The organism is Pseudoalteromonas sp. KS88 (assembly GCF_004766475.1).
Classification (GTDB): domain Bacteria; phylum Pseudomonadota; class Gammaproteobacteria; order Enterobacterales; family Alteromonadaceae; genus Pseudoalteromonas.
In genome coordinates this window covers 1-115,343 of sequence record NZ_PYHV01000021.1, presented here as the reverse complement: position 1 = coordinate 115,343, position 115,343 = coordinate 1, and the positions used below count along the sequence as shown (strand labels likewise).

Annotated in this window: 90 protein-coding genes, 1 other RNA gene and 2 pseudogenes (1 of these 93 running past the window's edge); 30 read left to right on the top strand and 63 right to left on the bottom strand. The window is 39.7% G+C overall.

Going from position 1 to position 115,343, the window contains the following annotated elements; genetic code table 11:
• Positions 1 to 577, top strand: partial view of a DNA mismatch repair endonuclease MutH gene (mutH, locus tag C7Y70_RS14970; RefSeq protein WP_135475540.1) — the 3' portion only. The gene continues 95 nt to the left of window position 1, outside the view; the window shows 577 of its 672 coding nt (coding positions 96-672); its start codon lies off the left edge, out of view; it ends in the stop codon at positions 575 to 577.
• A gap of 23 nt (positions 578 to 600) precedes the next feature.
• Here mutH and C7Y70_RS14965 read toward each other — a convergent pair whose 3' ends face one another.
• From C7Y70_RS14965 to rlmD, 7 genes are all read right to left on the bottom strand, one after another.
• Positions 601 to 1,470 (bottom strand): hypothetical protein, encoded by an 870-nt coding sequence (locus tag C7Y70_RS14965; protein ID WP_135475538.1) that lies wholly within the window; start codon positions 1,468 to 1,470, stop codon positions 601 to 603.
• A 58-nt stretch (positions 1,471 to 1,528) separates the two neighbouring features.
• Positions 1,529 to 2,203, bottom strand: a complete 675-nt coding sequence (locus tag C7Y70_RS14960) for a hypothetical protein (protein ID WP_135475536.1) — start codon at positions 2,201 to 2,203, stop codon at positions 1,529 to 1,531.
• Positions 2,204 to 2,698: 495 nt separating this feature from the next.
• A complete protein-coding gene (gene eno, locus C7Y70_RS14955) occupies positions 2,699 to 3,997 on the bottom strand; it encodes a phosphopyruvate hydratase (protein ID WP_099297274.1) in 1,299 nt (432 codons plus the stop codon).
• Between the two features lie 108 nt (positions 3,998 to 4,105).
• Complete coding sequence (locus C7Y70_RS14950; RefSeq protein ID WP_099297276.1) at positions 4,106 to 5,740, bottom strand: CTP synthase; 1,635 nt, start codon at positions 5,738 to 5,740, stop codon at positions 4,106 to 4,108.
• A gap of 161 nt (positions 5,741 to 5,901) precedes the next feature.
• Positions 5,902 to 6,699: a nucleoside triphosphate pyrophosphohydrolase gene (gene mazG, locus C7Y70_RS14945; RefSeq protein WP_135475534.1), complete on the bottom strand. Its 798-nt coding sequence runs from the start codon at positions 6,697 to 6,699 to the stop codon at positions 5,902 to 5,904.
• Between the two features lie 8 nt (positions 6,700 to 6,707).
• Positions 6,708 to 8,864, bottom strand: a complete 2,157-nt coding sequence (gene relA / locus C7Y70_RS14940) for a GTP diphosphokinase (RefSeq protein ID WP_135475533.1) — start codon at positions 8,862 to 8,864, stop codon at positions 6,708 to 6,710.
• Between the two features lie 8 nt (positions 8,865 to 8,872).
• The gene (rlmD, locus tag C7Y70_RS14935) at positions 8,873 to 10,198 is read right to left on the bottom strand and encodes a 23S rRNA (uracil(1939)-C(5))-methyltransferase RlmD (protein WP_135475531.1); all 1,326 of its coding nucleotides are present in this window, start codon (positions 10,196 to 10,198) and stop codon (positions 8,873 to 8,875) included.
• Between the two features lie 97 nt (positions 10,199 to 10,295).
• On the opposite strand from rlmD, the gene barA reads away from it, so the two are divergent.
• On the top strand, positions 10,296 to 13,061 hold the full coding sequence (gene barA / locus C7Y70_RS14930) for a two-component sensor histidine kinase BarA (protein WP_135475529.1): 2,766 nt from the start codon (positions 10,296 to 10,298) through the stop codon (positions 13,059 to 13,061).
• Positions 13,062 to 13,078: 17 nt separating this feature from the next.
• On the opposite strand, the gene C7Y70_RS14925 is transcribed toward barA, so the two are convergent.
• Entirely contained in the window at positions 13,079 to 14,050 is a 972-nt protein-coding gene (locus C7Y70_RS14925; RefSeq protein WP_245321540.1) for a hypothetical protein, read from the bottom strand.
• Between the two features lie 122 nt (positions 14,051 to 14,172).
• Between C7Y70_RS14925 and C7Y70_RS14920 the strand changes: the two genes are divergently transcribed.
• Positions 14,173 to 14,640: a YcxB family protein gene (locus tag C7Y70_RS14920; RefSeq protein ID WP_135475527.1), complete on the top strand. Its 468-nt coding sequence runs from the start codon at positions 14,173 to 14,175 to the stop codon at positions 14,638 to 14,640.
• A gap of 26 nt (positions 14,641 to 14,666) precedes the next feature.
• Here C7Y70_RS14920 and csrA read toward each other — a convergent pair whose 3' ends face one another.
• The 6 genes from csrA to ribA form a co-directional block, all read right to left on the bottom strand.
• Positions 14,667 to 14,858: a carbon storage regulator CsrA gene (csrA, locus tag C7Y70_RS14915; protein ID WP_099296369.1), complete on the bottom strand. Its 192-nt coding sequence runs from the start codon at positions 14,856 to 14,858 to the stop codon at positions 14,667 to 14,669.
• An 83-nt stretch (positions 14,859 to 14,941) separates the two neighbouring features.
• The gene (locus C7Y70_RS14910) at positions 14,942 to 16,165 is read right to left on the bottom strand and encodes an aspartate kinase (protein ID WP_099296370.1); all 1,224 of its coding nucleotides are present in this window, start codon (positions 16,163 to 16,165) and stop codon (positions 14,942 to 14,944) included.
• Positions 16,166 to 16,171: 6 nt separating this feature from the next.
• Complete coding sequence (gene alaS, locus C7Y70_RS14905) at positions 16,172 to 18,772, bottom strand: alanine--tRNA ligase (RefSeq protein ID WP_135475525.1); 2,601 nt, start codon at positions 18,770 to 18,772, stop codon at positions 16,172 to 16,174.
• A gap of 19 nt (positions 18,773 to 18,791) precedes the next feature.
• Positions 18,792 to 19,244: a regulatory protein RecX gene (locus C7Y70_RS14900; protein ID WP_099296464.1), complete on the bottom strand. Its 453-nt coding sequence runs from the start codon at positions 19,242 to 19,244 to the stop codon at positions 18,792 to 18,794.
• 8 nt (positions 19,245 to 19,252) lie between these two features.
• Positions 19,253 to 20,041: a BPSS1780 family membrane protein gene (locus C7Y70_RS14895; protein ID WP_099296372.1), complete on the bottom strand. Its 789-nt coding sequence runs from the start codon at positions 20,039 to 20,041 to the stop codon at positions 19,253 to 19,255.
• Between the two features lie 78 nt (positions 20,042 to 20,119).
• Positions 20,120 to 20,743, bottom strand: a complete 624-nt coding sequence (ribA, locus tag C7Y70_RS14890) for a GTP cyclohydrolase II (RefSeq protein WP_099296373.1) — start codon at positions 20,741 to 20,743, stop codon at positions 20,120 to 20,122.
• A 259-nt stretch (positions 20,744 to 21,002) separates the two neighbouring features.
• Between ribA and C7Y70_RS14885 the strand changes: the two genes are divergently transcribed.
• Complete coding sequence (locus C7Y70_RS14885) at positions 21,003 to 22,082, top strand: energy transducer TonB (protein ID WP_135475523.1); 1,080 nt, start codon at positions 21,003 to 21,005, stop codon at positions 22,080 to 22,082.
• Positions 22,083 to 22,121: 39 nt separating this feature from the next.
• Here C7Y70_RS14885 and C7Y70_RS14880 read toward each other — a convergent pair whose 3' ends face one another.
• From C7Y70_RS14880 to C7Y70_RS14865, 4 genes are all read right to left on the bottom strand, one after another.
• Complete coding sequence (locus tag C7Y70_RS14880; protein WP_135475521.1) at positions 22,122 to 22,571, bottom strand: low molecular weight protein-tyrosine-phosphatase; 450 nt, start codon at positions 22,569 to 22,571, stop codon at positions 22,122 to 22,124.
• Complete coding sequence (locus tag C7Y70_RS14875) at positions 22,571 to 23,002, bottom strand: tetratricopeptide repeat protein (RefSeq protein WP_135475520.1); 432 nt, start codon at positions 23,000 to 23,002, stop codon at positions 22,571 to 22,573. Before C7Y70_RS14875 ends, C7Y70_RS14880 begins: the two co-directional genes overlap by 1 nt.
• 50 nt (positions 23,003 to 23,052) lie before the next feature.
• Complete coding sequence (locus tag C7Y70_RS14870) at positions 23,053 to 23,268, bottom strand: TIGR02450 family Trp-rich protein (protein WP_099296377.1); 216 nt, start codon at positions 23,266 to 23,268, stop codon at positions 23,053 to 23,055.
• 92 nt (positions 23,269 to 23,360) lie between these two features.
• Positions 23,361 to 23,696 carry a zinc ribbon domain-containing protein YjdM gene (locus tag C7Y70_RS14865; RefSeq protein WP_099296378.1) on the bottom strand — a complete coding sequence of 112 codons (336 nt, stop codon included), beginning with the start codon at positions 23,694 to 23,696 and terminating at the stop codon, positions 23,361 to 23,363.
• A gap of 172 nt (positions 23,697 to 23,868) precedes the next feature.
• On the opposite strand from C7Y70_RS14865, the gene C7Y70_RS14860 reads away from it, so the two are divergent.
• Positions 23,869 to 25,425, top strand: a complete 1,557-nt coding sequence (locus tag C7Y70_RS14860) for a HAMP domain-containing sensor histidine kinase (RefSeq protein WP_135475518.1) — start codon at positions 23,869 to 23,871, stop codon at positions 25,423 to 25,425.
• Positions 25,425 to 26,102, top strand: a complete 678-nt coding sequence (locus C7Y70_RS14855) for a response regulator transcription factor (protein ID WP_135475562.1) — start codon at positions 25,425 to 25,427, stop codon at positions 26,100 to 26,102. Before C7Y70_RS14860 ends, C7Y70_RS14855 begins: the two co-directional genes overlap by 1 nt.
• Positions 26,103 to 26,132: 30 nt before the next feature.
• Here the strand turns inward: C7Y70_RS14855 and C7Y70_RS14850 are convergent, their stop codons facing one another.
• The 3 genes from C7Y70_RS14850 to C7Y70_RS14840 form a co-directional block, all read right to left on the bottom strand.
• Positions 26,133 to 26,996 carry a delta-class carbonic anhydrase gene (locus tag C7Y70_RS14850; RefSeq protein ID WP_135475516.1) on the bottom strand — a complete coding sequence of 288 codons (864 nt, stop codon included), beginning with the start codon at positions 26,994 to 26,996 and terminating at the stop codon, positions 26,133 to 26,135.
• A 220-nt stretch (positions 26,997 to 27,216) separates the two neighbouring features.
• Complete coding sequence (locus C7Y70_RS14845; protein ID WP_099296380.1) at positions 27,217 to 27,465, bottom strand: hypothetical protein; 249 nt, start codon at positions 27,463 to 27,465, stop codon at positions 27,217 to 27,219.
• Between the two features lie 94 nt (positions 27,466 to 27,559).
• Positions 27,560 to 28,165, bottom strand: a complete 606-nt coding sequence (locus C7Y70_RS14840; protein WP_135475514.1) for a M23 family metallopeptidase — start codon at positions 28,163 to 28,165, stop codon at positions 27,560 to 27,562.
• A 167-nt stretch (positions 28,166 to 28,332) separates the two neighbouring features.
• On the opposite strand from C7Y70_RS14840, the gene C7Y70_RS14835 reads away from it, so the two are divergent.
• The 5 genes from C7Y70_RS14835 (at position 28,333) to C7Y70_RS14815 (ending at position 33,898) form a co-directional block, all read left to right on the top strand.
• Complete coding sequence (locus C7Y70_RS14835; protein ID WP_135475512.1) at positions 28,333 to 29,481, top strand: hypothetical protein; 1,149 nt, start codon at positions 28,333 to 28,335, stop codon at positions 29,479 to 29,481.
• A 142-nt stretch (positions 29,482 to 29,623) separates the two neighbouring features.
• Positions 29,624 to 30,097 carry a YqhA family protein gene (locus tag C7Y70_RS14830; protein WP_099296383.1) on the top strand — a complete coding sequence of 158 codons (474 nt, stop codon included), beginning with the start codon at positions 29,624 to 29,626 and terminating at the stop codon, positions 30,095 to 30,097.
• A 246-nt stretch (positions 30,098 to 30,343) separates the two neighbouring features.
• A complete protein-coding gene (locus C7Y70_RS14825) occupies positions 30,344 to 31,243 on the top strand; it encodes a LysR substrate-binding domain-containing protein (RefSeq protein ID WP_135475510.1) in 900 nt (299 codons plus the stop codon).
• A gap of 392 nt (positions 31,244 to 31,635) precedes the next feature.
• Positions 31,636 to 32,175, top strand: coding sequence for a heme NO-binding domain-containing protein (locus C7Y70_RS14820; protein WP_135475508.1), 540 nt, complete (start codon positions 31,636 to 31,638; stop codon positions 32,173 to 32,175).
• Position 32,176: 1 nt separating this feature from the next.
• Positions 32,177 to 33,898, top strand: coding sequence for a response regulator (locus C7Y70_RS14815; RefSeq protein ID WP_135475506.1), 1,722 nt, complete (start codon positions 32,177 to 32,179; stop codon positions 33,896 to 33,898).
• A gap of 61 nt (positions 33,899 to 33,959) precedes the next feature.
• Here C7Y70_RS14815 and C7Y70_RS14810 read toward each other — a convergent pair whose 3' ends face one another.
• Positions 33,960 to 35,273: a hypothetical protein gene (locus C7Y70_RS14810; RefSeq protein ID WP_135475504.1), complete on the bottom strand. Its 1,314-nt coding sequence runs from the start codon at positions 35,271 to 35,273 to the stop codon at positions 33,960 to 33,962.
• Between the two features lie 338 nt (positions 35,274 to 35,611).
• On the opposite strand from C7Y70_RS14810, the gene C7Y70_RS14805 reads away from it, so the two are divergent.
• Positions 35,612 to 37,795: a response regulator gene (locus C7Y70_RS14805; RefSeq protein ID WP_135475502.1), complete on the top strand. Its 2,184-nt coding sequence runs from the start codon at positions 35,612 to 35,614 to the stop codon at positions 37,793 to 37,795.
• A gap of 107 nt (positions 37,796 to 37,902) precedes the next feature.
• On the opposite strand, the gene C7Y70_RS14800 is transcribed toward C7Y70_RS14805, so the two are convergent.
• The 4 genes from C7Y70_RS14800 to C7Y70_RS14785 form a co-directional block, all read right to left on the bottom strand.
• On the bottom strand, positions 37,903 to 38,646 hold the full coding sequence (locus C7Y70_RS14800) for a transporter substrate-binding domain-containing protein (RefSeq protein ID WP_135475501.1): 744 nt from the start codon (positions 38,644 to 38,646) through the stop codon (positions 37,903 to 37,905).
• A gap of 563 nt (positions 38,647 to 39,209) precedes the next feature.
• Positions 39,210 to 39,704, bottom strand: coding sequence for a hypothetical protein (locus C7Y70_RS14795; protein WP_099296390.1), 495 nt, complete (start codon positions 39,702 to 39,704; stop codon positions 39,210 to 39,212).
• 201 nt (positions 39,705 to 39,905) lie between these two features.
• A complete protein-coding gene (locus tag C7Y70_RS14790) occupies positions 39,906 to 40,892 on the bottom strand; it encodes a DNA topoisomerase IB (protein ID WP_135475499.1) in 987 nt (328 codons plus the stop codon).
• Positions 40,893 to 40,981: 89 nt separating this feature from the next.
• Positions 40,982 to 43,048: a catalase gene (locus C7Y70_RS14785; protein WP_135475497.1), complete on the bottom strand. Its 2,067-nt coding sequence runs from the start codon at positions 43,046 to 43,048 to the stop codon at positions 40,982 to 40,984.
• 519 nt (positions 43,049 to 43,567) lie between these two features.
• Here C7Y70_RS14785 and C7Y70_RS14780 point away from each other — a divergent pair.
• On the top strand, positions 43,568 to 46,168 hold the full coding sequence (locus tag C7Y70_RS14780; protein WP_135475495.1) for a cellulose-binding domain-containing protein: 2,601 nt from the start codon (positions 43,568 to 43,570) through the stop codon (positions 46,166 to 46,168).
• Between the two features lie 151 nt (positions 46,169 to 46,319).
• Here C7Y70_RS14780 and C7Y70_RS14775 read toward each other — a convergent pair whose 3' ends face one another.
• Positions 46,320 to 47,756, bottom strand: coding sequence for a serine hydrolase domain-containing protein (locus tag C7Y70_RS14775; protein ID WP_135475493.1), 1,437 nt, complete (start codon positions 47,754 to 47,756; stop codon positions 46,320 to 46,322).
• Between the two features lie 242 nt (positions 47,757 to 47,998).
• Between C7Y70_RS14775 and C7Y70_RS14770 the strand changes: the two genes are divergently transcribed.
• The gene (locus C7Y70_RS14770) at positions 47,999 to 49,966 is read left to right on the top strand and encodes a winged helix-turn-helix domain-containing protein (RefSeq protein ID WP_135475491.1); all 1,968 of its coding nucleotides are present in this window, start codon (positions 47,999 to 48,001) and stop codon (positions 49,964 to 49,966) included.
• A gap of 16 nt (positions 49,967 to 49,982) precedes the next feature.
• Here the strand turns inward: C7Y70_RS14770 and C7Y70_RS14765 are convergent, their stop codons facing one another.
• The 3 genes from C7Y70_RS14765 to C7Y70_RS14755 all read right to left on the bottom strand — a co-directional run bounded on the left by C7Y70_RS14765 (position 49,983) and on the right by C7Y70_RS14755 (position 52,737).
• Positions 49,983 to 50,786: a DUF1206 domain-containing protein gene (locus tag C7Y70_RS14765; RefSeq protein WP_135475490.1), complete on the bottom strand. Its 804-nt coding sequence runs from the start codon at positions 50,784 to 50,786 to the stop codon at positions 49,983 to 49,985.
• Positions 50,787 to 51,115: 329 nt separating this feature from the next.
• Positions 51,116 to 52,003 (bottom strand): hypothetical protein, encoded by an 888-nt coding sequence (locus tag C7Y70_RS14760; RefSeq protein WP_135475488.1) that lies wholly within the window; start codon positions 52,001 to 52,003, stop codon positions 51,116 to 51,118.
• Positions 52,000 to 52,737 carry a hypothetical protein gene (locus C7Y70_RS14755; RefSeq protein WP_135475486.1) on the bottom strand — a complete coding sequence of 246 codons (738 nt, stop codon included), beginning with the start codon at positions 52,735 to 52,737 and terminating at the stop codon, positions 52,000 to 52,002. The genes C7Y70_RS14760 and C7Y70_RS14755 overlap by 4 nt, the downstream gene beginning before the upstream one ends.
• Before the next feature lie 463 nt (positions 52,738 to 53,200).
• On the opposite strand from C7Y70_RS14755, the pseudogene C7Y70_RS20700 reads away from it, so the two are divergent.
• A pseudogene (locus C7Y70_RS20700) lies at positions 53,201 to 53,359 on the top strand (MerR family transcriptional regulator); the annotation flags it as partial.
• Between the two features lie 31 nt (positions 53,360 to 53,390).
• On the opposite strand, the gene C7Y70_RS14745 reads toward C7Y70_RS20700, so the two are convergent.
• Positions 53,391 to 54,047 (bottom strand): response regulator transcription factor, encoded by a 657-nt coding sequence (locus C7Y70_RS14745; protein WP_135475482.1) that lies wholly within the window; start codon positions 54,045 to 54,047, stop codon positions 53,391 to 53,393.
• A complete protein-coding gene (locus C7Y70_RS14740; RefSeq protein ID WP_135475480.1) occupies positions 54,044 to 55,183 on the bottom strand; it encodes a histidine kinase in 1,140 nt (379 codons plus the stop codon). Before C7Y70_RS14740 ends, C7Y70_RS14745 begins: the two co-directional genes overlap by 4 nt.
• A 284-nt stretch (positions 55,184 to 55,467) precedes the next feature.
• Between C7Y70_RS14740 and C7Y70_RS14735 the strand changes: the two genes are divergently transcribed.
• Positions 55,468 to 55,776 (top strand): hypothetical protein, encoded by a 309-nt coding sequence (locus C7Y70_RS14735; RefSeq protein ID WP_099296401.1) that lies wholly within the window; start codon positions 55,468 to 55,470, stop codon positions 55,774 to 55,776.
• A 76-nt stretch (positions 55,777 to 55,852) separates the two neighbouring features.
• Here the strand turns inward: C7Y70_RS14735 and C7Y70_RS14730 are convergent, their stop codons facing one another.
• Both C7Y70_RS14730 and C7Y70_RS14725 read right to left on the bottom strand, forming a co-directional pair.
• Positions 55,853 to 56,440 carry an ACP phosphodiesterase gene (locus C7Y70_RS14730; protein WP_135475478.1) on the bottom strand — a complete coding sequence of 196 codons (588 nt, stop codon included), beginning with the start codon at positions 56,438 to 56,440 and terminating at the stop codon, positions 55,853 to 55,855.
• A 70-nt stretch (positions 56,441 to 56,510) separates the two neighbouring features.
• On the bottom strand, positions 56,511 to 57,650 hold the full coding sequence (locus C7Y70_RS14725) for an AraC family transcriptional regulator (RefSeq protein WP_245321539.1): 1,140 nt from the start codon (positions 57,648 to 57,650) through the stop codon (positions 56,511 to 56,513).
• Between the two features lie 349 nt (positions 57,651 to 57,999).
• Between C7Y70_RS14725 and C7Y70_RS14720 the strand changes: the two genes are divergently transcribed.
• Positions 58,000 to 58,668 carry a DUF2306 domain-containing protein gene (locus C7Y70_RS14720; RefSeq protein ID WP_245321538.1) on the top strand — a complete coding sequence of 223 codons (669 nt, stop codon included), beginning with the start codon at positions 58,000 to 58,002 and terminating at the stop codon, positions 58,666 to 58,668.
• A gap of 63 nt (positions 58,669 to 58,731) precedes the next feature.
• Here C7Y70_RS14720 and C7Y70_RS14715 read toward each other — a convergent pair whose 3' ends face one another.
• The gene (locus C7Y70_RS14715; RefSeq protein ID WP_135475475.1) at positions 58,732 to 59,751 is read right to left on the bottom strand and encodes a metal-dependent hydrolase; all 1,020 of its coding nucleotides are present in this window, start codon (positions 59,749 to 59,751) and stop codon (positions 58,732 to 58,734) included.
• Between the two features lie 132 nt (positions 59,752 to 59,883).
• Positions 59,884 to 60,576, bottom strand: a complete 693-nt coding sequence (locus C7Y70_RS14710; protein ID WP_135475473.1) for a hypothetical protein — start codon at positions 60,574 to 60,576, stop codon at positions 59,884 to 59,886.
• Between the two features lie 422 nt (positions 60,577 to 60,998).
• Here C7Y70_RS14710 and C7Y70_RS14705 point away from each other — a divergent pair, with 422 nt between their 5' ends.
• Complete coding sequence (locus C7Y70_RS14705; RefSeq protein WP_245321536.1) at positions 60,999 to 62,924, top strand: methyl-accepting chemotaxis protein; 1,926 nt, start codon at positions 60,999 to 61,001, stop codon at positions 62,922 to 62,924.
• A 30-nt stretch (positions 62,925 to 62,954) separates the two neighbouring features.
• Here the strand turns inward: C7Y70_RS14705 and C7Y70_RS14700 are convergent, their stop codons facing one another.
• The 4 genes from C7Y70_RS14700 to C7Y70_RS14685 form a co-directional block, all read right to left on the bottom strand.
• The gene (locus C7Y70_RS14700) at positions 62,955 to 64,100 is read right to left on the bottom strand and encodes a helix-turn-helix transcriptional regulator (RefSeq protein WP_135475469.1); all 1,146 of its coding nucleotides are present in this window, start codon (positions 64,098 to 64,100) and stop codon (positions 62,955 to 62,957) included.
• 107 nt (positions 64,101 to 64,207) lie between these two features.
• The gene (locus tag C7Y70_RS14695; protein ID WP_135475467.1) at positions 64,208 to 65,098 is read right to left on the bottom strand and encodes a DUF2306 domain-containing protein; all 891 of its coding nucleotides are present in this window, start codon (positions 65,096 to 65,098) and stop codon (positions 64,208 to 64,210) included.
• 267 nt (positions 65,099 to 65,365) lie between these two features.
• Positions 65,366 to 66,601: a kynureninase gene (gene kynU, locus C7Y70_RS14690; RefSeq protein WP_135475465.1), complete on the bottom strand. Its 1,236-nt coding sequence runs from the start codon at positions 66,599 to 66,601 to the stop codon at positions 65,366 to 65,368.
• A complete protein-coding gene (locus tag C7Y70_RS14685) occupies positions 66,598 to 67,440 on the bottom strand; it encodes an alpha/beta hydrolase (protein ID WP_135475463.1) in 843 nt (280 codons plus the stop codon). The genes kynU and C7Y70_RS14685 overlap by 4 nt, the downstream gene beginning before the upstream one ends.
• A 344-nt stretch (positions 67,441 to 67,784) precedes the next feature.
• On the opposite strand from C7Y70_RS14685, the gene C7Y70_RS14680 reads away from it, so the two are divergent.
• Positions 67,785 to 68,168 carry a hypothetical protein gene (locus tag C7Y70_RS14680; protein WP_135475461.1) on the top strand — a complete coding sequence of 128 codons (384 nt, stop codon included), beginning with the start codon at positions 67,785 to 67,787 and terminating at the stop codon, positions 68,166 to 68,168.
• A gap of 238 nt (positions 68,169 to 68,406) precedes the next feature.
• Here C7Y70_RS14680 and C7Y70_RS14675 read toward each other — a convergent pair whose 3' ends face one another.
• Positions 68,407 to 69,042, bottom strand: coding sequence for an SDR family oxidoreductase (locus C7Y70_RS14675; RefSeq protein WP_135475459.1), 636 nt, complete (start codon positions 69,040 to 69,042; stop codon positions 68,407 to 68,409).
• 537 nt (positions 69,043 to 69,579) lie between these two features.
• Here C7Y70_RS14675 and C7Y70_RS14670 point away from each other — a divergent pair.
• Complete coding sequence (locus C7Y70_RS14670) at positions 69,580 to 71,241, top strand: SUMF1/EgtB/PvdO family nonheme iron enzyme (RefSeq protein ID WP_135475457.1); 1,662 nt, start codon at positions 69,580 to 69,582, stop codon at positions 71,239 to 71,241.
• Between the two features lie 69 nt (positions 71,242 to 71,310).
• Here the strand turns inward: C7Y70_RS14670 and C7Y70_RS14665 are convergent, their stop codons facing one another.
• The 6 genes from C7Y70_RS14665 to C7Y70_RS14640 all read right to left on the bottom strand — a co-directional run bounded on the left by C7Y70_RS14665 (position 71,311) and on the right by C7Y70_RS14640 (position 81,201).
• On the bottom strand, positions 71,311 to 73,134 hold the full coding sequence (locus C7Y70_RS14665; protein ID WP_135475455.1) for a winged helix-turn-helix domain-containing protein: 1,824 nt from the start codon (positions 73,132 to 73,134) through the stop codon (positions 71,311 to 71,313).
• A 470-nt stretch (positions 73,135 to 73,604) separates the two neighbouring features.
• On the bottom strand, positions 73,605 to 75,362 hold the full coding sequence (locus C7Y70_RS14660) for a HEAT repeat domain-containing protein (RefSeq protein WP_135475453.1): 1,758 nt from the start codon (positions 75,360 to 75,362) through the stop codon (positions 73,605 to 73,607).
• Between the two features lie 18 nt (positions 75,363 to 75,380).
• Positions 75,381 to 77,249 (bottom strand): hypothetical protein, encoded by a 1,869-nt coding sequence (locus C7Y70_RS14655; protein ID WP_135475452.1) that lies wholly within the window; start codon positions 77,247 to 77,249, stop codon positions 75,381 to 75,383.
• An 809-nt stretch (positions 77,250 to 78,058) separates the two neighbouring features.
• Positions 78,059 to 79,141: a DUF4785 domain-containing protein gene (locus tag C7Y70_RS14650; RefSeq protein WP_135475450.1), complete on the bottom strand. Its 1,083-nt coding sequence runs from the start codon at positions 79,139 to 79,141 to the stop codon at positions 78,059 to 78,061.
• A gap of 9 nt (positions 79,142 to 79,150) precedes the next feature.
• On the bottom strand, positions 79,151 to 79,993 hold the full coding sequence (locus C7Y70_RS14645; protein ID WP_245321543.1) for a hypothetical protein: 843 nt from the start codon (positions 79,991 to 79,993) through the stop codon (positions 79,151 to 79,153).
• Between the two features lie 272 nt (positions 79,994 to 80,265).
• The gene (locus tag C7Y70_RS14640) at positions 80,266 to 81,201 is read right to left on the bottom strand and encodes a LytTR family DNA-binding domain-containing protein (protein WP_135475446.1); all 936 of its coding nucleotides are present in this window, start codon (positions 81,199 to 81,201) and stop codon (positions 80,266 to 80,268) included.
• A gap of 104 nt (positions 81,202 to 81,305) precedes the next feature.
• On the opposite strand from C7Y70_RS14640, the gene C7Y70_RS14635 reads away from it, so the two are divergent.
• Both C7Y70_RS14635 and C7Y70_RS14630 read left to right on the top strand, forming a co-directional pair.
• Positions 81,306 to 83,357, top strand: coding sequence for a TonB-dependent receptor plug domain-containing protein (locus C7Y70_RS14635; RefSeq protein WP_135475444.1), 2,052 nt, complete (start codon positions 81,306 to 81,308; stop codon positions 83,355 to 83,357).
• Between the two features lie 375 nt (positions 83,358 to 83,732).
• Positions 83,733 to 84,680 (top strand): hypothetical protein, encoded by a 948-nt coding sequence (locus C7Y70_RS14630; RefSeq protein WP_135475442.1) that lies wholly within the window; start codon positions 83,733 to 83,735, stop codon positions 84,678 to 84,680.
• A 324-nt stretch (positions 84,681 to 85,004) separates the two neighbouring features.
• On the opposite strand, the gene C7Y70_RS20765 is transcribed toward C7Y70_RS14630, so the two are convergent.
• From C7Y70_RS20765 to C7Y70_RS14605, 4 genes are all read right to left on the bottom strand, one after another.
• Positions 85,005 to 85,130: a hypothetical protein gene (locus C7Y70_RS20765; protein WP_280953833.1), complete on the bottom strand. Its 126-nt coding sequence runs from the start codon at positions 85,128 to 85,130 to the stop codon at positions 85,005 to 85,007.
• Between the two features lie 115 nt (positions 85,131 to 85,245).
• The gene (locus C7Y70_RS14625; protein ID WP_135475440.1) at positions 85,246 to 86,220 is read right to left on the bottom strand and encodes a transposase; all 975 of its coding nucleotides are present in this window, start codon (positions 86,218 to 86,220) and stop codon (positions 85,246 to 85,248) included.
• 54 nt (positions 86,221 to 86,274) lie between these two features.
• Complete coding sequence (locus tag C7Y70_RS14620; RefSeq protein ID WP_245321534.1) at positions 86,275 to 86,973, bottom strand: transposase; 699 nt, start codon at positions 86,971 to 86,973, stop codon at positions 86,275 to 86,277.
• 1,050 nt (positions 86,974 to 88,023) lie between these two features.
• Positions 88,024 to 90,822: a hypothetical protein gene (locus tag C7Y70_RS14605; RefSeq protein WP_135475438.1), complete on the bottom strand. Its 2,799-nt coding sequence runs from the start codon at positions 90,820 to 90,822 to the stop codon at positions 88,024 to 88,026.
• Between the two features lie 131 nt (positions 90,823 to 90,953).
• On the opposite strand from C7Y70_RS14605, the pseudogene C7Y70_RS14600 reads away from it, so the two are divergent.
• Positions 90,954 to 91,104 (top strand): annotated as a pseudogene (locus C7Y70_RS14600) (transposase family protein); the annotation flags it as partial.
• Here C7Y70_RS14600 and C7Y70_RS14595 read toward each other — a convergent pair.
• Positions 91,055 to 92,119, bottom strand: a complete 1,065-nt coding sequence (locus C7Y70_RS14595; protein ID WP_135475437.1) for a transposase — start codon at positions 92,117 to 92,119, stop codon at positions 91,055 to 91,057. The pseudogene C7Y70_RS14600 and the gene C7Y70_RS14595 overlap by 50 nt on opposite strands.
• A gap of 262 nt (positions 92,120 to 92,381) precedes the next feature.
• On the opposite strand from C7Y70_RS14595, the gene C7Y70_RS14590 reads away from it, so the two are divergent.
• Positions 92,382 to 92,675 (top strand): hypothetical protein, encoded by a 294-nt coding sequence (locus C7Y70_RS14590; RefSeq protein WP_167850832.1) that lies wholly within the window; start codon positions 92,382 to 92,384, stop codon positions 92,673 to 92,675.
• Between the two features lie 268 nt (positions 92,676 to 92,943).
• On the opposite strand, the gene C7Y70_RS14585 is transcribed toward C7Y70_RS14590, so the two are convergent.
• Together C7Y70_RS14585 and C7Y70_RS14580 are read right to left on the bottom strand one after the other, a co-directional pair.
• On the bottom strand, positions 92,944 to 93,291 hold the full coding sequence (locus C7Y70_RS14585; protein ID WP_135475433.1) for a hypothetical protein: 348 nt from the start codon (positions 93,289 to 93,291) through the stop codon (positions 92,944 to 92,946).
• Positions 93,292 to 93,369: 78 nt separating this feature from the next.
• Positions 93,370 to 96,432, bottom strand: coding sequence for a S8 family serine peptidase (locus C7Y70_RS14580; protein WP_135475432.1), 3,063 nt, complete (start codon positions 96,430 to 96,432; stop codon positions 93,370 to 93,372).
• A gap of 844 nt (positions 96,433 to 97,276) precedes the next feature.
• Here C7Y70_RS14580 and C7Y70_RS14575 point away from each other — a divergent pair.
• The 3 genes from C7Y70_RS14575 to C7Y70_RS14565 all read left to right on the top strand — a co-directional run bounded on the left by C7Y70_RS14575 (position 97,277) and on the right by C7Y70_RS14565 (position 100,175).
• A complete protein-coding gene (locus tag C7Y70_RS14575; protein WP_135475430.1) occupies positions 97,277 to 97,606 on the top strand; it encodes a hypothetical protein in 330 nt (109 codons plus the stop codon).
• Between the two features lie 1,403 nt (positions 97,607 to 99,009).
• Positions 99,010 to 99,870, top strand: coding sequence for a chitodextrinase (locus C7Y70_RS14570; RefSeq protein ID WP_135475428.1), 861 nt, complete (start codon positions 99,010 to 99,012; stop codon positions 99,868 to 99,870).
• The gene (locus C7Y70_RS14565; protein WP_245321531.1) at positions 99,867 to 100,175 is read left to right on the top strand and encodes a hypothetical protein; all 309 of its coding nucleotides are present in this window, start codon (positions 99,867 to 99,869) and stop codon (positions 100,173 to 100,175) included. The genes C7Y70_RS14570 and C7Y70_RS14565 overlap by 4 nt, the downstream gene beginning before the upstream one ends.
• 690 nt (positions 100,176 to 100,865) lie before the next feature.
• On the opposite strand, the gene gcvP is transcribed toward C7Y70_RS14565, so the two are convergent.
• The 4 genes from gcvP to C7Y70_RS14545 form a co-directional block, all read right to left on the bottom strand.
• Positions 100,866 to 103,757, bottom strand: coding sequence for an aminomethyl-transferring glycine dehydrogenase (gene gcvP / locus C7Y70_RS14560; protein ID WP_135475426.1), 2,892 nt, complete (start codon positions 103,755 to 103,757; stop codon positions 100,866 to 100,868).
• Positions 103,758 to 103,933: 176 nt separating this feature from the next.
• Positions 103,934 to 104,323 (bottom strand): glycine cleavage system protein GcvH, encoded by a 390-nt coding sequence (gene gcvH / locus C7Y70_RS14555; RefSeq protein ID WP_135475425.1) that lies wholly within the window; start codon positions 104,321 to 104,323, stop codon positions 103,934 to 103,936.
• A gap of 54 nt (positions 104,324 to 104,377) precedes the next feature.
• The gene (gene gcvT / locus C7Y70_RS14550; protein ID WP_135475424.1) at positions 104,378 to 105,460 is read right to left on the bottom strand and encodes a glycine cleavage system aminomethyltransferase GcvT; all 1,083 of its coding nucleotides are present in this window, start codon (positions 105,458 to 105,460) and stop codon (positions 104,378 to 104,380) included.
• Positions 105,461 to 105,621: 161 nt separating this feature from the next.
• Complete coding sequence (locus C7Y70_RS14545; protein ID WP_099296429.1) at positions 105,622 to 106,221, bottom strand: hypothetical protein; 600 nt, start codon at positions 106,219 to 106,221, stop codon at positions 105,622 to 105,624.
• Between the two features lie 126 nt (positions 106,222 to 106,347).
• On the opposite strand from C7Y70_RS14545, the gene C7Y70_RS14540 reads away from it, so the two are divergent.
• Together C7Y70_RS14540 and C7Y70_RS14535 are read left to right on the top strand one after the other, a co-directional pair.
• On the top strand, positions 106,348 to 107,193 hold the full coding sequence (locus C7Y70_RS14540) for a LysR family transcriptional regulator (RefSeq protein WP_099296430.1): 846 nt from the start codon (positions 106,348 to 106,350) through the stop codon (positions 107,191 to 107,193).
• A 194-nt stretch (positions 107,194 to 107,387) separates the two neighbouring features.
• Positions 107,388 to 109,538, top strand: a complete 2,151-nt coding sequence (locus tag C7Y70_RS14535; RefSeq protein WP_135475423.1) for a TonB-dependent receptor — start codon at positions 107,388 to 107,390, stop codon at positions 109,536 to 109,538.
• A gap of 186 nt (positions 109,539 to 109,724) precedes the next feature.
• Here the strand turns inward: C7Y70_RS14535 and C7Y70_RS14530 are convergent, their stop codons facing one another.
• From C7Y70_RS14530 to C7Y70_RS14515, 4 genes are read right to left on the bottom strand one after another with little or no spacing between them, the layout of a single operon-like run.
• Positions 109,725 to 110,891: an FAD-dependent monooxygenase gene (locus C7Y70_RS14530; RefSeq protein WP_135475422.1), complete on the bottom strand. Its 1,167-nt coding sequence runs from the start codon at positions 110,889 to 110,891 to the stop codon at positions 109,725 to 109,727.
• Positions 110,888 to 112,072 carry a 2-octaprenyl-6-methoxyphenyl hydroxylase gene (ubiH, locus tag C7Y70_RS14525; RefSeq protein WP_135475421.1) on the bottom strand — a complete coding sequence of 395 codons (1,185 nt, stop codon included), beginning with the start codon at positions 112,070 to 112,072 and terminating at the stop codon, positions 110,888 to 110,890. Before ubiH ends, C7Y70_RS14530 begins: the two co-directional genes overlap by 4 nt.
• Before the next feature lie 16 nt (positions 112,073 to 112,088).
• Positions 112,089 to 113,408, bottom strand: coding sequence for a Xaa-Pro aminopeptidase (gene pepP / locus C7Y70_RS14520; RefSeq protein ID WP_135475420.1), 1,320 nt, complete (start codon positions 113,406 to 113,408; stop codon positions 112,089 to 112,091).
• Positions 113,409 to 113,428: 20 nt separating this feature from the next.
• Positions 113,429 to 113,989 carry a UPF0149 family protein gene (locus tag C7Y70_RS14515; protein ID WP_099296441.1) on the bottom strand — a complete coding sequence of 187 codons (561 nt, stop codon included), beginning with the start codon at positions 113,987 to 113,989 and terminating at the stop codon, positions 113,429 to 113,431.
• Positions 113,990 to 114,214: 225 nt separating this feature from the next.
• Between C7Y70_RS14515 and ssrS the strand changes: the two genes are divergently transcribed.
• Positions 114,215 to 114,398: non-coding RNA, 6S RNA (ssrS, locus tag C7Y70_RS14510), on the top strand.
• 408 nt (positions 114,399 to 114,806) lie between these two features.
• On the opposite strand, the gene bamE is transcribed toward ssrS, so the two are convergent.
• Positions 114,807 to 115,169, bottom strand: coding sequence for an outer membrane protein assembly factor BamE (bamE, locus tag C7Y70_RS14505; protein ID WP_135475419.1), 363 nt, complete (start codon positions 115,167 to 115,169; stop codon positions 114,807 to 114,809).
• Positions 115,170 to 115,343 lie beyond the last annotated feature (174 nt).

Here is a 115,343-nt window from a genome sequence, read left to right as displayed (position 1 = left end):
ATTTAAAACTCCAGATGATTTATTACGAGAAAAGGGCTGGACAGGTCAACTGATTGAATATGTTTTGGGTGCAACGGCCGGTTCGAAGCCGACACCTGATTTTGAAGAGTTGGGGGTAGAACTAAAAACACTGCCGATTTCTTTTAAAGGTAAACCCCTTGAAACCACGTTTGTATCCGTCACTCCTTTACTCAATGTTACAGGAATGACTTGGCAACAAAGCCATGTGCGCCAAAAACTAAACCATGTTTTATGGCTGCCTATCTTAGGTGAGCGCGATGTTGTTCCATTTGATAGAGTAATAGGTAGTGGTTTTCTGTGGCAACCAAGTGCCCAGCAAGATGCACAATTACAACGAGATTGGGAAGAACAGATGGAGCTTATCGCATTAGGTCGCGTCGATGAAATATCAGGGCATTTAGGCGATGTAATGCAAATAAGACCCAAAGCAGCCAATAGTCGGATCGTGACCGACGCAATTGGCCCTAATGGTAAATTAATAAAAACCCTGCCCCGTGGCTTTTATTTAAAAACCAACTTTACTGGCGAGATACTAAGAAATCAATTTAGCTTATAACTATAAATACAAGTCAGGATAACTTAACTAGCCTCCAACTCACACGGCTGCGCATTTTGAATTGATTCATTTGCGTAGCGAAGTAGCCAGTTTCGAGTATTTTTAAATGTCGTAAATTGACAATTTCTTTCCACTACTTTTGCTCTGATAAGTTTATTTTTACCGTTAATGTTAATTACATGAGAAGCGATTTTCTGTTTATTACTTTTAAATTCAAAAGCGAGCTCTGACTTCGCTAACTCAATAACACCACCAAGTAAATATGCAAACTTACTTTGAAGTTCTTCAGCGCCACCGGCAAAGATACTATCACGCTGCTCTTTAGTAATAATTTTAGAGGTGATACTTATTAAGTTTCTATACTTGAATAAAGGCTTACGACTTTTAGTCTTTTTATCGTTAATCCACACTTGAGCCTTCACCGCAACTTGATTCATATTCTCATTAATAAAAAAGATAGGCTTTATATATAGTGTGTTATGGTTAAGTTTATCGCTATAATATGGCTCATGTTCACCGATAAAATCTTCATTTTTAAACCCATTTGTAAGAGTAATAAATTCTGCAACAGCCTCATTAGCTTTAAGTTGTTGTTGCGCTAACTTACCATCTTGCAAAGCTGATGAAGCTGCTGCATGAGCAGCTATTTGCGCCATCATCCCTGCAATTCCCGCGGCCCCAGAATACATTACATTAGACCCCTCTATTGAGCTGTCTTTAATGTATACACCTCTGATATCAAATTCTTGGCTATTTACAAACGTAAATCTAAAATCCTCTGATTTTATTGCTGTATCTTGTCCATTTACATATTGAGTGTAATCGTCTCTCAAAGGGGTAGAATTACACCCAAGCAAAAATAAACCCAACACTAATGGCAAAATAGTTTTCATAATTACTCCCTTTGACAAAACCTATATAACCGTGGCAATAGCCACGGTATAAGGAGAATTAAATATTATTACGAATCAATGTTTTTACATTTTCGATTGCTTGGTAGTATGACGTCGTTACGCCTGGGAATTGATCGGGCTCATCCCACACACCTTCAGGTTGTACTTTCTCATCTACGCTTTGATATTGAAGATACTTATTCGTATCTAAATCGACTGTATATACTAAGCCCTTTAAGTACCCTTGAGGATCACCATTCGGTACGTAGCTACTAAAACTTCGGTATGCACCAAAACTATGAAAATTAGCAACAACTAATACATCGATGCCATGCTTCTCTTTCAAACCACGAAAATCCTTTTTAGCAAAGCCAAGCTCTCCCTTAAATTTTGGTAATTTATCGATTAACTTTTCATCATCAAGCGCAAGTACATAATTCGACCTTTGCTTAAAACCTTCCTCAATAACACTTTTTAAATGCTCAATATCGTCAGTTGGTAGGCTTTCTAAATGCTTATCCAAAGAGCTAGTTAAAGCAGAAGCTACGCCATAACATAATAAACAACTCGCGCCGTATATATGTGTTGTCGCTTTTTCGCCTCGCTGAAAATATAAACCAACCTTTCTCTCTTTATTATTAAAGTGGTTTGCCTCTAACTTAACTGTGGGCTGCGGCGTTGTGCCACAACCAACTAATAGCACAGCTAAAAAAGTCATTATTAATTTTTTCATTCTAATTTTCCTAATTACATACCGCAAGCTTCGCATTCAGCTTAGCTTAATCCAGCGTGTAATTTACATAAAAAACGTATAGCTAACAACTACCTATTCACCTTCATTAACAAAAAAGATAACTGCCTTAATATATAACCTTATTCTTGCAAATTAGGATAAAATTTATTTTTAAAAATCAATACATCTCTTAACCAGAAATCTGGTTATACCAATACGATTAATTAAGTGGTCTATTTTGAGGTTAGAAAAACGTATTTTTAGCAAGGCAAAAAATCGCTACTTTTCTGTTTTAATGAGAATTTTTTAACGCAGGTAGCGGCACGTCTAGCCCCACAAAATGATTAAGTATTATTGCGGGTTGGTATTATGCAGTGTTTTATTCATAATTTAAAAAAGGTACTAGCATCGTATAAAATATATATCGCTATTGTTCAAAAAAAAATCCCCGCATTAGCGAGGATTTTTTAAAAGTTTAAATCAGATGCTAAAGCATTACTGACCTTTAACTTCTTTAAGTCCGTTGTAAGGTGCTTTAGCGCCTAATTGCTCTTCAATGCGAAGCAATTGGTTGTACTTAGCAACACGGTCAGAACGGCTCAGTGAACCCGTTTTAATTTGACCCGCTGCGGTACCTACTGCTAAATCAGCGATAGTGGCGTCTTCTGTTTCACCAGAACGATGAGAGATAACCACTGTAAAGCCAGCATCTTTAGCCATTTTGATTGCTGCTAACGTTTCAGTTAGTGAACCAATTTGGTTAAATTTGATTAAGATAGAGTTAGCAATACCGTTATCAATACCACGCTTTAAGATTTTAGTGTTTGTAACGAACAAGTCATCACCAACTAACTGAACTTTGTCACCAATTAATTGTGTTTGGTGTGCAAAGCCGTCCCAATCAGACTCATCTAGACCATCTTCAATTGATACAATTGGGTATTGCTCAGTAAGATCTTTTAAGAAGTGGTTAAATTCTTCTGATGTGAATTTTTTTCCTTCGCCTTTCAGGTCATAGATATTTGCTTCTTTGTCGTAGAACTCAGAGGCAGCACAGTCTAAGGCTAATGTAATGTCTTTACCTAGCTCGTAACCTGCGTTTGCTACAGCGACTTTAATCGCAGCAAGGGCGGCTTCATTTGAAGCAAGGTTAGGTGCAAAACCACCTTCGTCACCTACAGAAGTTGAGTGGCCTTCTGATTTAAGTACTTTTGCAAGGCTGTGGAATACTTCAGCACCCATGCGTAGTGCTTCACGGAAGTTAGCCGCGCCAACAGGTTGAACCATAAACTCTTGAATATCTACTGAGTTGTCAGCATGCTCACCACCATTGATGATGTTCATCATTGGTAATGGCATAGAGTACACACCAGGCGTGCCGTTTAGATCAGCAATGTGCTCATAAAGCTCTACTTTTTTAGATTGAGCAGCAGCTTTTGCTGTAGCAAGTGATACTGCTAGAATTGCATTAGCACCTAATTTTTCTTTATTCTCAGTGCCGTCTAAATCTAGCATTACTTGGTCAACAGTCTGTTGTTCTAATGCGTTTTGACCTTCTAAAGCAGCAGAGATTTCATTATTGATAAAACCAACCGCTTTTAAAACACCTTTACCTAAGTAACGTGCTTTATCACCATCACGTAATTCAAGTGCTTCGCGAGTACCTGTTGATGCACCTGAAGGTGCTGCAGCGCGTCCCCAAGAACCGTCAGCTAAATGAACATCAGCTTCTACAGTTGGGTTACCACGCGAATCCATAATTTCGCGACCAATCACTTTTACGATATTTGACATCTCGATTCCTCTTTTCCCAAAATGGTGAGTTTGCCGGCTTTATTAATTTTCCTTAATACCGCCGCTTTAAAAACAAATAAGCCGTGCATAGAGCACGGCTTATTCACATTACGATGACGCTTTTTGATGAGTGTGTGCAGCTGCAACAAACCCTTCAAATAGCGGGTGACCATCACGTGGTGTTGACGTGAATTCCGGGTGGAATTGCGCGGCAATAAACCAAGGGTGATCTTTGTTTTCGATAATTTCAACTAACTTCTTATCTTCAGATAAGCCAGTGAAGCTCAAGCCAGCTTGCTCAAGCTTTTCTACAAAGTTGTTATTTACTTCGTAACGGTGACGATGACGTTCAACAATCTCATCACTGCCGTATACTTCACGTACCTTTGAACCCGGCGTTAAGTGGCATTTTTGAGCGCCTAAACGCATTGTGCCACCTAAATCAGATGCTTCATCGCGTACTTCTACGTTACCATCTGCATCTAACCACTCAGTAATTAGGCCTACTACAGGCGCTGAAGACTTCGCATTAAATTCTGTTGAATTAGCATCTAAAAGACCTGCAACATTACGTGCATATTCAATCAATGCGACTTGCATGCCCAAACAGATACCTAAGTAAGGCACTTTATTTTCACGGGCATATTTTGCCGCTAAAATTTTACCTTCAACACCTCGGCCACCAAAACCGCCCGGTACTAAAATCGCGTCTAGGTGAGCAAGTCGTTCTGTACCTTTGCTTTCAAGGTCTTGTGAATCAACGTATTCAATATTAACGGTTAAACGGTTTTTTAGGCCTGCATGTTTAAGTGCTTCGTTAACTGATTTGTATGCATCTGGTAATTCAATGTATTTACCTACCATACCAATTGTTACTTCGCCCGTTGGGTTAGACTCTTGGTATAATACTTGTTCCCATTCAACCAAGTCGGCTTCAGGCGCTTCTAGGTGGAAACGACGACATACAAAGTGATCAAGCTCTTGAGACTTTAATAGTGCTGGAATTTTATAAATGCTGTCTACATCTGGTAACGAGATAACTGCTTTCTCTTCAACATTAGTGAAAAGTGCAATTTTTGCACGCTCATTATTTGGCAATTTACGATCAGAACGACAGATAAGGATATCTGGCTGAATACCAATTGAGCGTAGCTCTTTAACAGAGTGTTGCGTTGGTTTGGTTTTCACTTCACCTGCAGGGCCTAAGAATGGCACTAGCGTTAAGTGAATAAACAATGCGCGCTCACGGCCAATTTCTGTGCCTAACTGACGAATTGCTTCTAAAAATGGTTGTGACTCAATATCACCTACCGTACCACCAATTTCAACGATTGCCACATCGTGGCCTTCAGCACCGTCATAAACACGTTGCTTAATATCGTTAGTAATGTGTGGAATTACCTGAATAGTTGCACCAAGGTATTCACCACGACGCTCACGACGCAGTACATCTTCATATACACGGCCTTGTGTGAAGTTGTTACGGCTTGTCATTTTGGTGCGAATAAAACGCTCATAGTGACCTAAGTCAAGGTCTGTTTCTGCACCGTCTTCGGTGACAAATACTTCACCGTGTTGAATTGGGCTCATTGTGCCTGGGTCAACGTTGATGTAAGGATCCAGCTTTAGAATGGTAACATTAAGACCACGGGCCTCTAAAATAGCTGCCAATGATGCTGCTGCAATACCTTTACCCAACGAAGAAACAACCCCGCCGGTAACGAAGATAAATTTTGTACTCATGCGAACCCTAGAATATCAGGAATTAAAAGGAATATAATACCCAAACAAGTGATTTTGGAATATGTTCAAGACGGGGCGAAATTATAGCAAAAGCCTCTCTATCAATCCAGTGAAAGTTAGCAATTCTCTGCACAAAAAACACACTCCAAAACGCTCACTATCTAAGGCTGCTTTTTAATCGCCTCCCACGCAGCATCCATTTCTTCAAGGCTTGCGGTGTCAAGCGACTGTCCTTTAACCTGTAAATAAGCCTGCACCTTTTGAAATCTTGATGAAAATTTATCATTTGCGCTGCGTAATAACTGTTCAGGATCACGTTTTATATGACGTGCAACATTAACGGTCGCAAATAACAAATCGCCCAACTCTTCAGCAGTATGCTCTGAGTAAGGGTCAACCGCGAGTGCTTCTTTTACTTCATCAACTTCTTCAGCCACTTTATCCAGCGCACCATGATACGTGGGCCAGTCAAAACCTAGCCCTGCGACACGTTGCTGAATCTTTTTTGCTTTACTTAATGCTGGTAAGTTAACTGGTATATCTTGCCACAGCGAAGTGGCTTCACCGGTGTTTTTATCTTTACGTTCTTGCGCTTTAATTTGCTGCCACTGCTGCGCAACTTGGGTGTCAGTTAACGCTTGCTGATCTGCAAATACATGAGGGTGGCGTCTGATAAGTTTGTTATTTAAAACACTAACAACATCATCAAAATCAAACAGGGCTTGTTCCTTTGCCAATTGCGCATAGAAAACAACCTGAAAAAGTAAATCGCCTAGCTCTGCTTTTAGCTCAGTGTAATCACCACGCTCAATACAATCGGCTACTTCATACGCTTCTTCTAACGTATGCGGCACAATCGAGTTAAAATCTTGCTTTAAGTCCCAAGGACATCCGCTTTGTGGATCGCGCAGCTTTGCCATAATTGCTAATAATTCAGATAATGAGTTTTGCTTTTCCATAAACCCCTCTAGTGGCTTCGCTTTGCTTGGTGAACGCCTTCAATCTGATCAAGCTTTGAAAGCAAACGATTGGTACTAGATAAGTCGTGTACCTCAACTTGCATTGTAAATTTAGCCAGTTGCCTGTCTTCGAGCGTTTCCATATTCATGTTCAACACGTTTACTTTTTCATTAGCAAGCACTGAACTAATATCACGAATTAACCCTGCGCGATCTGTGGCTTCAATTTTAATACTTAACGCGTATGAACCATTAATTTCATCTGACCAGCTAACTGCTATTACGCGTTCTGGGTGCTTATTTTTTAAATTAGTAAATGAGTCACAATCGTCTCGATGTACGGCAATACCCCGGCCTTGTGTGATATAGCCAATAATTTGCTCACCAGGAACTGGGCGGCAACATTTAGCTACATGGCTCATTAAGCTGCCCACACCATCAACCACAATACCGTTTTTATCCCCACTCATTTTTGTTGGGTTTTTAAAACGGATAACAGGTTCATCATCTGTTCGGTCAGTAATAGAATTAAGCAGTTGATTTAAACGTACATCACCTGCTCCTATAGCAACTAACAGATCATCAAGCTCTTTAAAGTTATAACGAGAAATTGCAGGTTCAAGCTCCTTATAGGTAAGCTCTAACTTTTGCAGTGCTGTGTCTATGATCTCTTTACCTGCGCTTAGATTTTTATCGCGGTCGAGTTGCTTAAACCAATGATGAATCTTTGCGCGCGCGCGTGATGACTTTATATAACCCAATGAGGGATTTAACCAATCGCGACTCGGGTTGGGTTGCTTTTGGGTAAGAATTTCAACCTGATCGCCGGTACTTAGCTGATGAGTAAACGGCACTATTTTGCCAAATACTTTAGCACCAATGCAGCGGTGACCTACATTTGAATGAATGTAGTAAGCAAAATCCAGTGGTGTTGCTCCCAGTGGTAAGTCAAAAATATCACCGCGCGGGGTAAAGATATAAACGCGGTCTTCTACCACTTGGTTTTTCAGTTCATCCGCTAGATCACTGCCATCAACCACTTCTTCTTGCCATTGCAGTAGTTTACGTAACCAACTAATTTTTTGCTCATAACCTGAACCACGGCTGGGGAGCGCACCTTCTTTATACATCCAGTGGGCAGCAACACCCAGCTCTGCATCTTGATGCATTGCATGAGTACGAATTTGGATTTCAACGGTTTTTCCCTCAGGGCCAAACACCACCGTATGAATAGACTGATAGCCATTTTGTTTTGGTGTGGCTACGTAATCGTCAAACTCTTTGTTTAGATGCCGCCAATTAGTATGCACGATACCGAGTGCGCCATAGCAATCTTGTAGCTCATCAACCACAATCCGCATGGCACGAATATCAAAAAGTTGATCGAATTCGTAATTTTTTTGCGCCATTTTTTTGTAGATGCTAAAAATGTGTTTTGGTCGACCATAAACTTCAGCTTTAATACCAACTTCGGCAAGCTTTGTTTTTACTTGTTCAACCATATCAGCCATATAAGCCTCACGGCCAAGGCGCTTATCGTCTAATTGCTTAGCAATACTTTTATACAAGTCAGGGTGCAAGTAACGAAAAGAAAGATCTTCTAGCTCCCACTTTAATTGGCCTATCCCTAAACGATTCGCTAGAGGGGCAAAGATATCGGCAGTTTCTTTAGCTGCTATTACACGCTCTTCTTCATTGGCATTTTTTAGCTCGCGTAGATGACATACCTGTTCGGCAAGCTTAATCACTACTGCACGCACATCCTCAACCATGGCTAATAACATGCGGCGAATATTATCGACTTGCACGGTGCCATTGCCTTGATGAGCTAAGGTACTAATCGTCGCCATTTGCGAAACACCCGTAAGCAACACGCCAACATGACTACCCATTACCTCTGTTACTTTTTCAATGCATACTAAATCGTCTAGAAAATAGGGAGTAATGTAAGCCGTTGATAACGTTTCAGAGTCCAGATTCATTTCCACCAATATTTCAACCATTTCCATGGCCATCATCTGTTGGTGTTGATCAGGAAGAGCCGCGCATAAAGTGTTGGCTTTGATCAGTAACTCGCGCTTATCTTTGGTTAACGCGAGTAATTCAAGTCGCGTTTTAAAATCTGCTGACTTATCCTGCTGATGTGATTGCCGTGTAGCTACCATGTTGCGCTCTATCTCCTTTGAAATAATGCCATTGTTTCAATATGCCCTGTGTGGGGAAACATATTCATTAGCCCTATTTTTTCAAGTGAAAACCCCGCTTGCGAGATAATTGCACTGTCACGGGCTAAAGTAACAGGGTCGCAAGAGACGTATAAAATCGTTTTAAATTGCTTAAGCGGCAGTTGTTCCAAAATAGCCACAGCACCAGTTCGAGAAGGATCTAACAATAAAACATCTAATGCTTTACTAAACCACGGTGCTTGCTCTATTGATTTAGTTAAATCAAAGCAATGAAATTGCGCATTCGCTATTTGGTTAGTTTGCGCATTTTGACGAGCCATTGCAACCGCCGATGGCACTCCTTCAACACCAATTACATTTTTTGCACATTTAGCCACCACTAAGGAGAAGTTACCAATCCCGCAGAACAGGTCAAGTATTTGTTCGTCCCCATTTAAATCAAGCCAGTCAACAGCTTGAGTTAACATAGCTTGGTTAACTTTAGCATTAACTTGAATAAAATTACCTAAGCCAAATTCAAATTTTAAATCCTGTTCAGGTAGTTGATAAAATGGCATTGCTAGATGGTCATGCTCAATTACATCACTTTGGTCTTGAAAAATAATCTGCCACTGCAAGGTCGCACCAAGTTCAATAATTGTCTGTTTAAGAGATTCACTAACGGCTTTAGTATGGCGCAAAATAACAAAGTTTTGCTCATCAGCTTGGCATAATTGAATGTGACTAACGCTACGAAGCTCATTATATTTATTTAGCAAGGTGTCAAAATGGTTGAAGACATCATCATAAACGTGGCTTAGAACGGGGCATTTATTGACACTAATAATTTGTTTAGAGCCTTTTGCTCTATAACCTACACGCATTTTTTTTGCGTTTTTGTCGTACATTACGGCTAAGCGCGCACTACGGCGGTAATGCTTTGGCTCACTTAATAATGGCGGCTGCCATGCCATATTTTCTAGTTTTGCAAACTTAGCGAACAGCTGACTTACTGCAACCTGTTTCTCAACCAGTTGCTGATCCAACCGTAAATGTTGTAATTGACACCCTCCACATTGCTCGTAATGCTCACAAAAAGGGGCAACTCTGGCATCACTTTGATGCTCTACTTTGATTGTTTTTGCTGCGCAGTGGCGAGATTTATCCTCTGTCAATTTTGCCTTTACGACTTCGTTGCTCAAAGCACCACTAACAAAGCATACTTTATTATTATACTTAGCAATACCTCGACCTTGATGGTCCATGCCAGTGATGGTTAATGAAACAGGCTGCCCTGAGAGGGTCTTTTTTTTTACTTGGAAAAACTGTGCCATCGGGCAACACCTTAAATATTGATTGTATCGGCAAGATTGATTACTCGCCTATAAGTATATACTCTTAGTTAACTAATAATGATAACTACATTAACTTATGACTAAACTTGGTTTGCGCGACTCAGTTTTAGCGCTGACATTAATTCCCACAGTTCTAATTGGACTACTACTTGGTGGCTATTTTACAATAAATCGTTACTTTGAGCTTGATAAAATATTATATCAGCAAGGCTCAATGATTTCGGAGCCATTATCGATTGCAATAGAGCAGCCTTTACTAGCAAAAAATAAACAGCAACTTAATCGACTAATTAGTCATGCTCACAATAAACACTCGCCAGCGATAAAAACCATTGCAATTTTTGACGCAAACAAACAACTCATTCTGACCAGCAATTACCACAGCGACTTTGATGAGCAAATAGATGAGTCTCAATTACGAGCTGATAATAAAACGAAACAGCAAGAAAGCGATGGATTCATCCTATTTTACACGCCCATTGTCAACCTCTCAACGCCCGAGGCTCGCTGGAGTGATTCAGCGTTTCAAACTACTTTAGGCACAATTGTTGTTCAACTTAATAAAGACCCGGCAATTATCGGACAACAAAGAGCACTGTTAATCAGCGGAATTGTAATTATATTTGCACTCTTGCTTGCCGCTATTTTGGCGATTCGTTTAAGTAGGATGTTCATAACACCACTTAATAAGCTAGTTATTGCCAGTGACAGGTTGATCGAAGGCAAACGAGATACTGGCCTAAACACACCAATGATGGGTGAATTTGAGCAACTTCGCCTAGGCTTAAATACCATTTCTGATACCATGGTGGTGCAAAGAGACGAAATGCAAAAGCACATTGACCAAGCCACCAGTGATTTGCGCGAATCGTTAGAAATGTATGAAACACAAAATATTCAACTTAATATTGCGAAAACAGATGCTCAGGACGCTAACCGTGTAAAGTCAGACTTTTTAGCAAAAATGAGCCATGAATTACGCACTCCACTCAATGGTGTTATTGGATTTACACGGCAACTACATAAAACGCCTTTAAATAAACACCAAAAAGACTACCTCGATACTATTGAACTCTCCGCCAATAGTTTGATGACAATCATTAGTGACATTTTAGACTTTTCTAAGCTTGAAGCGGGTGCTATGGAGCTGGAGTCAATCCAATTTCAGTTACGCGACAACATCAATGAAGTACTTACATTACTTGCACCAAGTGCCGACGAGAAACAACTAGAACTCTCCATTTATATAAACTCACAAGTCCCTGACAATATTACTGGCGATCCAACTCGCTTTAAGCAAGTACTTATTAACCTCATAAGCAACGCAATAAAGTTTACTGAAAAAGGTGCCATTAAAATTGATGTTGGCCATCGCCTTTTAGACGAAGAGCGCACGTCAATTCTCGTGTCGGTGACTGATACTGGTGTTGGTATCCCAATGGACAAACAAGATGCACTGTTCACACCATTTGGGCAGGCAGATTCAAGTATTACCCGTAAATTTGGAGGAACAGGACTTGGCCTGATTATTACAAAACACATTGTTGAAGCCATGGGTGGACGTATTACTCTTAACTCAGCACCCGGGCATGGTACGTGTTTCACGTTTAATGGTGTATTTAGCCTTCCTAGCCATAATGTTACAAATGACTTACCAAGTAAATCGCTTGCCAATAAGCGCATATTGTACCTAGAGCCACATGAACACACTCATTATGCAGTCTCATCTTTATTAAAAGATTGGCAAACTCAAGTAACCGGCTGCTTTGATGAAGAAAGCTTTTTCGACGAAATCAAAAAAGATTTTAATTACGATATTTGTATCATTGGCCATGTTGCCGCAGTCGATGAAATGCAGCGTTTAAAAAGCTATATAAAAGCGGCGCGTGAATCCACCGATTACTTATACCTGATGTTAAATACTGTATCGCATAGCATGCGTGAATCTTACATAGGTAGCGGTGCAGATGCGTGTTTAAGTAAACCTCTTAATCATCGCAAACTGTGCGAAGTGCTAGCGGCCCCTTATCGCCTTGATCACCCCGTACACAATATTGAACAAAGTGACGACAAGCTTTTACCATTAAAGGTGCTGGTTGTAGATGATAACGACGCCAACTTAAAGTTAATTTACACATTACTAGAAGAAAAAATAGAGCTCATCGATACTGCTCACAATGGCTCACAAGCATACAGCCTGAGCAAAAGTCATAAATACGATATTATATTTATGGATATTCAAATGCCGATTATGGATGGCATTACGGCCTGTAAACTTATTCGCGAATCATCTCTTAATGAAGATACGCCAATCATTGCCGTAACGGCACATGCCCTTGCCGGCGAGAAAGAGCAGCTAATAAAAGATGGCTTTAAAGGGTATTTAACCAAACCTATCGATGAAGATATGCTAAAACAAAGCATTAGTGAATATAGCCCTAAATCACCAATTATACGGGATAAAAACCGCCAAGAGCATATTGTGTCAGAGCCCCCTTTCACCAGCAATTCACTTGATTGGACTCTCGCGCTGCAACGGGCCGGAGGAAAGCACGAGCTCGCATTAGAAATGTTAAACATGCTTTTACTTAGTGTTCCGGAGACATTACGCTTACTCGATGAAGCTATTCATAATCAAGACTGTGAGCACGTACTCAGTATCATTCACAAATTCCACGGCGCATGTTGCTATACTGGTGTTCCAAAGCTTAAGAAGCTTGCAGAAGGACTTGAAACAGCTTTAAAAGGTGATTGTGATTTAAGTTATATTGAACCCGAACTCTTTGAGCTCAATGATGAGCTTGAAAACTTAATGACTGATGCAGGTATGGCTCAACATTAGAGCCATACCAAACACGCTTAATGACATACCTGCGTTAATGCTTTTGCTGATTTTAGACTGCTTATTTTCCAAGGCTGTTTTTGTGCAGTTAAATCAATTGAAACCCTTGCGATATCATTAAACAAGTAGTCTCCTGGCGCATTCAATCGCGTTAAGTGTTCACTTAACTGCTGCTGGCAAAAGGGCCCTGTGTCACCATGTATTACCAAAACAGGCTTGGCAACAGACTGTGCAAACTCAGCAAGTGCTTCTCGGTATACTTTAAATCCATCACACTGTTTCACAACCGTTTTGCTGCAGGCCGGCTGCATTGTACCGTGAGTATATATATCGGCTTGGAACCCTATAACGTAAGCTTTCGCTAATGGGTCTGCACGTGACAACCACTCGAGGTTTAACTTATCACGTTGCTGCGCAGCCTGATTCGCCAACGCTTTATCTGTTTTTAATACTTGCCGACGGCCGTTATGAGTCCCTGCAATATGTAAGGTCATAAATTCAACCCCCGCAAGTTGCCAACGTGCATTCTCGACCATGGTGTGCTGTGTTTTATATTTCGCTAACCGACTTGCTTGATTTAGGTAGCCTGGCGTGTACATCAAGCGCTTCACAAATGCTAAACGTTCAAGTTCATCAAAACGAGGTTTTAAACTATTACGGTCACAGTCAGTCCACTCATTATCGCCTGGGGTATATATAAATGGCCTACTTGTCAGCCCTCTTAATAGCTTTTTATTACTCATTAAAAGCTCATTTGTACAGGGCTCTGAACCGGCTTTTATATCGCCTAGATGCATCAGAAATGAATGGGGTGTCTGCTGTATTTTTTTGGCTAAAATACCATTTTTATTCAGGCTCACCTTATCCACAGAAGTGTATGGCATATCAGCAATAACTAAAAAGTCAGTATCGGTTGCAGAGTTTAGCGGCTCGCTCACCAAGGCTGGGCTGTTAGATAAAACCTGCAGTACAGTTAACATTAGAAGCATATTCATTCCAAAAGGCTAAAACTTTGTTTCAGTTAACCACTTTATAAACATAATTAAAAGAAACGGCTTTTTCTATTTAGTCTTGTTAAAATACATTAACAGTTAAAATCTATAGTCTAATTATGCAATTTAATACTAGCTACACACTTGATAAGCCTTACTTTTATGAATGTTTCGATGAGTCACTTCCCTATAGTGCACAAGCCAAACCTAAATATGCCTTTTTAGTACTTTTGATCAGTTTAGGGTTTATTTCTATTTATGCCTTAGAGCAACACTATCTTGGTAACTTTATGATTATGGCGGCCGTTGTTGAATGCGTTGCCTTTTACTATCGCAGGCCATGGTGGGTAACACGTCAAATGCTCAGCCGTGCATCAGGTTCAAAAGCAAAGTTAACGATTGATGAAGCAGGGTTTAGTAGTGAAAACCCACACAAGAGTTACCAAATTACATGGCAGCAAATTGATGATGTTATTTTCACACCTCGTGGAATTTTACTAAAACATAAAAAAGGCATGCAGTATATATCTAACAGCGTCCTCAGTGATGAAGCTATCGATTACATAAAAAAAAGAGCCGCTAAATAGCGGCTCTTTTATATTAAATAAATTGATTAAACATTACCCGGACTAGGGTTAGACTTTTCAGCTTGAATACGCATGTAAATTTCTTCACGATGAACTGAAACGTCTTTAGGTGCATTAACACCGATACGTACTTGATTTCCTTTAACACCTAGTACAGTGACAGTTACTTCATCACCTATCATTAGGGTTTCACCTACTCGACGAGTTAGTATTAGCATTCTCTTGCTCCCATGTTCCAATAAATTAAAAGATTCCGCTTTCGTATCTTAAAGAAAATAAACCTTAAAAGTAAGTAAAAACTCTAAATCGATTCACTTTCTGTCAAAAAAACTTTATGTAATGCACGAACAGCTAGCTCTAAATATTTTTCTTCGATCAAAACTGATATTTTAATCTCAGATGTTGATACAAGTTGCACCCTAATATTCTCTTGAGCTAATGCATCAAAAAATAAGCTTGCCACACCTGAATGTGACTTCATACCAACACCAACCGCTGATACTTTAGCGACCGCACTGTTTCCAGAAATATCGGTACTACTAATAATATGGCGGTTATTTTGCAATACTTCAAGCGCTTGTTCAAAATCATTGGTGTGCACCGTAAAAGCATAGTCTACTTTATCAACATTATGATTAACTTGATTAATCATATCTACTTCGATGCCACTCTCAGCAAAAAGTTTCAAAATAGCCGCCAAGTTATGTGTGCCACTTTGTACTCCATCTATACGAACTAAACTTTCATCACGATTAAAAGCAATGCCAGATACTACGGATTTTTTCATATCGGTTTCTTCAAAACTAATCAAGGTGCCTTGATCTGGGTTAAAACTAGACAATACACGAATGGGTAGATTGTACTTCCCCGCCGCTTCAACGCAGCGAATATGCAATACTTTAGCACCTAGGCTAGCCATTTCTAACATTTCTTCAAAAGTGACATGGCTCATTCGCCGCGCTTTAGGCTCTATTCGAGGGTCTGTGGTATAAACACCATCAACGTCTGTATAGATTTGGCACTCGTCTGCACCAATTGCCCCCGCAACTTCCACGGCAGAGGTGTCTGTTCCACCTCTTCCTAACGTAGTGATATTTCCCTCTATGTCTCGCCCTTGAAAACCGGCAATGATGGCAATGCGGTTATGTTCAAGCTCGTGTTTTAAACGAGTGGCTGCCACATCAGTAATACGTGCTTTACCAAACATATTATCGGTTTGAATATTAACTTGGTCGGCAAGTAAGCTCACCGCAGAATGGCCACGTTTAATAATAGCCATAGCAAGTAAAGCGATTGAAACTTGCTCACCTGTGGTGACTAAAACATCAAGTTCACGGCTGCTCGGGCGAGCATCGATTTGTTTTGCAAGATTGATAAGGCGATTAGTCTCTCCAGACATTGCAGAGAGCACCACCACCACTTGATGACCTTGTTGCTTGGTTTTCACAACAAGGTCGGCGACGGCTTCAATACGCTCAATAGAGCCTACCGAAGTGCCACCGAACTTTTGAACTATAAGGGCCACTTAAATTTATGCGCGCTCAGTAAGCCAAGCTGTCACACTGTCTAAGGCTGTGCTTAAGTTCTCTGGCTGTGAGCCACCAGCTTGCGCCATATCAGGGCGACCGCCGCCTTTACCACCGACTTGTGAAGCCATGTGATTTACCAGTTCTCCAGCTTTAACTTTGCCGGTTAAATCTTTAGTAACACCCGCAATCAGGCTGACTTTAGCACCATCAGCAACACCAAGGGCAATAACACCTGAGCCAATCTTGTTTTTCAGGTCATCAACCATGCCACGTAAGGCTTTAGATTCAGTCCCTTCTACATTCGCAACAAGCAGTTTAACGCCATTAATTTCAACAACAGAATCAAGTAGCGATGCGCCTGCGGCACTGGCTAGTTTATCGTTTAGCTGTGCAATTTGCTTTTCAAGACCTTTTGACTTTTCAAGTAAAGCAGTTACTTTTTCAAGTACTGATGCGCTGTCGCCTTTAACAAGAGCAGCTACGTCGTTTAAGTGTTGTTCTTGCTCGCTAACGTAGGCAATCGCGTCAGCACCTGTTACCGCTTCAATACGGCGAACACCCGCAGCAATGCCACTCTCTGATACTATTTTGAATAAACCAATATCACCAGCACGCTTAACGTGAGTACCACCACATAGTTCAATTGAGTAATCACCAATGGTGACTACGCGCACTTCGTCATCGTATTTTTCACCAAATAATGCCATCGCACCTTTTGCTTTAGCATCATCAATAGCCATGAGCTCGGTATTTAACGCAAAGTTACGACGAATTTCGTCGTTCACTACGCGTTCTATTTCACGAAGCTCATCTTTTGTTACGGCTTCAAAGTGCGAGAAGTCAAAACGTAAACGCTCAGGATCAACTAAAGAGCCTTTTTGCGATACATGATCACCCAACAATTGGCGTAATGCTTCATGCAAAATATGTGTAGCTGTATGGTTCTTTTTAACGCGCTCACGACGTGCGTCATCAATTGTCGCTTCTACCTTATCGTTAACACCTACACGCCCAATAACAGTACCGTGATGGGCAAACGCGTTACCTAGTTTAGTGGTATTGGTAACAGCAAACTCACCACCTGCAACTTTTAATGTGCCTGTGTCGCCAATCTGGCCGCCTGACTCGGCATAGAACGGTGTACGATCAAGTATAACAATACCCTGTTGACCATCTTCGAGAACTGAAACAGACTCACCTTGGGCAAACATTTCAATCACAGTGCCACTGTATTGAGTCGCATCGTACCCTTTAAAGTCAGTGTGTTTATCAGATTTTAATTGTTGATTGTAATCTGCACCAAACTTACCTGCTTGCTGTGCAGTTTTACGCTGCACATCCATGCACTCTTGGAAACCTTGCTCATCAATCGTCATAAAACGTTCGCGGGCAACGTCAGCGGTTAAATCAGCAGGGAAACCGTAGGTATCATAAAGTTTGAATACTAATTCTCCCGGGATCACATCGCCACTCAAGTTCGCTAAGCTATCTTCTAAAATAGCTAAGCCACGCTCAAGCGTTTTACCAAACTGTTCTTCTTCGATACGTAATACTTTTTCAATAATTTCTTGTTGCTTAGCAAGCTCAGGGTACGCTTGACCCATTTGCTCGATTAGAGCAGCAACTAACTTATAGAAAAACGCGCCTTGTGCACCTAACTTATTACCATGGCGCACAGCACGACGGATAATACGGCGCAGCACATAACCACGGCCTTCATTTGATGGCATGACACCGTCTGAGATTAAAAAAGCACATGAACGGATATGATCCGCAACTACACGTAGAGACTTGTCATCCATATCTTGAGCATTGGTTACTACCGCTGCTGCTTTGATTAAACCCTGGAATAAATCGATTTCGTAGTTTGAGTGCACACCTTGCAAAATAGCGGCTATACGCTCAAGTCCCATACCAGTATCAACAGACTGCTTTGGTAGTGGCTCCATAGTGCCGTCACTTTGACGGTTATATTGCATAAATACCAAGTTCCAAATCTCGATGAAACGGTCACCATCTTCTTCAGGTGAACCTGGAGGCCCGCCCCAAATTTCTTCACCATGGTCATAAAATATTTCAGAGCATGGGCCACACGGACCTGTATCACCCATTGACCAGAAGTTATCAGCGGTATCAATGCGGATAATACGCTCGCTTGGTAAACCAATGTCTTTTGACCAATAATCAAACGCTTCTTCATCTGTGTGGTAAATAGTAACAAGCAGCTTTTCTTGAGGAAGCTTCACTATTTCAGTTAAGAACTGCCACGCAAACTTAATCGCATCTTGTTTAAAGTAATCACCAAAGCTAAAGTTACCTAGCATTTCAAAAAACGTGTGGTGACGCGCCGTATAGCCTACATTTTCTAAATCGTTATGCTTACCGCCAGCACGAACACAGCGTTGCGAGCTGGTTGCACGGTTGTAAGGACGGCTTTCTGCGCCTAAAAATACATCTTTAAATTGCACCATACCGGCATTATTAAATAATAACGTCGCATCGTTACCCGGGATCAGCGAGCTTGATGGAACAATTTGGTGTTGTTTAGCGGCAAAAAAGTCTAAAAACTGTTGCCTGATCTGTGCGGTAGTCATGTGCTGCATTTGAAAGTCTCACCCATTTTTACTGTGCTTGCATTGCAAAATCTATTTGTTCGTAACTGAACCCTCGATACATCAAATAGCGTGTACGCTTGGCTTTTTCTTTGTAATCGAAATCGTTCTGTGCATTTGAATACTTTTTTAAATACGCTTCCTGCGCCAGTTGAAACCAGTCTATCTCCATAGTTTCAACAATTGTACTGAGCAAGGCTCTATCAATTCCCTTAGCCATGGCTTCGCTTTGTATACGCTTTAGGCCATGCTTTTTAGCAATATGGCGACGCACAAACCCTTCAACATAACGCTGCTCATTTATAAAATTGTGCTCTTCACACCAATCTAATAAAGCCTCGATAAATTCAGGCGTCGCCTCTTTTTGCTGTAATTTCTTTGTTAATTCACGCCGTGAATACTCTTGTCGTCCGAGTAACCAAAGTACGTAATTTTTCAGCTTTTTTTTAAGCGTGTCATCCATCTGCGTCATTAAGCGTCAAAACGCCCGGTATCATTAGACTGCGTAGGCTCTGTTGGTTCGCTTTGCGTTGGTGGTACCACAGGCATAAAAATAGCTTGGTATGATACAAAAAAGCTAATGTAGCAAATTGGCATTAAAACCAACAGCGGTATAAAAGTTAAAAACGCAGATATAACAATAAATACGGCACAAATAGCACCATAAACACTTAATGCAGCGACATTATGGTAGAACACCATTAACGAGCTTTTTAACACTTCAAGAATACGTTTTTGCTGATTAAAGTAAACCAAGGGTACGGCATAGGCAAACGCAGTAAGGTAGAACGAAATAGCGATTAAAAACAACGCTATATTGGCCATAGAAATACTGTCAATCACTTGCTGTAATGCAACATTAGGGTCAACATTCGGATCGCTCATAATAGCAACCGCTTCTGCAAATAGACCATTAGCAAGTAATGCCATTAGTACTCCAGCTGCCATTTGATACAGCGCTAAACGCAGGAGTCCAAGGCGGTTACCTTTAGCTGAGAAAGGCTTAAGTATATCCGCCAACATAATTTTGCCGCCTTGCTGTTTGGTCAACACAGCTTGATAGAAGCCCGCGGTTAAAAATGGGGTTGCCAGTGCAGCAATGATTTGTAAGAAAGGCAAAAATAGCGATAACAACCCAACTATGCCGATAAATAAATGCATAAATATAAAAGTAAGCGGCTGGGTTTTAAAAATAAGCCAACCGGCTTTGAACCACTTAACACCAGCATCAGCTTTAAATACTCGTAACTCGATTGACATACATGCTCTTAATTTAAAAACAAAACACGCCGAGTATAACTCGGCGCTGGATGGGATTACAGAGGTGAGGCCGCAAAACTACGGTTTTTTAATCTTCTTTATGTCTAACATGTGCGCGCCATGCTTTATTTTTGTTTCTAAGTAAGACTTATTACCTGCTACACCCGCTTTGATATGAGCGTGAGTGCCAATAACGGCGTCAACTTCAATACCGGCATCTTTTAAAGCATTTAGCTTTTTCGGGTTATTGGTCATTAATTTAACATGGGCCAATCCCATTGCCTCAAGCATTAAAACAGCATCAGAAAAATCACGTAAATCATCTGCAAAGCCCAAATGATTATTTGCTTCGTATGTGTTCATACCTTGGGACTGCAGTACATAAGCATCAATTTTATTATACAAGCCTATGCCTCGGCCCTCTTGGCGTAAATAAAGTAAAATCCCTCCTTGATTGTGCATCATCTCAATACACTCATTGAGTTGCTCACCACAATCACACCGCGATGAATGAAACACATCACCGGTTAAACACTCTGAATGCATGCGAATAAGCGGCACTTTTTGCTCACTATCAGCGCGATTAAACACCAAAGCTACATGCTCTTGCCCATCATTTAAGCCGCTGAACGAAATTATTTCTGCGGGGATATCACTGTTTTTTCCAACGTTAAGCTGGACTCTAGCTCTTACTTGCGCCACGACAAATCCAAATATAAAAGTAAATGCGATACATTAAATGTGATACTATCACAAAAAAGACACGGATGTATGATCACCGCATGAAGTGAAGACTACATTGAGGCTATCACTTACAATTCAAGTATTATACCCAAGCAACCTCAAGATGCGAGCGTCGTTGGAATTAAAAGCCACAGTTAATATTTAATATTACTGTGCATAAATGACACGTGCGTACCTATTTGGTAGTATTCGCCAACACAAAGTAATAAGGATTATTATGAAGGTATCAACTTTAGTGCTGTGTCTCGGTTTAGCTTATAGCAACTATGCAGTGGCAAATGAAACTTTAAACGCTGATTTTAAAACCGCCTACCAAAATTATTTAACAGCCCAACAAGGGGATGAAAACGCCTACCCTTTTGCTAAACAAGCCTACACTTTAGGAAAGCAGTTATACGGCCCAACATCGGATAACACAGCAAACCTTGCGACTAATTTTGCAAATGCACTTAAAAACAAAAGTAAAGAGTCAAAAGTTGAGCGTTATGATTTGTTTAAAAGTGCTTATAACATATTAGCCAAAAACCACTCTGAAAATAGTTTAATCTTGGTCGATTCGCTAACAGGTATGGCTAACAGCGCCTCAACCGCCTCTCATGCAGTAGATTTGTATGATCAAGTAATCGCTCTTGCAAAGCACAACAACCAGTTTAAGCTAGCTGCTGACTTGCAACTAGCCGCAGCCAAAGACTTTGCCTATTCACACTTTGGCAGAAAACATCTAACAGCACGCAAATACTTAAAGCAAGCCGATGAATATTACACACAAAATTTACCTGAAAACTCAGTTGAGCGTATCAAAGCTGATTTTTTAGTGGCTGCATTTGCACAAGGAAAAAAGAAATATAACAAAGCGATTAAACGTTTAAACCGCATTGTAAACGTATTTGATAATGCGCTTAGCTTTGATCATCAAGCAGAGCTCAGTGCGCATTCTAAGCTCGTTCACCTTTATGAACTAAAAGGTCAAAGTGAAGAAGCTACCAAGCACTGTATAGCGATTGCTAAAATGGTGCCATGGAATGAAAATCAAGAGCAAACTCCGCTCTATCGAGAAAACCCTGATTATCCTTTAAGTAAAGTTAAACAAGGACGCAGCGGCTATGTACAAATGGAGTTTGATGTCACACCAACTGGATTTGTAGAAAACATCAGCGTGTTAAAATCGGTTGGTGGAATTGCGTTTGAAAAAGAGGCATTAAAAGCCATAGAAAAGTGGCGTTATGCACCTAAATTTGAAGATGGCCGTGCCGTACTGGCCAAAACCAAGGTGCAACTTGATTTTAAAATACGTTAAACACCTTATTAATCAAAAATAGCCCTGTTATGGGCTATTTTATAAAGTATCGAGAATCGCTTCGCTCGCCTCTTCAATTAAATCAACTACATGCTCAAAGCCATTTTCTCCGCCGTAATAAGGGTCTGGAATTTCGTCAGTCACTGAATTACCGTAACTTAAAAACAAGGCTAACTTATACTGTAAATGGGATGGGCAAAGCGCGGTCAAATCAGCCAAGTTAGATTTATCTGCCGCCAGTATTAAATCAAAATAGTCAAAGTCGTGAAGGCTAACTTGGCGCGATTTCATACCGTTAAAGCTGTAACCACGCTTTAACCCTGCGGCCTGTGAACGCTTATCAGGTGGATTACCTGCGTGGTAACCGATAGTGCCAGCGGAATCGACCTCTACAGCGACTTTACGCTTAGCCACTTTTGCCTTTAAAACAGCTTCTGCTGTGGGTGAGCGACAAATATTACCTAAACACACCACCAACACTTTTTTCATCACTTATTCCTTGGGCCTTTTAAGTCAGCTAATAAGTCTTCAATTTCCGCTTTGAGTTCTTTATCTGCAATTTTATTCGCACTCACCTTGGCTGCTTCAAGCGCTTTAATAGCTTGCGGTTGTTGGCCTAATTCTACATGCATAGTTGCTAATGAGTAACCTATTGATGACATGTAATCTTTAGCATTAATAGCTGATGCTTTAGCCAGTGCTTTTTCGTATAGCGTAATGGCATCACTGAATTCGTCAGTAAAATCAGCTAACGTTTCCCACTGCACTGGATGATCTTTTTCTGTGTTATCGTTTTCTATACACAGGGCTTTGAGATCATTGTAAAGCGCGTCAAATTTCTTTTGATCTTTTCTCTGCGCAGCATGAACAAGATCGCCAGCAAGATTTAGTACACGTTTATACAGCTTTGTATTCATCATTTTAAAGACCCTTTATTGTAGAAATGAAATAATAACACACTCGCCGATTTTTATTTCCACCCTTGGAGCCACACGTCTTGCTCTTTAAGCTGTCGCCAATCAATTAATTGAGTTCGTTTTGACATTACAGCTTCTATTTCACAATGGATGACCACACCCTCTTCATCAAATTCAATGTCGGTAATTATAAAGTGTTTTTCTTTATTGATCGGTGATACTGCTGTCCACTTACTGCGTAATAATTTGCGAGGATTTATTTGGTTCATTGGCATGCCTTTGATAGTAAATTAAGTTTATACGCTTATCAGTCTTTACTCGTTTTATACAACAAAACTCTAATTACACAGCGTCTGTCTTATCAAGCTTTTTTTACAAACTTAGCAGTTACCATCATTTCACCAACGCCATCCACTTTACAGTCAAGCTCATGATCTTTTGTGTCTTTAATCCAGCGGATCACGGCTTTAGTACCAATTTTAATTACCTGAGAGCTGCCTTTTATTTTCAAGTCTTTAACCACAGTCACTTTGTCACCCTCAGCTAACAGTGTTCCATTGGCGTCTTTAACTTTAACAGCATCATCGTCGTCATTTTGAGTGGGATCCCACTCAAACGCACATTCAGGACAAATTAATAGAGTTTGATCTTCATAAACATAGTCAGACTGACATTTAGGACAAGAAGGTAGAGACATAATTAGCACGCATAAATAAATTTTTGCTTATGGTAATAGCTCATCATGGTTTTGTCTATTGAGGTGAATGAGTGAACTTTTTTACAGAGCTGATTAACCTGTGCTCTTTGTTTTATTGCTTAGCAAAAGCCTTACATGTACCCTTAATCGACTTTTTGAATTAGTAATTATTATGTATAAACGCAAACTGTTTTATTTTGGCCTGACAACCGCCTTTTTCTTGTTTTTAGCACTACTAAGCACCGCAATATCATCCCACCTTACACGTGAAAATTTACTGCAAAGCAATATTGCACATTCATTATTGGTGGAGCATGAAAAGTTATCGAGTATCTCATACCGATTATTTAAGCAGCTAACAGATGAAATTATTTTCGGTCAAAATGCCAATCAAGCGTATGTTCGTAAAAAACAAAATCTTATTCAACAATCACTAAATCAAATAAAAAAGCTAGAAATAGAACAGCGTAAAGCATTAGGTATCTCCTTTACAAAAGGCAGTATTGAAGACACTGATGAACTTGTTCGAATGATTGATGAGATCACCGTTGAATTTAGGGCTGTTGTTAGCAGCAAAAATACAGCCCCTCTCAATCAGCAGGCCAAGTTAAAACGATTATTAGAAGTCACGATAGATGATCAGTTCAGAGAAGCGATTAACTCTGCAGTTGCACGTCAGACTCGCGTCGTTGCAGCAATTAACGCTAAAATGGATATGCTTAACACCACCATATTTTGGTTTGCGATTGGCTTAGGAGGCCTTTCAATCCCACTTATTTTATATGGCTGTTACTGGCTTTTTAATCAACTTTATCAACCGCTTATTTTAATAGCAAATGCCACCAACTCGATAGCAATGGGGCACTACCACAAACCCATATCGGTAAAACTAGACGATGAGTTTGAAGAGCTCGCAACGTCAATTAATCAACTTGCGTTGCGCCTGCAACAACATGAAAACAATGCTGTTCAATCAAGAAAGCAGCTGGAGCTTGAAGTTAAGCAACGTACGAGCGAATTAACAGAAGCTAACCTGTTATTGACTAAAATAGACTCCCGTCGTCGCCAATTTATTGCTGATGTGTCTCATGAATTGCGTACGCCATTAACCATTATACGAGGCGAAGCACAAGTTACACTTAGAATGAAATCAGTGTCCGTAGATGATTATAATCAAACACTCAACTCTATACTCGGACAAGCCATTAGCTTAAGCCGTTTAGTGGATGATTTATTACTCTTAACACGGGCAGAAATGAATCAAATAAATCTAGAAGTCTCCCCCACTAAGATAGTGCCGCTAATAAAAACTGAAGTCACCAAATGGCAAAAACTAAACCCAACTCGAAGTATTACCTATATAACCCAGTCAAATTTAAACCATGCTGTTGTCACTATTGATGCCCAACGCATACAGCAAGTGCTGGCTATTTTATTTGATAATGCTGTTAAATATTCAAGCTCAGAGCAACCCATAGAGATTAGCCTCACAATAACACAGTCATTAGTCACTGTTTCTATAGAGGATCATGGTGAAGGAATTTCTGCTGCTGAGGTTGATAATATTTTTGAGCGTTTCGTACGTTTTAGCAAACACAATGAAGGACTCGGGTTAGGGCTCCCTATTGCAAAAGCAATTATAGAAGCACATAGCGGTACTATTAATGTTACCTCAACCCAAGGGCAAGGCTCTGTATTTTCAATTTCTTTACCAGCTGGACAGCCATGATGAACATCTTACTTGCAGACGATGAATTACCTCTATTAAACTTTTTATCACGTGGCCTGCGTGCTGAAGGCTACGATTGCAGCACCTTAAACGAGTTACACGAAGTGCTGCCATATATTAAAAAGCATTCACCTCACGTTGTAATACTCGACAGGCTCTTTGGCTCGCAAGATAGTTTGTCCATTCTCGAAGCGATAAAAACCCTTTCCCACCCACCTATGGTGCTTATGTTAACAGCATTGGATGAAGTAACAGAGCGTGTTAAAGGGCTGGAAATGGGTGCTGATGATTACCTTTGCAAACCCTTTGACTTTGATGAACTTTTAGCACGTGTTATCGCATTAAAACGTCGTATGAATACTGCACATTCGGATCATCAAGCGTCAACCGCTATCGGCTCCTTGGCTTTACTAACTCAGCAAAGAATTGCATTGCTCAATGAGACTGAGTTAACACTGACAAAAATTGAATTCGAATTACTACTTTATTTTGTCGAAAACCAAGACAAGGTATTGTCAAGAGAGCGAATATTAAGCCGTGTCTGGCAAACTTATAATGAGCCTAATACCAATATCGTAGATGTGTATGTGAGTAAGTTAAGAAAAAAAATTGAGAGTGAGCCTAATCTTACAATTCAAACTTTACGCGGCAACGGGTATAGAATGAGCTTAAAATAGCGCGAGAAAATAACTCGCGCCAAAATTATTTTACTTGCTAATCGGCGATAGTAGTTTTGGGTTTTGTACTAGGTTACGAACACCATGGGCGTGATCTTCTTTAAATACATTGTCGTTACACCATTGGCCAACACTATTGATATTTACCACAGCAACTTCAGGCCTAACACTCCAGCTAACTTGTAATGGCGACGCTTTTTCATTATACCCAGGGCCTGTTGTGGAACCTAAATACTCAATGGGGTTACCGGTATTAGTTGGTATATTTGGCGCTTGATAAAAACCATTTACTTTTTCGATGTGAGTGAGCTTTGAAAAGTTAACCGCATTTTTATCATTCGCTAATACAATCACCTGCCCTTCAACACGTAAGCTTGGGTTCATCGTACTATCAGCTAAACATGCACCGAGTGTAGGCCCAGGTTTAACTTGTGCTGATGAATAAACAAAATGCACCTCAAGTGTGTCCCCTACATTCAACGAACTTCCTTTCGCTGAACACACCTTGACTTCTACAGGTTGTAACTGTGAAGCCGATAACTGGCCATCATAAATGTACCCAGTGTTGTGTCCTTTGCCATCACCATTGCCTGCAAACGTGGTAAATTCTCCCCCTTTATGCTCTGCATTTTTATGAAAGTGAATATTACATAAATTGAGGTTACCGCGATTTGGAGCAGTACCAAAGCTGCGAAGGTTAGTACCATAAGCTTGGTCAATGTCGCGTGGAGATTGAGGCCCGTAGCCTTGAGCATGAGTGTTTTTTTCAAGCGCGACCCGTTGTGCTTGAATAACGCTATCACTCACTGCTTTTGCATTTATTACATCACTTGTTAGAGCTAGTGCACCAAAACCAATAATTGTTACACACTTTGAAATCATCGTTTGTTTCATGTTGTTTATGCCTTTAAAAAGTTCATAAACCCATGTTATTGAAAGTATCTAAAAAATACTTATAGGGAAGATTAAAATTAGATTAAAAAAGTAACGACACTCATAAAATAACAACAATTTCGAAAAGTGAGTAAGAAGAAGGTAAGGCCGACCCACTGCCATTATTTAGCACTGGGTCATTTTGATAAACTATGTGTATAAAAGCCTGCAGATAATGTGACTAATGGGGTTTTTTAGAACCACCACGCACTAGATCTTTACCGTTTTCATATACTTCTTGCGTAACCCAACGGCCCAACAATAATTTATGCTCATCATCAAGCACGGCGATAAATGGACGTTTATTACTGTTGTGGGTTGCCAAAGCCAAGCCTGAAACATTCTTTAAACCTAAGCCTCCGCTCTCAACTAAACGGATAAATGCGTCGAGCTCCTCAAGGGTGTCAATGACATCGTTATCGTTAATCATACTGTTTACTCTTTAACAAATTAATGAGCATAGAATACCAGTTATGAAATATTTGATAAATACGAGTTACTTAATTCGCACTCTAATCACCATATTATAGCGCGCGATAACGCATACCTTCCTCAAGCCCACATTGGTGGGGATGCGTATTTTTAAACGTGACAGGCACTGTTTGTCCACAAGGTAGCTGGTTATACTTCGGTGGTAAATTGGGGCCACATTGCTGCACATCAAAATGCAAATGATGCCCGCCAGTTTGGCCGGTATCACCACTTTTAGCAATCAGCTGCCCTGCATTAACTTGCTCACCCATTTCAACCAATACGCCATTATGAGTAAGGTGTATATATCGTGCTATTGTGTCATCATCATGCTGTATAAATACAAAGTTTTCATGCAAATCTTGACCATTACCATCATGAAACTGTTCACGCAATGCAACCACGTGACCTGCTCTTGCTGCAACAATGGGTGTGCCGATTGGCATAATAAAATCGAGCGCATATAAACCAACTCCATGGTTTGATTTTCGGTAATGCCCAGTCGATACAACAACCTCATGCTCAGTTCCTGGCTTAAAGGGTAATATATAGGGCGTGCTCTCTTGGGAGCTGTAAACACTGCAATCCACTTCAGGTTGTGCAGTTACGCTAGAGGCACCAATAAAAAACAGCGTGGTGATCAAACAATACATTTTCATTTATTTTGTCCAATTTAAAATAACTTAGACGAAAGAAAAAAATAAAAAGTTTAAACCTCCTGTTAATTAAAGTTGTATTGATACTAATCGATTTTATTTGCGCTAACCTTTTATCCATAGGATAGTAACCCTAGCCTACAAATAAGCTGTAACTAAATAGGATACTCATGAAAAACGTTTTACTTGCTACCGGCATAATCGCTTCATCGTTTAATGCCCTTGCAGCAAACTTAACAACGGAAGAGCTGCGAATTGAAAAAGCCACAGCGGCTATGCCAAATGTAGTTACTGCGTTTTCTGACGACGTCGCTTCGCTAAAAGAATCATGGCAAAGTGTCAGTAGTTATCAGCAAGCAACCGATTTAATTAATAGCTACGCAAAGCAGCTCTGGCGCGATGCTAAACAACGCATAGTCAAATCCAACAGTTTTGACGACCGCGAGCTATACTGGGCTCGCTTGCAATCAAGTAAAGTTATACGCGCTAGTAAACCAGGCTTTGTTATGACCGATGCAGAGCAGTCAGCACTTCTAACGATGCTAGAAAACGGTAGTCGGGGTCGCACTGAGCTTGCTTATACTAAAAATACCGACAAAAAAATTCTACTAACAGGCTTTGACCCATTTCTGCTTGATAGACATATTAATCAAAGTAACCCCTCAGGTGTCGCTGCCCTATTATTAGATGGGCAAGTCATTAAATATAAAGGTGTAACGGCTGAGATAAATACGGTTATGGTACCGGTTCGTTATACCGACTTTGATCAAGGTATTATTGAACAATTGCTTGCGCCTTACTACGCATTAAACAATGTTGATATGGTTGTTACGGTTAGCATGGGCGGTAAAGACTTTGACCTAGAGCGCTTCCCAGGAAAACGCCGCAGTGTAACAGCGCCTGATAATGCCAACATTGTTTATGGTGGTACGGCCACAGATCCAAAAATATCGAGTTTAAATGATCGCCCCCTGCCTGGTAATGAGTTTGTGGAATTTAGTCTACCGGTAAAACAAATGCAAAAAGCAGCTGGTCCTTTCCCGATCAATGATAATCACAAAGTAGTCACTCTTGAAAAAGCCTTTGAGCCTAAGTCTTTAAAAGAGCTTGAAGGCGCAACGGCTGTGAAGGGAGGTGGCGGCGGTTATCTATCTAACGAAATTTCGTACCGCAGCATTCGCCTACGCAATGAACTTAATTCAGATATTCCAACTGGGCATATCCACACCCCCCGCATTGCGCAGTTTGAGCCTAAAACTGAAGCTAAAATAGTACAACAAATACAAACAATGCTAGAAATGAGTTTAACTGCATTATAGCGCCATACCATAAGCGGCAACTATCATAAAAAGAGGAAAGGTGCCCCCTTTCCCTTTTAAATATAAACCGAAAAAATCGAGTAAGGTCGCCAATTTACTGTATGCTTACTAAGAGTATTGTTATGATTTAAAGTGAGTAATCATGGAACGCATTTTTCAAAACAGCCGTTTTCTTGTCCTTATCGCAGTACTAACTGCTGCCATTTCTGCATTTCTTGTCTACATTTCATGCATCAATATCGTATTTCATCTTGTCAAAGCAACAATTTTTAATTTACCTGACTCCGCAAAAGGTGGCAAAGAGCTTATTGTAGAGCTATTAAAGGTTTTAGACTTATTGCTAATCGGTATTACACTTCAAGTAATAACGATTAGTTTATATCGCTTGTTTATCACGCCAAATAGGCCGCATAAAAGCCAGTTTCTTGCCGCTTTTCATATTGAAGACTTTCATGACTTAAAAATCACTTTAGTGCAAGTTACATCCGTTGTGCTAGTCATTCTATTTTTAGAACATGCTGTAGAATTTGGCGGTACTATTGAGACTCTTTATTTAGGTATCGCCGTCTCGGTGATTGTAGCCGCTTCTACATTTGCTTGGCGATCGATGAAATAAACCGGGTATGCCAACTGGCCATATCCATACTCAATGTATAGCGCAGTGTTAACCAAAAATTGAAGTTAAGAAATTTAAGCGATGATTGAACAAAGCTTAAATAAAGCATCAGTTGCTGCTATTTTCATACACAAGAGTGACAACGTATCCCCTTCATTTTAATAGTGCTTAATAAATATTGAATTTTATTCACCTATTCTTGTTTTTAATTTATCATTTATTAAACGATAGTTCGGCAATGAATTAATGAAACTTAAATACCCCCCACTACACTTGCTTAGTATTTTTGAAGCCGCTGCAAGATTAGAAAGCTTTAAAGCCGCTAGTGAGGAGCTTTACATAACCCCTTCAGCAGTCAGCCACCAAATTAAGGCCTTAGAGTCACATTTAGGGTTTGATTTATTTCAACGTAAAAGTCGAGGCGTCGCGGTAAATAATGCTGGCAGAATCTACCTACAATATATTCAAAAAGGCTTAGGCCAATTTGAACAAGGCACAAAAAAACTACAACAACGCTTTGCATCACCCACCCTTAAAATTTCATGTTTTACAACCTTAGCCACCAATATGCTCATCCCTCAACTCGGTGCATTCCAAGCGGCTCACCCTGACATTGAGATAAGAATCGAAATCGGCAACAAAGTATCTGATTTGCAATACGAAGATATTGATTTAGCTATTAGATTAGGTGATGGAAACTGGCCAAACAGTATTGTTCATAAATTAACTGACATTCAAATCTCAGCGGTATGCTCACCTACTTTTGCAAATGAACACAAACCCCATTTACTCAAAGATATAAGCCACCTACCATTAGTTGACTTCACCTATGTCGACGACGCCTGGTCATATTGGGCAAAATATGTAGGGTTAAATCTAAAAGAAAATAAACGCTCACTGAGCTTTAACGATTACGACTCAGCAATCAATGCTGCCGCACAGGGGCTAGGAATGGCATTAGCGATGTTTCCAATTGAAAATATTCCCTTAAGCAGAGGGGTCATTGTAACGCCGTTCCAAAATTCCATGCCTTACGCAAAATCATTATATGCGGTGTACCGCCCTGAAGACGCCGAGCGTCACGATATAAAATGTTTTATTAATTGGCTAAAAAAATCGGACCTTATCTCCAGTAAGGGTGAATAGCATTCACCCTTAGCGTGAATATTATCCTTTTGTCAGACTTATCATTTGTTTCTAAAATGAGCGCAATTAGACGCAAATGGAATGATAAATCATGCTCGCCAAGGTCATACAGCTCACTTTTCGCGTAATAGCGATTACCATTATTTTAATGCCAATAATCTTAAATGTGGTAATTCGCGGAAGTGTAGTGACGTCTTTAATTTTTATTCCGCTCATCTCATTGGCTCTACTATTCACCAGTATGTATTTGGACAGTAAACTAGCACAATTATTAACGAATAAATTAAGCAACAGGTAAGCACCTCAGCTACCTCTTTTAAAGGTGAGCCCTATTATTGTATTTTTTACGATTCTATCTACACTTTAATTAATACAGTTCAAAGAGCATTTATATGAAAGGCATAGTCTTTACCGAGTTTCTAGAGATGGTCGAAAATGAATTTTCCTATGAAGTAGCTGATAAAATAATAGAAGAAAATTCACTATCTTCCGATGGCGCCTATACCAGCGTAGGTAATTACGACAATAAAGAACTCATAATGCTCGTAACCTCTTTGAGTAATCACATAAATACCCCAGTTGATGAACTAGTTCATGCCTATGGAAAGTATTTACTAAATCGATTTTTTATCCTTTTCCCACACTTTTTTGATTCGGTAACTAACACATTTGATTTTCTTGACACAATCGACCGTCATGTTCATATCGAAGTAAAGAAACTATATAACGACACTGAGCTACCTAATTTTGAAACAATTCGTATCAGCCCATCAAAAATGCAGATGATTTATCGTTCAGGTAACCCATTTGCTTGTTTAGCAGAAGGGTTAATTGAAGGAGCGTGCGAGCACTTCAAAGAAGACATTGCTATCCAAAGCGATATAAAACCAGGCTATCAAACAGCCACCTTCACGTTAACAAAAGTAGCTTGAAATGGATGAGGAGCTTTATAAAAGGCGCTTAGAACGAGAGCGTCGTGCTCGAAAAGAGGCAGAGTCTCTTTTAGAGCAAAAGTCATTTGAATTATATCAAGCAAATCAAACGCTCAAAAATTCAGCTGAAACACTTGAGCAAGAAGTCGCGGCTCGTACTAGTGCTTTAAATAAAGCAAAAGAAGAAGCCGATGCTGCAAATCGTGCAAAATCAATGTTTTTAGCGAATATGAGCCATGAGATACGCACGCCAATGAATGCTATAATTGGCATGGCTTATCTAGCATTAGATACAGATTTAAATGACAAACAATACGACTATGTCGAAAAAATTCAACAATCCGCTAAGTCATTGCTGGGCATCATCAACGACATTCTAGATTTTTCAAAAGTAGAAGCTAGTAAGCTTGAGCTCGAGAATGAAACCATAAACGTTAATGATTTTTTAGCTAACCTTGCTAATTTAGCCAGTAGTTTGATAGAAAAAAATAATATTGAAGTCAATTTTGAGATCGATGATGCCGTTCCCGATTTTATCATTGGCGACGCATTAAGACTTAATCAGGTTTTGCTCAATTTATTAAGTAATGCAATTAAGTTTTCTAATGGAAACAATGTAACACTTAAACTAACGGTGTTAGGTCAAAACAAAGACAGTATTGATATTAATTTTAAAGTTTTAGATCGTGGCATTGGTATGAGTAAAGAGCAAATAGAGTCTTTATTTAAACCTTTTTCACAAGCTGATATATCGACAACTAGAAAGTTTGGCGGAACCGGGTTAGGGCTTGTTATCAGCAAGAAGATTGTTGAGTTAATGGGAAGTGAAATACGTGTTGAAAGTCACATAAATAAAGGGAGTTGTTTTGGGTTTGATGTGTCTCTAGGTCAGCCATTAATACAAACTATAAGCACTCACCCTATTTATAAACACAAACGCGCACTTATTATTGAGCAGCTTAACGTGAGCGAAGCCATTCTTTACGACATGCTCAATAAATTAAATATCACCACAGATACAATAAGTTTTCACGATAAGAAACTGACAACGCCTAATATTTTAGATAACTACGATTTTATTTTTATTGACTGGCATATTCTCAACCAACCAGAAAATACAAGGCTCATAAAACTTAAATCACAACTGTCTATTAATATTAAAAAGCTCATAATCCTCACTTCATTTGAAAACAAACAAGTAAAAGATTGTCTTGTTAATTTTAACAAAAGTGCTGACGAACTGTTGTTAAAACCTATTATCAAAGGCAATTTAAACAAAACACTTGAGCATGTGATGGGCATGTCTAGAAAGAAAAGCAGTCAAGCTGATAACACCTGCTTAAAAGATCTTCTGGGTGCTAAAATTTTACTGGTGGAAGACAATCCATTAAACCAACAAGTGGCCTCACAAATACTGCGCAAAAATGGCTTTATAGTGGAAATTGCATGTGATGGTCTTGAGGCACTAAAAGCTATTCAAGCTGCTGATTACGACTGTATTTTGATGGATTGCCAAATGCCTAATATGGACGGTTACACTGCAGCAATTGAAATTAGAAAGCAGCCTAAATATGCTACTATCCCAATCATCGCGATGACTGCTAACACGATGGCAGCTGATTTAAATAAAGCAAAGCAGTCAGGTATGCAAGGCTACATAGCAAAACCAATCGAAGTAAAAAAAATGTTTGATGTAATTGCAGAGCAACTAGGAAGCAAATAGTAAAGCTGGTTTTTAAGCTTTTAATAGAGGGCCAAACCACACAGTCTGGCCCTTTGGTTAATTAATAAAGATCGGCTCTCATAGTCAAATACACATAATTGCTAAATTCAGGCTGTGTTATATGCCCACCTTCGGCCATTCTTTCCAATAATGTACGATACGTTGCCGTATCAGTTGCATTGCCAGCATAACCGTATAAGTCTAAGTCCAATAAATCGAGGGTAACTGTTCCTTGTGGCTCAGGAAAAACATCACCAAACGACAAATCGGGTATCTCACCACTAATGTCGCCATGTAGGGTCCAGTCAAAACGAGTTTCCATCGCATCATCTACTAAAAAGCTGAATCCCCATCGAGCGCGGGCAAAACGCTCATCAGCATTGCTAAAGTCATAGCTAAGATCAGTATTATTAGCAAATTGTACCAAACTAGCAGCGAGCTCTTCAGTAATCAAAGGGAGTCTAGTATCTGTGTGACTACCGTCATCATTCACACGATCTCTTGCGTAACTAAAAAAATCGACTTCAACGTAATCAACATAGCTTGACTTTGAGTCAGCCTTTACTAAAAAGTTATGATCTGAAACTGATGGAAATACATGAAGAGGTTTAGAATTAAGTTCAGAGCTTGAGCGGATGAGTTGATATTGATGTTCTTGCGGTATATACGCGCGGGAACTAACATACTCAGGGTATTGATTTATGCTTGGATAAAAATCAACACCTTGGTGAATAAAATCAGACTCTTTTAGTTTAATGGTTTCAGAGCCTGTAGGTATATCTATGACAGCCGCTTTTACATCATAGTCTCTAAAAGATTCCGCTACTAAATAAACCTTCTGATCACTAGGGCAAACTCTAACAGTGTCGCCCAGGTAGCTACCAAAACTTGTTTTCAAATCATAATAATTAGCAATATTACCTAAGTCAGACTTATCTAATTGATAGGTCTGACAGTTACAGTCTTCAACATAATCTGTAAAGTAGAACTTGCCGAGATTAGTACGACCTTGAATACTGAGTTCACTTTGAATCTTAGTGTAGTCTTCAAAGTCTCTATCTTTCTCAGCTCCAACAATCGAAACATGCACAGTGCCAATAGGGATTTCATCAGAAAAATCCCCTTGTGCATTGGTTTTAGATGAGCCGAGGGGTTCCCCACTTTCATCATGAAAAACAATGTCAGCTTGGTAAGGAGACTCAGCGCCACACTGGTATGTATACGCACTTAAAGAAATAGTCTGTGCTTGAACAGTTGAACCTGTACTTGTTGCTTGAGAATTTGAATTAGTTGATTCACTGCCCGATGAGCCTCCACATGCGGTTAACGCAAAAGTAAGCGCAGAGACAATAGGTAAAAGAATAAATTGTTTCATATTAGTCCATTAAATTTATTGTTATTTCAGGTGCTTATTATCCAAATTTACGCTTAACCAATGCAAGTATAGCAGTCAGTAATTTGTATTAAATTGTAAACAGTACGGAGCAAGAGACTTCTAAAAGCGTGCTAGTATCGTTTAACAGCAGTCCTTTTTTCAAACATGCCAACTTTAAACTATACTCACTTTATTACTGGTAAAGACTCACATCTGCTAGTGACCAGCCGCGTATTTTATAAGTAAATAAAAAACAGCTTCCATTAAAGAATAGCTAATTAGGTGTTATTTCCATAGGATTACTAAATAGTTAAAACTGACAAACATAGAGCAATGTAATGATCAAAGCGCAAATACCTGAAGATGAAATTTCGAGGCTAAAAGACTTGTATGAATATGACATATTAGACACTGAAGCTGAAAAAGTATTTGATGACTTAACAAAACTTGCCGCTGATATTTGTGAAACTCCTATCTCGCTTATTAGTTTAGTTGATCCTACAAGGCAGTGGTTCAAGTCTAAATACGGTATTGAGGTGAATGAGACTGAACGAGATATCGCATTTTGTTCTCACGCTATTTTGCAAAAACAAATTTTTGAAATTCAAAATACGCTTATAGATAAACGCTTTCATGACAATCCCCTTGTAACAAACGAACCAAATATTCGCTTTTATGCTGGAGCTCCCCTATTAACACCAAGAGGCAATGCTATTGGTACATTGTGTGTTATTAGTGACGAGCCAAAAAAGCTAGACGAAAAACAAGTTAATGCCCTGACCATTTTGGGCAAAGAGGTTGTTACCCAGCTCGAACTTAAACTACACAATAAAAAGTTAGCTAATGCTCTTAAGAGTCAACAAGCACAAAACCAAGAACTAATAAAACTTAAAGAAGAAGCCGATGTTGCCAGCCATTTAAAGAGTAAGTTTTTAGCAAATATGACTCATGAGCTGAGGACCCCACTGCATGGGATTTTAAATTTAGCTGAATTTGGACTCGCTGAAACAACACTATCCGATAAGGACAGCTCGCTAACTAATATATTAAATTCTGCACGTTACTTATCGAACATAGTGAATGACATATTAGACTTTTCAAAAATTGAAGCTAATAAGCTAGAAATAGAACACATCAGTTTTGATCTTAAAGAAGTTGTTAATCATGTTGTTAAACCTCATTTGAAGCAGGCAACCAAAAAAGGAATAAAACTCAGTTTATTTATAGATCCCAAATCAGCCGCCACTTTACAAGGCGACCCTATCAGAATATCCCAAATTTTAAATAACTTATGCTCAAACGCCATTAAGTTTACCAAACAAGGGAAAGTAGAGGTTAATGTCAATGTAAAAGAGGTCGCCAAAAACTCACAAACCATAGAGTTTGAAGTTATTGATACCGGGGTGGGTATTGACGAGTCAGTGCAAAATAATTTATTTAAAGAGTTTCACCAAGCAGATGTATCAACGTCTAGGCAATATGGTGGGACTGGCCTTGGACTGACGATTTGTGTTCGCTTAAGTGAATTAATGAATGGCAAAATTCATTTTACAAGCACGAAAGGTAAAGGGTCTAGGTTCACTTATTTACAAACTTTTGATACTTCAAACTCTAGCAAAATCCAAAGCTCAAAAATGGCAGTGACCGACTTACAAGGCTGTCATGTTTTGGTTGCTGAAGATAATAAAGTGAATCAAATAATCGTTAGTAAAATGCTCAAAGCGCATAACGCCAATGTGATATTCACTGATAACGGCAAAGAATGCGTTGAGTATTTTAAAGCAAACCCTGTCGACCTGATCTTTATGGATATCCAAATGCCTGAAATGGATGGAATGCAGGCAACTAAAGCTATTAGAGCAACTCAGAATGGTCAATCTGTTCCAATCATCGCGATGACCGCAAATACGATGAAACAGGATATAGAGCACTATTTAGATATTGGTATGGATGGTTATTTGACCAAACCGTTTGATAAAACAAAGCTTAATCGCTTGTTGAACGTATACAACCCAAATAACCTTGATTTAAAAAATTTAGCCATAAAGATAAGCGACCCTAATACATCGCGAGATTGGAAACTAAAACAAATTTGCAAGGAGTTAAAAGCCCTCATCCCAAACTCAAACCGCATAAGCCTTTGGTTATTTAATAAAGATTACAAAGCCATTAATTGTTTGATTTGCCTCGATGAAAACAATCAAATCATTTGTGATACATCGCTTACAGCCAATGACTTCCCTGAATACTTTAATTACATTTTAAGAAACCAAGTGCTTGATGCCTCCGATGCCAGAAACAACGAAATTACCAAGCAGTTTAATCAATCATACTTTGAACCGTTTGATATTTATTCATTACTAGATTACATCTATTTAATTGACAATAAGCCTCTAGGCGTTATTTGCTGCGAAAGTGTGGGATCACAAGTCATATGGAGTCAAGAAGATAAAGAATGTTTAGTTAAGATTGCTGATATTACAAACTTATTCTTATCTCAGCAGATAAAACAAGTTAAATAATACCCATTTTAAAAACCTTGTTGAGCTCAAGAAACAGCTAAGCACATAGCAGCAATAATTAACCCCCTAAATAATAGGGGTTTAAAAAATTGATTTAATCAAAACGGTTATTGATAACTCAATACTTTTTGCTGCCATTTGCTGTCATGGTCAAGTGTAGTTACTAAGTCCTGCAAATGATGAAAAAGTAGCTCCTGATTTTTAGGCACTAATATCCGTCTATGGTATTTGTCATGGGGCTGGGCTGATAGGTGAAATACAGTTTCCTTAAGGGAGTCATGCAAAGAATACTCATACATGGAGCGTCCAATAATTGCCGCATCAATTCGCTTCTTGGTTAACATAGCTAGTAATGCTTCTTCATCAACAGTATCGATTCGATGCACCAATCCTTGCGCAACAACTTCGTTGATACCAGCATAATAAAATCCACGAACTCCTCCTAATGTCTTCCCAGTTAAAGAGTCTGCCGATTGATATTCAAAAGGCGACGATTTTAAAGAAACAACTTCATCTCTATCATCAAATACTTTACTAGTCCAAAGGTACTTTTGCTCAGCGCTATCTTTAAACCACTTAGGGTTTACACCCAGTAAAATACCATTCATTTCACTACGCTCGAGCATCACCTCAATACGCTTTCTTGGCACGTATACTAAATTAAATGTGTATTTGCTACTAAGACGGTTTAAATGTTGAGTAAATTCAAAATATAAACCTGCTTTTGTTTCAATATCGATAATTAATGGCGGTTGCAAATGATAAGCATACACCGTCACCTCTGCTTTACTTTGTTTAGCAAGCACTAAAGGGCTTAGTAATAATAATAATAAAAACCAATACTTTGTCATATAGGCCTTATGTTAAGAAAAATGCGTAATTTAAGTTTTCACAACTCAAATATAGCTCATGGTTTACAGTTTATCTTTAAATGTATGATGTGCTCTGTAATGATTGGCAAAAATAAAATAGATATTAATGCGTTACATAAGTGACTTTTATCTTGCACACCTGATCTAATTTAAAGGTGATTGATACAATCGTGAGATATAACTTCTTACAGGCAAGTAATTAGAGACCACAATTACATAAATGCTGATAGTGGCATTGATTAATAATGAGTCACAAGTTTGAATAAGCTTATATCAAGACTGTATATAAAAATGATCAAATTCAGCATCATCTAACGTCCCCTATGAAGCCTCTGTAATGGGTGGCAGTTTATATAGTTTTGAAAAGTATATGGCTCAACGTTTGTACCGATATTAAATTAACTATTACGTGGAAAAAAGCTATGAGCTTTTATTTAAGAGGAATTTTCACACACAAAACACAACCTAAAAGGGAGTGAAACACAGTTTCACTCCCACTAACTTAATAAGCTGAACTTAAGTTAATTATTTAAAATACTAATCTATGCTGAAGAAACATTGCTGGCGCCAGCATTATTGAGAATCTCTTCAATTGCGTTTTTGTTGTCACTGTCATATTTAACACCGATCAAAATTGAGCCTTTCTCAATAGCATCTTCATAGTACTTAATTTCATGCTCTGGGATAAACGCACCGATCGCTGCGCCTAGTGTGCCACCTACAGCCGCACCAGCACCACCAGCGGCAAAAGCAGCCACTAAAGGACCAGCAACAACTAGACCTGCACCACCAGTAGCAACAGTACCTACCGCTGTTAAACCACCCACAACAGCAGCAAGAATACCACCTGATGCAGCACCTACAATTCCGCCTTCAGCAGCTTTTGTCCCTTCATCAACAGCAAAATCTTCCTTTGCATATGAGTCGTTTGCTACGATACTAATATCAGACTCACTGATACCTAATGCCTCAAGTCTATAAATCGCAAGTGTAGCCTGTGAAACATTATCAAATAACCCAGTAATAACAGTACTCATAATAACTCCTTTATTTGTTTAAGAAAGTACCCTTAAGACTAAGCAACATCCAGACCACAAATAAAACCATTAGAATCAACAACTTAAAACCATACGAATGCTCTATTCTTTTATTTAAACGTAAAAATTGCCAAAAGTTGTAAAATGTTCACATTCATTTAAGTGGTTAGTTTAATTGAAATACTCGTTATTTTTTGCATATCATCCACATTGGTCTTCTAAAAACACCAGCAACCCACGTTCGTAACGACTCAAGTATTTGGTTTTACGGGGTAGTTTACCCAAGTTATTAAAGTCCTTTAAGGCCTCATTTTCTCCTTTACAGAGCTCAATCAACTTTGGATGAATATATGAATTACGAGCTATTGTCGGAGTATTGCCTAAATTGCTTGAAACGCTATCTAACATATCTTTAAGCGAGACCTTGGCGTTTGACTTGTGCAAGGCTTCAAATGCCAAAACACTGGCCCGCCATGTTCTAAAATGCTTTGCACTAAACTGCTCGCCCATCACACTTTGAATAAATTCATTCACCTCCTTGGAGGTAACATCACAACACTCCCCTTCATCAATATATTGAAATAAGCTCTGTCCAGGCAAGTCTTGCAACTGCTGTATGATAGAGCTAAGCACCTTATCTGTTATGTTCACTTCTCTTTGTTTGCCAGATTTTGCTTTATACTTTAAACGAATATTTTTACCCGTTAGTTTTGCATGCCGACTACGTAACGTCGTAGCACCAAAGCTATTGTTCTGTTTGGCATTTTTTTTAGAACCAACGCGCAGAGCTCCAAGGTCCATTAAACGCACAACAGCTGCGATTGTACGCTGGCAATCAAGCTCATTACCTTGCAAATATTCCGATAGTTTTGCCCTTAATAAAGGCAGTTTATTACCAAATAAAACACATGCTTCAAACTTTTTAAGCTCTTGCTGCTCTCTAAACTCGGGATGATAAAAGTATTGCTTACGGCCTTTACTATCGTAGCCTGTAGCTAAGATATGGCCATTTTCCTCAGGACATAGCCATACATCTTTGTATGCGGGGGGAAACGCAAGACCATCTAACCGCTCTATTTCATCTTTATCGTGTATTTTTTTTCCTGCTGGATCGTAATAAATCCATTGTTTTGCATGCCTCTTACGGGTTATGCCCGGCAAGTTATCATCGACATAAATTAATTTCATTTTTAATCCTTTAAAAGCAATCTTTTCATATATTCATACGCTCCAATAAACAAAAAAGGCCAGTAAAACTGGCCTTTAACTAATTGGAATTATCTTTTCCAATATCTAAGTTGACGAATTGTCGCTATAAATTTATCTGATGATATTTTGCCTAAATCTAACCAACCATCATCACATTGTCCTTTTAAGCCTGAAGCGCCAATCAAAGAAGCAGCTTCACCAGTAAAGCCAATGTACTTCATATGCGCATGCGCATCGCTGACAAAATCTTTCGCTTCTGGAATTTCAGCCAATTGCTTAGCACCCGCTGGCGTAGTTAGCACAACCACTGCATCATACAACACAGAAGGACCACCATTAATCACCTGATCTGCATCAACATGTTCTCCATCGCTGCTTTTAGCCCCCCCCACTTGAGCAGCAATCACTTCGTAATTCGCTCCTTCGCTTGCCAGGCTTTTTGTTAAATCAGCAAAAATTTTCGCATCAAACCCTTCACTCACTAATATGCCCAGCTTTCTACCATTAAATGTATTAGGCGCATTCTTTAAAATACTCAATGCATCAGATAAAGGTAAGTCTTGGCGAGTTTCTCTTGCAGCTTCTGCTGGCTCTGGCATGTTTTGTAAGCCCAGCCCTTTACCAACCTGCTCAGCCAAATTGTCATCAATATTTAGTAAGTGGGATACCATACGTTCTCTAATATGCAAATGCTCTACTTTAGATAACTCAAAGACTAACGCATCTTGAATATGCGTTTGTTCAACGTCAGTTTGACTTAAGTAGAATTGGCGCGCTTGGCTATAGTGATCACTAAATGTCTCTGAACGATAGCGTAGTTTACTACCTTGTACTTCTGAATCTGAGCTTTTAAAGCCGTGAACCGGGCACTCTCTGGGGTTACTCTCATCGCCGCTCCAAGAGTTTGGCTCATAATTTACTCGACCTTTAGGGTTCTGCATTGCCATATGCCCGTCTTGTAAAAAGTGTCGCATTGGGCATTTAGGGGCATTAACAGGAATTTGAGTGAAATTAGGACCGCCTAAGCGCTTAGTTTGGGTATCTAGGTAAGAAAAATTACGTCCTTGCAATAATGGATCAGCCGTAAAGTCGAGGCCAGGCACTATATTCTGTGTGCAAAATGCAACTTGTTCAGTTTCTGCAAAAAAGTTATCAACGACTCTATTAAGCACCATTTTGCCGATGATTTTAACAGGCACTTGTTCTTCAGGTATCAGTTTTGTGGCATCAAAAACATCAAACTCGAATTCGTCGGCAAATTTTTGATCAAATATTTGCACACCTAATTCCCACTCAGGGTAATCACCTTGATTTATTGACTCCCACATATCACGGCGATGAAAATCAGGGTCGGCACCATTTAGTTTAAGTGCTTCATTCCACACAACTGATTGCATACCGCCTTTTGGCTTCCAATGAAACTTAACAAACGTTTCTTCGCCTTTGGCATTAATAAATTTAAAAGTGTGTACTCCAAACCCTTCCATAAATCTAAGTGAGCGCGGAATAGTTCTATCTGACATTGCCCACATAACCATGTTCATTGACTCTGGCGATAAGCTCACAAAGTCCCAGAAGTTGTCATGGGCTGTTTGCGCTTGCGGGAAACCGCGATCAGGCTCTGCTTTTGCGCTGTGAATTAGATCAGGGAACTTCATAGCGTCTTGAATGAAAAACACTGGGATATTATTACCTACCAGATCCCAATTGCCCTCTTGCGTATAAAACTTAACGGCAAAACCTCGCACATCGCGTGCTAGATCAGGAGACCCCTTATTACCTGCGACTGTTGAAAAGCGTGCGAAAACAGGCGTTTTTTCACCTTTTCGCTGAAATACATCAGCAGAAGTTAAATCATCCAAAGCATCGTACGTTTCAAAATAGCCATGTGCACCATAACCTCTTGCGTGCACAACTCGTTCAGGAATTCGCTCGTGGTCAAAGTGAAACAGCTTTTCGCGTAATACATGATCTTCTAATAACCCTGGACCACGCTTACCTGCTTTTAGTGAATTTTGATTATCACTAATAGGGCAACCCTGGGCTGTCGTCATTATCGGGTGATCCTCATCAGCTTTTTGATGAAGTTCTCCTGCGTGACCTTTATTATTTGCATACTTAAATGACTCTGCCATAAATTTTCTTCCTTAAATGATTTTTTTAATTGCTGTATTATTTATAAGTTTATAAGCGGCATTTAATAAGCAAAAACAAGACCATTTAAAAAGTCATATTTATCAGTAACTAAGAATCTTTAGTTTCCATAAAGGTACAATCAATGGCAAAAAGTTACACGCTGGATGTAAGCTTTTCTTTATATAAAAAGTAAACTTATTTTGGAGTGGCCAAACCAAGTCATATTAAATTACTTTCACAATTATCTCAGTCGTATTGTCCTTATCAAAAAATAGGAACACTTCGTTGTAAATAAAATTTTTTCCTTTTTAGGTAAAAAAATAAACACGTTGCTTGATATTAATCCTTAATTATCAACACTGTGATAAATAACAAACCTATATACTTATATTTTTAGTGTAAATTTTACCCAATACACCTTTGACAGCGCTGTCAGGCATGTGTTAGGTTTTAATTAAATGTTAATAAAACATTAACAGAGCGTCACGCCATATTAATTAAAGGTAAGGAATGTAAAAATGAAAAGTATATCTATTGGGTTTAAGCCTAGTAAGACTTTTATTGCGGTATCACTCGCTACTAGCGCCATATTTGCAAACAACGCGCTTGGTGCAAGTTGCGATAACATCAACACCTATCCAAACTTTCCTCAGGTTGATTGGCAAGGCAACCCCAGCCATGCCAGTGGCGGTGATTTGATGCAACACGAAGGAAGTGCTTACAAAGCCAAATGGTATACAAGCTCAATCCCAGGAAGTGATAATACTTGGCAGTTTGAACACTCTTGTGGCAATGTAACTGACCCCACAGATCCAACTGACCCAACTGATCCAACAATACCTACTGAACCATCCGATCCCAAGCTTGGCGTTTTATGTAAGGATTATACACTGTGGTCTCAAGGCGATGTAGCCAAGGCTGGTGATGTCTTCGTCAATGATGAATATATAGCTTACGCAGCTAAGTGGGAAACCTCTTCACGTCCCGGCAGTGATGACACTTGGGTTTGGGAGGTAAATTGTGATGGCACAGCACAAGGTACAGCACCACTGCTATCATTACCTAATGCAAGCGATCCGGTTAACTTAGAGATGCCAGGCTGGCCAAGTGACTTTGTGGTTGCAAGCCCCTCTTCCGCTGCCCCAGCCCAGACCACAGCAAGCGTTATTAATAGCGCTGATTTAACCGATATCACTAAATTAACCAATGACTTTGTTGCACTCATCCAACTGGCAGCACAAGCAGGCACTTCATCCGTTATTTTACAAAGCAATGTGCTCGATAACATTACCCAAGATAAAGGCGTATCATTAGGTGCTATTAGTGTTAAACAGGCATTAACTGATGCACTTGCAACAACAAATACCAGCAGTATTAATGTAGCTGACATTGAGGCTTTAAGTGATGACGCTGCAGGCTGGGCACAAGCTCAAAACTTGATTATGAGTAGTTTAGCGCCCAATGCTACATTTGGTTGGTCATTAAGTATTGGTACCTTTGCCTATGATACCCATTCAGGTAAACGCTCTGTTTGGGACGCGGCTTCAAAAGCAACAGCCGATCTTCTCGATACCCTCTCACTTTACAAAGGCACTACAAAAGCTGACTTTATTGCCTTTACTAAATCAAGCAGCTCTGCAAGCTTAACCAACGATCAATGGCATAACGCCCTTGAATACGTAAAACAAGTAACCGATTTTGTACAAGCCCCAGCGCTACTTTCATCAGTACCAACAGCGCAAGCGACGACTTACTTTATGGGTAACACTTTAGGCGAAAGCAATATTCGCAAAGCCGCGCACAGTAATATCTTTGCTATCTTATTTGATACTGGCAGCACTGATTTAACAGATAAAATAGCGCGTTATCAAAATAGCCCTGTTCCTCTTTATTACATAGGAACACCTGCAAATGTCACATCTTTAACCAGTATTGCATCATTAAATAATGACTTAACGAATGCTGAAACAGTGATGGACAGTGAAGTATTTTTATATGAAACACCTAATTCAACTTGGGTTCCTTCCACTATTTATAAATGGGCTGATTTTTTAACGGGCTTAAACTCAATGCATAACGTGGGGGTTGCTGGCGAGAAGTTTTGGTTAATAGATGAAACCAAAGATGATGCAACTAATGCTCTATACGCTAAAGTCGCTATTGCTGCCTTTTTATCTCAAAGTATGCAAGAAACCATACGCTTTGATGCCTGTGATGAAAACAACTGGTCTGAAGTAAAATACGGCGCAGCCGTTGACTACCCAATGACAGCAAGCTGCGGTCAATTAGGTCAAAAATATGCTGACTATGGCACACACCCGGTAACAGGAAACGACCACCCATATTCGTGCCCGCGAGATGACAAAATGGAGCAAACAGCGACCACGCATGCTAAATGGTATGGTGCTCCAGCGCCCATATTTGTAGCTCCTGATGCTGTACTGGAAGAGCAAGGATTATTAGTTAACGGTAAAGTAGGCCGTTGGACCAACGCTGGTCACTGTAATACGGTACCTACGGCAATTGATACATCAAAACAAGTTTACGAACGCGAAGAGTGCAAGCAATATGTTGGTCAAAAAGCTGGTAGTTTTATTTGGGATGGTAGTGATCAAAGTGTCCAAGGCTGTGGCTGGTGGGGCCGTGGGGTTATTCAAACTACAGGTCGACAAAACTTCGGAACACTAAATCACTTTGTTGGTCGCTCACATGTTGACCCTGATACCATTGGCACAACGGTTGACGGTGTTACTGTTGCAGCCGCTCCAGATAGCCCGCTATATGCTGACTTAGATTTATGTTCAAATCCAGGGCTTGTATGTAGCTCTGAGGAACATAAAGAGATTAAATGGATTGCCGGTCTATTCTTTTGGGTAAACTCAGTACAAGCTTACAATAATGAAGGTGGCCCTTATGCCGATTGGAACTATTATACCGAGCTTAAAAAGTATGTTGATGGTGGCCTTCAGGGAACGGCGTTTGTTGATGCGGTATCAGGCATAGTAAACCGTGGTTGCCCAGACGATCATTGCCCTGTAAGTGGCGAAGTACACGCGATTGAAGAACGCCGCGCTAACTTTAAACTAGTACTACAAAAACTAGGGTTAAATCCACTGTAGTAAAACGCCAAAGTAATACAGTTAGGTATTAAAAATATGCCTGTTGATGACCTATCAGCAGGCATATTTGTATCTACTGTTATTGCTATAACAGCATTGCATCATACGAACTTATATAATTGTAATCATCGTATTGAGCTGAGAGTACCAACTAAAGCTGTTTCATCAGGCTATTAGTCGCAAGCACTATTGGCTCAGCCGCATCGGCACTATTGCCTAAAACAGCGAGTATATAGCCCTTATCACGATAAATATTAAGCTGTGCACTCATGCCTAAATGCGCGCCATTATGCCCTATAATTTGATTACCCTTATCGCCTCTGACCGAAAAGCCATAACCATAACGAGGTGAATGAAGCTCTGGTTTTGCAGACGTAGCTTGAGAAGTTAACTCAGCATTTAATAACTGATGATTAATTAATGAAAGCGCAAATCTATGCAAATCACCAACAGTTGAGTACCCGCCACCAGCAGGCCCTCCTTTGACTGCTTGCTTCATCAAATTCTCTGTAATGGCGTTGGTTTCAAACGAATACCAATAATTTCTTGCCGTATTTTTAATTGGCACGTCTAAATCAAAACTGCCACTATCAGTCATACCCGCTTTTTGATAAATATGCTGTTGAATAAAAGCGTAATAATCTTGCTTTGAAACAGACTCAATAACATGGCCCAGCATACGCATGCCGGTACTACTGTATTGCCACTGACTACCAGGCTTAAAATTTAATGGGGTATTTTTATATAAGGGCAGTGAATCTTGCAATGAACGGATTTGTGATTGCTTAGCTTCAAAACCGGCAATGTCACCCAAACCTGAGGTATGCGTCAATAATTGCTCTATAGTGATAGAGTCAAAGTCGCCCACTCCAAAATAATTTCTATCCATGTATTGAGTAAGCTTATCATCAAGCGAGAGTTTATTAGCTTCAATCAGTTGCATAATCCCCACACTAGTGAACATTTTATTCATAGATCCAATTTGAAATTTAGTTGTGAGGTTATTTTTTACATCATAGCGCCTTGATGCCAAACCATAGGCTTTTGTGAATAACACCATATCATCTTTAGCAAATAACACTGTGCCCGAAAACACCCCGTTTTTAGCCAGCTTTTCTGTTAATTTTTGAATCGCTTGAGTTACTTTTAATTCAGTTACACTTTCATCAGCTAGTTCAAATGTTTCATTCAGCGAGAGATACCAATTGGTAATTTTATGATGTTGATTAAATGAAATGACTGAATCATAATTAAGCCCTGTCGCGTTAGAATGAACATGACTAGTGACCCTAAGTATTTGGCCTTGCTGATCGTGTTTTATACTCTCTAATTTCAGTTCCTTATGTAAGTTGGCCATATTCGTTATGTAACCTATATAACGTTCACGGCCAGTCCCCTGCCAACGGTTAAGGCTTTGTTGTGCAAAGTGTTCATCAACATACTTAGTGATAGTCTCAACATCATTGCTGTTAAATACAGTTAAGAACTCTTCGACTACTATGGAGGGATTTAATTGAGATTCATCAGGCTGCTTTGCAGCAACAGAGTATGGTAATACCAAGAGTAATATTATTTGCATCAGTCGCATATTAACGTGTTCCTTTTTTCATTATTTGTTTATTATAAAAACAGAATTAGCTGGCTGACTTTGATAACGTTTAATTCAGCAGTAAGCGATGAATTAGTGCTTAAAAAACACTTAAGAAAACATTAAGGTGTAAAATAATCAATAATAACAATAAAATAGGTGAAAACTTTAACACCCAATTACTCTTTGATGTTTTCTATATTAACGAGGCACAGGTAAATCCAACCTCAGGGGAAGTCTCTGTGCATGGTCGTACACAGCTGCTAGAACCTAAAGTAATGACAATGCTTGCTGTTTTGTGTGAACACGCAAACAGCATAATCTCTGCCGAAGAGTTATTTAAGCGAGTATGGCCTGACTCTATTTACAGCCCTAACTCGGTAAGACGTAATATTGCATTACTGCGAAAAGCATTGTGTGATGACGATAAAGAGTTAATAAAAACACACCCTAAACGTGGTTATAGTTTGCAAGCAATAATCTCTTCACCAAGTAACCCAGCCAACGCCAAAGTTTACACAAAACCTAAAGTGAACAGCCATAAAGTAGCTCTCTATGTCACCGTTCTTTGTACCTTAATCTTTTTAGTCATTACTTGGGTTACTTGGCAAAGCACGCCAGCATCACAGCAGACTTTAAATAATCTAAAGCCAATTACCGCAAGTAAAGCAATTGAGCATTACATGCGCGTTAGTCCAAATAATACTCACATGGCAATTATAAGAAGTAAGTCACACCAAGGCACAAATAAGCATATTTACATTAAGGATTTAAAGCGTAAAAAAACATGGAAAATTACGAAAGAAGCACAAAACTACACATACCTAGCATGGCGCAACGCTAGTTCATTAGTCTATTCAGCATCACACGATAGTACTATTGAGTTTGGGCAAATATTATTAGATGCCGACTTACAACCGACACAGCAAACATCACTTATTACACGTGATGACATAAGCTGGAATAGCCCATTTTTTATAGATAAAAAACAACAACTATTTTACCTCGCAAATATTAACGCCTCTGAACATAGCCGCAATGTAACGCTTTACCAGCACGATCTTATTTCAGGTGAGGTGCGCAAACTTCTCACTCCAAATGATACGTTTAAACCATATAAAATTAGTTTATCACCACAACAAAATAAACTTGCAGTCATTGGCTTTAATACAGATTCAATCTCTGTGGTTAAAACTTTTGACATTAAAACAACACAATTTGAGATGATAAAAGCGCTTGACCATAATTGGTACTTTTTAACTTGGCAGCAAGACCAACAATCGCTCTTACTCAGTAATGGAAAAGACTTGTCTAAACTTGATGTTAGCGGTGACTGGCAACCAATTTCATACAACAATTTTCATTTTGTGCAATATATCCAAGCGGTTGCAGACAAGCTGTACTTTCTAGAAAGGCGAGTTGATGAAGACTTATACCTTGCAAACAGACGTGACGTTTCAGATATAAAAACCATTTCAGATTCAAATAGTGTAGATACAAGCGCTGCTGTATCACCAAATGAAAAAATGGTTAGCTATATATCCAGTAAAAACGGTATTCCACAGTTACTTTTAAAAGAGCTTGATTCAAATAATGAATCTATTATTTTTGACAATCACACACAAGAACTCGCACTTGCGCCTCCTGTATGGCTCAGTAACACACACCTTATAAGTGCAATTAATAATCGCCCCTTTGTAATAAGCATGCTAGATAATAGCGTAAATATAAAATGGTTAGACAACCTACTCGGCATTCCTCTCATAGCGCTAGAAAACGATGATACATTTATGTATGTTGATAAATCAGCTCAAGGAGATTGGCTTTACACATACAACCTAATCACCTCACAAAAAAAACCATTGCAAGAACAGCTAAATGCTCGCCAATTATTTAGAAATGAACAGCAGCAGTTAATCGCAGCTTCCAACAGTACAATTGAAAATATTAGTACCAAAACAAAACTAGTTACAGTACCAGAGGCAAAGTTGCGTGTATTTCCTAGCAAAGACGGTATTTACTATCGCAGTTTTAAAAACAACAAATATCAACTTGGGTTTTACGGCTATAAAAGTGAAGGATTAAAGCCTCAACACGAGTTAGCTACACTTTGCGAGCAAATTTGTGACCAGCTACAGGCTGTTACCGACAGCTATTATCTACTTTCAAAAAAAGTCACTCAGGCAGATATAGTGTCACTTGATATTTAGTAAAAAAATTATTCTCTTACTGTTTTTTAGTCACTCTATAACGTCCTTCAAACCCGCAGAATACACCAAAGGCAAACATGCAAATGCCTACAGCTGCTAATAGGTAAGGGCCAAAAGGCTTATTTAAAATAATCATCAACGCATCACTTAGTCCTCCCGCTTGAGAAGGGTCATGCTCTATAGCGGCTATCGTTATAAAGCCACCAATAATAACATACACAATAGCTCTACCAGTGAAGCCTATTCGACCTGATAAATATATCGCTCGGCGTTGTTTATCAGATAACTGTGTACGGTCAAACTTAGCTATAAAATCTTGTTTTATGGCGTGTTTTAGTTGAATGCCAGCAAAAACAATAATAATTGCTCCAACCCCAGCAATCAGATACACACCAAACGGGTGTTGAAGCAATTGGGCAACCAATGTTTGGCTGCTTTGACTTTGCTCAGTGCTATTGTAAAGCACGTTAAAAGCAGTATAAGCAACAGAGACATAAAGTAACGCCGAAATAAAATAAAAAATACGTGTAGTTAGCTCCATTGGTTTGTGTTTATCAAGGTCTTCGGGATTTAACAAAAACTGAACCAAGCGCCAAATGACGTAGCAAGCTAAGCCAACAAGCACCAAAAAAAGAATTATTGAGCCAAACATAGAGGAATCAATTTTTTCAAAAATATCTTTTTTTGATATATTTTCTACACTACCTGCATACAATGCAGCATAGACAATCATGCCGCCAAGCAAACTGTATACAACACTTTTAGCGCAATAACCTGCACGTGCGATGTAAGTCACCATATTTTTATATTCATTACTCATTTTCAGCTCACTATGTAAAGTCACTCTAGTGAATGAGCAATAAGCAAGCCAAAGGAAAGTTCTCTACTCCACTTTCAATAAAGTCTCTTTTAAAGGATTTTTTCCTATTAAAAGCAATGCATTAAAAACAAAAAACCACCTTATCAGTTTAGCGTTAAGCTTTTTTACTAACCATAGCAATCAAGCTAGAGCCTATTCTTGGTAAAAAAGAACGTAACTTTGCAGTTTTTACAAATAATCACCAACATGAAGTAGCAGAAAAGTTGGCTATTCCTGTTAAGGTTAATAGCTAAAGAATAAGCATGTTTTTCAAGCAGCTTCTGCAATACTCATTTAAATTTAAATGATGTTTGAGCTAATCGCTTAATTAATTGTTTATCTACAGTAGCACTAGCAAGCAAACGGTATTTATTAGCAGCATCAATATCATTAGCCAGCATGTATAACTGCGATAAACGATAATGAGCCCAACTCAAACTAGGAAGTGATTCATTTAATTCACTTTTACTATATTCAGTTAATGATTTTATACCTAGTTGAATATACTTTTTACTGAACACCGCATTACGGCCAATTTGATACAAAATATTAAGTCGTAAAGAGGCCCTTTTTTTACGGTTCTCCAGAGCACTCATAAACTGCTGGTGAGCTTTATCAAACTGTTTAACATGCTGAAAAAGTAACCCTAGCTCATACGCAATAGCGGCTGTTTTTTTCGCACTCTGTTGATACTTCAATAGCTTTACTGTCAAAGCTGAATCATCGAGTGTGCGTTTATAAAAATCTAGCTCTGCTAATACGCCTTGTTCTTGATCACGTAATTTAATTGCTTTTACTTGTTCAAGGGCAAGTGTTTCACTGCCACCAGCAATTGCGGGTGCACCAAGGTAAAAGCTAATCAACCCCTTTTTATATGTAATATTTTCAGGCGCTAAAGCAACCGCTTTTTTCATACATTCAAGGGACTTTTGGGCGTAACTTAAAGCTTTAAAAAATGCTTCTCCTGCTTGCCTGCCCATGATTCTGCCACAATAAAAATGAGTTAAATGATTTTGTGGATACTCCTTTATTAACTCACTTATTAATGCTTCAGCGGCATCTAAGTCACTATCAATCATCGCAATTGCTTGTGCATTTAATGTATCTACTTTCTCACTCGCGTTCACTGATAAACAAAATAGTGCTAATAAAAACATAACCTGCATTATTTTTTTCATTTATTTAACCCTTTAGTGTCATTGGCGTATTTGCGAGAAAGAACAGAGATAAATATAACCCCCACTAGTCCAGGTGCGACCCAAAACATAATTTGCATAAACCCTGTTGAAGTAAAAATATGCCTTCCACCAAATGCAATAAATGCGGTGTACGCAGCAATACCTGAGCCGATATATCCGCCCAAGTGCTCAACCAACCAATCGGTTTTTTTTATGTGTCGCTTAAAGGTAAAATGTAAATTGGTAATAGAAATAAACAAACCTAACGGGCCAAATACCAACATTAATATGTGCCCTGTCGCAATACCAAACCATAAAATAAGTGCTCCACTCACTAACAAAGCAAACGTTATAAATAGCTGGAATGGTCCTTTGATACTTTGCTGATTTACTTTTGCTTTGAGCACAAGTTTGCCATAGCGAACAGACACCAGGGTCAACAACGATAAATGAAAAAGTAGCAACGCAAAACGTACAATCCCCTCACGCACCATGGCCTTATTTTCACTATTTACAAAAGCCTCAGGTTTTACCCACTCAGGAATGGCAATCGATAATAACGCCATCGCCATACCGGTGATAACCACCCCGTACATGGATAAGGTATACCAGTTACCAAACTTTTTATGCCGTGGTGAGCCTTTTTTACTATAAGCAGGAAACCAAAATAAAAATAAGGCGCACATTCCTACGCTAATATGCCCAGCCAACATAATCTTAAAAATAATGTCCATAATTTATAACCTCAAATAAAGTGTTGATTTGAAGTATCTAGAAATACGCCTTGTAATAAGAGTGCCAAAAGTCACTTTTTTGATTAGGGTCCGGTTATCTTTCAAGGTTAAATTTACAGCAGTCTGTTTGGTATTTAGTGTGGTGTGGTTATTCTCCATAAATAGGCGATAACGCAGCATCAATGCCAAACAGGCGCTGCCCTTGGGTTCTGCCTAGGGGCGATTTACTCATTGTTGCCTACATGGATGGTGGTAAGGGGCGTGAGCAGAACGCGCAAGCTTTGCTCGGTTTTGACTTAGCTCACTAGGTTACAAACCTCGCGCCGCGATTAAACAGACCTTAAGCTCTTGAAATAGATTAACTTCATATTATGATCGCAAAAAAATTGCACAGCCCAGCTTGACCTGTCTAATGCTTTATAGTTTACATTAACTATCGCATTTTAAATGTATGAGGTTTTATGTGTATCGTATATCGGAGTTAGCGAAATTAGTTGGCTTATCAAGAACGGCTTTGCTTTATTACGAAAAACTCAACTTAATCTCAGCAAAGAGATTAGAAAATGGCTGTCGAGTTTATAGCGAAAGAGATGCACAGCAGGTACGCCTAATCCAGCAGCTTAGTTGTCATTCAACGTTAGCAGCATTTACTGTTATTTTATTAATCCTACTTCTATCGCCTTTAACACCGCTCGAGTACGATCTCTAACACCTAATTTTGCAAGAATAGTAGAGACATAGTTTTTAACCGTCCCTTCAGATTTGTACACCGCAGCCGAAATTTCGCGATTGCTACACCCAGCGGCCATAAAGCGCAGTATTTCTAATTCTTTGGCACTGAATTCAGGCAGCTCAACTATACTTTCAAATTGGCTGTCACTGGCACTTAACTGTTTTACCACACGTTCAGAAATTGCTGGCTGTATTAACGTTTCGCCCTTATGAACACACTCTATCGCATCTACCAAGGTCTCTAATGACACATCTTTAAGTAAATAACCCTTTGCGCCTGCTTGCAGCGCGCTAACAACGAGCTCATGGTCATTAAACGTTGTTAACATAATCACTGGCGGCTGCGGTTTATCAAGCACCGTTTGATTTAACGCTTGCAACGTATCAATTCCCGACATGGCAGGCATGCGTATATCCATCAGTACAACGTCAGGTTGTTTTTCTTGAATTAACCATATTGCTTGCTCACCATCAGACGCTTCAGCTACCACATCAATGGCTTCAGAGAGCATTAATAAGCTTTTGATCCCTGAGCGAACCAACATTTGATCATCAACAATCATTACTTTAATTTTCATTGTGGCTCCACCAGCGTGATCTGTGTTACAAAACCAGTTTTAGTATGTTGAAACTGCACACAGCCACCTAAATCGTTAACACGCTCTTCAATACCTTTGAGGCCGTGTCCTTTTTGCACAGGCTCGATGGTTTTAGAGTGAGCATTATCAACAATCGTTAAATGAATAACATGCTCTGCATGTGTTATATCTATTTTCAGCTCAGTAGCATGACTATGTTTTAGTGTGTTAGTGATGCTCTCTTGCGTACAGCGAAGCAAGGCGTCAGCAACCCTAACATCATTAATAACGGCTTCATCCACAATATTAAGTTTAACTTTTAACTGCGGTACATTATTAATAAGTGCCTGTAATGCTTGTTTAATTTCTATCGCTGATCTGTCTCGAATCTCTGAAACAGCCTCTCTCACATCGCTCAATAACAGCTTAGCCAAACTATGACATTGCTTAATATTTTCATGCACAGCTCCTTCAGACGTTCGTTGCGCTACTTGTAAATTAATCGTCAAAGCGGTTAAGTGGTGCCCTAATAAGTCATGAATATTACGGGCAATGCGAGTTCGCTCAGCTTGCTTGGTAGCCTCACTTAACAGCGTTTGTGTGGCTAATAACTCTCGGTTTAATGCCTCAGACTTCTCACGAGCAAGGCTTTCGTTTCGTGTGGTATTCATAACCACTAATGCAAATAAATTAAACGTCCAAAATAACAAACCGGTCAACAGGCTATCGTCTTTGCCCCAGTTAAAGGTAAAAATAAGAAAAAGTGGCACTAAACATAATAACGATAAGCATACAGCGTATCTCAAACGCATAAAGTAAGGCAGTTGGGCACACCAAATGGTGCTTAATATCGCTATGTAGGTATAGGGTACAACCGTCGCTACTATCAACAGTACACCATATTGAATTGTTAAAAGCCCTTGCTTGAGTCCTTCATTTAAGCGTGTCTTATAGTTCGCGTTAGCAATCAAAAAGCAGCCGATAAACACTAAAAAACACAGAGTTACTATTATTAAGTCAGGTGCAGGATAATCATTTGACTTAACCATCAACCATACCGCTGAACCGCTCACCACAGCCCACGCAATAATCGCAGTAAAACTTTCTATAGAAATGAGGCGTTTTATTTCAGTCATTTAACTTAGTCCGTTAATAAATACATCTTCAGTGGCTTCTTAAACTTAGTCTACAGTAGGCATGCCTAAAATATTAAGCGCTTTTATAAAGAATCTGGTTTGGCTGGTATAAAAACAAACAGTGAGGCGTCACCAATCTATCGATGCCTTCATCTTCGTTGTGTTCATTAACCTAAAGTGGGAAATGCTGGGTTATTGAATATGTATGGTTGTTGCTTGCTTAAAAGCTTGAGTATAATACACCACTGCAAGCGTATTTAGCTTACCTAATTTGGAACACCACCATGAAAAAACTATCGAAAGTACAATTAAAACAACAAGCACTTGTACTTGATGTTGCTGATAAAATAGAAGCACAAGGGCGTGCTGATATACCGGGTATGCTGCAGTGCTGGTTTGATGTTGAGTACCACTTATTTCCTGGTTCGTTACTTATGTGTTTCCAGTTTGAAGATGAACAGGCACTAGCTGCCGCTGAGCCTGACCTTCTAAAATGGCAAAAACGTTTAAGTGGCGCCATGTTAAAAAAAGGCGTAATTTTAAAAGACATGCGCAAGCATTTGGTATTTACCCTCAAAGGGCCTGATGATTAATTTATTAAGCAACGAGAAACAGGATACGATCTTCGAAATTTGCGCCTCGCCCCCAACTCTCGTAACGGCTGAAAGCTTAGAGCTCTTCAAGAGCTCGTTGATTTACATGCTCAATCAACTCGGGAAAAAATACCAGAAAAACGGCGTCTAATTGCGTGTAATAACGTGCTATGTCCTCTACCGCACCAGTAAACTGATTAGTAAAACGAATTCGCGCAGCAATATTATCAAGCGCTAGGCCCACCCCATCGATAGTTTCGTACTCTTTAAACCAATCGTTTTCTATTATGCTAGTTACTACGCGCTGCATTCGCGCTGGCATAACCTGTATACGTTTACCCAAAAGTCCATAACTGGTTTGCTTAAAGTCAGTGAGTGGTTGATGATTAAAGCTATGCCAATGCTTAATTAAAAAGTGGTCAAACAACACATCAACCGCGACCCCAGCAAAACGCTTGCGATGTGGTGAAAAATATTGTTTAGCCTCTTTTACAAGTGAGTGCGAATCAGTGAATTTGTCGACTAAATAATGGTTATCTAGCGCATTTTTAACAGTTGCGGGTATCTGTGTTAATTGCCGTTGGCCACCAAAATCTCCCAGTAAATTCCCAAAATGTGAGTCGGCAGTCGGCTTTGCTAGATACAGGTGAGCTAAATAATTCAAGGCACTCTCAAAACAGTTAATTCAACACATATTATACTTTAATGTATGCCACGAAGAATAAAAAAAGCATCTACTCAACCAATCCTGTCAGGGTATGACTTTGATAGTCACTATTTTGTTTTCGATATTCATTAGGGATACCGCCCACAATGCTTTTAAACACCCGATTAAACGTAGCGAGTGAAGAAAAACCGCTCTCAAGTGCAATACTCAAAATACTCCACTCCTTAGCTTGCTCACTAACTAATAATGCCTTTGCATAGTTCACACGGTATTGGTTAACAAACAAATTAAAGTTAGCCACCTTATAATGATATCGGATAGCCCGACTAATTTTATACTCAGGCATATGAAGTGCTTGTGCAAAATCTGCAATTTTAAGATTTGTTTGTAAGAATAACTGCTGCTCGTTCATAAGTTTAGAAATGCCTGCTACCAACTCGGGGGGGATTTGCTCTTGTTGATTACTATCACTGGGGGCCTTTACTTCATCACTATCAAAACCAACCTCATTCTCATCATTTTGAAGTGGCGTTTGCTTGATTGAGTTGCTTGTTTGAAGAGTCATGACCGTGTGCATTGCAAATACAATTAACAGCGCAGAAGAGGTGGTAATTAGCGGATTATATAGCGCAATTTCCGCAGGGCTAAATATAAATACAGGTAATATACTGGCATTAACAACCGCTAAAAAGTACGCACTAGCAAAAATCACCGACTGCACTTTTTGAGCGTGTGTTTTACTATTGAAACCTCTCAGCGATTCCCAAAAAGAAAGCACTAAAATGCACGATGAAAGTAAACCTGTTATTTCATTTATGCCTTGTTTTAATCGCCACATTATATGGCTAGCAGAGAGTGGCTGCGGGTCAAGACTAACCAAATAATGCCATGTTTGATTAAACATGAGCAAAACAGCAATGCCACCAGCAACTGCCACATGCCTGCGTGAAATAGGGTTATGCTCACGAAATAATGCTCGTGAAATTAACCACGAAACATTACACGTTGCGCAAGTAAACAGGCCAATAAAGTACTGATACTCCCCCAAGCTTGGAGCACTAATTTTTTGCGCCCCTACCATACACAGCGAGCCACAAAATATGACAAATAAATAGTGAACTAGCTGCTTATCTTTTTTAAGTGCATTTAAAAGCATTAAGCTAATACAAACAAAAATTAGCAGAAAATAAGGAGACGTATTTTGCATTACAGTGCGCTTTTAACCTGACATATAAACTTGCCTAGTTCACATAGTACAAAGTAACTTTTCAGTTAGCAAAAAGACTTTGTTAGAGAATGTGTCTATAGAAGTTAATTAATGCATGTATCATTACTCAAATTTCAAATTTGATAAGAAACCGCCCTGCAAGCCCTTTATATTTACGTTATTCGTTTTATGAAGAAAAAAGAAAATACACATGTATAAAATCAAACTTAACCCAAATTCACTGCTTAATAGCAGTAAAAAAATATGGTTTACCTGCCTGCTCATGGCACAGACCTGCTTTGTTATATACCTCACATTAGGGTACGGGCTCACGGGCGCCACTAGCGGAATGTCTGATTGGAATCGCCTAAATAGCACGGCTTATGTTGCTAACGATGAAACAGGAAACTTCATGTATGCGGCACATGTATTATTAGCCATCGTAATGATTATAGGTGGCAGCTTACAATTAATCCCGGCTATGCGAAAAAAACACCCTCGCTTTCATCGTTATAACGGTCGTATTTTTGTGTTGCTTGCCTGTACCATTTCATTGGCCGGCATATACCTGATGCTAGCCAGAGGAACTGTTGGCAACACCTTGATGCATGGGTTAACGATATTTGGCGGTTGCGTGGTCATTTTATCAAGTATATTAGCTGTAATAGCTGCCAGAAAACGTAATATTGGTCTTCATAAAAGATGGGCAATACGCTTATACCTTGCAGCAAATGGGGTTTTATTTTTTCGCTTGATGATTTTTGCTTGGTTCTTATTATTTGGAACTTTGGGAGTCGATCCCACCACGTTTACCGGCCCAGCTGTGTTAGCTGTAAGCATTTGCTCTTATGTGCTCCCTTTACTTATTGCTGAGCTGGTAAGGTACGCTGAAGGTACAACGAATAAAGTTATTACAATCGCCACCGCAAGCTTAATGGTGATGATAGCCATTATTTTTCTAGTCGGTTTATTTGGGGTCGTATTAGCCAACTGGTTCCCGGCGATAGTTAACTTATAGACATACTACCCGCTATTTAAAAGGGGGACTTTTCTGATTAACGTCCAATCAAAAGCCACGTTTTTAATCAGTGGCTTTAGCTGATAAATCAACACTAGGATCTGTAATGCGCGAAAAAATTAGTTCGAGCTTATCTAGCGGAAGTCGGTTATTCAGTTTTTGAAAGCCCCCAGTCTCCCATTGTTGGTTGCTTTTCTGTGCAACCACAAACGAGAATACGTAATAGCCCTCTTGGCCCATTCGTAAATCACTAAGAATTACGCGCCCATCTTGTGTATAAACACCATAAAGTCCCTTAGTAAAATTTTGCAGTAACGTAATGGGCTTGGTTTTATTAAGCTCAGAGAGTAACGCGTTATCACTAGAGTAAAAATCTATATCAACCTTTTCTGTTGTATCAAATACCGATGCATAAATCTCATAATGACCTTGCTCAGTTACAGCGACAGCCCGCCAAAGTAGCGTATTTAAAGCTGTAGGCGTGCTTTCATAATGGGTAAACTCAATTTTTTTATTGCCCAGCGCATGATGGATTTTATTATCTACATGCCATTTAGCTACCATCCCCCAAGCTAAGTAAATTGAACTAAGTATCAGTGCACTTGTATTTATTCGCTGAGCAAACGGCTTTTCGTGCAAGAAGCACAATAGAATAAAGGATAATAAAAGCGGCAGTGTATACAGGGGATCAATAATAAAAATACTTGATATTCCAAACGGGTGGGTCGAAAGCGGCCATAACAACTGAGTGCCATAAATAGTAAAACTATCAAGTAGCGAGTGAGTACTTAGTACTAAGAATAAAGCCACTGTCCAGCGTTTCATCGACACACACCGTGCCCAACTCATTTTCAATAGTAGCCACGCAAAGAGTGGACTTACCAACAACTGTATGAAAAACGAATGGCTAAAACTGCGGTGATATACAAAGTTCTCAATGTCACCACCAAAGTTGATCAGCACATCCAAATCAGGCACAGTGCCAAATACCGCTCCAACGAGTAACGACTTTCGGCCGAGTTTATTACCCAGCGTCGCGTAAGCAACACCACTGCCTAAAACGATTTGTGTCAGTGAATCCAAAAAGATCTCCTTCGCGAATTTTTTATATCCTAACATTCTACTGTTTGATATTCATTTACGATCTTTATACCTAGGCGTTTTGAATTATTGACACAAAAGCGCCACTTATAGTTAGTGGCGCGCAAAAAGCCATTAATGCTCACTAAGTAATGTTTTCGCCCAACCGTAATCAGGATTGATGTTCAGTGCAAGTTGCCAATCTTGTTTTGCTTTCGTTAAATCTCCAGACTGCATTTTAACTAGGCCACGCCAAGTATAGGTTTCTGCATACCCCCAATGATAATTTGAATTTGCGTCTGATTCATAGGCAGTTAGTGCGTTATTAAACGCCTCTGTTGCCTCAGTAAGACTACCGCCAAAAATAGCTGGTGTGTTTAACTTTGAAATCCCTTGTACTAAGTACGTACGCGGATTATTAGGCGACAGCGCCTTTGCATCTGCTAACATCGCGTTTGATTTTGAGCCATAAAACATGCCTTTCATTGGCTGTAGTGCAATTTTATAGCCGTAAACCTGTGCTAATAATGTTTTGACTTCAGCATCGTTTGGTTGAGCCTTTTCAAGGGCTTCAAGCAGCGAAATAGCTTTATCATTCCACTTGATTGCAGGGTCAGATTCACCCAATAAATTTGAGCTTAATGCCAAGCGATAATAAGCCAAAGCTTGATCGTACCCTTGAACTTGCTCAGCAATAATTTCCAATTCACTTACATCTAACTTACCTGCTGCACGCTCTATTTGATCAATTTCATACTGACCAGCAAAGGTATGTGCACTGGCTAAAATTGTTAACGCTACACTGCATACTTTCATCATTGTTTTCATGTCGTTTCTCCGTTTAAGTGACACGATAATTATTGATGAAAGCAAACAGATTATTGAGGGGCATTTGTCATCAATACTCAATGACAAAAGTCATTAACTGACACACACAATTTTTTGTAAAGTAAATATCAGCCCCTTACTTTTGAATGTTGATTACAGGTTGTTGTCAGTATCTGCAAAATAGAGACCTTATACAATAAGTGACTATGTACGTATTCAATTTAATCACAGTGTTACAGTGAATTTATCTAAATTTAGACTACGCTTTATTGAGAATGAAACAAATGGTTAATTTATAAGCTCGTGCTCGACTTTGTAAGTCGAAAAATACGTAAATAATACAAAATAGGACTGTATTTATGAACCGCCTTCTTGGACGACTTTCCATTATCCAGCTCTCCCTGCTCACATTAAGTATTTTAATGATTTTTATATGTGTACTGCTCATACAGAACACGGCAAATAAATGGGAAGAGTCAAAAACCCTCGAGCAAGATATAGTGTTAATTAGTTTGCTTGATGCATTAGAAAAGGTCGCTCATAGCCATGCCGTAGAGCGTGGTTTAACTGCGGGCTTTTTAGGCAGTGGTTCTGAAGCAGCAAGAAGTAAGGTAATCGCCCAACGTGAAAAAGCAGACACCTCAATACAGCATTTAAAAACACTTAGTGCTCAATTAAATAATAGCTCACCGAGAACATCTCAAAATTTAGATATTTTATTAGCTCATGATGCAGGAAAAGCAGCATTACGCAGGCAGGTCGATAACCAAACTGCACCGGCTGCGTTTCAATTTTACAGCACACTTAATAAAATCGCGCTTGATGTTGCCTCAAACCTTAGTAATCAAATTAAACACCCTGTGTTGTCTAAAGATCTCAATATCGCATTTTTATTTGCTCAATATAAGGAGCGATTAGGTCAAAACCGAGGGAAAATAAACGGCACGCTTGCTAAAAAACAATTATCTAGCTTAACAAAACAAGATATTGCTTCTTACAATGCAGAAATAAGTTTACTCAACCAATACCTACTCGCCAATTTAGACGGTGAGCAGCTTGAAAACTTTAGCTCGAAATTGCAAAGCGCCGAATCGAGAAAAATTGAAACCATAACCAATTCATTGCTTAACAGTAACTCACCCGATTTTAACGCTTTACCGTCAGCATCTGCGTGGTTTCCAATGGCGACACAACAAATATCACACATTAAAACTTTGCTTGATAGCCAATGGATTACAATTAATAGAGAAGGCGAAGAATTAAAGCAAGCGGCTGATTTTTCTCTTGTTGTTACCATCGTATCGTTTTTAATTACACTGGTGGTGATCATCGTGCTCAATATACATTTATTGTCCACCCTTAGAACAGAGTTAAGTCAACTTACCTCGTTATTACTTAAAGCTGAAAAAGGCGACCTGACCATTGATATCCGTCTAAAAAGTAAAGATGAGTTAGGTGAAATATCGGATGCTATTCATAATACTGTTTATGCTTTTAAAGATTTAATGCTCGGCTTAGATAACTCAATTAATTCAGGCAATGAGCTTAGTAATAATATGAGCCACGCAACACAAGCCGTACTAGATGATTCAAATAAAACCCTAGCAATGGCTACCAATATAGCAACAGCTATCGAAGAAATGGCAGCAACTAGCCGCGAAATAGCAAGTGCAGCCTCAACGACACTTAGCTCAAGCGATGAGTTAAACAAGCAAGCTAACTTACTCATCGAAGATAATAAGCTCAGCCAAAAATCAATACATGAGCTTGCCAACAGCATGTCGGGCGTTGAAGAGCTTGCAGCGCAAATGGATCAACAAGTTGGCAGTATATCATCCATACTTGATTCAATAAGCAGCATTGCAGAACAAACTAATTTACTGGCACTTAACGCTGCAATTGAGGCCGCTAGAGCGGGTGAGCATGGAAGAGGGTTTGCTGTTGTGGCAGACGAGGTAAGAAGTCTTGCTGGAAACAGTAAGGAATCATCTGAAAAAATATCGACATTACTCAGTGGGCTACAAGCAATTAGCGAACAAGTGGTTAGCTCAATTGTAGCCAGTTCAAATCTATCGAAGGCAACGCTAGATCGATTTGAACAAGCAAGAATCGTATCAGAACAAGTTAATCAGCAAAGTAAAATACTTGAAAGCTTAGCTATGAATGTCTCTTCAGCATCTAAAGAACAATCTGCCGTCGCGTCAAATATAGCGGTTGATGCGGCAAATGTGCTTGAATATGCAAATCATGAGGTAGATGCAGCTTTAAAACTAGAACATGTATTCAACGAGATGAAGCTCAACACTAAGACCTTACAGCGCACAATGAAAAACTTTAAGTTTCAGTAGCATGTAGAATAAATTTTCAACTTTAGCCTGTTATTCAACAGGCTCTTCTTCAAGTAAGTGATTACGATAAGCTGATGGGCTTTGCCCAACTATTTTCTTAAATGCCGCATTAAACGTGGATTTAGAACTAAACCCAGCATCCAACGCGATAGTCGTTATTAATTTATTTTTGTCTCGTAAGGCCATTTTTGCTTCTTCGATTCGAAAGCTATTAACAAATTGAAAAAAGTTCGTTTTTAGATATTGAGAAAGCGTTTCTGAGATATGGTTTTCAGTTACTGAAGTCGCTGCTGATAGTTTGTTTAATGATAAACTATCTTGCAAATACAACTTATCCTCGACCATTATACGTTTAAGTTTGACGGCAATAGTCTGCATTTTTTCATCACTCAACAGTGCTACCCGCGTTTGATTTTTGCGAGGTACTCCTTTTTCAGATGCAGATAACACTTTTTGACTAAGTGCTTTATGTATAAACAGTGTTAGGGCAATGGTTTCCAAAATAGGCAGCACAACCCCGCTACCAAACCATGGCCAGCCAAGCGCCCCCAATGAGAATTCAATGGCATACATTAACCATGTCGCACCCCAAATAATCAGCACCGTGTTAAACCATGCTAATGAACGTTGTTCAATTTCAGAGTAACGCTCTTTAAGTTGCCTAAGGTGAGTATGGTGCAGCTTGAATGCCATCCCCAAAAACAAAGCTGTAAAGGCGATAAAGATAAAGGTCGCCGCGATGCAAGTTGCAATAGCAATTTGCCAATGTTCTGGATCTCTGGTGGCTGGTGTTGCAAGAGCCAGCTTTTCAGAAGGACTCAGCATGAATATAAATGGCAGCATTACCAACACCACTAAAATGGGGCCTGATAATGCCAGCATAATATGACGTTTATTGATCTCTTTATCTGACGACATAGTCGCATGAGCATAAAAATAAAGCGCAGGTCCAAGCAGCACTCTAAACGGGAATTGAGCCCCAGCAAGCGCCGGCGCATATACATATGCACCTGAATATATAAATAACTCACCCGCTATGTGAGTGGCTAACAACAACAATAAACCTTTTAAAAACAAGTTTTGCCTTGCTTTGGGTCGATTAAACACATCTAACAAAGCAAACAGTGTCATGCCCATCATGCAGGAGTAAATAATTGTTGGAAAAAGGTTCACCATGTAAATACCAAACAAAACTCAAAGACGCGCAAAGTATAAAGTTAATTACTCTATGAATCTACTGAACCCAAAATGTCGAATTCATCTTATTAACGGCCTAATTCTGCTTAAAAGCTGATTGGTTCGCCTGACATTACTAACAATAAAAAAGGTGTAAAACCTATCATGCCAATAATCATAAAGAGAGTAAGCACACACAACACCCCACTAGCAACAAACTTTAGTCGAGTGCTTGTTTTTCTTTTGGCATAAAAATACAACTGCAACATAGCTAAGGGCATTACAAAACAACCAAATGTCCAAAGCGGGAAAAACACATCACCAAAGGCTGGATTCATGCCAAGAATACTGCCTGAAACCATATAACTAAAGACACCTACTCTTAAAATCCACTGTGCATTGGATACTAAAAATAACCGCAATGCCCACTCTCGATGATTCGCTATCTTTTTATTGATAGCATAACGAACCGTAAAATAAGCAAAGGCAATGATCAAAAAGCCATTTATAGTGGTGCCGACACCAGAGAGAGTGAGCGGTTTTGTGTCACGGATCCACACTAAATAAAACCCAGATATTGCTAAACAAAGCACTGTAGATAAAAATACATAACCGTTTATTTTATGAAATCGTGGATATTTATTACGAACTTTAGGTATTAATTGGAGCGCCCCACCAAAGGCAACAATGCCCGCACCAATTGCATGAGCGGCAAAGGCCAAATTGCCTGAAAAGTCCCCAGCATGATAAGGCGTACTGCCCATGGCCTCCCAACGATTCCAAATCTGCATATTATCGTTAATTACCGAAAACCCATAAAACGACATAATATAATAAAAGAAAAACCACTGCCCAATAAGCACTGTGACAAACCAAAATACGCTCGTGTATTTTAACGATTTATCGGCCAAGTTACTTAATGGCGTTTTGCTTGAAAGTGGGTTTAACGTATTTATATTGTACTGCGTGTTAAATTCTTCGCGCTTTGTAACGTTCATAATAATCTCTCTAGATCTGCGATATACCAAATTATGCGCGCTAAAGCAGGTCCAATTCGCCCAAATGGGCCTATTTGAACGTATTCTTTCGATTATTTTACAAATAAAGGGCTTTTTGAGTGGTTAACTCGAAGAAATCCAAATGACTCTACAACATATACAGGTTTACCACTGAGAGTGATAACTAAAAAAACACATGTATGCCTATCTAAATACGAGCAGTACATTGAGGGAAAATCACCTCCCTCAATATACTTTAAAAAGAGATTAAGTCACTTTTCCCGCTTTGTTAAAACGTGGTTCTTTGTACAAGTGTGATTGCACAACCTCGGCTAAAATAGTGACCGCGTTCCATATATCTTCAAATGAGTTATAAAGAGGGGTAAATCCAAAGCGTAAAATATTTGGCGCCCTAAAATCAGCAATCACCCCTTTTTCAATGAGTGCTTGGCAAATAGCAAAAGCATTATCGTGAGCAAATGCCAATTGGCTACCACGTTGTTGTGAATCATTTGTTGAACGTAAACGTAAATCAGCTAAACATGACTGCGACTGTATAAGTTGAGTAAATATATCAGCCAAGGCGATAGACTTTTTTCTCACTTGCAAGATGCTCACATCTTGCCATACATCAAGCGCGGCATCTAATGCGCTCATTGAAAGTACACTAGGAGTACCGCATAAATACTGATTTATACCTTCTGCTCCCTGATACTGGGCATCAAATGCAAACGGTTTTACGTGCCCCATCCAACCACTTAGTGGCTGTTTAACAGCAGTTTGATGGCGCTTAGCCACATATAGAAATGCCGGCGACCCTGGCCCTCCATTTAAATATTTGTATCCGCACCCTACAGCAAAGTCGGCGTTACATTTATCAAGCTCAACAACGGTTGCACCTGCGCTATGGGCTAAGTCCCAAATAACTAAAATGCCTTTTTCATGGGCAAGCTTAGTAAGCGCTTGCATATCTAATAGCTGCCCTGTTCTAAAGTTTACTTGAGTTAATAGCAACACAGCCACGTCTTCAGTTAAGCTTTGCGCTATTTGATGCTCGCTAACAAGTTTAAGTTGGCATAAGTCTTCGCCTAATAGATCGCTCAACCCCTGCACCATATACAAATCAGTTGGAAAGTTATCTTCAGTGGACAGCACAACATTACGGCCAGAATTTAACGATAAGGCACTGCTTAGTAGTTTAAATAAATTAATCGATATAGAATCACAACAAATTACTTGGCCAGCTGCTGCACCAATAATAGGTGCTATTTTTTCGCCAACTTGAGTAGGTAAATCAATCCACTGGTGGTCATTCCAGCTTCGAATTAAATGTTCTCCCCATTGCTGACTGACTACCTCAGCCACACGAGATTGAACCACTTTTGGTAAAGCACCTAAGGAATTGCCATCTAAATATATGGTATTAGCGGGCAACGCAAATTCATTGCGTTTATGAGCGAGTGGATCGGCTTTATCTAGCGCAGTTATATCATCAAAATTCATTTATCGATTCCATTTAATTTTTCAAGCAAAGTTTTAAACGCGTGAGAACCTGGGTGTATCCAATCAAAGTGCCCCGCACCTTCTAACATAACCACTGGGCGATTGAGTGCTTTTAAGTTATAGGCTGGAACAATGGTATCTTTGCCGCCTTGCAAGATAACACTATTTAAATGTAACGCTTGTTCACTCGGGTTTGCCTGTGTATAGGCATCAGGTTTATCACTCGGCATTCCCTGCATAAAGTCTTTTGTCACCTTTTGACAACTGTTATTTCCATGGGCATAAGCTTTTATATCAGTGATCGGCGCAAGGCCAATGACCCCTTTAAGTTCATTTATTTGGCCACCGGCAAGCAACGCTAAATGGCCACCAGCCGAATGTCCCACAACAACGGCATTATTTAAATTAAATTCACCACTATTATAAGTGCTTGAGGCTTGAATGCCTGCTTTTATATCATCAAAGGTAATGGGCCAACCGCCACCACTATCGCCTGATCGTCGATACTCAACTGACCATACATTGAAACCTGCTTGTGCCAAGCCGGTGCTCAATGCATAGGTATGTTTAATATCATAAGCACTAAGCCAACAACCACCATGCAGTAATATAACTAGGGGTCTAGCAGTATTTTTTTCATTTTTCTTGGCACGCCAAAGTAACGCGTATTGAGATTTATCTTGGCCGTACGTTACATTATCATTGGGCAAGGCATATTCCAGCGAAGCGACTTTAGTGTAAGCAACATTGTTCTCCACCGAGGGAAATTCAACCACGTTTTGCATTGCGCAGCCACTCAAAACCAATAAGCTTAAAAGTAAAACAACATTGCTTTTCACAATAAAAAACCCTTTATAAACCTCTTAAAATAAAGCACTTAGCCAAAGCAATTACTTGCTGGTTTATTAAGTACCTACTCACAATTATTTTTTAGAGTGATGCGCCATAGCAATACAATTAAAAACAACATTGTCGTCCAGTTAACCACGGCGCCAACTTGTAGTAAAGCAAGCTCAAGTAACTCGATTACAATTGTATTTTACTAATTCAGTAACGAGTCAGGCCGTTTTTGCTATCACTGTGCCTGCATTTGGTGCTGGATAAGTTATGACATCTTTCTTTGCCATCACTATTTTAAATGCGTATTTAACTAAAATTAGTGCATAGAGGCCGCCAGCAAATTATGACAAGCACCTTTTTAAATGAATCAGAGCAAGTTGCACTGCAACAAGCGCTTTATAGCAGCGAGCTTCTCCCCTGTAATATTAAAGTAACACCTACCAGCCTATCAACTCATAGACAGGATGCGTATAGCCTTATCGCTGTTATGTTGTTTTGTTGTAATTTAGGTAAAACAAAGTGGCCCTATTTTTTAAAAACAGCGATTGCTGTCGCAACTGATGAGTGTAAATGGTTAACCTGCGAACTGATAAGGTGCCAACAAGAATACACAGCGCAGCACAGTGATGCTGTTATCGTTGAACAGTGTGCTTTATTAAATGGTATTTTTAGCGAAGAACTCGCTTATATTGATGAGGTTTTAGCAGCTGAAACACAAGCCGATTAAAACGCCACAGAGCATAAGTGACTACGCGACCCAAATCGCGTAAATCACCATGCCTCTAGCAATTAATAGGTTTTATATTGGCCTGGGTTTTGTGCTGATATTCCCACGCAATCCCCTGTGATAAAGCCCTTTTGAAACACCTAAAGGCGAGTAAAATTATAAATGACGGGTTACCCGCCAACCTATATTTAATTAACCTGATGTAATGGGATTTGCTATCACAGGGTATGGAACAAGGCTAGCTCATTACTTCATCTAAATGTTTAGCGCCATTAAATAGCTCTTTTACCGTATTACTTTTAGCTTGATGTGCAACGCAATACGCAAGCGCTTTGGCCACATCTGCTCGGGTTATAATTGCCTCATCCTTATTGCTAGGTCGCTGTGTTGTAAAGCCATTATGCGCTTTATTATTAGTTAATGTACCTGGCCTGATAATAGAGTAACGCAGACCACTGTGCATCAAGTGCTCATCAGCCATGTGTTTTGCCACTAAATACGGTTGCATTTCTTCAGGCCCCTCTGCAGGTGCATCAGCCCCGATCGAGCTGACCATTATGAAGTGCTTTATGTCATGCTGCTTTGCGTAATCTGCAGCGCGACACGCAGCCCAAAGGTCGATTAATATAGTTTTATCCGCCCCTGTATTACCACCTGAACCGGCAACAAACACAACTGTTGAGCATCCTTTAAATGCATGACTAAAATCATCAGTCAGATCAGCCTCTACAATTGTCATATTTTCGCTTTTAATATCTGATAGCTTTTGCTCATCTCGAACAAGCGCCACAACATGCTGTCCCTCATTAAGCATGTTTTGAGTGAGCTGTTTACCAATTTGTCCACTGGCGCCAATAATTAAAGTGCGATTCATAGTATCTCCTTTCTATCAATTTATTTTTACTGCGAACGCTTTATGCAGCAAAAGTTATTCCGCAATAAAAACCTAGAAAAAATATAATTTATTCATTAAGTTAGTTTTTAAAATCAAAAAAAGTCCCCCACATCCTTGTAAAGTTGAAGCACTTACAATGTAAATTTAACAACTAAAACATATATACGAATAGCTTCGACTTTCAACAAAAACTCACTGGGGGCGCTGTCCCGGTAGTTTTCTTTTCGGTTCATATTTTGCTGGAATTTATAAACCTTATAACTGATTTAGAAGCCCTCAGAGCAATATCGCCAAACGCCATATCATGTCATTAAAACCTGCTCATTAATTTTCACACTACAAATCACGATGCAGACTGAACACCAATGAAGAAAACGACTAAATTTCACAACCACTTGAACTTTAAAGTAAAAATAATAGTTAGGTTTTTTCTATTTTTAGGGGATTTTAGATTTTTTATAAGATTTTTATTACTTAGTTTTCCATTATTCCTCCCTCATTAAAAAGGAAAACTAAATGAAATTAAACACATTAATAATCCCTATTTTGCTATCAGTTAATAGCTCTACGCTTTATGCAAATAAAAGTAACAGTGGTTTGATTGAACCCATCATGGTTATGATTCCAGCAGGTACTTTTCAGATGGGTGATATCAATAAAGAAGATGCTCAGCCGATCCGTAAAGTAACGCTACCCGAGTTTAGCTTAGGCAAATATGAAGTAACCGTCAGAGAGTTTCGTCACTTTGTAAATGAGTCTGGCTATGACATGCCAACTCAATGCATTCACCAATTAAATGGCTGGTTTAATTATGGAGCAACAGCAGGCACATGGGAGAATAACTCGCTCAACACCAGTGACTTTCAACCCGTTAATTGCATTGGTTGGAAAGCAGCTAATGCGTACGTTAAATGGTTAGCTGAAAAAACAGGTCGCCCTTATCGCCTACCCAGTGAAGCTGAATGGGAATACGCGGCAAGAGCTGGCACAAATAGCACATATTATTTTGGTGACGACCCCAGTCAAACCCTTGTTTGTGAGTACGAGAATACGGCTGATTTAACCGGCGAAAATATACTACAACGCGATGCTAACACCAGCTATGTTAATTTTTTTAATGGTAAGTCAAACTGTGTTGATCACTCAGCTTATGCAAGTATTGTCGGCATGTATAAACCAAACCCGTTTGGCCTGCATGACATGGTGAGTAATGTAGTTGAGTTTATTGCTGACTGCTACAAAAATAATTACGAGAATGCCCCTACCAATGGTCAGCCTTGGACAAAGGATGATTGCAAAACCCACGTAGCACGAGGCGGCAGTTGGCATTGGAATACATTTGCGGTTAGTGAAAGAGGGGTCATGGGTTTGAATTTTATCGGCGCAGTCGAAGGATTAAGAGTTGCGCTGGACGGTGCAGCCCCACCAATGGAAGGCAACACAAAGCAGTTTAAAAAAGCGCTAAAAGTAGCACAACACAGTGAACAACTAAGGCGTGATGCGGTTTTGCCCTACCCAGACAAAGTCACTAATTTGACCATAGAACAACAGCACGACCTTGTTACTTTAAACTGGGACAAAAGCGAACAAGCAGACATTGAAAGTTACCGTGTTTACAGAAACCCTGCTGCTGGTAGCACGTTTAAACTGTTAGCATCAAACATTGTAGAAACAACATTTAAAGATGCCAATATTGATAACCACCAATATGAATACACAGTCGTCGCAGTCAGGCATCACCAGCAAAGTGATTATAGTAATACGGTTAAAACACGAGCCCCTTGGGTAAAAATACCAGGAAGGTTGGAAGCAGAATCAGCAACTGAAATCACTGGTTCCTCAGTGACAAGAACTTCGGACCTTGATGGTAAATTTAATTTAACAGGCCCCGGTGGCATAAGTGACAAGGCACTAATGAACTATCAGTTGGAGGTCACAAAATCAGGGCTTTATTCACTAAGTTACCGAGTAGCGGCTCCTAATGACACTAGAGGCTTTGCAATACTAGTCAATGACGAAGAGCTCACTACAGAAAAAGTCACAAGCACTGGGGGCTACCATCAATGGCAAACCCAAACAGGCGCTACCGTATACCTAAACCAAGGTAAGAATAAATTAACGATACAGTCGCATGATAAAGGCTGGAAACTAAACTGGGTTAACTTCAAACAGAATTAGCCAGTTTAATAAAGCGTAAAGGCCCTACCATCGTTGCCTTTGCGCTGTTAAAAAGGCGCTTAATGCAATTCATAAGCTCAAAGAGTTTAGCTTCTTTTCATTTATGCGCCGCCAATAGTCACTGCCTTTTTCGTTGATATATTGAGAATAAAAATCATAATTTACTTGCGGGTTTTCAGTGCCGCAGATTAATAGCGCGACGTCTAAGCTAAGAGAAAGATTACCCGCCAATTGTGCTTGCTCAAAAGTACGTTCTGCATGGGCAATAAATGCTTCAGTATCGTTTTGTGCATCGGCTAGCAGCGTTTTCAAGTAAGAGTTATCTGCGCTATCAAATGTAATACCTGCCATAAGTGCTTGAGCATCTGTAAGGCGGTTTTGACTTATATAAAATTCCATTAACTGCTTGCGACTAGTTCGTGCAGCCCAAAATTCAGGCGTCAAGGTTGCAAGTTTCACTACTTGTTTTAAGTGAGGTTCTTTATCCTCACGGCTTTTGGCAAAAATAGCATAATGAAACGGTACTATAGCCAAGTGATAACTAGGAAATTGATAAGCCTTCATTTTGTGTTCGGCTTCTCTTAAATAGTGGTACTTATCATCCTCTTGTTTATTTTTATGCGCCAACACTGATAAGTAAGTCAAAGCATCTAACTCACGTTGTTTGTCGCGAGCCTCAAAGGCTAACTTGGCTGAAGTAAGCAAGCTATGCTTGATAGCGCTATAATCAGCTTGATTATGATCTATCCACGACTGCGCAATCAACGCGTCGGCTTGTCGGGGTAAATCATTAATCTTTTTAAATTGACCTATCGCATCAGTTAGCTTTGTGGTGCTTAAGTTAAATAACTCTTTTTGAGTTAATACCTCACTTTGCATGAGCAAAGCATTCCCCACATAATGCGTGTTTTTTTGTAAAATTGCCGCTTTTTCAAGTTTAGTTGCCATCACCATCGCTTTTTCACGCTCACCCATTCTTAAATAACTATTTGTAAGATGACTAAGAATAATCAGATCGTTAGGAGTTTGCTGATGGGCAATTGTTAAGTTTGCTTGCTTAACTGGGGGCGCTTGCGCTTCATTAAGCAGATTATAGATAACGGGGTTATTTAAGTGCTTTAAGAGCTGTTTTGTCGCATCGCGTTGATCGGCCCCCAATACATGGCCACGCCAATCAGCAAACGGGCCCTTTAGAATAAAATCAATATATGTTTTTTGCTTAAAAGTGCGCATCGAGCCTGACAAAATCAACGGATACTCACTGGCTAATTGAGGATATTCATAATCGGCTGAGACTTGAAAATAAGCAGTATCTAAATGAGCTATCTCAGTGAAATCAAAGTGCTCATCATCACTAAAATTGACACGATTTTGGTTTGACTGGGTACTAAATGGGATATACGCAATATTAATAACAGCGCTATCAACCTCTTCGGATGGATTGGCGATTAAATACATCAACCCAATAGCAAAAAGGGTTAGCGCCGTAAACGCCATAACTAGCCATTTTTTTCGCTGTTGCGAGAGTGATAAAGCCGCTGTTACCTGCTCTGCTTTATTTGAATTTAAAGCACTTAACGCTGTTTGGTTATCACTGTGAGTTGCGTCAATTTTGAGTTGCCATTGATAACCTCGTTTTGAAAAGGTTTTAATTGCATGGCCACCAAAAAGCCCTCTTAAATTACTAATGCTTTGAAAAACAGCCTGCTCAGACACAACCTTGTCTTGCCACACCTGCGATAAAATATCGTCTTTACTAAATACAGTATCTGTATGTTGCAAAAGCAGTGTAAGCACTTTAGCTTCGTTGTGTCGAATAGCCACGTTCTGACCATTATTTTTAAGTACCAAACTCGTACTATCAAACTCAAAAGTATCAAATATATAACGCATTGTTTTTATTATAATGGCTCATTTAGTAATTTGGTCTATTCGCATTAGCCCACAAGCCAATTAAGAATGGTTAATTTACAATCATATAGTAAAAAATCACGCGAGTCTGTACCCGTGTGATAGCTTTTAGAGACCACTCAATCACATTTAAAAACCTAAATTTATAGTATGTGCATATCAAGCAGGTGGGTTAACAACCATTAAAAACATCGTTTTGCTTAAAGAGCTGATTACTTTTTCAATAAGAAAAGTAACTTGTAATTTCACCTCATTAAAATATGCCTTTCTAATTCTAAGTAAAATTATCGGTATGTGGTATGTAGGATGCTTAAGAAGCAGGTAGCGTTGAAAGTCGCCGCTGAAGATAGATTTATTATTCAGAGTTCTGGTTACTTTATATAAAAAAGCACGATAAATGGGTGATCATTTAGCGTGCTTTTAGATATTGCTTTAAAACAACCCTTTACTTGTTAAGAACCGTATAGAGCTTTCATCAATTGGCGTAGATTCTTTTGGTTCTTCTCCGTCTTTATCAATGCTTTTAAACGTTTTTTTACTTTGGGTTGCGATTTTGCTTGTTGGCTTAACGCCGATATCGCAGCGCTTCGAATGTCTCTAGAATAATTAGAGTCAGCAAAGGCATAAATACTAGCGACTTGCTCGGCATCTAACTCATTGTTACCCATTGCCTTTATAATCGCGCCTTGTGCTTTACTATCGGTTTCCTGTTCTAGTTGATTACTCAGGTAATTCAAACTTTCTCTGCTTGGCATTTTTGCCAAGGCTTCTGCCGCATTTAAGCGCAACCTTGGGCTATCAACAGTGAGATAGTCTCCAATAAGTTGTTGATGAGCATTATCCCCACTATTGCCTAAAGCGGTAATTAAGGCTGATGCTTTCTCTTGCGTTGCACTGGTGCTCAATGTATCTGCTAATTTTTGGGTTAACTGAGTTGAAAATTCACTGCCCCGCTGGTTTTTTGCAATGGCCCCCATAACCATTAAAGCACTATGAGCCAACTTTGAATTTTCTTCATTGAGACCATATGACATGGAATACTCAAAAATAGCCTCTACCTGTATGTTCGTTAAAGGCTTTTCACTGTACTTTAGTGCCATTAAACTTCGAAAACGCTGATTAGGAGAAAACAAATCTTGCTCAACAAATACATCTGTCAGTAACTGCTTAGAATTAACTGAATCATGTTTACCTAAATACATAAACAATTTACTTTCTAACGGATCAGCAATTGCTTTTGTTGAAATAAGCGCTTTTAAACTTCCCAAGTATTGATCATTGTTATAAAGAAATTGCAGTAACTCCTTTCGATCACCCTCAAGCCAATCTATACCTTTTAAAGTAGTTATAAACGCTTCAACATTTTTTAAAGGTTTAGGCGGCGCTTTAGGATAAACCCAATCAGCGCTCAAATATTTCCATTGTTTAGGGTCTTCAGGTAAATGCAGTAACCTAGCATCATCCGGTATAGATTGATTTTTGCGGACTAAGCTAAGCGTTTGCATTACCTCAATCACCATATTGTCATCGCTACTGTTGACTTTAATATGACTATTTCCGAGGGTACTTGTTAGCCAGCATTTATCGTTTTCAAAGGTAAACTCATCACTAATAATGTTAGCCGTGTCTAGTTGCATTAGATTTTTGGCAGCATTAGTGCTTCGCCTAGTGTCAGTAGGTTCTATATAACTAAGTTTATTTCGCATTAGTTTATTGTCAGCTAAAACCGTGTAGAGTGATTTATATTGACCAATGTCATCACGCTCTTTAACCCAGTACGTGTCACCCTGTAAATTTTCAGGTTGCTTAGCACGGTGAAAGGCGCGATATAAAGCGATCAACTTTTGTTGATCGGCTGTTTTTAATTTAGCATTGAATCGATAATCTAGAATTTCCCCCGTGCTATTGCTGATTTTCACAGCAAATGGCACAGAGTATTCATTGCTTGTACTCAATATTTTATTTAGCTTTGCTGTGGCTTGGTACAACTCAAACCCCAACCAATAAGATTTCTCTTCAACCAACAATGGTCGATAAATTAACCGCCCGTGCAAGTCAAACTGACTTTTAGCAGGGCTGTTCATCGAAGTGATATTAGTATCAGCTTTTGATTGAAGTTCAGCCCAAACAGTGCAACGCGGCACTGCATAAGCGGCTGAAACATAACCTAATAGAGTGCAAATTAATAAACTTATTTTAATTAAACGCATTACACTTTGGCCTTTTTACTAATAATTTAAGGTTGCTGATTCTTCTAGAATTGTCCAGCTTTTGTCATACAAGGTGCCTGTATCGTAGATAGTTTGAGTTTTTGTTTTGGTTTTAATTTTACAGCACCACTTATATTTAGGGTACTTAACATAAACATAAAACTCACCAGAAATTGCTTCAATATCATTCGTTACATCAATCCCTAAAGTTATTTTAGAATCAGTAATTGCTTTAGCTAAATCCGCATAAAGTGTGGCATTGAATGTATCTGCAATAATCAAGAAATCGATACCAACACCGCCGCTTGCAACGCCCAAATTGATTTCAGCACTGGCGTAAGCATCCATGCTGGCAGAGACAATATCTCCCCCTAAGTCAATACGGCTATTACCATAGGCTAAACCAATCCCTAAATCTAAGCTTCCGCTAACACCCGCCTCAACAGTAACCGGAACAATAACAATGGTGAACGTTGTTTCCACTACTTTTTGCTCTTCGCTCCAACTGTATCCTAAAGATTTATCTAACGCCGTTAACGTATCGCCCTCGTCAATCAAAGTATCACCAAGCACACTAAAACTTGCCGCATACGTTATTTCACCATCGCTTACATTCGCGCTTGCTTCGGCACTGGCGCTCACTAAACTCGCTGATTTATCAAATAGGTAAAGATCGAGATCGGCTTCTACTAACGCCTCTGCTGAACCACCATTACTAGAAGTAACATTCATATAACTATAAAAAGAAGGGCTGATTGCCACTGCATCACTGTCACCATAAGTGCCACTCCAGCTCCCAACTTTGGCCAACGATGTTGCCGCTGAAGCGTTAGTCTGTGAAGCTGGCGCTGAAGTGAGTGTTGTTTTTTTACTGCTTAACTCTGCCGATTCTGCTGTTTTAACTTCGTTATGGTAAAGCACATAAGGTACTTCAACGGTAATACTGTTATTTTCTTTATCATCTTCAATTTCAGCCGAGTCATCCTGAAAAGTAAATGTCATGCTGAAACTATTTTTGTCACTTTCGCGATCAAAGTTATCGTGTATCGCTTTAAGCAGTTCACCATTTACAGCAACATCCCAAGGAAAGTAATGAGATTGCTCGTGATCAGGAAATACGATTTTCATTGTATCCCCGTAAGTTTGCTCTAGTTCATTCCATAAATGAGCATCATAAGTATTATCGCCGATGGTTATCGTTGCACTGATGTCAGCCTCTTTGACGGAATCGCCAAATTTTTTGGCATTAACAAAACCGATTAAATCAGGCACTTTATGCGTTGGTTGACCAACACCGCTGGTATCTCTTTTACCAGGACCTGGAAAAATAGCAAAGCCGTCTCCAACTTTAACTTTTTCTAAAACAAAATCATGGTATCGACCGTCTTTGATGGCAATCGAGCTGTAGGTTGTTTCGTCGCCTGATTCAATCCCGCGCGATTTATTATCTGTCACATCAGCTTCATTTGATATTACACCGCTGGTGTCAACAAAAGCGGCAATAACAAATTCACCGGTACTGAGGTCTTCGTTTGGAAGGATCAGTTTTGCACTATGGTTTTGCTCACCTTCTTGTAACTGCTCAATATAAAACTCACCCAAATCATAACCATCTGGCTCTTCTTCAGTTTCAAGCTCACTCACTTTGCTTCTTTCAATTAAAATAAAAGAAACACCGACATGCTCATTCGTTAATAATGTTGTTTCTGTACTGAAATCAACAGTAATTTCTTGCCCTGGTTGGTAAACCTCATTGTCTACAGAGCTCATAGATTTCAAAACGACATTAGCAACAACTTCTTGTTCGGTGGGTTCATTATCCGAACACCCAACTATTAAAGTTAGAGATAAAGCCAACACAGCGCTAATCCTTTTGGACTGATTCATATTGCGATTCCTAAGTTATTGATTGTCATTTTGAGAACTACTTATTAATTAACAAAACTCATGCTTTTATTTAAATTCTGATAGATTCATTTTCAATGGCGGTTAAGCTTAAACACAACTTAATGTATGGCTGAATTTAGGCCGTTTATTTATCATTAAAAATATCTCTACGTTGGTCTTTGATAAGTAAATAACAGCGCGTACTTTCACTTATTTGTTTAGTCAGAGTGGGCTCACCAGCTAAACTTTTTAGTGTAAATTTGCTATTACTTGGACCAGAAACCATCAATTATGTACCTTGAACCCAACAAGCACTCTATGTAACAACACCACACAATAAGTACGTAAATTTAACTACCTAGGAATATAGCAAAACATACAGAGTTTAATTTTAAACGCCGTGATTTATACCTAGATAGTACTTTTAGGGTACAAAAAATACATATTTCAAAGGCTATATCACAATAATGGATGAATTATGGAGGGATAAAAAACAAACAAATTTAATCAACGTTAGATGTTAGAAACTAACAAAATATTTAAGTTTCATACAACTTAAACTTTTCCTTATTATAGGATTGTTGCCATCCAATTGAGCCACTCCAGTAAGAAAATAAGGGCTCAGGGTAAACCCACAACCAACAGTTCGGCGATAAAGCGCCTCCTAAAACTCATAACTTGCAAACTAGTGAGTGCCATACCTGATAGCTGACGGCTAATAGCTCAAATGCGCGCCTGACCTTTTCGAATTTCAGGCACGCACATTTACTTCAAGTTAATATAGCTTCAACCGGCTTTACTTTTTCCCTTTATTCTCCCGCAAACTTTAACATTCGCGTTTGATCGGTAAGCTCAATATCAACCAGCTTGAACGGGCCTTTGGCAGCTTTAGCTATCGCGAAAGGCATCGTGAAATTATCATAACTATCAATTTGTTTTGCTACTTCAACCGTTGCCAGTTTTATACGCTCACCTTTATCTCCTTTGCCAGTTAACGTAGCACGAATAGCGTAGCGACCTGAGTCAGTCACTTGCACTGGCACTTTAGCTTGGTACTTATTATTACCAAGCGCTGTTACTTTAGCTTTATCCATACTGATGGTTTGTGAGCTGTGTACAAACGGCATTTTTATAGAACGTTTTACCGTTTGACCCTGTACTTTAGTATCTACACTTGCCTCAAGCTCATAGTAGCCACTTGCAGCACCTAAGATTTCTAGGGGGTAATTAAATACGGCTTCACCATTTTCGTAACGTACATCAAGCTTTTCGCCTTCAGGGCTTGAAAGTGTGAGCTTCACATCACTATCTTTAAACCGCTTTTTACCCATACTAAGCTGCATTGCGACACGTTGTTGCTGATCTTTTACTTTAAACTGCGATTTAGCATGCAAAGAATTGCTCGAATCTTTTTCAATCACATGCAGCAAGTAGGTGTCTTTGTCGTTAAGCGCTTGGCTTGTTCTTAACATTGCTTTGCCATTTACCTGACCAAGCTTTAGCCCAACGCTGCCATCGCGAAACCCTGCATTTTTCATTTTCTCTTGTGCAACCATGGCTTGCATTGGCATTTGCCTAAAACTGTCATCACGCACCGACAGCTTATCAAGCTGTAAGCCATGGGGCTTAAATACTTCACCGCTATCAAAACGGGCTTTTGGCGCAATACGAATAAAGTTATCTGCTTGGTTTACAAATACCGGCACGCCGCGCTTAAGCTCTTTGCCCGAAACCTTCTGCCAATACTCAACACTGTCTTTTTCAAGCGTTTGTAGCTGAGCGTTCGATGCTGGTTGAACTTGAGGAAACTGATAAACCGTTTGCTCATTCGCTTGGGCTGCTGTGCTTACAAGTACCATTACAGCTGCGAGTGTGGTTAATTTATTAATCATAACGGGCTCCTAAATTCGATTTTTAAGCATGTTTGGCAAGCCAAAACAATTACGTCGACTTTGCTGATGACTCAAAGGTTCACCACCTTGGGTTCGTGATTTATCAATAAACCACACTTCACCAGCTAACGACTGAGAACTGCAATTTAAAAAGCCATCTGAGCAGCTATCTAACCAGTTTTGCGTCACTTCAAGGCCTACTTGATTTTGGTAACCGCCGCAATAACTGTCGCTATCCCATACAGCTGATTCAACATCACTCCCCACCACAGCTTCGAATCGAGACGGTAAACTTGGACGATTTGGTGTGCCATGCAACCACTGCGCGTTATACGATGCCATCCAAGACACTTGTTGTTGCTTTACCGCATCGCTGCCATAACCCAATAACCAGCCCAAGCTTTGCTCAAAAGAATTACCCGCAACAACCGCATCAGCCAAAGGTGTTCCACCACTTGAAGGAGCAAGCGCAATGGTGTGCGTGACTTTACTAATGATATTTGGATAACGGCTATCAAACGTTGGGTTAGATAAAATCCAACGCACCACATTGCCGCCATTAGAATGAGTGATCAGGGTTAAATCAGTGATGTTTTTATTATTGATAAATGTAGTGAGCTGCCCAGCTAAACAGCCAGACGCCGCATCTGCCCACATATACTGATCAAAGTCACAATTAATGACCGTGTAATTACGACTGTTTGGTAAACCTTGGCGAACTGTATTGACAAAGCTGCCCGTCCAATAATCATTGTATGCATCGGTTTGTTCGCCTGTACCATGAACAAATGCAACCCCTTGTTCGGCAAATGCGCCGTGGCTTAAGCCAGCTACGAGTGTTAGAGCAGGCATTAATAAGCATGTTTTTATTTTCATGTGTATTCCTGTTGATTATAGTTATCAGGTTGGAGGTATGACCTCCGATCAGAAAATAGACTACACAGGTACAAACGCAAGTTTTAATTTACATTTATTTAACTTTTGTGCGTTTTTTAAGTACAAATTATTAGATTTTTATGTTAATCGGCATGGGTTAATGGTGAGCTTTAAAGTGCGCAGCAGTGATAAACTTAAAATTAGATGGCAAAGAATAGAGAAACTCAATAGTGCTTCTTTCGTTTGTGTTACTTTTTAAGCCAAGACTTAACCTTACTCATGTGTGTGCGACTCACTGGCACACAGGTTTGATTTGACATTTTCAATGCTCCTTCTCGGTTCTTTTTTTCTAATGAGTGAATGTGGGCTGTATTAACCCAATAGCTTCTGTGAGTTTGTCCAACTGCAAGCTCTGGCGACAGTGAACTAATATCGTCTATGGCATCTTTAAGATTGTATAAAATTAAATGACTTCCAGACTCAAGCACAACATTTAAATAATGTAACTCAGCTTTTAGGTAAATAAGCTCTGAAATAGCGTTGATGTTTGCCAATTGCAAAAATTGTTGCGCACGGCTTTGAGTCTCTTCATTTGTTGAAAGTTCAACTGCATTGTTACTGACTGCCTCAGAGGTCAGTGGTTGTGTTAATGCCCCACCAGTGTCACCGCAGCTACCTTGATGTGAACACACCCTCTCAGTTTGATTGGTCTTGAAGGCCATATTTGGCGTGTTTGGTTGTTGAACTTCAGGTGCTTGTTTATGGGTGGACTCAATTTTAAATCCGAGGACCCAAGGCAAATTAATCGCAATCCATGATATCAGCGCGGGGGGAACCATATTTTGCCACTCTTCGATTAAAGCACCCACGCTGTAAGCTGTTTCTTGCTCTATATACACATCAAAAAGTAGTGAGATCGGCACATAAAGTGTCGCCGCAATTAATGCGCTAACAATCAGCTTAACAAAGTTATTTTGTTTACTAAGCACACCTCTCATTAATGTATGTGTGGTGATAAAAAAACCTAACGCTAAAAAAACCTGTCCTTGCCAAACAATAAAATTTAACCAAAAAGGCAGTATATTGTCGTCATCTGAGACGCTTAAAATACACGCTAAAACAAAGCCAACACACAGAAAATAGCGCCATGGGCTTATTGCACCAATCTGAAACTGCCCATCCATACAATAAACTGCCCATTCATACAAAAATCAATATGTTAATTAAACCAGAAATCATTTAAGGCGTAAATTATTGTTATTAAATAACGCATACAAAGGACGCAAAAATGACATTTACTAAATCATCAATCGCAGTATTAGTGAGCATAATATGTACACACGCTTGGGCTCAAACAGACAACAGTCAAAACGAGATTGAAAGCATTACCGTGGTGGCTCCTCAACCAGACGGCATTAAAATTAGTTCGAACAAATTAGTAACGCTACCCGGTACGGGCAACGATCCACTCAAAGGTTTAGAAGCACTCCCTGGTGTTGTTTTAGCAACCCCAAATACTGGCGGCCCAGTAGCACAACCGGCTATTCGTGGCAGCTCCACTAACGACAACCTTTATCTAACAGATGGATTAGAGATGGGGTATATTTTTCACAACGATGGTTTGAGTATTTATAACCCACTGCTTATTGAAAGCTTTGAGTTAAAAACAGGCGCTTGGGCAAGCAACTATGCCAATGCAAATGGCGGGGTCATATTAACGCAATTAAGAGATCCAAGCCCTGACACACCAACCAATGTAATTGATTTAAGCTTTTTTCGCAGTGGCTTTTTATATGAACAAGCGATTTCGCCAGATGCCGCGTTCTACGTTTCATTTAGAGAGAGTTTAGTGCACACCTACGTTGATAACTTTATCGAAGACGAGGACTTTTCATTTTCAGTGCCACCGCGTAACCGGGATTACCAAGCAAAACTAATTTGGGATATAGATAACAATAATGTGTTACGTGCAACCGCCAGTGGCGCAAAAGATTACATTGAAATTGAATTTGATGCAGACGGCCGCGACATTGGTAAAAACCCTGATTTGGCTTCTGGCCAGCGATACCAAAGTTATTTTCATAGCCAAGCAATCAGTTGGCAATACACTGGTGACAACCTCGAGTCAATCAGCAGTGTCAATGTGTTAACGCAAAACCAGCAAGAGCGAGAAGGTGACATCTTTCGCTGGGATGCTGATATCACAAAAATAATTGTAAAATCAGATAACCAATATATTGCAGATTCATTCACCCTCGATTTTGGTATTCAACTCAAACAAAGTGATATTGATTACCTAAGCAGTGGTCGGTTATTACCATGCAACACAGAATTTAAAGTGTGCCCACCCAGCTATTTTAGCCCCACATTTTCGCAGCAAGGCTCACTTACGGTAAGAGATTATCATGCCTATGCATCACTTAGGGGAGACATTTCGCCTCGCTGGGATTACAACATTGGTTTGGCGTACCTCGCAACGGATAGCAATTCACAACGTTATTTAGAGCCTCGCGCACGTATAGGCTTTGATGTGACCGATAAGCATAAACTCAACATTAGCTACGGTGTACACCACACACTGGTTGATGACTACCAATATTTGATTCCTCAATATGGCGAATCCACACTTGAAGCCAGTGAATCGACTCATTACACGTTGAGCCTAGATTCAAACCTTGGTCAAGGACTCGGGTTAAAAACAGAACTATTTTACAAAGAGCTAGATAACTTAATCGTTGCGAACCCTGATGCACAAAAGCGACGTTTAACACAACATGTGGCTGGCGAGCCAACATTTGATGATGTCGCCAGTGGTGAATCATACGGTATAGAGCTGCTGCTAAATAAGCAGTTATCAGAAGATTGGTATGGCTGGGCAAGCATTGCCTACAGTAAAACAGAACGCGACAACCCATTAACCAATCAGCAATTTAACTCTGAGTTTGATTTACCTTGGGTTGCAAACCTCGTGCTGGATTATAAATGGAACGAAAATTGGCAAATTGGCGCGAAATGGCGTTTTCAAAGCGGGCGACGTTATACACAAGTGCAATCAGCGACTCCCTATACTGAAATTAATAATCAACCACTCTTTTATATACCACAATATGGCGAGTTTAATGCTGAACAATGGGGGAACTATCACAGGCTTGATCTTCGCGCAGACTATCAAACCCAAGTATTTGGTCTCGAATCGACTATTTATATCGAAGTGCTTAACGTTTACGGCTCAAAAACGGTGCAAGAACTTGAGTACAACATAGATTACAGTGATTTTGAAAAAGACTATCAATTTCCTGATATGCCGCTGCCTTCAATCGGGATTACGTTAAACTTTTAAGCACATACAATGAAGGCCGGTTAGTAATAAACCGGCTCTTTCAAACATGAGGGTTCACTCAATTAAACAACCCCAAGAGCAACATCATTGTGGTCATTTGAGATCTATAGGGTCTGAGATCTAATGGGTGCCCCCTTTGGTTGCACCAATCAACGTCATTACTGGATGCATAGTCATATTTAAATTGAGTTTAAAAAATAAGAGCACTTGGTTTTTGAATTAAAAGATCAAGCAAACACAGTTACCTGCTTGACCGGAACTTTCTAATGGGTGACCCCTATGATTTACTACATCAATAAATTTACTTAGTTGTCATACAACCTTTCCATGTGTATATTATTTAATCAATCCAATGATTATTTTCAAGGAAGACTAATGAAAAATTTCTCGTTTGCAATCTTAGCTAGCTTAACCGTCACAGCTTGTTCATCTTTTGATATTTATGATAATAATGGAGAGTCTGTAAAAGGAATTCCATATTACGTAAAAAAAGGTGCAGTCAAACAAACAACTGCTTACTCAAGATCTTGGTTAGAAGTGACTATAGAGTATTCAAAAATAAAAGCCGATGGAAAAGCACTTACAGGTAGTAAAAATAGTGCCAAATTCGATATAAAAATGGGAAGTTACGATTCAATAGAGTTACTAAGCGCTTTTGCTGAAGCACAAAAGCAAGTTGATAGTGGTTTCGCTACAGCACTCGGAATATTTAAGACAGAACTAGATAAAGGGTGTTCAACTTCAGCCATAAACTGTTCAATTTCGCCATCAGATAAGTCAGATGATCTTAGTTCTAAAACTCGAACACCTTTAAATGTTCATCAAGAATTTATTAGTAATAAGGCTGCTTATGAATCGATAGTTGATTACAGCAAAGTATATTACTTCAACACTATTGTACCACCTTTCGGTACAACCACAGGTAGTGTTACATTAGCAGCTGATGGAACACTTACAACTGGAACTAGTACTGTAGATACTACAAAATTAGCTGAAGTAATTCCATTAAACGAGATATTACTCAAGAAATTTAAGTTAGGGGATTATTTACCAGCCTTAACCAATACAAATAAATCTAACACCAAACCAAAGTCACCAATTCCAATACCAATATTGACTATTTCAATCAGCAAAAAGAGCTATCAATACAACTTAACTAAACACTTACCCTATAATTCAGGCTTGAATCTTGTACCATTAGATTTCAATTCATCAAATATTTCAATTGCAGTAGTGACGAGTAATTCAAGCTCAAGTAAACCTGCTGAAAACACTAATGCCATAAAGCTAAACGGAACAATCGAACTACCTAAACCAAAATAAAGCCTTGCACCAGATATTCATTTAGCCAACACCGATTGCGAAGCTGCTTTTCAATCCCTTTGGCTTCAAAAGCAGCCAAAAATAAAGCCCGTTCCGACTTTATTGAAAACAACAAAAAGCCTCGCGAGTGTGAGGCTTTGGATTTAATTGGTGGCACTACTCTATTACAGAAAGACGTAAACTTCCGAACAGCTCATTACCTCGTAAAACATCAATACATTTATCCTGTTTTCGTAACAACTCCAGAAAACCTTCTTCCATTACTCTAATAGCAACAGTTCTACTTTACCCTCTATAAAAAGGCAAAGATCCGTTGACTGTTAGTTAAGCAAGCCTAGCTTCATTTGAAACAGATTTTTCGATCAGTTCAACTCTGAGCTTTTCTTGAATTAAACCGTTATCAGGAATACATTCAGATTGACTATTTAACTCTAATGTTACATAAAACATTGCATATCCTATATCTTCGGTTTTACTTTCGGAAGGTTTTGGGCGTCACTGTTATTGCTCTTCCACCGGGAAGATCAGCAAATGGTTTCTGCTGAAAAGGAAAGAAAGGAAAGGGTCAAATCTTGACTTCAGATATCAAACAATCTCGTAGCTTTTCCAATTGTAATTCAACGATATTATCTTCAATCATTAATACATTTAATCTACCGACAGTTTTTGATATAGCCGAATAGTGTTTAACATTAAATATATCTGCTAACGCCTGCAAATTTAATCCCGTTAAATCTTGGCATAATTTAATAGCAAACCAACGGGGTAAATTTTTCTCTTTTCGCCCCTTTTTAACAATTACTATATCATCTACCTCAACACCAAAGTATTGAGCTAAGTAGGAGATTACATCATCTGCTGAGTACTTTTTAACAACAAGCTTACTTTCACTATTTGGTGATGCGATATGGTCTTTTATGTTTTCAATAAAGTCCTCACAGCCCAGAACCGACAATAACTTTTTAGCATTATAAAAAGCGCTTATTTCTTCACTGTTTTCAAACTCCACAAACTGCTTATAAGCTGCATATTTATGCTTTTTGCCTTGCAGCGAAAATATAAAATCTCGAACAAGCCATTTAGGCACCGCTACCCTTTTAATAAAAGCGGAATAGCTAGACCATTGATACTTAGCAAGGTCATCTACCATCGGGGTGCTCGTTTCAATTGGATTACGATGAATATACCGACTAACATGCAACAAGTAGTTATCAGCATCCACCAAAACCGCTTTATATCGCCCTCTAAACAGCGCACCGTCTGTGTTATGTGTTCGATTAAAGTATTGAGTATAAAGGCCATTAATATGCTTCATGCCTCGACCTAAATTAGCGTCGGGGGTTTTGATGAGTAGGTGGTAGTGATTGCTCATTAAACAATATGAATGCACTTCAATATTAAAGCGAAGGCTTGCTTGCTCAATGCAATATAAAAAATACTTAAAGTCGTCATCACTCAAAAAGGTATTTTCACGCCCTCTTCCACGATTCATCACATGATAAAACGCATTCTCATATTCTATTCGCAGCGGCCTAGACATAGTAATCTATTCAATAAGTAGTAAATTATAAATTTAGCCCACCAATGTCCGAAGTCAAGATTTGACCTCTTTAGTTTGTGACTTAACAACAAGCTTATTTTCACTATTTGGTGATGCGATATGGTCCTTTATGTTTTCAATAAAGTCATCACAGCCCAGAACCGACAATAGCTTTTTAGCATTATAAAAAGCGCTTATTTCTTCACTGTTTTCAAATTCCACAAATTGCTTATAAGCTGCATATTGACGCTTTTTGCCTTGGAGCGAAAATATAAAATCCCGAACGAGCCATTTAGGCACCGCTACCCTTTTAATGAAAGCGGAATAGCTAGACCATTGATACTTAGCAAGGTCATCTACCAGCGGGGTGCTCGTTTCAATTGGATTACGATGAATATATCGACTAACATGCAACAAGTAGTTATCAGCATCCACCAAAACCGCTTTATATCGCCCTCTAAACAGTGCACCGTCTGTGTTATGTGTTCGATTAAAGTATTGAGTATAAAGGCCATTAATATGCTTCATGGCTCTACCTAAATTAGCATCGGGGGTTTTGATAAGTAGGTGGTAGTGATTGGTCATTAAACAATATGAATGCACTTCAATATTAAACCGAAGGCTTGCTTGCTCAATGCAATATAAAAAATACGTAAAATCGTCATCATTCAAAAAGGTATTTTCACGCCCTCTTCCACGATTCATCACATGATAAAACGCATTCTCATACTCTATTCGCAGCGGCCTAGACATAATGATAAAATCAATGAGCAATAAACTATAAATCGAGACCATTGATGTATGAAGTCAAGATTTGACCCCTTTAGTTTTTTTAAATCGAGACCATTGATGTATGAAGTCAAGATTTGACCCCTTTAGTTTTTTTTCTTTAGTTTTTTTTACTATTTGGTACTTTAGGAGTTAATACCACAACATTTACCGGTCCAACCGTGCTAGCTGTAAGTATTTGCTCTTATGTGATCCCTATACTAATTGCTGAGCTGGTAAGGCATGCCGAAACTACAACTAATAAAATTATTACAATCGCCACAGCAAGCTTAATGGTGTTGATATCCATTATATTCTTGGTGGGTTTATTTGGAATTGTGCTAGCCGAATGGTATCCGGCGATAGTTGGTTAGTAGATGGTAATTCGATGAGTGAAAAATATAACGCTGCTAATTGGATTAACAACCCTGACTTTATTTATATAAATGAAGTCAGGTGTAACCTTCGTAATTTTCACCCTCGTATTGAGCTAAATACTCACCACTTAGCTTAGCTGTTGTACTTTATTGAGTGAGCGCATCACCAAAACGATTTGCCTTCTGCTTACCTTTCGCAAAACCTAAGTAAATATACCCAAGCCACCTCAAGATGCAGTTTCAGTTGGAGTTAAAAGCGATTCAGGCAAGGCATTGATTGCAAATAATGGTTGTTCCCTTGTTAAAATCAATAACGCAGTATGAATCGCTTTTAAACCAACCCGTTGGGCGTTTCACAGGCGCTTACTCTCATCGTTGTTACTTCTTAAAAGGGACTGCCATTATTGCAAAGTAACGCCTTGATATTAAACACCTGTGAAACGCTGAAGTCTGCATCTTGAGGTGGTTTGGGTATAATACAGCTAATCGAACCGATAAAAGGAATTAAAAAGCATAACGTCATCCAGCCAGATATATTAAGGTCATGCCAACGCTTAATTGTCACCATAAGATTTATCCAAATCAAGCAGCCTAATGCTACTTTCATGGCTCAAAGTATTAAAGAAAAGGGGTCACTCATTGACCCCTTTAACCTTCGCTATTTAACAACTGCGGTTATTCCTAAATACTGATCTTCCACACTTGTATTTTTTGTTACATCAACGGTGAACCAAGTTTTTTCATCAAGATTAAATGAGAAAGCTCTTCGAGAAATAGAAGGTTGTGTAAAGCTGCTATCTGAAACAATCCCCATAATAACACCTTGCTCAGGTTCTGTAATAAAACCATTTGCACTAGTTATCGTTTCATTTAAAGTAAAGTCAGCTAGCACGGTTACTGTGCTGTTATTTGGATTAAAAAGCATTAATTTAGCGTTATTTGTTAAATAATAAAATAAACCATCAGATGCTTGGAACAAAGGTGTCCCTGGTAAGTCAGTTAATCCGTCTTTAGGTCCTGACACTACCGTGGAAATTGATATTTCAGAAGAAATTAACTCGCCTAACACAGCCTTATGAATGCGAACTTCAGTATCATTTTCAATTGCAGTAGTCATAACATAAAAATCGCCCGACTCATTATCAGCAGCGGCAGCAAAGGGGATCTTCCATGCGCCAGCAGCAACACTGCTTGCTTCAGGCGAAAATAAAATAAAATTACTATCTGGCCGACCGTTTGCATCTCTATTATTAACATCCACAAACCATAATCGCTGGCCTTTTGCACCGTTATCTTCTACTCGCAGTGCTGGGGTAATAAAGCTTAGTTTATCATCATGTGCAACTGCGCCAGTAAAGTCTGCATCAAGAATGCTTTCACTCTCACCAAATAAATACAATTCACCACTCGGCTGACCTGTTTTTGCATCAAACGAGAGTAGCCCTGCAACATATGGATAATACTCAGCACCAGCAATAAAGGGCGAGATTGGATCAAATATCTCGTAAACGACTGTGCCCCAAATTTGACCGTTTTTTGTTTTAGCAAACCCTTTTGGAGGGTTCACCGCACGAGTGTACCAGCGCCCATCGTTTCGTTCAGAATCGGTATCTGGTAGTGCAAAATCTTGTATTTTTTTTGTCGTAATATCTAAAGTCCATACCCCAACATTGCTGCGCTGTGGATTCACCCCTGAGTTGACTCGATTTAACGTCCCCCCTAGAACAACACCGCTTTCTAGCTGCAAGGGCTTGCCTAAAGGAAACCCTGCGGTGGCGTTACCTAAGGGAACACTTACCACTTCAGCAGTCACACGGTCATACTTTATAATTGCACCATGACCATGCTTACCACCTAGTGTAGCCAGACTCACTACATAGCGGTCTGCCCTTGGCTCAGCTGGCAAACCACCTATGGCAGGCACACCATTAATCAAATAACCATCATTTACACTTCCATTGAATAAATTTTTACGTGCCAAACCATTGTAGTCATAGCGATCAATGAGTGATGGCATCACTCCTGCGTCTTGTAAAAGTGATTCAAGGCTAGTATCTAAAAACTCAGAATTGCTTGTTACGGGCAAATTATCAATGTCACCCCAAAATTTACTCACAATGTAATTATCAAATTGGTTTGCGCCAATAGTAGACGTTGCATTAACAAAGTGATAACCCGTTGTTCGGCTTGAAGACAAACCAACTGGTACTCGGCGTTCACTTTTGCCAGTCCAGTAAGCGCTTAGCCTTGCACGATCTAATAGTTGGTCTGTATTTGTAATTTCAAAAAAAGCTGCCGCATCGAGTTCCGGCGCAATATTTGGCCCATCCCCTGCTGTAAGTAAATAATAATCAGACCCATACTGCCTAATTATTGCAACCGGATTTTTTGCGCCTCGGCTACTATTTAATACACCAATATCAACGCTATTTACCGCGACAGCAGGGCCATCTTTTTGATAGATCCAGGTATTATCTGGCGCTTGCTCTGTAGCAAACACAAACTCATTGCGCGTAATGTCATAGCTAGCCTGAGGAGCTGGCTGACCAAGTACTTCATTGACATCATCATCATCTATATTATTGCTATTTATATCAACAAGACCCCATGGCTTCGACCAATCTAACGTATTACTTGGTGCAATCGCAAAAGCCTTGGCAGGAACATCATAATTCAATTGCGTATTATTTTTTACGCTATAAGCACTGGCAGTAAAATTTGATACCAAAAAAATCACATCCCCTATCGGCGTGCTCGCAAGAAGAGGTACCATAGATACTTTATTTATTCTTTGTTTATAGTCTTTATTTTGACCAAATTCATACATTCCATAAACCGGCGTGAATTGCCCATAACCATCACTGCTCACATCAATATTAAGATGGACTAATGCCCCCGATGTCACATGGCTACTGTCTACAGGAGGCTGCGGTAAATTCGGACCTCCCGATTGTGCAATCATCATTAAAGAACGGCCATCAGGACTTATAGCTGGTGCAGTAAAGTATTGCGATAAAGGCTTACTAGCATCGGCAATATAAATAGGTGGAATTGTTGCAACATGCTCTAGGCTATCTTTCTTTGGATCAAATACAACAACATCACCACGTAATCTATTCGGTATAATCCCGTAAAACAAACCTGTAACAGAATTAAAAGCAAACCCCGCCTGGGCATCAATTACTCCCATATCTAAGGGGACAGAGCTTGGTATGGGTCCTCCTTCAGCTGTTACAACATCCTTTACGCTTACGGAGCTTGAATCAAATGTGGTCCAACTTCCTATCCCTTTACTCCCACCTGTAGTACTTGTAATTAGCAAAGAAGTGATTGGATCTTTTACAGGATCCGTTACCGATGTAGGGGGCTCATTGACCTTATTATTCTTTTCATTACTATTATTACAAGCACTTAAAATAAATATTACACTCAATAACCCAATAACTGATCGTTTCATAAATTAAATTCATCAAAAAGTAGTTAATATAGGTATAGCTTTGTTTTAATGGAATGTCTAACATGCTGGGCAGGATCATACTTTGTAAACATTTATAATTTATGATCTAATACTATAAATTTCATCGCTTTATATTCCTTACGTCCTTATTCTCCCATTTAGAACTTGTAAAAGGTAACCGCTCAACTATCAACCAACATCATAACCTTGTCGATGTGCTTTTTCCTTATTATTAGTGCTGTAACATCTGGATGTGAAGGATGGCAAGATATTGAAGTATATGCTGTAAGGGCTCGACTGCAGAAAGGGGTCCAGAAAGGGAGCAAATCTTGACATCAGATATCAAAGCACTTTCGAGTTTTTCAAATAGTAATTTAACCTTTTTATCTTCGATCATTAAGGCATTCATCCTACCCACCGTTTTAGATATTGCAGAATAATGCTGAACATTAAAAATATATTCTAACGCCTGCAAATTTAATCCCGTTAAATCTTGGCACAATTTAATAGCAAACCAACGGGGTAAATTTTTCTCTTTTCGCCCCTTTTTAACCGTTACGATACCTCCTATCTCAATACTAAAGTGTTTAGCTACGTAAGCAATTACATCATCTGCTGAGTAATTTTTAATAACAAGCTTACTTTCACTATTTGATGTTGCAATATAGTCTTTTATGTTTTCAATAAAGTCCTCACAGCCCAGAACCGACAATAACTTTTTAGCATTATAAAAAGCGCTTATTTCTTCACTGTTTTCAAATTCCACAAACTGCTTATAAGCTGCATATTGACGCTTTTTACCTTGCAGCGAAAATACAAAATCTCGAACGAGCCATTTAGGCGTCGCTCCCCTTTTAATGAACGCTGAATAGCTAGACCATTTATACTTAGCTAGGTCATCTACCAACGGGGTGCTCGTTTCAATTGGGTTACGATGAATATATCGACTAACATGTAATAAGTAGTTATCAGCATCCACCAACACAGCTTTATATCGCCCTCTAAACAGCGCACCATCTGTATTGTGTACTCTGTTAAAGTATTGAGTATAACGGCCATTAATATGCTTCATGGCTCTGCCTAAATTAGCATCGGGGGTTTTGATTAGCAGGTGATAATGATTGGTCATTAAACAATAAGAATGCACTTCAATATTAAAGCGAAGGCTTGCTTGCTCAATGCAATATAAAAAATACGTAAAGTCGTCATCGCTCAAAAAGGTATTTTCACGCCCTCTTCCACGATTCATAACATGATAAAACGCATTCTCATACTCTATTCGCAGCGGCCTAGACATAATGATAAAATCAATGAGCAATAAACTATAAATCGAGACCATTGATGTATGAAGTCAAGATTTGACCCCTTATTGTTTTTTGACCCCTTATTGTTTTTTTGCCTACAGTAAAACAGAACGCGACAACCCATTAACCAATCAGCAATTTAACTCTGAGTTTGATTTACCTTAGGTTGCAAACCTCGTACTGGATTATAAATGGAACGAAAATTGGCAAATTGGCGCGAAATGGCGTTTTCAAAGCGGGCGACGTTATACACAAGTGCAATCAACGACTCCCTACACTGAAACTAATAATCAACCACTCTTTTATATACCTCAATACGGCGAGTTTAATGCTGAGCAATGGGGAAGCTATCACAGGCTTGATCTTCGCGCAGACTATCAAACCCAAATATTTGGTCTCGAATCGACTATTTATATCGAAGTGCTTAACGTTTACGGCTCAAAAACGGTGCAAGAACTTGAGTACAACATAGATTACAGTGATTTTGAAAAAGACTATCAATTTCCTGATATGCCGCTGCCTTCAATAGGGATTACGTTAAACTTTTAAGCACATACAATGAAGGCCGGTTAGTAATAAACCGGCCCTTTCAAACATGAGGGTTCACTCAATTAAACAACCCCAAGAGCAACATCATTGTGGTCATTTGAGATCTATAGGGTCTGAGATCTAATGGGTGACCCCTTTGGTTTATACTTTTGGTTTCTCGGATTTGTTATTGAGCAGTGCATTGACAATGCCAAAATCTGGACTGACATTGGTACTAAACGATGCCTGAGGCGAAAGCCAATACGGAGTTAATGCAAGTTTAAAAAAACTAATCTATCTTCGTCAGCGAAACATAATTAACTCGCTTGATAAAGCGCATATTGAGTAAATCAGCCGAGTGAGCACTCATTGTTTTAGGAGCAATGTTATCAAAGCGAATCTTTATTTCATGTAAATCACTATCACTAGAAATAACTTGGCCATTATGTTGTTTTACATACTTTTCGACCATGAGGAGAGTCTCTGAAAATGCAATTTTGTATGATATTATTTGTAACGAGCCGCACAGCTGTTTAACGCCTCCATAAATACATTCTTGCTCAGTCTTGCTTTGTACCTTGCATGCGCTCAGTTGATAAGCAACGAATATAAATAATATACCTATTCTTATAGACATATTCTTACCTATAAAGTTAAATAGCTGATATTGGAAAAAGCTTCCAATATCAGCGATATACAGGGTTAAACTAAAGCGTTACTCTGGTGCAGAGTCATCAGATGTAGGCACAGAAATTGGGATTACAACCCTTCTGATAACAGCACTACCATCCCCTTTAATCCAAAGTATCACTTCATATTTTAGCGTCTCTAATGAAGCATTTTTGATACCTTTTAGTTTCACTTCAAAGGTAACTTCTTCTTCAGGTTTTACGTTTTCAATTAACACTGGTGTAATAGTCTCAATCCATTGTTCACCCGAGATAACCTCAATTGATAGGTCAATTTCTTTTAAAGCTTCATCAAGTGCTGAAGAGATGGCTTCTGAAATTTCATTACTATCAGAAGATAATAAGAAAGTTTGCCCGTTCGTTGCAGATACAATTGCCTCTAAATCGGTTGTTGCATCACTATCTGAACCACTTTGTAAACCAAATACTGTGACGCCTTCTCGTTGAAGCAAGCTAATCACTTCTGTCTTACCTGCTCCTGGGTAACTTCCATTTACATCAGAATCATGAAATGGTGCGTCAGTTGCTAATAAAATAACTTTTAATGCTCCTTCACGCCACCCTATGTTAGTCGGTGCAACATCACCAACTTCAGTATAACTACCATCGTTGTCTATATCTCTACCAGCTCCAGTTACAACTTGATATAACCCTTCGAGCTGTGATTCAGGTGAATCATAGCCAAAATAAGTCGATAAGCCATTAATGCCCTCTTTAGCGGCATCAACATCGGTTGTCACTGATTGAAGCAAATAAAATGCTTCATCACCTGAGCTCTCGTCACCGAATCCGTCGATCGGAAAATCTGAAAACGCAGACACACCAAAGGCAACGTTAATTCCACGACCTGATAAGTTTTCTAAAATATTATCTGCTTGCGCTTTTAAACTTGTTATGTCGTCATCATAACTACCACTAACATCAATTAAAAACATGATATCTAGCGCTGTAACGGTCGTTGCAGGTAACGTAAAGTTTAGTTGGGCAGTTTTATTAATGCCTTTAGGTAAGACTACAGGATCGGTAACTTCTAAAACAGAGTCAACTGTTAAATCAGCAGTTTGAATTGCAGAATTTAAGTTTAATAACTTAGTCGGAGTTGTTGTGCCCACTTCAATAGACTCATCGGAAAGTGAAAAGCTAGAGCCTGTAGCAATTAAAATATCACGTACTTCAGCTGCTTTTAATGTGCTATTTATTCCTTTAACTATCCCCGCAGAGCCAGTCACTAGAGGTGCTGAAAATGACGTACCAGATCCTGTATTACCATTACCCCAGCCAACATTTTGACCTGGTGCAGCAATATTGACCACTTCACCCATACGTGTAAAACTGGCTTCTTTATTATCGATATCGGTTGCAGCGACGATTAACGCATTTGTTTTCCACGCATCTTGACCTATATCATCTGCACTAACTAATAGTTGGTCATCATCTTTCTCACAGTTGTTGCCCGCTGAATATACGAGCAAAACGTCCTTTTCTTTTGCATATTCAACTACATTTGTTTGGTTTAACCGCCAATGCCTTCTGCTACTTAATCTTACTTCTGAGCTATCAGTGCATGTACTTGTATCACCCCAAGAGATATTTACAACATTTGCGCCATTATCAATAGTTGCTTTTACGCCAGCAATCAAGTCGGTTACGTAGGTTTTCACGCCAAGACCTAATGGGCAATCGAGTGCACTCAACACACCTTCACATCGCTTAGTATACACATCCGCATGAATAACATCCGTACTGTGGTTTACTCCATACAATGGTGCTTCTTCGCTGACATTATAACCAGCAGCAAAACTAGACACCCATAACCCATGAGCAATCTCTTCTTCAGTATCATCGCCATCAACTTCTGTAAATTGGCCGTCTAATTGAACCTTAATACGTGTTAAGCGAGATTCTGCAATACTGGTTTGCTCTGCACTAATGCCTGTATCAACAATCCCCACAGTCACAGGAGAAAGAGTGCGCCCTTCTAGCGATTGCCAGCCACTCTTTGCCGAAATCGCTTCTATCCAATAATCACCTGCGTAAAGCGGCTCATCAGCACTTGGCTCAACCATTCGCTGCACCAAAGATTTTTTATTTTGTTTTTCGCGCGTATAATTGCTGAGCATTTTAATATTTTGCGGCAGTACAATGCTATTAAACCCAGCGTGACGAATACCACCTACGCTGTTTAGTTTTTCAATTAAGCTAGTTTCAGATACCCCTTCTCTAACTCTTACTTGCAAAATCTTTAAAGAGTCGTCAAAACTTGCGACCGCCGCATCGTTGTTCGCAAGCTCTTCATAAATTGATTGTAACTGCAGTTGAGTCACATCATCATTTAAATGAATCAAAATTTCATTTAACGCAGCTTCCACGGTTTGCCCATCAATGACTACATCTTCACTGCCATTTGGCACGGACATAACCTCTGAAGCAACATTTTTTACATCAACAAATACATCTTTGGTCGCAGTTTGGCCATCGTTATCAGTTACGGTGAGTGAAAATGTTAAGGTGGTATCAAAATCCACCGCAGGAGCAGTAAACATTAGTGAGCTCTGCGTTAAGTTAGCTACTTCGACACTCTCTCCGTCAGTTTGTTGCCATGCATAAGAAACGATTGAACCATTTTCGTCTGCTGCGGTGCCAGTTAAAGTAACTGCCGTATTTTCGTTAGCCTCAACTCGCTCAGTTAGAGTCAGAGAAGGTTCAATGAGCACATTTTTAATGGTGATTGAAATTGTATCAGAGCCTGTTAGCCCTTCATTGTCTTTTGCCACTAATTCAAAAACAACAACTTGGTCTTCATCCACTTCGGGGGCAGTAAAGGCTGCTGTGCTGGTGTTAGCATCACTAAGCTCAACTTCTACACCTGACGTTTGTTGCCATTCATAGCTTACTACAGAACCTGTAGAGTCTTGAGCTGTTCCTTCAAGTGATATTAATTGGTTTTCGTTTACGTTAAGTTCAGCACTTACGCTAACAGTAGGAGGTGTATTAACCGCGTTTGCAGTGTCACTTGATGAATCACCACCGCATGCAGTTAGAATTGAACTAGCAATTAAGCATAGAGCAAAGCTTTTGACTTTTTTCACTGATTAAATCCTTTTAAATTATTTTAATGGCTTTCTCAGATCAAACATCCATTTATAATCAGAATTGGGTTTATTGACCCAAAGAAAACACTTTAGAATTTTTGATTCTAATCAAAACATAATGAAAGGCAACCATTAAAAATAACACAAACATCTTATTTTCTTGATATAGTACCGCTAATTAAAACATTAAAGACAGTACCCCAAGTCTTAACTAAATAAAATAATGCAACACACGTATCATGAATAATGTTGTATCGTTATTTTTTTGAGGGTGTAATTACATAATTTTGGAGAAATCCAGCGCAAGATTAGCCCAAAAAGCTGAACAAATTTTTTGGGGTAAAAACCACCGAGTAGCCAATAACCAGACGTTTTTAATATTAATAAAGTAATGTTGTTACTTTAAATGTAAATCCTTATAGCCGTTTCCTCGGTATAAAATAACTAAATGCGGTGGTCAGGTCTTGCATCTTGCCAAGACCAAACACCAATCTCACGTTTAACACTCTCCCCCGTCATCACGCCCTGAAATAAGCAACTGATGAGTAATATCGAGCATAGCAGGATTTTGTTCCCGACAAATCCTAAGCACCTACATCCATGTAAGCAATTAAATGAAAGCCGTGACTTCGCCATGGGTGAAAAGCGTAGTATATAACGGGAGACCATGTTGCTCGAACTGAGGGAGCGTGAAAGCCTGGGCCACCTTCGCGTTTGCTTTTGCGTTAACTGTATATAAATAGAAAGCCCCCATAACCTTAAAAAATTGTTAGTTTACATTACAAAAAAAAAGTGAGAATATCGAATTTCGGCATAGGTCAAAAAAGGAACAAGGAAAGTTATGAGTTCATCAAAAGAGATGAATGTTGTGAAAAAAGCAGGTATTGCCGGTAGAATTGCTTCAGTAGGCCATTTCGTATATCGCCAATTCATCGGTAATCATAAAGATGCAAATGAAGCATACACTAGAGTTTATCCTACCATAAAACTTACGATTCAAACTTATGGCCGCAGTTCAGTTGAATCTACCAATTTATTAAAAATACTAGCAAATCTTGCGCCAGCAGGTGCGATAAGAAGAAACTTTACCAAACGATACATAGATGACAGTGACGGTTGGTCAAAACTACCAAAAAATCCGAACGATATACCTTATGGTTATTGGTATTGATACTATGAAAAGCAATCTATTTTGGTATTTTTTTCTCCTATTGCTTTTACTTACCACAGGCTGTGACATCTATAACTCCTTTTTCAATATAAGCTTGCAAACAATTCAGCCAGTGTGGCTGAGTTATCTTACATTTACGTTTGATACTCTTACTATCGGCGCATGTTTAGGTATTATATATAAACGTTATATTTTGCATCATATCATTTGGTTACTCATTATATACGCTCAAATAATGACAGTACTTTTGACGCTTTATTATGAGTTTACTGCTGGAGGTTATACTACAAATGAAATGTTGTTATTTTCTAACATCATTTTTTTTGTTGCTTTGGTCTTCTTATATCCACTAATAAAATATTATCAATTAGTTAAAAAGCACTCAAAGCAATGCAATTCTGAACTAGGTGTACAAAGGTAGTGCGCTTTTCTATGACTGGAAACCGCGGTGCTATGTCTTGCATATTGCCAAGAGCAAACTCCAACTTCACGTTTAACCCCCCCTCCTCCGTCATCACGCCCTTAAAAAAAGCAATTGATGAGTAATGCATTTCATGGATGAAATGAAAGCCGTGACTTCGACATGGAGAAATGCGGAGGGTCAGGTCTTGTTTCTTGCAAAGACCAAACTCACGATTAACACCCTCCCCCCGTCATCACGCCCTGAAAATAAGCAATTGATGAGTAGTATTGCGCATGGATGCGCGATAAGGCGAAACTAAGCCATGGGTGAAAAGCGCTGCTTTGAACGAGAGGCCATGGATGGCCGAACTGGGGAGCGTACAGGGATGTGAAAGACGGCCTATCTTCGCCGCTTACGTTCACATCAATTCATTATTTGAAGGATTAAGCGTGATGCTCGGGGCGCCGTGGTTGACGAGTGACCGAAACGAAGTTTCGCAGCGCGAGGAAGTGGAAGCATGGATGCTGACAGGAATCCAGCTTCAGGGATGAATTGCTTGCAGCAGAATCAATTTGAAAATCGATCCCTCTTTGGTTGCCGCCAGCAATCTGGCAAAAGACCTTGAATAAGGTTTCTAATGTAGGTCGCGGATTTATCCCGACAAAATATAAAAAGTTAGCGAGTTATAAAGCTTCAAGTTAGCGAGCAATGAACATATAACCACACGCGCCAGCAAGCTTAGCGCCTACGGTAATACCTTTAACCTCGGTGCAGCGCGAAGCGCCTCTGAGTTCTCTGTGGTGAAATTCACTTCTCGCCCTAAATGACGACATACAATTTAAGCCACACCAGGTTTCTTGACCTTTGTATGCAAAACCAAGTGTTGCTACTTTTCAAACTCATCAATGATTTTGAAATATTTAATCCTCCCACGTTGCTTTTACCTAAAAAGTGGACTCAATTTAAAAGGTAATGAAACGACAATTAAAAGGATTTTGAAATGACTAAACTCATCATTATTATTGCTTGGTTACTTTTTTGTTCGCACGCTTACGCGACAAATATTTTTCAGCTGAACTCACAATCTAAAAATATAAACTTAACCGATATTCAACCAAACCACCCACAATGGAATGCCAGCTCAATTTATATCGCCGGTGATGTTGTGACTCACAACAACAGCTTATTTATTGCCGCTTTTTGGGTTAAAGGCATTGAACCGATAGAAAACCAACCCCATTGGGATGGTTGGATTTGGCTGCAAAATACCATGATAGAAAAGTGGCAAGCAAACAAAGTGTATCAAGGAGGTAACCTTGTAAAACATGGACCCGACTATTACCTTGCCCGCTATTGGAATGAGAATAACGAACCTAAACCTCACAGTAGCTGGCAACGTATTAAAGATTTATTTTATCTAACCCCAGAACTACCACCTGAACACCCTGACGACTATAAAACGTTGGACGGGGTTGATCAAAATGACAACGGTATCCGCGACGATTATGAGCGCTATGTGTATGAAAAGTTTAATTCTCCACAGCTCATCACCTTTAGTTTAAGTGCCGCTTCAACATTACAACTGGTTATTGATATTAAGCAAGGCCGTATCCCAAATTTAGATACTGAGATTGGTAAGCAGATTATTTTGGATTTTATAAATATTAGTATGTGTACAAGACAACTTCAAACTAAGCACCCACATTTTAGAAACCCAAAACTTATGTACTTCAATACAATAGACAGAGCCTACGCAAACCGTAAAAGCCAAAATAAAATTAGTGACTATATTGCTTGGGATGACGATTTTCATTATGCAGCAGATAAAAACTGTAACCCCTTAGAAGGAGCAATCAAATGATTAAATATCTAATAGTATTTGCTTTAATTCTCACTAATTATGCTTCTGCAAGTTATCAACCTTTAGATAGGTACTGTACCAAACAAATTGATCAACTAAGATTATTTTATATAAATGGTATGTTTACAACAGAAGATGATTTTCGTGAAAATTTGTTTTGGTTAGATAATTTTCAAGATATTAAATTAGGTAACTACCTTAAAGGTAGAAAGCCAACGGGCAGCTATAACAAAGATGAAGACCTTCATATGCAAATATATGAAGTAGCAAAACAAAAATATGGCGATTTATCCCCTTTTTCATGAATGCGGAGGGTCAGGTCTTGCATCTTGCCAAGATCAAACACCAACCTCACGTTTAACACCCTTCCCCCATCATCTCGCCCTGAAAATAAGCAATTGATGAGTAATTCATTTCATGGATGAAATAAGAGCCGTGACTTCGCCATGGATGGCGATTACACGGCGCTTACGTTGACATCAATTGTGGTTTGAAGGAAATTGCGTGATGCTCGGGTGCGCTGGGAGAGTCCAGAGAGGGGTCAACGGCAGCCCTCTTTGGCTGCTGTCGCCAGCGCGACAAAACCTTGAATAAGGCTTCTAATGTAGGCCGAGGATTTATCCAGACTAAAATTAGCAGTAAGAACCATCAGCCAAGGTGATACAACTTTTTGGGCTAAAGCCCAACCTACAAACCCACGCGCCTGCAAGCTCAGCGCCTACAACAATATTTAACCTCGGTGCAACGGACCGCCTCTGTGATCTCTGTGGTGCAATTCACTTACCGCCCTAAAGAGCAACCTACAAACAATACATATTTACGCGCTTGGGAGATGGTAATGATATTGGAGAATCGTTGGGTTTCGTTGCACTCAACCCAACCTACGTTCATATAATTTATGACTTATCACCATGCACAAAAAAGCCGTTGCATTGCTGCAACGGCTTTTTAAATTTTACAAATTCCCAACTTTTAAATGGAAATTCTAAAAATTATTAATCACGATATGTCTCTACCGCTGGGCATGAACACACTAGGTTACGGTCGCCGTATACGTCATCGATACGCGTTACTGTAGGCCAGAACTTGTCTTTTGCTACGCTCGGTACTGGGAATGCTGCGTAGAAACGGTCGTATGCACGATCCCACTCATTACCTAGTACGTCAGCTTGTGTATGCGGTGCAAACACTAGCGGGTTGTTTTCGATAGACCATTCGCCTGACGTTACTTTTTCGATTTCGCCTTTGATTGACACCATCGCTTCGATGAAACGGTCGATCTCAACTTTAGACTCAGACTCAGTTGGCTCAACCATTAATGTGCCTGCTACTGGGAACGACATGGTTGGTGAGTGGAAACCGTAATCTTGTAAGCGCTTAGCCACGTCCATTTCAGTGATGCCTGAGGCTTCTTTAAGTGGGCGTAAGTCAACAATACACTCATGCGCAACACGGTTGTTGCGGCCACGGTATAAAATTGGGAAGTGCTGGCTTAACTCATGCGTTAAATAGTTTGCACTTACAATCGCCATTTCAGTGGCTTGTTTAAGGCCTTCGCTACCCATCATGGCAATGTAAGCCCATGAGATTGGTAGAATCGCTGCTGAGCCATAAGGCGCCGCAGATACTGCACCGTTACCAATTTTAGTACCCGGTACGTTGATGATGCTATGGTTAGGCATAAACTCAGCAAGGTGTGATTTAACACCGATTGGACCAACACCTGGGCCACCGCCACCGTGCGGAATACAGAACGTTTTGTGTAAGTTTAAGTGTGATACGTCTGAGCCGATAGAACCTGGGCTAGTTACACCTACTTGGGCGTTCATGTTCGCGCCGTCCATGTAAACTTGGCCGCCGTGCTCGTGCACGATGTCGCAAATTTCGCGGATTGTTTCTTCGTATACACCGTGCGTAGACGGGTATGTGATCATGATGCATGATAGGTTTTCTGATACTTCTTCAGCTTTCGCTTTAAGGTCAGCCATATCAACGTTACCGTTTTTGTCACAATCAACAACTACGATTTTCATGCTCGCCATTTGTGCTGATGCCGGGTTAGTACCGTGCGCTGAACTTGGGATCAAACAAATGTTACGGTGTGCATCGCCACGTGACTCGTGGTATTTACGAATTGCGATTAAGCCTGCGTATTCACCTTGTGCGCCAGAGTTTGGCTGTAGTGATACGGCGTCGTAACCGGTAATGTTAACCAACCAATCATGTAGTTCGTTAATCATGATTTGGTAACCTTCTGCTTGGTCTAGCGGGCAGAATGGGTGAAGGTTAGCAAACTCAGGCCACGTGATTGGGATCATCTCAGCTGTCGCGTTTAGTTTCATAGTACATGAACCTAACGAAATCATTGAGTGGTTAAGCGCTAAATCTTTGTTTTCAAGACGCTTGATATAACGCAGCATCTCAGTTTCGCTGTGGTACGAGTTGAAGTTCGGGTGCGTTAGCACTTCGTCATCACGTACTAGGCTTGCAGGAATAGACTCGCTACCGTTTGCTTCAATGTCAGCGGCAATTGCATCAACACTTAAACCATGGCCTTCACCTAATACGATGTCGAATAGTTCAGCTACATCTGCGCGGGTTGTGGTTTCTGATACTGCAATTGAGTATTCGCCGTCATGGTTAGTTGCAAAGTTAACGCCATTTGCAATTGCACGTGCTACTACGTCGTCTTTGTTGTCGCTAACTACAGTTAGGGTATCAAACCATGTGCTGTGCTTCAGGTTTACGCCTTTAGCTTGTAGACCAGCAGCTAAAATATCAGCAAAGCGATGAATACGCTGTGCGATTGTTTTTAAGCCTTGTGGGCCATGGTACACCGCGTAAAACGCTGCCATATTGGCAAGTAATACTTGCGCTGTACAAATGTTTGAGTTGGCTTTGTCGCGGCGAATGTGTTGCTCGCGCGTTTGCATTGCCATACGTAGCGCATCGTTACCTAAACGGTCTTTAGATACACCAATGATACGACCTGGTAATGAGCGCTTGTACGAATCACGTGTTGCAAAGAATGCAGCATGAGGACCGCCGTAACCCATTGGTACACCAAAACGCTGTGCAGAACCAAGTACTACGTCTGCGCCTAGTTTGCCCGGTGCTTTTAATAGTAATAAGCTCATGATGTCGGCTGCAACACAGGCAATCGCTTTTTTGCTTTGTACGCCAGCAATTAAATCTGTGATGTCGACCACTTCACCTGATGTTGACGGGTATTGGAATAACGCACCAAAAATCTCGTGATTCACTGCATCAGCCGCAGGACCTACCACAACTTCAAAACCAAACTGATCGGCACGTGTTGCTACAACGTCGATTGTTTGTGTGTGTACGTCATCAGCAATAAAGAAGATATTCGCTTTTTTAGCTTTAGATACACGCTTTGCAAGGCCCATTGCCTCTGCAGCAGCGGTTGATTCATCAAGTAATGATGCACTTGCTAAATCAAGACCTGTAAGGTCTAAGGTCATAGTTTGGAAGTTAAGTAATGACTCTAAACGCCCTTGAGCAATCTCTGGTTGGTATGGAGTGTACGCTGTGTACCAGCCTGGGTTCTCAAGTACGTTACGTAAAATTACATGTGGTACATGAGTTGGGTGGTAGCCTTGACCAATATAAGATTTGAACACTTTATTTTTGCTGGCTACTGATTTTAAGTAGCTTAGTGTTTCAACTTCAGTGCGGCTTTCGCCGATTGTTAGGCCTTCTTCTAAGCGGATGCTTGCAGGTACAGTTTGACCGATCAGCTCTTCAACACTCGATACTCCAAGAGCACTTAGCATATCGCTTACTTGTGCTGGGCTTGGCCCAATATGGCGGCGAATAAAATCTTGCGTTTGCTCTAATTGTTCAAGAGATTTGGCGTTTGACATTTGTCCAGATTCCTATGATCCAAAAAATAAATGGTTATCACTAATGGGTAACTAGCAATAACTTAAAAGCTTTTTGATTTAGTGACTTACAATGTATGGAAAGGTAAGCGGTAAAATCATAAAAGCCCCGTAAGTACTGTGTATGACGGGGCTTTTAGTACGGCGAAAACTAATGATTAGTCTTCGTCGATAGTGTTTGCATAGCCTTCAGCGTCAAGCAAGTTTTCAAGCTCAGACTCGTCAGATGCTTTAATGCGGAATAACCAACCGTCGCCGTAAGCGTCGTTGTTTACAGTTTCTGGTGCATCTTCAAGATCTTCATTGATTTCAATGATTTCGCCACCGATTGGTGCGTAGATGTCTGATGCTGCTTTAACAGACTCTGCAACTGCACAATCTTCGCCAGCGTCTACTTCGTCGCCTACTTCTGGTAATTCAACAAATACCATGTCGCCAAGAAGCTCTTGTGCATGCTCAGAAATACCTACAGTGAAAGTACCGTCACCTTCGTTGCGAACCCACTCGTGTGAAGAGGCATACTTTAACTCGCTAGGGATATTGCTCATGTGTTTGTTCCTTTGGTTTATATTGGGTGATAACACCAAATTTTAATTAATACTTTAAAGTACAGACTTACCGTTACGTACAAAGCTTGGTTTAACTACTTTTACGTTTACTAATTTTTTACGCATTTCTACTTGAGCTGTCTCGCCAGTTGAACGTGGTACACGTGCAAGGGCAACACTAAAGCCAAGAGTAGGTGAGAAAGTACCAGAGGTAATAACGCCTTCGCCACCTTCAACGATTACTTTTGAACCGCTACGCAACACGCCTTTTTCTTCAAGCACTAGGCCAACTAGTTTGTCAGTGCTTTTTTCTGCGCGTTGCTTAACTAATACATCACGACCGATAAAGTCACGATCTTCAGGCTCCCACGCAATGGTCCACGCCATGTTTGCTGCAAGTGGTGAAACGCTTTCGTCCATATCTAGGCCGTAAAGGTTCATACCTGCTTCTAAACGTAGTGTGTCACGTGCGCCAAGGCCTGCTGGTTTAACACCTGCATCTAGCAGTTGTTGCCAAAGATCAGCAGCTTGATCGTTCGGTACTACAATTTCATAACCGTCTTCGCCAGTATAGCCTGTTGTCGCAATAAATAAATCACCAACTTGAACACCAAAGAATGGCTTCATACCTTCAACAGCAGCTTGTTGATCAGCTGTTAAAAGTGTGGCTGTTTTTGCTTTAGCATTAGGGCCTTGTACTGCAATCATTGCAAACTCAGGGCGCTCAGTCACTTCAACGGCAAAATCGGCTGATACTTTAGCCATATGTGCTAAATCTTTTTCGCGAGTTGCTGAGTTAACAACTAAACGGTATTGCGTTTCAGAGAAGAAGTAGATGATAAGGTCGTCGATTACGCCGCCTTGTTCGTTAAGCATACCTGTGTATAAAGCTTTACCTGGAACAGTTAACTTAGCCACGTCGTTAGCAACTAGTTTGCGTAAGAATGCTTGTGCTTGCTCGCCTTTAACATCCACAATCGTCATGTGCGATACGTCAAACATGCCAGCATCGGTGCGCACTGCGTTGTGCTCTTCGATTTGTGAACCATAGTTGATTGGCATTTCCCAGCCGTGGAAATCAACCATTTTAGCGTTAGCTTCAAGGTGCTTTGCATGTAAAACTGTTTTAGAAGTCATAATATTCCTTCACTTTATAATTAACCCAATGTTGGGCGTGGCCTCAATCTAATGAGGGGGAATAACATGGGCGGCGATTATACATAAGTTGTACTGCACTGACACCCAAATTGCGATTTGTTACTACAAACACGGCTCAAAAACCGAGTTTTAAAAACTAGTTAAGCAACCTCAGGCAGAGTTAAATCAAACCCGCGTTGCTGTAATGTTGCTTGCCATTTTGCAAGCGCTGGGGTTTTAGCCACCAGCTGAAAATATTGCTGAGATTGTTTATCGATGGCGGTAATAAATACCTCGCCACTTTGTGCCCCATAACAGCTTGTCGCGTTAGATAAGCGTAAACCAGGGGTAAGTTTAAAAGCGTCAATCAATGTATCAAACGCTTGCTCACCGCATAGGGTTAATACAGCTAAATCACTGCGTACAACAAATTCAATATCGTAACGTAGCTGTTGCTCACAAATAAGCGACTGAAGTTGCGCGCTGGCATCGCTATGCAAAACAAATCTAAAGGCGGTCTCACTAAAGTAATACAAAGCAAAACTATAGGTGCTATTTAAGTCACCGTCTAACGTACCTTTTAGGCCCAAGCCGCTGGCAGTTAGTTTATTTAAATCTAACCCTAAAATAGCCGTTAAAAATGGGATTGCTTCAGTGCCGCTAAAATCAATGACCACACTATTACTATCGGCCTGTAGCATATTGCTCTGCGGCGCTTCGAGTTGGCTGTGACGAGCAAACATTATTGGAGTAAAAGTCATTGTAGACACCTATCAATCTATAGTTTAGAAAGTATATTGTGGGAGCTGGTGAACAACAAATTGTAATTTCTTATCAATTGATAAATAATAATTATGTATTTAACCTTATAAATTGAATTTTTTTATATGAAGAATATTTCAACAGACGGATTACGCACTTTAATTACCGTGGTCGAAGTAGGTGGATTCGCCAAAGCGGGCGAATTATTAGGGCTTTCTCAACCCGCTGTGAGCTTACAAATTAAACGCCTCGAGGACATGCTCGGCCATAAGCTATTTAAAAAGCAAGGTCAGCGCCAAGTGCTTAACCAGTATGGTGAACTATTATTGCCGATGGCAAAACACATGCTATTGCAAAACGACAGTATCTTACAGTTGTTTACCAAAGAAAACGTTACTGGCAAAGTCAGATTAGGTATTCCCAGCGAATTTGCTGCGCGTATATTGCCCTCTATCATTGGTGATTTTATTGCGCTATATCCCGATGTATCGTTAGAGGTTAAATCACGGTTAAGCAAACATTTACTCTCCGTGTCGCGAGAGGATCAATTTGATTTAGTGTTGGCATTAAATGAAGATTTAAACTCTGAAAAGTTCCCCGTTTTTATGCAAGACCAACTTGTGTGGGTTGGCGATTTATCATTAGTGCAAAACGAAGTAGTGACATTAGTAACCGCGCCAGAAGGCTGTATCTATCGCCGCCGCGCCATTGAAGCCTTAAAACAAGCTGGTATAAATTACCGCATTGCCTACAGTAATGCCGATTTAACAGGCCTAACAGCGGCATTAAAAGAAGGGCTTGGCATTACCGTACTGGCAAAAAGTACGGTACCAAATGAGCTTAACTATCAATTACAAACAAAACACCTACCTGAACTTGGGCAAATTGGTATTAGCTTAATTAAACGCGCTGATCAGCCTGATAACGCGGCCGATAAACTCGCCGAGTTTATTGCGCTGCGTTTAACTTAGGGTTATTTACTCGCCTTACATACACTCAAATCATTTGTTTCCATTATCCAAACGGGCGTTTCTTGAGCGCCATGTACAATAAACAACCAGTTAACGCTATCATTATCACAAATAGGATTGATTCGTATTATTTTACATGTTTAAATTGCGCCAGTTTAAATTAGAATCAAAATCGAACCCAAATAGGAAGCACAATGACACCTAAGTTTATTGTTTCAACACTTTCGACGGCTATCGCTTTATCATTAAGTGCCAATGCGTTTGCAAAAGATGCAACTAATGAAGAAAAAAACTTTGAGCAAATTACCGTAATTGGCTCACAAGCGGCCATTAATGACATTCCTGGCTCAGCTACTTTTATTAGTGACGAAGAACTAGAGAAATTTGAATACACAGATATTTCACGTGTATTAAGTTCTGTACCGGGTGTGTATGTTCAAGAAGAAGATGGCTATGGCCTTCGCCCTAATATTGGTATGCGCGGTACAGGTACTGGTCGTAATGATAAAATCTCAGTAATGGAAGATGGTGTGCTTGCAGCGCCAGCTCCTTACTCAGCACCTTCGGCATACTACTTCCCAACAATGGGTCGTATGGAATCAGTTGAAATTTTAAAAGGCGCGGCATCGGTTAAGTATGGCCCACGTACAACAGGTGGTGTATTAAACTTAGTATCGCGTAGCTTACCTACTGAAGGCTCAACAGGCTTAGTTAATGCTGAACTTGGTTCAGACGGTTTTTATAAAGGCCACGCTTACTTTGGTAAAAAGAAAAACAATGCCGCAGGTTTAGTTGAAGTATTTACTTACGGCGCTGATGGCTTTAAAGACTTACCTGTAGGCAGCGACAATACCGGTTTTGAAAAAAACGACTTATTAGTAAAGTTTGGTTTTGACTTTGGTGAAAACGAAGCACATAACCTTGAAATGAAAGTTAAATACTCAGACGAAACATCTGATGAAACTTACATGGGTTTAACACAAGCTGATTACGATGAATCTCCATATCGTCGTTATGCGGCTTCGCAAAATGATGTAATGAACACACAGCACAACGCATATCAATTAAACTATGCATACCGTTTTGGTGATGGCTATGAGTTTCTTGCAACAGCATATTTAAACGACTTTCATCGTAACTGGTACAAAGCAAGCAAAGTAAGCGAAAGCTACTTACAACAGTACAGCGAGTTTGAAGCAAACCCAACAAGCGAAGGTATTGAAGGTATTGGTATTAAAGCCAATAACCGCGACTACCAAGCAAAAGGTATTCAGTCTGAGCTGCACATTCCAGCTGGCAACCACTACCTAACGGTTGGTGTACGCTACCATGAAGACGAAATGGACCGTTTCCAGTGGGAAGACAAGTACACGCTTAACCAAGATCTATCTATGACCCTGACAAGCAAAGGCTTACCAGGTTCTAACAGCAACCGTATTGATAGCGCTGAAGCAACAACGTTATTTGTTCATGACGAATGGACTATGGATGCATTAATGGTTAGTGCAGGCCTTCGCTATGAGGATATCACTATTAACCGCCAAGAATGGGAAAAAACAGATCCAAAGCGTGAAGGTGCTCTTAAAAAAGACATCTCTAACGATACGCAAATCTTAATCCCGTCACTCGGTGCAACTTATACTGTAAACGATAGCCTAACGCTACTTGCCGGTATTCAACAAGGTTATGCACCTGCAGCCCCTGGTAATGCCGATCAAGAAGAAGAAGAAAGCTTAAATATTGAGTTTGGTGGTCGTTATAACGTCGCGGGCTTTGACGGTGAAGTTATTGCATTCTTCTCTGATTACGACAACATGCACGGTAACTGTACGGCGTCTGTGGGTTGTAACGATGATAACATTGGCGATCAATACAACTACGGTGAAGTAGAAGTATCAGGTTTTGAATTCTCTGCTGGTCGCGTTTTCGCTACTAACAGTGCGTCATTCCCAGTGCGTTTGACTTACACATACACTGACTCTCAATTTAAAAATGAATTTGAGTCAGACATTTGGGGGTCTGTAAGTAAAGGCGACGCTATGCCTTACGTTCCTGAAAACCAACTTGCCTTATCTATGGGTGCGCAGCTTTCAAGCTTCGTGTTTGACACGCAAGTTCGTTACGTATCAGATGCTCACGCTGACTTATCTACAGATGGCCTTAATGCTATCGACAGTCGCGTAGTGTGGGATTTAGCCGCTAAATACTTAATTGATGACTATCAAAAAGTATACCTAACAGTGGATAACCTGTTTGATAAAACCTACGTTGCTAACCGCGCAAATGGCGGTATTCAACCTGGTAAACCTCGTACCCTACAACTAGGTTACAGCTACGCTTTCTAGACTAAAGGCTAAAGGCTAAAGGCTAAAGGCTAAAGGCTAAAGGCTAAAAATTATAAAAACCGTGTTTGTTAATTCAAACACGGTTTTTTTATAGATCATGAGTTATTAAAGGCTTAGATTAAAGCCACCTGCAACTTCAATCTCCATTACTGTTTCGGCTAAAGCCTAAACGCCAGAGCTGTGGTTTTACTTGCCTATCGCTTGGCTGGCAAACAAGTTTTTTATTGGTCCTAAGTTATCAACCATACTTAATCCGAGCCCTCGAACTAATTTTTTCAACGGGTGTGCCCCTTCAAACAGTTCTTTTAAACCTTGCATCATGGCAATGTGCTTTTGTGCATCAAGCTTACGGGTGCGCTCATAATCACGCAATGTGCGCTCATCGGCAAACCCATTAGACTCATTGCTTAACAACTCAATTAAATAAGCGGCATCTTTAAGGCCTAAGTTCATGCCAAGGCCTGCTAATGGGTGTATGGTGTGGGCAGCATCACCAATCAATACCACTTTGCCTGTAACCCACTGCTGTGCGTAACGCATTTTAAGTGGAAATGCGACTCGCTGGCTTTGCACTTCACATAAACCGCATTGTCCATCGAGCGCAGCCATCACTGCTTTATTAAAGTCATTATCAGATAAAGTTAACAATGTGTCGCAATGTGCGGGGCTGGTTGACCATACAATAGAGTGAGTGTTGGCCTCTGGTAAAGGTAAAAAGGCCAATGGCCCAGTAGGTAAAAACACTTGGCGCGCGGTATTGTCATGTGGCTGTGCCGTTTTCACCGTGGCAACAAGCGCATTATGATCATAGTCTTTAAACGTGATTGGTAAATTAAACTGTTTACGAATGGCTGAATTTGCGCCATCAGCTGCCACTAAAAGCTTAGCGATTATGGGTTCACCTGATTCAAGAGTAACAAATACATCGTTATCACTTTGGTGGATTTGCTGGTACCGCGTATCAAATAATAATGTTGCTTGGCTTTGCTGTTCTAACTCATTAATTAAAGCATAACGGATAATGTCGTTTTCAACGATATGGCCTAGTTGAGGTAAATCAAGCTCGTCGCTATTAAATGCGATTTTACCAAAGCTATCTTGGTCGCGAACATCCATGTGTGTATACGCTCGCGCGCGTTGAGCAACAATTTCTGGCCACACATTTAGGGATTCAAATAATGCCTGACTTGCAAGGCTAAGTGCACTTACGCGTAACCCAAAGTCTTCACCTGGAAGGGCCTGTTTAGCTGCTGCATCAACAACAACAACGCTAATATTCGCTTTAGCTAAACCCAGTGCCAGCGTCAATCCTACGCAACCACCACCCACTATGCACACTTGTGCTTGCTTCATAGTCGTTTACCTTGTGTTACTTGTCCCATTAACTGCTTTGCTAGTGGTGTTTTTAATGATGAACATAAATCCATGGTGAATAAGCCACAACTTCGGCCAAATGCAAGAATTCGAGATTTATTTGAAAATAACCTGACCAACCCGTCTGTAAGCGTCATGACGGTATTAATATCGTTGCAGCGTTGCTTGGCATACTCACTCACAAATGAGTAACTGCCCATTGCATGCTCGCTACTGGCAAGTTCACATAATAGCTGTACATCCCGCAGTCCTAAATTAAAGCCCTGCCCTGCTATTGGGTGAATGGCGTGTCCTGCATTGCCAATTAATACTGTACGATGGCTAAAAAGAGAATCTGCACGTCCATAAACTAGCGGGTAACTAGCTCGCACGCCAACTTTAGTAAATTGCCCTGCGCGATAGCCAAAATCATTTTGCAGCGCACTGGTAAATGCATCGTCATCAAGCGCCATATGATGCTTTATTTGCTCAGGTTCCATACACCAGACTAACGAGTAACGGTTATTACTCATCGGCAGTAATGCCATAGGTCCGTGCTCAGTGAAGCGTTCAAACGCGTGATTGTGGTGACCACCAGCCACCTCAATGTTCGCAATGATCGCACCTTGTGAATATGCTTTAGTGTTAAAGTTTATATTGGCTAACTGACGTGTTGGTGACTGTGCACCGTCTGCAATGATCACAAGTTTTGCGTTTAGCTCAGCTCCGGACTCGAGTATTAACTGTGCTGAGTCTACTTGATAATTTAAGCTTGCAACGGTATCAGGACAAAACACTTTAACTGGGGTATTCATTAATTGACTATGTAAAGAGCGCCCAAACGGGTTAACCTCAACCACATAACCTAAAGCATTTTGTGCAAATTCATTGCAATCAATATGCGTTTTTCCAAAATGGCCGCGATCTGACACACTAACTTGTTTAATTGCAGCTGCAAACGAAGCTTGTGGGTCAAATATATTGGCAGTTTGTAAAAATTGCACCGACTGCTGGGCAAGTGCAATACTGCGATCATCAAAACTAGGGTGATAGTCACCACTGGGTTGATTGGCTTCAATAACCGCGATGGTTAAATCGGGTGCATAACTTGCAAGGCTTAACGCACAACTTGCCCCTGCTAAGCCGCCACCGATAATTACAACATCAAACTGTTCTGCCACGCTTTACTCCTAGCACTTAGTTAGCCTTTGAGCTCATAAGCGCTTCAATTTCACTGATAGTCTTAGGTACATTAGCAGTTAAGTTTTCATAGCCATGCTCTGTAACTAACAGGTTATCTTCAATACGAATACCAATACCTTTAAATTGCTCTGGTGCTTTAGCATCAAGGCTAATATAAAGCCCAGGTTCAATAGTCAGAACCATGCCTGGCTCAAATGAGCGCTCTTTTTCATCTTGCTTATAGTCACCCACATCGTGAACATCTAAACCAAGCCAATGACCAAGACCATGCATATAAAATGCCTTGCACGCTTGGCTTGCCAAAAGCTCTTGTAACTCACCTTGCAGAATACCTAAATCAATTAAGCCTTGAGTAAGTACGGTCATTGCGCATTTATTTGCTTTTGAAAGGCAACCACCCGGTTTAACCTCGGTAAATGCAGCTTCTTGGGCAGCTAATACGATATTATAAAGCTGGGCCTGAGGTTCACTGAATTGACCACTTACAGGGAATGTACGTGTTATATCAGCGGCGTAGCCTTGCAGCTCACAACCCGAATCAATAAGCACTAAGTCACCATCGTTAATTACATCGCTGTTATCGGTGTAGTGCAAAATGTTAGCATTATCGCCACTACCAACAATAGTACCGTAGGCTGGATGGCGCGCACCATTCATCGCATAATGGTGATGTAGCTCAGCTTCAAGTTGATATTCAGTAACGCCTGGTTTAGCAAACTGCATAGCGCGAATATGACCGGCGGCACTAATTTCACATGCACTGCGCATAATATTGATTTCAGCGTGGGATTTAAACAAACGCATTTCATGGATCAAAGCACTGATATCTTTGATCGTTGTGGGTGCTTTAAATGAACGGTTACTTCGCAGTGTGCCTAATAATGACCATACTTTGTCATCGAAGCTAGGGTAAGTGCCTTGTGCATAAAATAAAATCTGCTGGCCGTTCACCAAATTCAATAATTGTTCAGTTAGCTCACTGAGTGCACATGTTTGGTCGAATAAGTATTCTGCTTTCGCTTTTTCAAAGCCAATACGGCGGCCATGCCATATTTCTGCGAGCTTATCTTTGTTTAAACAAAACAGTGTACAGGGCGTTTCACTGCCAGGGTTAAGTACCAAAACAGCATCAGGTTCATTAAACCCTGTTAAATAGAAAAAGTCGCTATCTTGGCGAAAAGCATAGTCAGTATCTCGGCTTCGTGTGACCTCACTGGCGGCAGGAATAATCGCCACACTGTTTGGTTCCATCATCGCGAGTAACCTCTCGCGACGAGCTTTAAACTCAGCTTTATCAATACACACTGTTGGCATAGTTATCCCTGTTTTACTGTTTAGTGAAGTGTTTTTTTCGTGTCCGTCACTTGCTCTTTACCAAGTTCAGCAAAACATAACAATGCTGACACTCGCACGTACTCAATCACTTCGTGAAGTGCTTGAGCGTCCTCTTCTGTTTCATCAAACATAGTGTCTAGGCGAGTAATTTCACTAAAATCGCTAATAACCTCTTTAACATCAGCTGATAGCTTGCCATAGTCTTTTTGCTTTAAGCCAAAGCCCAACATAAAACCAGCAATCCACGACACTAAGCCATTTGCTTGATCAATCAGGGTTTCATCTTCACTTGGTAAAAAGAGGTCAAACTGAAACTCTTCATCGCTAAAACTATCGACGACTTGCTTATAAATAGTGGCAAAAAAGGTTTTTAGATCATTACTAAATGATTGACCATCATTGAACACGTCACTCAATAAGGCTAGGTATTCTTTTGCCTCTATGCTCAATCCACATGCAAGTAAACCACTGATCACGCCGTGGGCTTCAGCTGGGGCAACAAATATCTCGTTTTTTTCAAGTAATAATTGGGCTTGTTGGTAATCAGGTAGTTCGCTCATGATGGACTCTTCACTGTGTTAGTTAAGCTAATGCTACCACTCGATAAATAGCAACTCCAATAAAATGTATGATTAGGATCAAGCTACTTGTTTAACGCGAAGCTTAGTGGTCAAAATGCGAACCTAAAAGTAAATACTTGGTTACCAGTGATGGAAAACCGTGCAAACAGTAGATTTATTTTGATTTTGGGTTTAAGGATTGGATTATGTCTTATATACTGAAGTTGTTCCCTGAGGTGCTGGAGCTTGGTTAAGTCCCTGAGCCGATAAATTTTATGTTAGGGTTTCTGTTCGTCTACTATTGTGCAAGCTCGGCATGTACCGAGAAGCCTACGGTAAACCGCAGATTCCCGCCCTGAGACCTTATGGTTTCAGGACTAATACCGAGTACCGCATTCTTGGGGAACACTTCTACTTTTCTAAAGCGTTATTTCACTTCTCAATGACCTTGAACCTGCCCTGTTACATTGAAAACCCAAAGTACCATCAAGACAAAATATGACATTGGACTACTGTAAATCGGTTATCAAACCTAGAGAATATCTCGAAGCATTTAGCTATTGTTTATTAAAGTCGTATCACTGCTGCATACTTGTAGAGTTATTTATCAAAGCGAATATAGTAACTGACATTACTTACCATCATTATTTTAAATTTCAGAAAACGAGACTTAGTAGTAGAGTTTAAGAATACATCTTAAATGATAGCGATAATTTTGTGTAAGGGTTGTATAAATTTGTAAGCCAAAATTGAGTATTACGGCTACAGGGTGTAACCGTAATAAGATAATTGCGTTAAAATGTGAGCAAAAGCTACCTTATAGGTGCGAAGAGCTACCAGCAGTCTCGTTAAATGATAAACCAGAAACTATACCACTTGAATTAAAACGAATAGTTACATTTTTAGATTCATTTTGAGAGCCGCCAACATGGCCTGCATAAGGTACGTAAGACATACCACCGCCTTGGCCTTCACTGTAGCTGTATGTCCAAACGACTTCATCGTTACCAATATCGTTAACGCCCATAGGGTCGCCGATAGCTTCTCTTACTTGTTCTTGTGTTGTTTCGCCTTTCTTAAAGCCTTTGACAACTTCCATATCAAAGTCGCGACCTTGAGATGTACTATTACAAGCAGTTAAAACAAACATCATGGCAAATGCTACTAGTATTTTTTTCATTTTATATCCTTAATAAATTTTAATGTATCCATTCCAACGCAATTAAGCGGGTTGAATTATGAACAATAAGAATAAAAAATCAACCCTTTTTTGGGTTCAAATTAATAAATAAAAAAAATAAAATATCAATATCCTATAAAACAAAATAAAGAAATACAAAAGCCAAATTTAACA

Bases quoted from the DNA above. Each gene is read 5' to 3' on its own strand.
- kynU (WP_135475465.1), bottom strand. From the start codon at position 66,601: ATGAATTTTGATGATATAACTGCGCTAGATAAAGCCGATCCACTCGCT.
- C7Y70_RS14545 (WP_099296429.1), bottom strand. From the start codon at position 106,221: ATGACTTTTACTCCAATAATGTTTGCTCGTCACAGCCAACTCGAAGCG.
- C7Y70_RS14735 (WP_099296401.1), top strand. From the start codon at position 55,468: ATGAAAAAACTATCGAAAGTACAATTAAAACAACAAGCACTTGTACTT.
- C7Y70_RS14725 (WP_245321539.1), bottom strand. From the start codon at position 57,650: ATGCAAAATACGTCTCCTTATTTTCTGCTAATTTTTGTTTGTATTAGC.
- C7Y70_RS14820 (WP_135475508.1), top strand. From the start codon at position 31,636: ATGAAAGGCATAGTCTTTACCGAGTTTCTAGAGATGGTCGAAAATGAA.
- C7Y70_RS14515 (WP_099296441.1), bottom strand. From the start codon at position 113,989: ATGAGCGAACTACCTGATTACCAACAAGCCCAATTATTACTTGAAAAA.
- C7Y70_RS14585 (WP_135475433.1), bottom strand. From the start codon at position 93,291: ATGTCTATAAGAATAGGTATATTATTTATATTCGTTGCTTATCAACTG.
- bamE (WP_135475419.1), bottom strand. From the start codon at position 115,169: ATGAAAAAAATACTAGTAGCATTTGCCATGATGTTTGTTTTAACTGCT.
- C7Y70_RS14860 (WP_135475518.1), top strand. From the start codon at position 23,869: ATGTATAAACGCAAACTGTTTTATTTTGGCCTGACAACCGCCTTTTTC.
- C7Y70_RS14710 (WP_135475473.1), bottom strand. From the start codon at position 60,576: ATGAAAACAATGATGAAAGTATGCAGTGTAGCGTTAACAATTTTAGCC.
- C7Y70_RS14775 (WP_135475493.1), bottom strand. From the start codon at position 47,756: ATGCGACTGATGCAAATAATATTACTCTTGGTATTACCATACTCTGTT.
- C7Y70_RS14650 (WP_135475450.1), bottom strand. From the start codon at position 79,141: ATGATTAATAAATTAACCACACTCGCAGCTGTAATGGTACTTGTAAGC.
- C7Y70_RS14695 (WP_135475467.1), bottom strand. From the start codon at position 65,098: ATGAACGTTACAAAGCGCGAAGAATTTAACACGCAGTACAATATAAAT.
- C7Y70_RS14795 (WP_099296390.1), bottom strand. From the start codon at position 39,704: ATGAGTACTGTTATTACTGGGTTATTTGATAATGTTTCACAGGCTACA.
- C7Y70_RS14740 (WP_135475480.1), bottom strand. From the start codon at position 55,183: ATGACTGAAATAAAACGCCTCATTTCTATAGAAAGTTTTACTGCGATT.
- C7Y70_RS14895 (WP_099296372.1), bottom strand. From the start codon at position 20,041: ATGTCAATCGAGTTACGAGTATTTAAAGCTGATGCTGGTGTTAAGTGG.
- C7Y70_RS14840 (WP_135475514.1), bottom strand. From the start codon at position 28,165: ATGAAAATGTATTGTTTGATCACCACGCTGTTTTTTATTGGTGCCTCT.
- C7Y70_RS14815 (WP_135475506.1), top strand. From the start codon at position 32,177: ATGGATGAGGAGCTTTATAAAAGGCGCTTAGAACGAGAGCGTCGTGCT.
- C7Y70_RS14540 (WP_099296430.1), top strand. From the start codon at position 106,348: ATGAAGAATATTTCAACAGACGGATTACGCACTTTAATTACCGTGGTC.
- mazG (WP_135475534.1), bottom strand. From the start codon at position 6,699: ATGGAAAAGCAAAACTCATTATCTGAATTATTAGCAATTATGGCAAAG.
- C7Y70_RS14655 (WP_135475452.1), bottom strand. From the start codon at position 77,249: ATGAATCAGTCCAAAAGGATTAGCGCTGTGTTGGCTTTATCTCTAACT.
- C7Y70_RS14845 (WP_099296380.1), bottom strand. From the start codon at position 27,465: ATGATTAACGATAACGATGTCATTGACACCCTTGAGGAGCTCGACGCA.
- C7Y70_RS14780 (WP_135475495.1), top strand. From the start codon at position 43,568: ATGAAAAGTATATCTATTGGGTTTAAGCCTAGTAAGACTTTTATTGCG.
- C7Y70_RS14885 (WP_135475523.1), top strand. From the start codon at position 21,003: ATGAAGGTATCAACTTTAGTGCTGTGTCTCGGTTTAGCTTATAGCAAC.
- C7Y70_RS14950 (WP_099297276.1), bottom strand. From the start codon at position 5,740: ATGAGTACAAAATTTATCTTCGTTACCGGCGGGGTTGTTTCTTCGTTG.
- C7Y70_RS14925 (WP_245321540.1), bottom strand. From the start codon at position 14,050: ATGCTTCTAATGTTAACTGTACTGCAGGTTTTATCTAACAGCCCAGCC.
- C7Y70_RS14800 (WP_135475501.1), bottom strand. From the start codon at position 38,646: ATGACAAAGTATTGGTTTTTATTATTATTATTACTAAGCCCTTTAGTG.
- C7Y70_RS14620 (WP_245321534.1), bottom strand. From the start codon at position 86,973: ATGTCTAGGCCGCTGCGAATAGAGTATGAGAATGCGTTTTATCATGTG.
- C7Y70_RS14785 (WP_135475497.1), bottom strand. From the start codon at position 43,048: ATGGCAGAGTCATTTAAGTATGCAAATAATAAAGGTCACGCAGGAGAA.
- C7Y70_RS14530 (WP_135475422.1), bottom strand. From the start codon at position 110,891: ATGAAGCAAGCACAAGTGTGCATAGTGGGTGGTGGTTGCGTAGGATTG.
- gcvP (WP_135475426.1), bottom strand. From the start codon at position 103,757: ATGTCAAACGCCAAATCTCTTGAACAATTAGAGCAAACGCAAGATTTT.
- C7Y70_RS14640 (WP_135475446.1), bottom strand. From the start codon at position 81,201: ATGGATGGGCAGTTTCAGATTGGTGCAATAAGCCCATGGCGCTATTTT.
- C7Y70_RS14870 (WP_099296377.1), bottom strand. From the start codon at position 23,268: ATGAACCAAATAAATCCTCGCAAATTATTACGCAGTAAGTGGACAGCA.
- C7Y70_RS14565 (WP_245321531.1), top strand. From the start codon at position 99,867: ATGATTAAATATCTAATAGTATTTGCTTTAATTCTCACTAATTATGCT.
- pepP (WP_135475420.1), bottom strand. From the start codon at position 113,408: ATGCCAACAGTGTGTATTGATAAAGCTGAGTTTAAAGCTCGTCGCGAG.
- C7Y70_RS14660 (WP_135475453.1), bottom strand. From the start codon at position 75,362: ATGCGTTTAATTAAAATAAGTTTATTAATTTGCACTCTATTAGGTTAT.
- C7Y70_RS14570 (WP_135475428.1), top strand. From the start codon at position 99,010: ATGACTAAACTCATCATTATTATTGCTTGGTTACTTTTTTGTTCGCAC.
- C7Y70_RS14965 (WP_135475538.1), bottom strand. From the start codon at position 1,470: ATGAAAACTATTTTGCCATTAGTGTTGGGTTTATTTTTGCTTGGGTGT.
- rlmD (WP_135475531.1), bottom strand. From the start codon at position 10,198: ATGGCACAGTTTTTCCAAGTAAAAAAAAAGACCCTCTCAGGGCAGCCT.
- C7Y70_RS14670 (WP_135475457.1), top strand. From the start codon at position 69,580: ATGAAATTAAACACATTAATAATCCCTATTTTGCTATCAGTTAATAGC.
- C7Y70_RS14705 (WP_245321536.1), top strand. From the start codon at position 60,999: ATGATTTTTATATGTGTACTGCTCATACAGAACACGGCAAATAAATGG.
- C7Y70_RS14635 (WP_135475444.1), top strand. From the start codon at position 81,306: ATGACATTTACTAAATCATCAATCGCAGTATTAGTGAGCATAATATGT.
- C7Y70_RS14960 (WP_135475536.1), bottom strand. From the start codon at position 2,203: ATGAAAAAATTAATAATGACTTTTTTAGCTGTGCTATTAGTTGGTTGT.
- C7Y70_RS14645 (WP_245321543.1), bottom strand. From the start codon at position 79,993: ATGCCTGCTCTAACACTCGTAGCTGGCTTAAGCCACGGCGCATTTGCC.
- C7Y70_RS14900 (WP_099296464.1), bottom strand. From the start codon at position 19,244: ATGGATGACACGCTTAAAAAAAAGCTGAAAAATTACGTACTTTGGTTA.
- C7Y70_RS14595 (WP_135475437.1), bottom strand. From the start codon at position 92,119: ATGTCTAGGCCGCTGCGAATAGAGTATGAGAATGCGTTTTATCATGTT.
- C7Y70_RS14700 (WP_135475469.1), bottom strand. From the start codon at position 64,100: ATGGTGAACCTTTTTCCAACAATTATTTACTCCTGCATGATGGGCATG.
- barA (WP_135475529.1), top strand. From the start codon at position 10,296: ATGACTAAACTTGGTTTGCGCGACTCAGTTTTAGCGCTGACATTAATT.
- C7Y70_RS14630 (WP_135475442.1), top strand. From the start codon at position 83,733: ATGAAAAATTTCTCGTTTGCAATCTTAGCTAGCTTAACCGTCACAGCT.
- gcvH (WP_135475425.1), bottom strand. From the start codon at position 104,323: ATGAGCAATATCCCTAGCGAGTTAAAGTATGCCTCTTCACACGAGTGG.
- C7Y70_RS14835 (WP_135475512.1), top strand. From the start codon at position 28,333: ATGAAAAACGTTTTACTTGCTACCGGCATAATCGCTTCATCGTTTAAT.
- C7Y70_RS14880 (WP_135475521.1), bottom strand. From the start codon at position 22,571: ATGAAAAAAGTGTTGGTGGTGTGTTTAGGTAATATTTGTCGCTCACCC.
- gcvT (WP_135475424.1), bottom strand. From the start codon at position 105,460: ATGACTTCTAAAACAGTTTTACATGCAAAGCACCTTGAAGCTAACGCT.
- C7Y70_RS14810 (WP_135475504.1), bottom strand. From the start codon at position 35,273: ATGAAACAATTTATTCTTTTACCTATTGTCTCTGCGCTTACTTTTGCG.
- C7Y70_RS14665 (WP_135475455.1), bottom strand. From the start codon at position 73,134: ATGCGTTATATATTTGATACTTTTGAGTTTGATAGTACGAGTTTGGTA.
- C7Y70_RS14535 (WP_135475423.1), top strand. From the start codon at position 107,388: ATGACACCTAAGTTTATTGTTTCAACACTTTCGACGGCTATCGCTTTA.
- C7Y70_RS14865 (WP_099296378.1), bottom strand. From the start codon at position 23,696: ATGTCTCTACCTTCTTGTCCTAAATGTCAGTCTGACTATGTTTATGAA.
- C7Y70_RS14850 (WP_135475516.1), bottom strand. From the start codon at position 26,996: ATGAAACAAACGATGATTTCAAAGTGTGTAACAATTATTGGTTTTGGT.
- C7Y70_RS14805 (WP_135475502.1), top strand. From the start codon at position 35,612: ATGATCAAAGCGCAAATACCTGAAGATGAAATTTCGAGGCTAAAAGAC.
- C7Y70_RS14920 (WP_135475527.1), top strand. From the start codon at position 14,173: ATGCAATTTAATACTAGCTACACACTTGATAAGCCTTACTTTTATGAA.
- C7Y70_RS14755 (WP_135475486.1), bottom strand. From the start codon at position 52,737: ATGGACATTATTTTTAAGATTATGTTGGCTGGGCATATTAGCGTAGGA.
- C7Y70_RS14790 (WP_135475499.1), bottom strand. From the start codon at position 40,892: ATGAAATTAATTTATGTCGATGATAACTTGCCGGGCATAACCCGTAAG.
- relA (WP_135475533.1), bottom strand. From the start codon at position 8,864: ATGGTAGCTACACGGCAATCACATCAGCAGGATAAGTCAGCAGATTTT.
- csrA (WP_099296369.1), bottom strand. From the start codon at position 14,858: ATGCTAATACTAACTCGTCGAGTAGGTGAAACCCTAATGATAGGTGAT.
- C7Y70_RS14855 (WP_135475562.1), top strand. From the start codon at position 25,425: ATGAACATCTTACTTGCAGACGATGAATTACCTCTATTAAACTTTTTA.
- C7Y70_RS14765 (WP_135475490.1), bottom strand. From the start codon at position 50,786: ATGAGTAATGAATATAAAAATATGGTGACTTACATCGCACGTGCAGGT.
- C7Y70_RS14825 (WP_135475510.1), top strand. From the start codon at position 30,344: ATGAAACTTAAATACCCCCCACTACACTTGCTTAGTATTTTTGAAGCC.
- C7Y70_RS14680 (WP_135475461.1), top strand. From the start codon at position 67,785: ATGACAAGCACCTTTTTAAATGAATCAGAGCAAGTTGCACTGCAACAA.
- C7Y70_RS14625 (WP_135475440.1), bottom strand. From the start codon at position 86,220: ATGTCTAGGCCGCTGCGAATAGAATATGAGAATGCGTTTTATCATGTG.
- eno (WP_099297274.1), bottom strand. From the start codon at position 3,997: ATGTCAAATATCGTAAAAGTGATTGGTCGCGAAATTATGGATTCGCGT.
- C7Y70_RS14675 (WP_135475459.1), bottom strand. From the start codon at position 69,042: ATGAATCGCACTTTAATTATTGGCGCCAGTGGACAAATTGGTAAACAG.
- C7Y70_RS14720 (WP_245321538.1), top strand. From the start codon at position 58,000: ATGTCTGATTGGAATCGCCTAAATAGCACGGCTTATGTTGCTAACGAT.
- C7Y70_RS14875 (WP_135475520.1), bottom strand. From the start codon at position 23,002: ATGATGAATACAAAGCTGTATAAACGTGTACTAAATCTTGCTGGCGAT.
- C7Y70_RS14745 (WP_135475482.1), bottom strand. From the start codon at position 54,047: ATGAAAATTAAAGTAATGATTGTTGATGATCAAATGTTGGTTCGCTCA.
- C7Y70_RS20765 (WP_280953833.1), bottom strand. From the start codon at position 85,130: ATGTTTTATGTAACATTAGAGTTAAATAGTCAATCTGAATGTATTCCT.
- C7Y70_RS14605 (WP_135475438.1), bottom strand. From the start codon at position 90,822: ATGAAACGATCAGTTATTGGGTTATTGAGTGTAATATTTATTTTAAGT.
- C7Y70_RS14830 (WP_099296383.1), top strand. From the start codon at position 29,624: ATGGAACGCATTTTTCAAAACAGCCGTTTTCTTGTCCTTATCGCAGTA.
- alaS (WP_135475525.1), bottom strand. From the start codon at position 18,772: ATGCAGCACATGACTACCGCACAGATCAGGCAACAGTTTTTAGACTTT.
- C7Y70_RS14575 (WP_135475430.1), top strand. From the start codon at position 97,277: ATGAGTTCATCAAAAGAGATGAATGTTGTGAAAAAAGCAGGTATTGCC.
- C7Y70_RS14760 (WP_135475488.1), bottom strand. From the start codon at position 52,003: ATGAAAAAAATAATGCAGGTTATGTTTTTATTAGCACTATTTTGTTTA.